This is a genomic window from Actinokineospora sp. UV203, from assembly GCF_056323665.1.
This window is the reverse complement of record NZ_CM150484.1, coordinates 3,345,339-3,456,807: the sequence shown is the minus strand read 5'-3', so window position 1 is coordinate 3,456,807 and position 111,469 is coordinate 3,345,339. Positions and strand designations below refer to the sequence as shown.

112 protein-coding genes, 2 tRNA genes, 2 pseudogenes and 1 riboswitch (2 of these 117 only partly in view) are annotated in these 111,469 nt (G+C 66.6%); of the genes and pseudogenes, 61 read left to right on the top strand and 55 right to left on the bottom strand.

The window, feature by feature from the left end:
* The 4 genes from ACUZ2Y_RS16230 to ACUZ2Y_RS16215 form a co-directional block, all read left to right on the top strand.
* Positions 1-565, top strand: partial view of a S1C family serine protease gene (locus ACUZ2Y_RS16230; protein ID WP_476319623.1) — the end only. Its footprint begins 1,148 nt before the window's first position; only the last 565 of its 1,713 coding nucleotides appear in the window; its start codon lies off the left edge, out of view; the stop codon is at positions 563-565.
* Between the two features lie 259 nt (positions 566-824).
* Positions 825-1,517 carry a response regulator transcription factor gene (locus ACUZ2Y_RS16225; RefSeq protein ID WP_476319621.1) on the top strand — a complete coding sequence of 231 codons (693 nt, stop codon included), beginning with the start codon at positions 825-827 and terminating at the stop codon, positions 1,515-1,517.
* Positions 1,517-2,569 carry a sensor histidine kinase gene (locus ACUZ2Y_RS16220; protein ID WP_476319619.1) on the top strand — a complete coding sequence of 351 codons (1,053 nt, stop codon included), beginning with the start codon at positions 1,517-1,519 and terminating at the stop codon, positions 2,567-2,569. The genes ACUZ2Y_RS16225 and ACUZ2Y_RS16220 overlap by 1 nt, the downstream gene beginning before the upstream one ends.
* A 64-nt stretch (positions 2,570-2,633) precedes the next feature.
* On the top strand, positions 2,634-3,134 hold the full coding sequence (locus ACUZ2Y_RS16215; RefSeq protein ID WP_187223340.1) for a MogA/MoaB family molybdenum cofactor biosynthesis protein: 501 nt from the start codon (positions 2,634-2,636) through the stop codon (positions 3,132-3,134).
* A 192-nt stretch (positions 3,135-3,326) separates the two neighbouring features.
* On the opposite strand, the gene ACUZ2Y_RS16210 is transcribed toward ACUZ2Y_RS16215, so the two are convergent.
* The 5 genes from ACUZ2Y_RS16210 to ACUZ2Y_RS16190 form a co-directional block, all read right to left on the bottom strand.
* Positions 3,327-3,494: a hypothetical protein gene (locus tag ACUZ2Y_RS16210; RefSeq protein ID WP_476319617.1), complete on the bottom strand. Its 168-nt coding sequence runs from the start codon at positions 3,492-3,494 to the stop codon at positions 3,327-3,329.
* 30 nt (positions 3,495-3,524) lie between these two features.
* Positions 3,525-3,923: a large conductance mechanosensitive channel protein MscL gene (gene mscL / locus ACUZ2Y_RS16205; RefSeq protein ID WP_476319615.1), complete on the bottom strand. Its 399-nt coding sequence runs from the start codon at positions 3,921-3,923 to the stop codon at positions 3,525-3,527.
* A 51-nt stretch (positions 3,924-3,974) separates the two neighbouring features.
* Positions 3,975-4,559 carry an SAF domain-containing protein gene (locus ACUZ2Y_RS16200; protein ID WP_476319613.1) on the bottom strand — a complete coding sequence of 195 codons (585 nt, stop codon included), beginning with the start codon at positions 4,557-4,559 and terminating at the stop codon, positions 3,975-3,977.
* Between the two features lie 128 nt (positions 4,560-4,687).
* Entirely contained in the window at positions 4,688-5,008 is a 321-nt protein-coding gene (locus ACUZ2Y_RS16195; RefSeq protein WP_476319611.1) for an FmdB family zinc ribbon protein, read from the bottom strand.
* A gap of 97 nt (positions 5,009-5,105) precedes the next feature.
* Positions 5,106-5,720, bottom strand: coding sequence for a 5-formyltetrahydrofolate cyclo-ligase (locus ACUZ2Y_RS16190; protein ID WP_476319609.1), 615 nt, complete (start codon positions 5,718-5,720; stop codon positions 5,106-5,108).
* Positions 5,721-5,744: 24 nt separating this feature from the next.
* On the opposite strand from ACUZ2Y_RS16190, the gene ACUZ2Y_RS16185 reads away from it, so the two are divergent.
* The 5 genes from ACUZ2Y_RS16185 to ACUZ2Y_RS16165 all read left to right on the top strand — a co-directional run bounded on the left by ACUZ2Y_RS16185 (position 5,745) and on the right by ACUZ2Y_RS16165 (position 9,618).
* The gene (locus tag ACUZ2Y_RS16185; protein WP_476319607.1) at positions 5,745-6,635 is read left to right on the top strand and encodes a UTP--glucose-1-phosphate uridylyltransferase; all 891 of its coding nucleotides are present in this window, start codon (positions 5,745-5,747) and stop codon (positions 6,633-6,635) included.
* A gap of 39 nt (positions 6,636-6,674) precedes the next feature.
* A complete protein-coding gene (gene glp / locus ACUZ2Y_RS16180; protein WP_476319605.1) occupies positions 6,675-7,898 on the top strand; it encodes a molybdotransferase-like divisome protein Glp in 1,224 nt (407 codons plus the stop codon).
* Positions 7,891-8,541, top strand: a complete 651-nt coding sequence (locus tag ACUZ2Y_RS16175; RefSeq protein ID WP_476319603.1) for a GNAT family N-acetyltransferase — start codon at positions 7,891-7,893, stop codon at positions 8,539-8,541. The genes glp and ACUZ2Y_RS16175 overlap by 8 nt, the downstream gene beginning before the upstream one ends.
* Positions 8,542-8,721: 180 nt before the next feature.
* Entirely contained in the window at positions 8,722-9,489 is a 768-nt protein-coding gene (gene sepX, locus ACUZ2Y_RS16170; protein WP_476319601.1) for a divisome protein SepX/GlpR, read from the top strand.
* 56 nt (positions 9,490-9,545) lie between these two features.
* A tRNA-Ala gene (locus ACUZ2Y_RS16165) sits at positions 9,546-9,618 on the top strand.
* A gap of 643 nt (positions 9,619-10,261) precedes the next feature.
* On the opposite strand, the pseudogene ACUZ2Y_RS16160 reads toward ACUZ2Y_RS16165, so the two are convergent.
* The 8 genes and pseudogenes from ACUZ2Y_RS16160 to ACUZ2Y_RS16125 form a co-directional block, all read right to left on the bottom strand.
* Positions 10,262-11,251: pseudogene (locus ACUZ2Y_RS16160) on the bottom strand (recombinase family protein); the annotation flags it as partial.
* Positions 11,252-11,344: 93 nt separating this feature from the next.
* On the bottom strand, positions 11,345-11,785 hold the full coding sequence (locus ACUZ2Y_RS16155) for an ImmA/IrrE family metallo-endopeptidase (protein WP_476331867.1): 441 nt from the start codon (positions 11,783-11,785) through the stop codon (positions 11,345-11,347).
* 175 nt (positions 11,786-11,960) lie between these two features.
* Positions 11,961-12,323 carry a helix-turn-helix domain-containing protein gene (locus ACUZ2Y_RS16150; protein ID WP_476319599.1) on the bottom strand — a complete coding sequence of 121 codons (363 nt, stop codon included), beginning with the start codon at positions 12,321-12,323 and terminating at the stop codon, positions 11,961-11,963.
* Between the two features lie 65 nt (positions 12,324-12,388).
* A complete protein-coding gene (locus ACUZ2Y_RS16145; protein ID WP_476319596.1) occupies positions 12,389-13,198 on the bottom strand; it encodes a replication-relaxation family protein in 810 nt (269 codons plus the stop codon).
* A gap of 130 nt (positions 13,199-13,328) precedes the next feature.
* Positions 13,329-15,632: a type IV secretory system conjugative DNA transfer family protein gene (locus ACUZ2Y_RS16140; RefSeq protein WP_476319593.1), complete on the bottom strand. Its 2,304-nt coding sequence runs from the start codon at positions 15,630-15,632 to the stop codon at positions 13,329-13,331.
* Positions 15,633-16,312: 680 nt separating this feature from the next.
* Positions 16,313-16,456 carry a hypothetical protein gene (locus ACUZ2Y_RS16135; RefSeq protein WP_476319591.1) on the bottom strand — a complete coding sequence of 48 codons (144 nt, stop codon included), beginning with the start codon at positions 16,454-16,456 and terminating at the stop codon, positions 16,313-16,315.
* A gap of 54 nt (positions 16,457-16,510) precedes the next feature.
* Positions 16,511-16,747: a hypothetical protein gene (locus ACUZ2Y_RS16130; protein ID WP_476319589.1), complete on the bottom strand. Its 237-nt coding sequence runs from the start codon at positions 16,745-16,747 to the stop codon at positions 16,511-16,513.
* Between the two features lie 223 nt (positions 16,748-16,970).
* Positions 16,971-17,222: a hypothetical protein gene (locus tag ACUZ2Y_RS16125; RefSeq protein WP_476319587.1), complete on the bottom strand. Its 252-nt coding sequence runs from the start codon at positions 17,220-17,222 to the stop codon at positions 16,971-16,973.
* Positions 17,223-17,343: 121 nt separating this feature from the next.
* Here ACUZ2Y_RS16125 and ACUZ2Y_RS16120 point away from each other — a divergent pair, with 121 nt between their 5' ends.
* Complete coding sequence (locus ACUZ2Y_RS16120; RefSeq protein WP_476319585.1) at positions 17,344-18,870, top strand: hypothetical protein; 1,527 nt, start codon at positions 17,344-17,346, stop codon at positions 18,868-18,870.
* An 18-nt stretch (positions 18,871-18,888) separates the two neighbouring features.
* Here ACUZ2Y_RS16120 and ACUZ2Y_RS16115 read toward each other — a convergent pair whose 3' ends face one another.
* The 7 genes from ACUZ2Y_RS16115 to ACUZ2Y_RS16085 all read right to left on the bottom strand — a co-directional run bounded on the left by ACUZ2Y_RS16115 (position 18,889) and on the right by ACUZ2Y_RS16085 (position 22,042).
* Positions 18,889-19,296 (bottom strand): Imm1 family immunity protein, encoded by a 408-nt coding sequence (locus ACUZ2Y_RS16115; RefSeq protein WP_476319582.1) that lies wholly within the window; start codon positions 19,294-19,296, stop codon positions 18,889-18,891.
* Positions 19,284-20,027 (bottom strand): DddA-like double-stranded DNA deaminase toxin, encoded by a 744-nt coding sequence (locus ACUZ2Y_RS16110; RefSeq protein WP_476319580.1) that lies wholly within the window; start codon positions 20,025-20,027, stop codon positions 19,284-19,286. The genes ACUZ2Y_RS16115 and ACUZ2Y_RS16110 overlap by 13 nt, the downstream gene beginning before the upstream one ends.
* A gap of 110 nt (positions 20,028-20,137) precedes the next feature.
* The gene (locus ACUZ2Y_RS16105) at positions 20,138-20,380 is read right to left on the bottom strand and encodes a hypothetical protein (protein WP_476319578.1); all 243 of its coding nucleotides are present in this window, start codon (positions 20,378-20,380) and stop codon (positions 20,138-20,140) included.
* Between the two features lie 464 nt (positions 20,381-20,844).
* Positions 20,845-21,063 (bottom strand): hypothetical protein, encoded by a 219-nt coding sequence (locus ACUZ2Y_RS16100; protein ID WP_476319576.1) that lies wholly within the window; start codon positions 21,061-21,063, stop codon positions 20,845-20,847.
* A gap of 88 nt (positions 21,064-21,151) precedes the next feature.
* Complete coding sequence (locus tag ACUZ2Y_RS16095) at positions 21,152-21,532, bottom strand: recombinase family protein (RefSeq protein ID WP_476319574.1); 381 nt, start codon at positions 21,530-21,532, stop codon at positions 21,152-21,154.
* Positions 21,533-21,563: 31 nt separating this feature from the next.
* Entirely contained in the window at positions 21,564-21,779 is a 216-nt protein-coding gene (locus ACUZ2Y_RS16090) for a hypothetical protein (protein WP_476319572.1), read from the bottom strand.
* Positions 21,776-22,042, bottom strand: a complete 267-nt coding sequence (locus ACUZ2Y_RS16085; RefSeq protein ID WP_476319570.1) for a hypothetical protein — start codon at positions 22,040-22,042, stop codon at positions 21,776-21,778. Before ACUZ2Y_RS16085 ends, ACUZ2Y_RS16090 begins: the two co-directional genes overlap by 4 nt.
* 163 nt (positions 22,043-22,205) lie before the next feature.
* Between ACUZ2Y_RS16085 and ACUZ2Y_RS16080 the strand changes: the two genes are divergently transcribed.
* From ACUZ2Y_RS16080 to ACUZ2Y_RS16065, 4 genes are all read left to right on the top strand, one after another.
* A complete protein-coding gene (locus ACUZ2Y_RS16080) occupies positions 22,206-23,069 on the top strand; it encodes a helix-turn-helix domain-containing protein (protein ID WP_476319569.1) in 864 nt (287 codons plus the stop codon).
* A complete protein-coding gene (locus ACUZ2Y_RS16075) occupies positions 23,044-23,220 on the top strand; it encodes a DUF397 domain-containing protein (protein ID WP_476319567.1) in 177 nt (58 codons plus the stop codon). The genes ACUZ2Y_RS16080 and ACUZ2Y_RS16075 overlap by 26 nt, the downstream gene beginning before the upstream one ends.
* 178 nt (positions 23,221-23,398) lie before the next feature.
* Positions 23,399-23,938 (top strand): RICIN domain-containing protein, encoded by a 540-nt coding sequence (locus ACUZ2Y_RS16070; RefSeq protein WP_476319565.1) that lies wholly within the window; start codon positions 23,399-23,401, stop codon positions 23,936-23,938.
* Between the two features lie 119 nt (positions 23,939-24,057).
* Positions 24,058-24,432, top strand: a complete 375-nt coding sequence (locus ACUZ2Y_RS16065; RefSeq protein WP_476319564.1) for a hypothetical protein — start codon at positions 24,058-24,060, stop codon at positions 24,430-24,432.
* A gap of 56 nt (positions 24,433-24,488) precedes the next feature.
* Here ACUZ2Y_RS16065 and ACUZ2Y_RS16060 read toward each other — a convergent pair whose 3' ends face one another.
* The 5 genes from ACUZ2Y_RS16060 to ACUZ2Y_RS16040 all read right to left on the bottom strand — a co-directional run bounded on the left by ACUZ2Y_RS16060 (position 24,489) and on the right by ACUZ2Y_RS16040 (position 28,005).
* On the bottom strand, positions 24,489-25,457 hold the full coding sequence (locus ACUZ2Y_RS16060) for a hypothetical protein (protein ID WP_476319562.1): 969 nt from the start codon (positions 25,455-25,457) through the stop codon (positions 24,489-24,491).
* A 256-nt stretch (positions 25,458-25,713) separates the two neighbouring features.
* Positions 25,714-26,151 carry an HIT family protein gene (locus ACUZ2Y_RS16055; protein ID WP_476319559.1) on the bottom strand — a complete coding sequence of 146 codons (438 nt, stop codon included), beginning with the start codon at positions 26,149-26,151 and terminating at the stop codon, positions 25,714-25,716.
* Complete coding sequence (locus ACUZ2Y_RS16050) at positions 26,148-26,957, bottom strand: macro domain-containing protein (RefSeq protein WP_476319557.1); 810 nt, start codon at positions 26,955-26,957, stop codon at positions 26,148-26,150. The genes ACUZ2Y_RS16055 and ACUZ2Y_RS16050 overlap by 4 nt, the downstream gene beginning before the upstream one ends.
* Positions 26,958-27,016: 59 nt before the next feature.
* Positions 27,017-27,610 carry a TIR domain-containing protein gene (locus ACUZ2Y_RS16045; protein ID WP_476319554.1) on the bottom strand — a complete coding sequence of 198 codons (594 nt, stop codon included), beginning with the start codon at positions 27,608-27,610 and terminating at the stop codon, positions 27,017-27,019.
* Positions 27,607-28,005: an antirestriction protein ArdA gene (locus ACUZ2Y_RS16040; protein ID WP_476331865.1), complete on the bottom strand. Its 399-nt coding sequence runs from the start codon at positions 28,003-28,005 to the stop codon at positions 27,607-27,609. The genes ACUZ2Y_RS16045 and ACUZ2Y_RS16040 overlap by 4 nt, the downstream gene beginning before the upstream one ends.
* Positions 28,006-28,050: 45 nt before the next feature.
* Here ACUZ2Y_RS16040 and ACUZ2Y_RS16035 point away from each other — a divergent pair, with 45 nt between their 5' ends.
* On the top strand, positions 28,051-30,285 hold the full coding sequence (locus ACUZ2Y_RS16035) for an SGNH/GDSL hydrolase family protein (protein WP_476319552.1): 2,235 nt from the start codon (positions 28,051-28,053) through the stop codon (positions 30,283-30,285).
* Positions 30,286-30,644: 359 nt separating this feature from the next.
* Here ACUZ2Y_RS16035 and ACUZ2Y_RS16030 read toward each other — a convergent pair whose 3' ends face one another.
* Positions 30,645-32,012: an antirestriction protein ArdA gene (locus ACUZ2Y_RS16030; RefSeq protein ID WP_476319550.1), complete on the bottom strand. Its 1,368-nt coding sequence runs from the start codon at positions 32,010-32,012 to the stop codon at positions 30,645-30,647.
* Positions 32,013-32,166: 154 nt separating this feature from the next.
* Here ACUZ2Y_RS16030 and ACUZ2Y_RS16025 point away from each other — a divergent pair, with 154 nt between their 5' ends.
* Positions 32,167-32,868: an NPCBM/NEW2 domain-containing protein gene (locus ACUZ2Y_RS16025; protein WP_476331863.1), complete on the top strand. Its 702-nt coding sequence runs from the start codon at positions 32,167-32,169 to the stop codon at positions 32,866-32,868.
* A 310-nt stretch (positions 32,869-33,178) separates the two neighbouring features.
* Here the strand turns inward: ACUZ2Y_RS16025 and ACUZ2Y_RS16020 are convergent, their stop codons facing one another.
* The 6 genes from ACUZ2Y_RS16020 to ACUZ2Y_RS15995 all read right to left on the bottom strand — a co-directional run bounded on the left by ACUZ2Y_RS16020 (position 33,179) and on the right by ACUZ2Y_RS15995 (position 37,265).
* The gene (locus ACUZ2Y_RS16020; RefSeq protein ID WP_476319548.1) at positions 33,179-33,853 is read right to left on the bottom strand and encodes a hypothetical protein; all 675 of its coding nucleotides are present in this window, start codon (positions 33,851-33,853) and stop codon (positions 33,179-33,181) included.
* A 62-nt stretch (positions 33,854-33,915) separates the two neighbouring features.
* On the bottom strand, positions 33,916-35,310 hold the full coding sequence (locus ACUZ2Y_RS16015) for a tyrosine-type recombinase/integrase (RefSeq protein WP_476319546.1): 1,395 nt from the start codon (positions 35,308-35,310) through the stop codon (positions 33,916-33,918).
* The gene (locus ACUZ2Y_RS16010; RefSeq protein ID WP_476319544.1) at positions 35,295-35,540 is read right to left on the bottom strand and encodes a helix-turn-helix domain-containing protein; all 246 of its coding nucleotides are present in this window, start codon (positions 35,538-35,540) and stop codon (positions 35,295-35,297) included. Before ACUZ2Y_RS16010 ends, ACUZ2Y_RS16015 begins: the two co-directional genes overlap by 16 nt.
* A 105-nt stretch (positions 35,541-35,645) precedes the next feature.
* Positions 35,646-36,110, bottom strand: a complete 465-nt coding sequence (locus ACUZ2Y_RS16005; RefSeq protein WP_476319542.1) for a hypothetical protein — start codon at positions 36,108-36,110, stop codon at positions 35,646-35,648.
* A 124-nt stretch (positions 36,111-36,234) separates the two neighbouring features.
* The gene (trxA, locus tag ACUZ2Y_RS16000) at positions 36,235-36,612 is read right to left on the bottom strand and encodes a thioredoxin (protein WP_476319540.1); all 378 of its coding nucleotides are present in this window, start codon (positions 36,610-36,612) and stop codon (positions 36,235-36,237) included.
* A 62-nt stretch (positions 36,613-36,674) separates the two neighbouring features.
* Entirely contained in the window at positions 36,675-37,265 is a 591-nt protein-coding gene (locus ACUZ2Y_RS15995; RefSeq protein ID WP_476319539.1) for a TetR family transcriptional regulator C-terminal domain-containing protein, read from the bottom strand.
* A 74-nt stretch (positions 37,266-37,339) separates the two neighbouring features.
* On the opposite strand from ACUZ2Y_RS15995, the gene ACUZ2Y_RS15990 reads away from it, so the two are divergent.
* Positions 37,340-37,903 carry a TIGR03086 family metal-binding protein gene (locus tag ACUZ2Y_RS15990; protein ID WP_476319537.1) on the top strand — a complete coding sequence of 188 codons (564 nt, stop codon included), beginning with the start codon at positions 37,340-37,342 and terminating at the stop codon, positions 37,901-37,903.
* Here the strand turns inward: ACUZ2Y_RS15990 and ACUZ2Y_RS15985 are convergent.
* The 4 genes from ACUZ2Y_RS15985 to ACUZ2Y_RS15970 all read right to left on the bottom strand — a co-directional run bounded on the left by ACUZ2Y_RS15985 (position 37,892) and on the right by ACUZ2Y_RS15970 (position 41,228).
* Complete coding sequence (locus ACUZ2Y_RS15985; RefSeq protein ID WP_476319535.1) at positions 37,892-38,722, bottom strand: putative RNA methyltransferase; 831 nt, start codon at positions 38,720-38,722, stop codon at positions 37,892-37,894. The two genes, ACUZ2Y_RS15990 and ACUZ2Y_RS15985, sit on opposite strands and share 12 nt — an antisense overlap.
* 61 nt (positions 38,723-38,783) lie before the next feature.
* On the bottom strand, positions 38,784-39,494 hold the full coding sequence (locus tag ACUZ2Y_RS15980) for an LPXTG cell wall anchor domain-containing protein (RefSeq protein ID WP_476319533.1): 711 nt from the start codon (positions 39,492-39,494) through the stop codon (positions 38,784-38,786).
* Positions 39,495-39,594: 100 nt separating this feature from the next.
* A complete protein-coding gene (locus ACUZ2Y_RS15975; protein WP_476319531.1) occupies positions 39,595-40,977 on the bottom strand; it encodes a dihydrolipoyl dehydrogenase family protein in 1,383 nt (460 codons plus the stop codon).
* 38 nt (positions 40,978-41,015) lie between these two features.
* Complete coding sequence (locus ACUZ2Y_RS15970) at positions 41,016-41,228, bottom strand: KTSC domain-containing protein (RefSeq protein ID WP_476319529.1); 213 nt, start codon at positions 41,226-41,228, stop codon at positions 41,016-41,018.
* A gap of 203 nt (positions 41,229-41,431) precedes the next feature.
* Between ACUZ2Y_RS15970 and ACUZ2Y_RS15965 the strand changes: the two genes are divergently transcribed.
* Together ACUZ2Y_RS15965 and ACUZ2Y_RS15960 are read left to right on the top strand one after the other, a co-directional pair.
* Positions 41,432-43,351: a serine/threonine-protein kinase gene (locus ACUZ2Y_RS15965; protein ID WP_476319527.1), complete on the top strand. Its 1,920-nt coding sequence runs from the start codon at positions 41,432-41,434 to the stop codon at positions 43,349-43,351.
* 66 nt (positions 43,352-43,417) lie between these two features.
* Positions 43,418-43,935 (top strand): annotated as a pseudogene (locus ACUZ2Y_RS15960) (LLM class flavin-dependent oxidoreductase).
* Positions 43,936-43,939: 4 nt separating this feature from the next.
* On the opposite strand, the gene ACUZ2Y_RS15955 reads toward ACUZ2Y_RS15960, so the two are convergent.
* Positions 43,940-44,893, bottom strand: coding sequence for a GlxA family transcriptional regulator (locus tag ACUZ2Y_RS15955; RefSeq protein WP_476319524.1), 954 nt, complete (start codon positions 44,891-44,893; stop codon positions 43,940-43,942).
* An 86-nt stretch (positions 44,894-44,979) separates the two neighbouring features.
* Here ACUZ2Y_RS15955 and ACUZ2Y_RS15950 point away from each other — a divergent pair, with 86 nt between their 5' ends.
* Positions 44,980-45,204, top strand: coding sequence for a hypothetical protein (locus ACUZ2Y_RS15950; protein WP_476319522.1), 225 nt, complete (start codon positions 44,980-44,982; stop codon positions 45,202-45,204).
* Here ACUZ2Y_RS15950 and ACUZ2Y_RS15945 read toward each other — a convergent pair.
* Positions 45,155-46,720: a dolichyl-phosphate-mannose--protein mannosyltransferase gene (locus ACUZ2Y_RS15945; RefSeq protein WP_476319520.1), complete on the bottom strand. Its 1,566-nt coding sequence runs from the start codon at positions 46,718-46,720 to the stop codon at positions 45,155-45,157. The genes ACUZ2Y_RS15950 and ACUZ2Y_RS15945 overlap by 50 nt on opposite strands.
* Positions 46,721-47,009: 289 nt before the next feature.
* Here ACUZ2Y_RS15945 and rsmI point away from each other — a divergent pair, with 289 nt between their 5' ends.
* From rsmI to ACUZ2Y_RS15905, 8 genes are all read left to right on the top strand, one after another.
* Complete coding sequence (gene rsmI, locus ACUZ2Y_RS15940) at positions 47,010-47,828, top strand: 16S rRNA (cytidine(1402)-2'-O)-methyltransferase (RefSeq protein ID WP_476319518.1); 819 nt, start codon at positions 47,010-47,012, stop codon at positions 47,826-47,828.
* Positions 47,825-48,865: a DUF4185 domain-containing protein gene (locus ACUZ2Y_RS15935; protein ID WP_476319516.1), complete on the top strand. Its 1,041-nt coding sequence runs from the start codon at positions 47,825-47,827 to the stop codon at positions 48,863-48,865. Before rsmI ends, ACUZ2Y_RS15935 begins: the two co-directional genes overlap by 4 nt.
* Before the next feature lie 6 nt (positions 48,866-48,871).
* Entirely contained in the window at positions 48,872-50,662 is a 1,791-nt protein-coding gene (gene metG, locus ACUZ2Y_RS15930) for a methionine--tRNA ligase (RefSeq protein WP_476319514.1), read from the top strand.
* Positions 50,659-51,519, top strand: coding sequence for a TatD family hydrolase (locus ACUZ2Y_RS15925; RefSeq protein ID WP_476319512.1), 861 nt, complete (start codon positions 50,659-50,661; stop codon positions 51,517-51,519). The genes metG and ACUZ2Y_RS15925 overlap by 4 nt, the downstream gene beginning before the upstream one ends.
* A gap of 183 nt (positions 51,520-51,702) precedes the next feature.
* Positions 51,703-53,166: a transglycosylase family protein gene (locus ACUZ2Y_RS15920; RefSeq protein ID WP_476319510.1), complete on the top strand. Its 1,464-nt coding sequence runs from the start codon at positions 51,703-51,705 to the stop codon at positions 53,164-53,166.
* Between the two features lie 462 nt (positions 53,167-53,628).
* On the top strand, positions 53,629-54,462 hold the full coding sequence (gene rsmA / locus ACUZ2Y_RS15915) for a 16S rRNA (adenine(1518)-N(6)/adenine(1519)-N(6))-dimethyltransferase RsmA (RefSeq protein ID WP_476319508.1): 834 nt from the start codon (positions 53,629-53,631) through the stop codon (positions 54,460-54,462).
* Positions 54,463-54,552: 90 nt separating this feature from the next.
* Positions 54,553-54,643, top strand: a riboswitch (SAM riboswitch).
* 204 nt (positions 54,644-54,847) lie between these two features.
* Positions 54,848-55,852 carry a methionine ABC transporter ATP-binding protein gene (locus ACUZ2Y_RS15910; protein ID WP_476319505.1) on the top strand — a complete coding sequence of 335 codons (1,005 nt, stop codon included), beginning with the start codon at positions 54,848-54,850 and terminating at the stop codon, positions 55,850-55,852.
* Positions 55,853-55,935: 83 nt separating this feature from the next.
* Positions 55,936-56,901, top strand: a complete 966-nt coding sequence (locus ACUZ2Y_RS15905) for a 4-(cytidine 5'-diphospho)-2-C-methyl-D-erythritol kinase (protein WP_091378797.1) — start codon at positions 55,936-55,938, stop codon at positions 56,899-56,901.
* Here the strand turns inward: ACUZ2Y_RS15905 and ACUZ2Y_RS15900 are convergent.
* Positions 56,898-57,422 (bottom strand): hypothetical protein, encoded by a 525-nt coding sequence (locus tag ACUZ2Y_RS15900; protein ID WP_476319502.1) that lies wholly within the window; start codon positions 57,420-57,422, stop codon positions 56,898-56,900. The genes ACUZ2Y_RS15905 and ACUZ2Y_RS15900 overlap by 4 nt on opposite strands.
* Positions 57,423-57,611: 189 nt before the next feature.
* Here ACUZ2Y_RS15900 and ACUZ2Y_RS15895 point away from each other — a divergent pair, with 189 nt between their 5' ends.
* Both ACUZ2Y_RS15895 and ACUZ2Y_RS15890 read left to right on the top strand, forming a co-directional pair.
* Positions 57,612-59,381: an ABC-F family ATP-binding cassette domain-containing protein gene (locus tag ACUZ2Y_RS15895; RefSeq protein ID WP_476319500.1), complete on the top strand. Its 1,770-nt coding sequence runs from the start codon at positions 57,612-57,614 to the stop codon at positions 59,379-59,381.
* An 18-nt stretch (positions 59,382-59,399) separates the two neighbouring features.
* Positions 59,400-61,055 (top strand): fatty acyl-AMP ligase, encoded by a 1,656-nt coding sequence (locus ACUZ2Y_RS15890; protein ID WP_476319498.1) that lies wholly within the window; start codon positions 59,400-59,402, stop codon positions 61,053-61,055.
* 192 nt (positions 61,056-61,247) lie between these two features.
* Here the strand turns inward: ACUZ2Y_RS15890 and ACUZ2Y_RS15885 are convergent, their stop codons facing one another.
* The 8 genes from ACUZ2Y_RS15885 to ACUZ2Y_RS15850 form a co-directional block, all read right to left on the bottom strand.
* On the bottom strand, positions 61,248-61,973 hold the full coding sequence (locus ACUZ2Y_RS15885) for a DivIVA domain-containing protein (protein ID WP_476319496.1): 726 nt from the start codon (positions 61,971-61,973) through the stop codon (positions 61,248-61,250).
* A gap of 12 nt (positions 61,974-61,985) precedes the next feature.
* Complete coding sequence (gene pth, locus ACUZ2Y_RS15880; protein ID WP_476319494.1) at positions 61,986-62,561, bottom strand: aminoacyl-tRNA hydrolase; 576 nt, start codon at positions 62,559-62,561, stop codon at positions 61,986-61,988.
* Between the two features lie 75 nt (positions 62,562-62,636).
* Positions 62,637-63,257, bottom strand: a complete 621-nt coding sequence (locus ACUZ2Y_RS15875) for a 50S ribosomal protein L25/general stress protein Ctc (protein ID WP_476319492.1) — start codon at positions 63,255-63,257, stop codon at positions 62,637-62,639.
* A 300-nt stretch (positions 63,258-63,557) separates the two neighbouring features.
* A complete protein-coding gene (locus tag ACUZ2Y_RS15870; protein WP_476319490.1) occupies positions 63,558-64,259 on the bottom strand; it encodes a VanZ family protein in 702 nt (233 codons plus the stop codon).
* 166 nt (positions 64,260-64,425) lie between these two features.
* Positions 64,426-65,406: a ribose-phosphate diphosphokinase gene (locus tag ACUZ2Y_RS15865; RefSeq protein ID WP_476319487.1), complete on the bottom strand. Its 981-nt coding sequence runs from the start codon at positions 65,404-65,406 to the stop codon at positions 64,426-64,428.
* Positions 65,403-66,899, bottom strand: a complete 1,497-nt coding sequence (gene glmU, locus ACUZ2Y_RS15860; RefSeq protein WP_476319485.1) for a bifunctional UDP-N-acetylglucosamine diphosphorylase/glucosamine-1-phosphate N-acetyltransferase GlmU — start codon at positions 66,897-66,899, stop codon at positions 65,403-65,405. The genes ACUZ2Y_RS15865 and glmU overlap by 4 nt, the downstream gene beginning before the upstream one ends.
* Before the next feature lie 80 nt (positions 66,900-66,979).
* Positions 66,980-68,722 (bottom strand): GGDEF domain-containing protein, encoded by a 1,743-nt coding sequence (locus tag ACUZ2Y_RS15855; protein ID WP_476319482.1) that lies wholly within the window; start codon positions 68,720-68,722, stop codon positions 66,980-66,982.
* A gap of 73 nt (positions 68,723-68,795) precedes the next feature.
* Positions 68,796-68,866, bottom strand: a tRNA-Gln gene (locus ACUZ2Y_RS15850).
* 315 nt (positions 68,867-69,181) lie between these two features.
* Here ACUZ2Y_RS15850 and ACUZ2Y_RS15845 point away from each other — a divergent pair.
* Together ACUZ2Y_RS15845 and ACUZ2Y_RS15840 are read left to right on the top strand one after the other, a co-directional pair.
* Positions 69,182-70,120: an acyl-CoA desaturase gene (locus ACUZ2Y_RS15845; protein WP_476319481.1), complete on the top strand. Its 939-nt coding sequence runs from the start codon at positions 69,182-69,184 to the stop codon at positions 70,118-70,120.
* Between the two features lie 101 nt (positions 70,121-70,221).
* Entirely contained in the window at positions 70,222-70,821 is a 600-nt protein-coding gene (locus ACUZ2Y_RS15840) for a TetR family transcriptional regulator (RefSeq protein WP_476331862.1), read from the top strand.
* Positions 70,822-70,883: 62 nt separating this feature from the next.
* Here the strand turns inward: ACUZ2Y_RS15840 and ACUZ2Y_RS15835 are convergent, their stop codons facing one another.
* Complete coding sequence (locus ACUZ2Y_RS15835) at positions 70,884-72,173, bottom strand: DUF8189 domain-containing protein (RefSeq protein ID WP_476319479.1); 1,290 nt, start codon at positions 72,171-72,173, stop codon at positions 70,884-70,886.
* Between the two features lie 59 nt (positions 72,174-72,232).
* Here ACUZ2Y_RS15835 and ACUZ2Y_RS15830 point away from each other — a divergent pair, with 59 nt between their 5' ends.
* Together ACUZ2Y_RS15830 and ACUZ2Y_RS15825 are read left to right on the top strand one after the other, a co-directional pair.
* Positions 72,233-73,372 carry a DNA/RNA non-specific endonuclease gene (locus tag ACUZ2Y_RS15830; RefSeq protein WP_476319478.1) on the top strand — a complete coding sequence of 380 codons (1,140 nt, stop codon included), beginning with the start codon at positions 72,233-72,235 and terminating at the stop codon, positions 73,370-73,372.
* Positions 73,359-74,489 carry an SMI1/KNR4 family protein gene (locus ACUZ2Y_RS15825; protein ID WP_476319476.1) on the top strand — a complete coding sequence of 377 codons (1,131 nt, stop codon included), beginning with the start codon at positions 73,359-73,361 and terminating at the stop codon, positions 74,487-74,489. The genes ACUZ2Y_RS15830 and ACUZ2Y_RS15825 overlap by 14 nt, the downstream gene beginning before the upstream one ends.
* A gap of 7 nt (positions 74,490-74,496) precedes the next feature.
* Here the strand turns inward: ACUZ2Y_RS15825 and ACUZ2Y_RS15820 are convergent, their stop codons facing one another.
* Positions 74,497-75,660 (bottom strand): PQQ-dependent sugar dehydrogenase, encoded by a 1,164-nt coding sequence (locus ACUZ2Y_RS15820; RefSeq protein ID WP_476319473.1) that lies wholly within the window; start codon positions 75,658-75,660, stop codon positions 74,497-74,499.
* A gap of 89 nt (positions 75,661-75,749) precedes the next feature.
* Between ACUZ2Y_RS15820 and ACUZ2Y_RS15815 the strand changes: the two genes are divergently transcribed.
* Together ACUZ2Y_RS15815 and ACUZ2Y_RS15810 are read left to right on the top strand one after the other, a co-directional pair.
* Positions 75,750-76,517, top strand: a complete 768-nt coding sequence (locus tag ACUZ2Y_RS15815; RefSeq protein WP_476319471.1) for an enoyl-CoA hydratase/isomerase family protein — start codon at positions 75,750-75,752, stop codon at positions 76,515-76,517.
* An 85-nt stretch (positions 76,518-76,602) separates the two neighbouring features.
* A complete protein-coding gene (locus tag ACUZ2Y_RS15810; protein ID WP_476319469.1) occupies positions 76,603-77,973 on the top strand; it encodes an FAD-binding oxidoreductase in 1,371 nt (456 codons plus the stop codon).
* Here ACUZ2Y_RS15810 and ACUZ2Y_RS15805 read toward each other — a convergent pair.
* Positions 77,963-78,565: an HD domain-containing protein gene (locus ACUZ2Y_RS15805; RefSeq protein ID WP_476319467.1), complete on the bottom strand. Its 603-nt coding sequence runs from the start codon at positions 78,563-78,565 to the stop codon at positions 77,963-77,965. The two genes, ACUZ2Y_RS15810 and ACUZ2Y_RS15805, sit on opposite strands and share 11 nt — an antisense overlap.
* Positions 78,566-78,694: 129 nt before the next feature.
* Here ACUZ2Y_RS15805 and mfd point away from each other — a divergent pair, with 129 nt between their 5' ends.
* The 7 genes from mfd (at position 78,695) to ACUZ2Y_RS15770 (ending at position 89,935) form a co-directional block, all read left to right on the top strand.
* Positions 78,695-82,246 (top strand): transcription-repair coupling factor, encoded by a 3,552-nt coding sequence (gene mfd / locus ACUZ2Y_RS15800; protein WP_476319465.1) that lies wholly within the window; start codon positions 78,695-78,697, stop codon positions 82,244-82,246.
* 61 nt (positions 82,247-82,307) lie between these two features.
* Positions 82,308-83,303 carry a SurA N-terminal domain-containing protein gene (locus ACUZ2Y_RS15795; RefSeq protein WP_476319463.1) on the top strand — a complete coding sequence of 332 codons (996 nt, stop codon included), beginning with the start codon at positions 82,308-82,310 and terminating at the stop codon, positions 83,301-83,303.
* Positions 83,300-84,214, top strand: coding sequence for a nucleoside triphosphate pyrophosphohydrolase (locus ACUZ2Y_RS15790; protein ID WP_476319461.1), 915 nt, complete (start codon positions 83,300-83,302; stop codon positions 84,212-84,214). The genes ACUZ2Y_RS15795 and ACUZ2Y_RS15790 overlap by 4 nt, the downstream gene beginning before the upstream one ends.
* A 53-nt stretch (positions 84,215-84,267) precedes the next feature.
* On the top strand, positions 84,268-87,468 hold the full coding sequence (locus ACUZ2Y_RS15785) for a S41 family peptidase (RefSeq protein ID WP_476319459.1): 3,201 nt from the start codon (positions 84,268-84,270) through the stop codon (positions 87,466-87,468).
* A gap of 238 nt (positions 87,469-87,706) precedes the next feature.
* On the top strand, positions 87,707-88,207 hold the full coding sequence (locus tag ACUZ2Y_RS15780; protein WP_476319457.1) for a hypothetical protein: 501 nt from the start codon (positions 87,707-87,709) through the stop codon (positions 88,205-88,207).
* A gap of 17 nt (positions 88,208-88,224) precedes the next feature.
* Positions 88,225-89,064, top strand: a complete 840-nt coding sequence (locus ACUZ2Y_RS15775) for a class I SAM-dependent methyltransferase (protein ID WP_476319454.1) — start codon at positions 88,225-88,227, stop codon at positions 89,062-89,064.
* 49 nt (positions 89,065-89,113) lie between these two features.
* A complete protein-coding gene (locus ACUZ2Y_RS15770) occupies positions 89,114-89,935 on the top strand; it encodes a lytic transglycosylase domain-containing protein (protein ID WP_476319452.1) in 822 nt (273 codons plus the stop codon).
* 12 nt (positions 89,936-89,947) lie between these two features.
* Here the strand turns inward: ACUZ2Y_RS15770 and ACUZ2Y_RS15765 are convergent, their stop codons facing one another.
* Positions 89,948-90,334, bottom strand: coding sequence for a tetratricopeptide repeat protein (locus ACUZ2Y_RS15765; protein WP_476319450.1), 387 nt, complete (start codon positions 90,332-90,334; stop codon positions 89,948-89,950).
* 148 nt (positions 90,335-90,482) lie between these two features.
* Here ACUZ2Y_RS15765 and eno point away from each other — a divergent pair, with 148 nt between their 5' ends.
* Genes eno through ACUZ2Y_RS15750 form a run of 3 tightly spaced genes read left to right on the top strand, consistent with a single transcriptional unit; the run spans position 90,483 to position 92,793 of the window.
* The gene (gene eno / locus ACUZ2Y_RS15760) at positions 90,483-91,769 is read left to right on the top strand and encodes a phosphopyruvate hydratase (RefSeq protein WP_476319448.1); all 1,287 of its coding nucleotides are present in this window, start codon (positions 90,483-90,485) and stop codon (positions 91,767-91,769) included.
* 5 nt (positions 91,770-91,774) lie between these two features.
* Positions 91,775-92,305, top strand: a complete 531-nt coding sequence (locus tag ACUZ2Y_RS15755) for an FtsB family cell division protein (RefSeq protein WP_476319446.1) — start codon at positions 91,775-91,777, stop codon at positions 92,303-92,305.
* 32 nt (positions 92,306-92,337) lie between these two features.
* Positions 92,338-92,793, top strand: coding sequence for a DUF501 domain-containing protein (locus ACUZ2Y_RS15750; protein WP_476331860.1), 456 nt, complete (start codon positions 92,338-92,340; stop codon positions 92,791-92,793).
* On the opposite strand, the gene ACUZ2Y_RS15745 is transcribed toward ACUZ2Y_RS15750, so the two are convergent.
* Positions 92,790-94,421 (bottom strand): acyl-CoA dehydrogenase family protein, encoded by a 1,632-nt coding sequence (locus ACUZ2Y_RS15745; RefSeq protein ID WP_476319444.1) that lies wholly within the window; start codon positions 94,419-94,421, stop codon positions 92,790-92,792. The two genes, ACUZ2Y_RS15750 and ACUZ2Y_RS15745, sit on opposite strands and share 4 nt — an antisense overlap.
* 340 nt (positions 94,422-94,761) lie before the next feature.
* On the opposite strand from ACUZ2Y_RS15745, the gene ACUZ2Y_RS15740 reads away from it, so the two are divergent.
* The 8 genes from ACUZ2Y_RS15740 (at position 94,762) to ACUZ2Y_RS15705 (ending at position 105,080) form a co-directional block, all read left to right on the top strand.
* The gene (locus tag ACUZ2Y_RS15740; protein WP_476319442.1) at positions 94,762-95,958 is read left to right on the top strand and encodes a lytic transglycosylase domain-containing protein; all 1,197 of its coding nucleotides are present in this window, start codon (positions 94,762-94,764) and stop codon (positions 95,956-95,958) included.
* Between the two features lie 466 nt (positions 95,959-96,424).
* Entirely contained in the window at positions 96,425-97,396 is a 972-nt protein-coding gene (locus ACUZ2Y_RS15735; protein WP_476319440.1) for a Ppx/GppA phosphatase family protein, read from the top strand.
* Positions 97,397-97,694: 298 nt separating this feature from the next.
* Positions 97,695-99,317, top strand: a complete 1,623-nt coding sequence (locus ACUZ2Y_RS15730) for a peptide ABC transporter substrate-binding protein (RefSeq protein WP_476319438.1) — start codon at positions 97,695-97,697, stop codon at positions 99,315-99,317.
* A 73-nt stretch (positions 99,318-99,390) separates the two neighbouring features.
* A complete protein-coding gene (locus ACUZ2Y_RS15725; protein WP_476319436.1) occupies positions 99,391-100,320 on the top strand; it encodes an ABC transporter permease in 930 nt (309 codons plus the stop codon).
* Complete coding sequence (locus ACUZ2Y_RS15720) at positions 100,313-101,278, top strand: ABC transporter permease (RefSeq protein ID WP_476319434.1); 966 nt, start codon at positions 100,313-100,315, stop codon at positions 101,276-101,278. The genes ACUZ2Y_RS15725 and ACUZ2Y_RS15720 overlap by 8 nt, the downstream gene beginning before the upstream one ends.
* Before the next feature lie 6 nt (positions 101,279-101,284).
* Positions 101,285-102,322 (top strand): ABC transporter ATP-binding protein, encoded by a 1,038-nt coding sequence (locus tag ACUZ2Y_RS15715; RefSeq protein ID WP_476319432.1) that lies wholly within the window; start codon positions 101,285-101,287, stop codon positions 102,320-102,322.
* Positions 102,319-103,317 (top strand): ABC transporter ATP-binding protein, encoded by a 999-nt coding sequence (locus ACUZ2Y_RS15710; RefSeq protein ID WP_476319430.1) that lies wholly within the window; start codon positions 102,319-102,321, stop codon positions 103,315-103,317. Before ACUZ2Y_RS15715 ends, ACUZ2Y_RS15710 begins: the two co-directional genes overlap by 4 nt.
* Positions 103,317-105,080: a S8 family peptidase gene (locus ACUZ2Y_RS15705; RefSeq protein ID WP_476319428.1), complete on the top strand. Its 1,764-nt coding sequence runs from the start codon at positions 103,317-103,319 to the stop codon at positions 105,078-105,080. Before ACUZ2Y_RS15710 ends, ACUZ2Y_RS15705 begins: the two co-directional genes overlap by 1 nt.
* 45 nt (positions 105,081-105,125) lie before the next feature.
* Here ACUZ2Y_RS15705 and ACUZ2Y_RS15700 read toward each other — a convergent pair whose 3' ends face one another.
* The gene (locus tag ACUZ2Y_RS15700; protein ID WP_476319425.1) at positions 105,126-105,341 is read right to left on the bottom strand and encodes a hypothetical protein; all 216 of its coding nucleotides are present in this window, start codon (positions 105,339-105,341) and stop codon (positions 105,126-105,128) included.
* A complete protein-coding gene (locus ACUZ2Y_RS15695) occupies positions 105,341-105,550 on the bottom strand; it encodes a hypothetical protein (protein WP_476319423.1) in 210 nt (69 codons plus the stop codon). Before ACUZ2Y_RS15695 ends, ACUZ2Y_RS15700 begins: the two co-directional genes overlap by 1 nt.
* A 337-nt stretch (positions 105,551-105,887) precedes the next feature.
* On the opposite strand from ACUZ2Y_RS15695, the gene ACUZ2Y_RS15690 reads away from it, so the two are divergent.
* Positions 105,888-106,880: an asparaginase gene (locus tag ACUZ2Y_RS15690; RefSeq protein ID WP_476319420.1), complete on the top strand. Its 993-nt coding sequence runs from the start codon at positions 105,888-105,890 to the stop codon at positions 106,878-106,880.
* Positions 106,881-106,952: 72 nt separating this feature from the next.
* Positions 106,953-107,618 (top strand): Scr1 family TA system antitoxin-like transcriptional regulator, encoded by a 666-nt coding sequence (locus ACUZ2Y_RS15685; RefSeq protein ID WP_476319418.1) that lies wholly within the window; start codon positions 106,953-106,955, stop codon positions 107,616-107,618.
* Between the two features lie 2 nt (positions 107,619-107,620).
* On the opposite strand, the gene ACUZ2Y_RS15680 is transcribed toward ACUZ2Y_RS15685, so the two are convergent.
* Positions 107,621-109,087, bottom strand: a complete 1,467-nt coding sequence (locus ACUZ2Y_RS15680) for a S10 family peptidase (protein ID WP_476319416.1) — start codon at positions 109,085-109,087, stop codon at positions 107,621-107,623.
* A 44-nt stretch (positions 109,088-109,131) separates the two neighbouring features.
* Between ACUZ2Y_RS15680 and ACUZ2Y_RS15675 the strand changes: the two genes are divergently transcribed.
* The 5 genes from ACUZ2Y_RS15675 to ACUZ2Y_RS15655 all read left to right on the top strand — a co-directional run.
* Entirely contained in the window at positions 109,132-109,818 is a 687-nt protein-coding gene (locus ACUZ2Y_RS15675; RefSeq protein ID WP_476319414.1) for a uracil-DNA glycosylase, read from the top strand.
* Between the two features lie 278 nt (positions 109,819-110,096).
* Positions 110,097-110,384 carry a FitA-like ribbon-helix-helix domain-containing protein gene (locus ACUZ2Y_RS15670; RefSeq protein ID WP_476319412.1) on the top strand — a complete coding sequence of 96 codons (288 nt, stop codon included), beginning with the start codon at positions 110,097-110,099 and terminating at the stop codon, positions 110,382-110,384.
* Entirely contained in the window at positions 110,381-110,776 is a 396-nt protein-coding gene (locus ACUZ2Y_RS15665) for a type II toxin-antitoxin system VapC family toxin (RefSeq protein ID WP_476319410.1), read from the top strand. Before ACUZ2Y_RS15670 ends, ACUZ2Y_RS15665 begins: the two co-directional genes overlap by 4 nt.
* A gap of 277 nt (positions 110,777-111,053) precedes the next feature.
* Positions 111,054-111,308, top strand: coding sequence for a hypothetical protein (locus ACUZ2Y_RS15660; protein ID WP_476319408.1), 255 nt, complete (start codon positions 111,054-111,056; stop codon positions 111,306-111,308).
* Between the two features lie 77 nt (positions 111,309-111,385).
* Positions 111,386-111,469, top strand: the 5' portion of a protein-coding gene (locus ACUZ2Y_RS15655; protein WP_476319406.1) for a hypothetical protein. Its footprint extends 42 nt past the window's final position; 84 of the gene's 126 nt are visible here — the first part of the coding sequence; the start codon lies at positions 111,386-111,388; its stop codon lies beyond the right edge, outside the window.

The window sequence follows — 111,469 nt, the reverse complement described above, 5'->3', positions numbered from 1 at the left end:
GTCCGGCACGGTCACGTCGGGCATTGTCAGCTCGCTGAACCGGCCCACCCGCGCGGGCGGTGAGGACGGCAGCCAGGCCACGGTCATGGACGCCATCCAGACCGACGCGGCGATCAACCCGGGCAACTCCGGCGGCCCGCTGGTCAACATGCGCGGCCAGGTCGTCGGCATCAACTCGGCCATCTACAGCCCGCGCTCCGGCTCAGGCGCGGGCGGCTCGGTGGGCATCGGCTTCGCCATCCCGATCGACCAGGCCAGGCGCACCGCCGAAGAGATCGTCAAGACCGGAAAAGCCACCCAGACCGTGCTCGGTGTCAGCGTCCGCGACAACAGCGGCGGCGGCGCCCTCATCTCCCAGGTCGTGCCCGGCGGCGCGGGGGAGAAAGCCGGACTGACCGCGGGCGACGTCATCACCAAGCTCAACGACCGCCGAATCGACACCTCGGACGCACTCGTCGCGGCAGTCCGATCCCATGCGCCGGGGGACAAAGTCAAGCTGGTAATCGGCGACGGTGCGCGTACAGTCGAGGCAACGCTTGCGGGACAGCCAGTGGAAACCGAATAGGACACTCCTATATAGGATCTCCGGTCTGTTGGCCCCAGGCCGGACTGGGTCTCCGACAGGAGCCAGGCACAGGAGTCGCAAGCGGACGGATCGCAACCCTCGCCCGCCCGCCTGCGGCTCCTGTCGCGCGTTCCAGGCTGCTTTCTCGGCCGGCCTTCGCCTGACTCTTACGGTCCGCTGACGATCCGGCGCCGATCACTGCTTTCCTGGTCCGGCTGGTTCACGATGGACGGTGAACCCCTGGTGAGAGGCGGAACCGATGGAACCGACCGGCCGGGTGCTGGTCGTCGACGACGATCTCACCGTGTCCGACGTGGTGCGGCGCTACCTGGAGCGCGACGGACACCAGGTGGCGCTCGCCGACAACGGTGAGGACGCGTTGCGCTGGATCGCGGAGAACGAGCCCGATCTGGTGGTGCTCGACCTCATGCTGCCCGGCATCGACGGCCTGGAGGTGTGCAGGCGGCTGCGTGAGCACAGTGCCGTGCCGGTGGTCATGCTCACCGCGCTCGGCGAGGAGGAGAACCGCATCGCCGGGCTGCAGCTCGGCGCCGATGACTACGTGACGAAACCCTTCAGCCCCAAGGAACTCGCGCTTCGCGTGACCTCCGTCCTGCGCCGGGCGCGGGCCGCGGCGCCGGTGCGGGCCAAGGACCTTGTCGACGGTGACCTCAGGCTGGACGCCGCCGCGCGCAAAGCCACAGTGGACGGTGCCGAGCTGGCGCTGACCACCCGCGAGTTCGACCTGCTGGAGTTCCTGATGAGCCACCAGGGGGAGGCCTTCACCCGCGAGCAGCTGCTGGACCGGGTCTGGGGCTGGAACTTCGGCGACCAGTCCACCGTCACCGTCCACGTGCGACGGTTGCGGGAGAAGATCGAGCGGACCCCGGCGAAACCGACCCGCATCGTCACCGTGTGGGGCGTCGGGTACCGCTACGACGGGGAGCGCTGATGGTCGCGTCCGGGGAGTCCCTCAGGGAACTGCTCCTGCACCTCTGGCACATCCTGCCGTTCGCCCTGCTGACGGTGCTGCCCGTCGTCCTGCTCGGCGCCCTGCTGCTTCGGGCGCTGCGCAACGGTTCGCTGTCCTCGGCGATGACCGTTCTCGTGCTGGTTCCGGTCGCGGCGGTCGTCGTCGGTGTCCTTGGCATCAGCGGATTCATGTTCACCACCACGCTGACCACGATGCTGTTGATCTGCCTGCTGGTCACCCTGGTCACCGTGCCCCTGGCGGTCCTGCTGGGCAGGCGCATCGCCCGCCGCAGTGTCTGGGAGCACGAGGCCCGTGAACGCGAGCGCGCCGCCGAAGCCTCCCGCCGCGAACTGGTCGCCTGGATCAGCCACGACCTGCGCACCCCGCTCGCGGGCATCCGTGCCATGGCCGAGGCCCTCGCCGACGGCGTGGTCACCTCACCCGAGGAGGTCTCCGGCTACGCCCACCGCATCGGCGGCGAAACCCGCAGGCTCTCCACCATGGTCGATGACCTGTTCGAGCTGTCCCGCATCACCGCGGGCGCCCTGCGGCTCACCATGTCGGCGGTCCCACTGCGGGAAGTCATCAGCGACGCCCTGTCCGCCCAGACACCTGTCGCCGAACGCAAGCGCGTCCGGGTGCGGACCGACGCCCAGGTCTGGCCGGTGGTGCTCGGCAGCGACCCGGAACTCGCCCGCATCGTCTACAACCTCGTCGCCAACGCCATTCGCCACACGCCGCCGGACGGCACGGTCGCCGTCCAGGTCGGGGTCGAGGGCGGCGACGCGGTCCTGTCGGTCGACGACTCCTGCGGCGGCATCCCGGAAACGGAACTCACCCGCGTCTTCGACGTCGCCTTCCGCGGCACCAGCGCCCGCACACCGCGCCCGGACGACCACGTGGGCGGGGGACTCGGCCTGGCCATCGCCAAGGGGTTGGTGGAGGCCCACCACGGCCGCATCGCGGCCCGCAACCACGGCCCCGGATGCCGCTTCGAGGTCCGCCTGCCGCTCGCGGCCGGGCACACCTGAGAGGTCGGCAAGAAACGGTCACCTTCAGGGGCCGGGTTCGGTCGGGGCGGCTAGGTTGGTGGACATGGAACGCAGCGCGCAACGGCTCGGCAGGGCCCTCGTCGTCATCGTCGACGATCGGGTGGCGCACAAGGAACATGAGGACACGGTCGGACCGCTGGTGACCGAGCTCCTCGAGGAAGCGGGCTTCATCGTCGACGGCATCGTCCCGGTCGAAGGCGAGACGGTCGCGATCCGCAACGCGCTCAACACCGCGGTGATCGGCGGCGCCGACCTCGTGGTGACGGTCGGCGGCACCGGGGTCTCCCCCCGCGACGTCACTCCGGACGCCACCCAGGGCGTGCTCGACCGCCCGATCCCCGGCATCGCCGAGGCGCTGCGCTCGTCCGGTCTGGCCGCGGGCGCGGTCGACGCGGGCATCTCGCGCGGCTTGGTGGGTGTCTCGGGCAGCACACTGGTGGTCAACCTCGCCGGCTCGCGCAGCGCGGTCCGCGATGGCATGGCCACCCTGTCGTCCCTGGTGCCCTACGTGATCGGCGAACTCTCCGGCCTCGACGGCAACTGACTGCACCGCCTCCCCGGAATTTTGAGTTGGGGTCACCTGGCGGGCGGCCGCGGCGGATAGTGGGTGACCGTGGTCGGCCGCCGTCCCGGTACCCCTTGGGCTGCGGTTTGGTGGGCGGTTGGGCGGCTGACAGCGAGTCCTCGGTTCGGGACTGCCGAACCGGGGACTCGCTGTCGTTCGTCTGGGTGTTAGCTAGCCGCCGTGGTGGGGTGGGCGGTTGAGGCGGTACCACTCGTCGCGGTCGTCGTCGCCCTTCGGCGGGTCGCGCTCGTCCGAGGTCGTCTCGGGCAGCACGTCCCCGAAGATGGCGTCGAGATCGCGCCTGCGTCGGTGTTCGTCCTCGGTCGGCTGCTCGCTCATGCGTCCATCATCCCCGACGCCCCCAAGGGGCTAGCGGATCTGCTGCTGGCGGAGCAGGTCGCGGATCTCGATGAGCAGCTCGACATCGGTCGGCTCAGACGGGCCGGGCTCCATGCCGCGCTTGCGGCGCGACTGGATGCGTTGCACCGGCAGCACGATCAGGAAGTACACGACCGCCGCGATGATGACGAAGTTGATGACCGCGTTGATCACTGACCCGAAGTCCATGAAGGTGGACGGGTTGTCGCTCAGGATCTTGAAACCGAGTCCCTGCGCCGCGTCGGAGCCGCCGATCGCGTTGATCAGAGGCTTGATCAGGCCGTCGGTGAACGCGGTGACGATGGCGGTGAACGCGAGACCGATGATCAACGCGACCGCCAGGTCGATGACGTTCCCGCGCATCAGGAAGTCTTTGAAGCCCTTCAGCACCTGGGCACTCCAATCATGACGAACGGCGAATACACCGTACGGGGGAATGAACTATCGGAGGGTAACGGCTACCGGCCGTTCCAGTGAGCTCGAGGCGACCCTGGCCGCGGAATCCCTCGCAAGGGCGATAAGCAGCAGACTCCCGCGACGTCCACCGTTCACCTGATCGTCACGCCGCACCGTCACCACGGTCGCGTCGCGCGCCAAGACCACCGCTTCGCCGCCGCGCTTGTCGGTGGAAACGATGTCCACCCGCGACCCGGGCCGCACCAGTTCGGCGACCGCCGGATCCGATAAGCGCACCGGCACCGCGGCGAACCCGGGCCCGACCGCCGAAGGCCCGACCAGTCGCGTCTCGGTTATCGGCTCACCCTCGCCCGTCGCCCCCGCCAGCACCCGGCCGGCGACGGCGTCCGGCTCGGTGAACGCGGCCCGCGGGACGACCTCAGGCGGCGCCCGCACGACCCGGACGTCCGATGTCGACAGATCCACACCGGGCGCCAGGGCGCGGGAGGCGACGAGCATGGGGGCCGTGCGGTCGGCGACCGGGCGCAGCCACAGGACCGCCGCGAGCAGGACAAGGACGGCGGCGACAGACCGCCGGAGTGTGAGTGAACGGGTGGTGAAACGCGGCACGACGGCTCCCGGAGATCGAGATGGCTGACGACCTCGACGTTAGGGAGTTCGGGCGGTGCCGGGAACCCAGAGCGCCCAGGCTGTGGATGCCCGCCCGGGCGCTGTGGACAACTACGGCGTGAAGCGGCTCAGGAAGCCTTGGCCGTGGTAGTGGACGTCGTGCTCGACGAGGTCGAGGACGACGAGGTGGACGGGGACGACGCTGTCGAACCCGACTCGGACTTCGCCGGAGTCGCGGCGGGAGTGGCCGCGGGCGCGGTGGTGCTCGGCCCGGAGCGGCTGTCCGTGCGGTAGAAACCGCTGCCCTTGAACACCACGCCGACCGAGCCGTACAGCTTGCGCAGGCGACCGGCGCATTCCGGGCACTCGGAAAGAGCGGCGTCGGTGAACGACTGCACCGCGTCGAAGCGGTGCTCGCACGCCGTGCAGGCGTACTGGTACGTGGGCACGATGGCTCCCTCTCGAAACCTGGCACTCGGCCAGCCGGAGTGCTAACCCCAATTCTGCGACACCACGCGTGCGGAGCGCAAACATCTCCGCCGGATCTCACAGTCGCGGCAGCTGGATGAGGCCCCGTCCCGGGGTCAGCGCGGCGGTCATCAGCACGTCGTGCGGCTCCCGCGGCAGCCGGTCGACCGTCTCGTCGTCGCGTACGACCGCCACCAGCGGGGTGTCCGGGGCCGCGATGACCAGCGTCCGGTCGTAATACCCCGCGCCACGGCCCAGCCGCACCCCCGCGCGGTCCACGCCCAGCGCGGGCACCAAGACCATGTCCGCGATCCGCAGCGCCGCGGCGCCCAGCCGTTCGCCGATCGGCTCCAGCAGCCCGAACGGACCCGGCCGCAGCGAGTCTTGCCCCGCGTACCACGCCCAGTCCAGCGGACCCTCGCCCGCGACGATCGGCAGCAGCACCCGAACCCCGTGCGCGGCGACATCGTCGAGCATCTGCACCGAGCCAGGTTCCGAGCCGATCGGCACGTACGCGCACAGCGTCTGACCGCGCCGCACGACCTTTCCGCTGGTCAGCAGCGTGGTGAGCTGGATCGCCTCGGCGAAGCGGGCGCTCGCGGGCAGGCGGCGGCGCCTGTTGAGCAACGTCGAGCGCCACTGGTCCTTGGTCCACTCGCGTGCGTCTTCGAGATCACTCCCAGGCGAAGCCACACCACGAGGTTAGGCTGCGTGCCCATGAGCGCGTCGACCGCATTCACCACCGCCATCGTCCCAGCGGCAGGCCTTGGCACCCGCTTCCTGCCCACGACCAAAGCAGTCCCCAAAGAATTGCTCCCGGTGGTGGACACGCCGGGCATCGAATACGTCGCCGCGGAAGCCGCGGAGGCGGGCGCGACGCGCCTGATCATCGTCACCTCGCCCGGCAAGGACGCGGTGGCCGACTACTTCCGCCCACAGCCCGACCTGGAGCGCACGCTCGAAGAGCGCGGCAAGACCGAACTCCTGGCGAAGGTCCGCCGCGCCCCCGGGCTGTTGGAGGTCGAGACCGCGATCCAGGAGAAGGCGCTGGGCCTGGGGCACGCCGTCGGCTGCGCCGAAGGCAACCTGCGCGGCGACGACGAGGCCGTCGCCGTCCTGCTGCCCGACGACCTGGTCCTGCCGACCGGCGTGCTGACCCGCATGGCCGCCGTGCGCGCGAAGTTCGGCGGCTCGGTGCTGTGCGCGTTTGACATCCCGCGCGACCAGATCTCCGCGTACGGCGTGTTCGACGTGGTTGACACGGACGATCCCGACGTCAAGCAGGTGCACGGCATGGTGGAGAAGCCACCCGCCGCCGAGGCGCCCTCGACCTTCGCCGCCGCCGGCCGCTACCTGCTCGACCGCGCGATCTTCGACGCCCTCAAGCGGATCACCCCGGGCGCGGGCGGCGAACTCCAGCTGACCGACGCCATCGCGCTGCTCATCGCCGAAGGCCATCCGGTGCACGTGGTCGTCCACCGCGGCGGAAGGCACGACCTCGGGAATCCCGGGGGTTTCCTGCGTGCCGCCGTGGACTTTGCCCTCAAGCACCCGGAGTATGGGCCCGACCTGCGGGAATGGCTGCGGGAACGGGTTGCCGGCGTGTAGATGCCGGGTCCAGGACGCGATTGGTGACAAGGTAACCGGATGAGGTCAGTCGACGAGCAACTCGCCAGGGCGCTGGCGGCCGCGGTCCGGCCCGCCCCCGTGCGGGTCGCCATCTCCGAGGCGCAGGGCCTGCTCTGCGCCGAGGAGGTCGTTGCCGAGCGCGCGCTGCCGGGGTTCGACCAGGCGGCGGTGGACGGCTACGCCGTGCGCAGTGTCGACACCCAGGCCGCGGGCGAGGAGCCGGTGCAGCTGCCGGTCGTCGGCGAGATCGCCGCGGGCTCACGGCAGCCGCGCAGGCTCCAGCCGGGGCAGGCCGTGCGCATCGCCACCGGCGCGCCGCTGCCCACGCTCGCCGACGCCGTGCTGCCCACCGGGTTCACCGACGGCCACCACGCGAAGGTCACCGTGCACCAGCCGGTGCCGTCGGCGGGCTATGTCCGGCGCACCGGTGAGGACGTGCAGACCGGCGACGTCGCGGTCCGCCGGGGCGCGGTGATCGGCTCGGCCCAGGTAGGTCTGCTCGCCGCCGTCGGCCGCTCCAAGGTGCTCGTCTACCCAAGGCCCCGGGTATCGATCATCTCGGTCGGCGACGAACTGGTGGACATAGACCGCACTCCCGGACAGGGGCAGGTCTACGACGTCAACTCCTACGCCCTTTCCGCCGCCGCCCGCGACGCGGGCGCGGAGGTCAACCGGGTCGGGATCCTGGAGAGCGACCCGAAGCGGCTGCGCGAGATCGTCGAGAGCAGGCTGCTGCTGTCGGAGATCGTGGTCATCGCGGGCGGTGTCGGCGGCGAACTGGCCGAGGAGGTCCGTTCGGCGATCCAGGACCTCGGCGAGGTCGACATGACCAGGGTCGCGATGCACCCCGGTTCGGTGCAGGGCTTCGGCAGGCTCGGTCCCGACGCCGTGCCGACGTTCCTGCTGCCCGGCAACCCGATGAGCGCGCTGGTGGTCTTCGAGGTCATGGTCCGCCCGCTCATCCGGGCCGCCCAGGGCAAGCGCAACCCGCACCGCCGGGTGGTCACCGCCCGGCTGCTCTCGCCGATCACGTCCACGAAGGACCGCCGCGGCTTCCTGCGGGGCCAACTGCTGCGCGACGAGTCCAACGGCGAGTACCTGGTCCAGCCGCTCGGGCTTTCCGGCTCGCACCTGCTGGCGTCGCTGGCCGAGGCGAACTGCCTGGTGCTCGTGGCCGAAGAGACGACCGAGGTCCCCGTCGGCGAGCAGGTGCAGGTCAGCTTCCTCGCCCAGCGTGGCTAGCGTGCCCGCGGGCAGCCACCCGGGTTGGCCCGCCCGCCTCGGCCCGCTTGCCGTGGGCGCGGGCGTGGTCGAGGTGCGGGCGCCGAGGCTGTGGGACGCCGCCGCGTGGAGCCGCATCCGTAAACGCGACCAACGGCACCTGGAGAACTGGGAGCCGTCGGTCCCCGGGTCGTGGGCCGAGCGCAACGCGGGCATCGCCTGGCCCGCCCAGTGGTCGACGCTGCGCGCCCTGGGGCGGCGCGGGATGTCGCTGCCGTTCGTGATCACGGTCGACGGCGAGTTCGCGGGCCAGATCACCGTGGGCAACGTGATCCGCGGCTCGCTGTGCTCGGCCTGGGTGGGCTACTGGGTCGACAGCGAGGTCACCGGCGGGGGCGTCGCGACCGCTTCCGTGGCCCTCGTTGTCGATCACTGCTTCGCCTCGGCCGGGCTGCACCGGATCGAGGCCACGGTGCGCCCGGAGAACGCCGCGAGCCTGCGTGTGCTGAGCAAGCTGGGCTTCCGCGAGGAGGGCCTCTTCCGCCGCTACCTCGACGTGGCGGGCGACTGGCGTGATCATCTTTGTTTCGCACTGACCACAGAGGACATACCAAAGGGCCTGGTAGCGCGCCTGATCGCTGACGGCGGCGCGGATTTGCCATAACGGTGCCCGAAGTTCACGGCAAATTGGTTTGATCAAGGCCGTTACGGTGGAAGGTCCACTTACGAACTAGCCGAATGGGTGAACGTGGTCGGCGCGCCTCCGCCAAGGGTGTGACTGTTGTGACTAACGTGGCGAATGCAGGGACGCGTGCGTCGCAAAGTTCGGGGGAGGTGCCGGGATATGCCGAGCTCTTTGATCGTGGTCGCGCTCGTAGTGGCATGGCTCGTCGTCCTCGTCCCCATGGTCGTGCGCAAGCGCCAAGAAATCGCCAGAACAGCGGACTCCGCGCTCGCGGCACGAGTCGTGCGCAGCGGCAGCGCCCACGACCACGACCACGACGAAGAAGACGACCTGCACGACCTCCACGAGGAGGCCGAGGACACCCGGGAGGACTTCGCGATGAGCGACGTCGACGAGGTGGACCCCGAGCTCGACGAGCTCGACGAAGCCGGAATCGAAGACGACCCCGACACCGAAGTCCGCCGCTACCGCCCCGGCCGCGGCGGCTACGACCCCGACGCCGCCGCCCGCGCCGCCCGCGCCAAATACAGCTTCCGCCAACGCGTCGTCCTGCTGATGATCGCCCTCGCGGTCATTACGGTCGCCCTCGCCGCCACCCTGAACCCAACCCTCTGGTGGGCGCACGGCGCGACCGACCTCGCCCTCATCGGCTACCTCACCTACCTGCGCCGCCAGGTCCGGATCGAAGAAGAAATCCGCCAACGGCGCTACGCCCGCATGCCCGCCGCCCGCCGCTCCCACGCCCGGCCCTACGCGGACGAATACGACACCTACGAAGACGAAGACACCCGCCCCACCCGCGACCACGCCCCCACCCGCATGGCCCACCCCAGCGCCGTCGTCATCGACATCGACGACGAAGACCCCTGGTTCGACGAACTCGGCGACCCCTCACACCTGCCCTACCGCCGAGCCGTCGGAGAGTAGCCCCCCCCAACAACCCCGGTGCGCACATCCTGATACGCTTTCCGCGCACCAAGTTCGGGGCTGTAGCGCAGTTGGTAGCGCGTCTCGTTCGCATCGAGAAGGTCCGGGGTTCGATTCCCCGCAGCTCCACGTAACGGCGGCTATCACAACCTTGGCCCGCAAGGATCAAGGAGCCGCCTAGGTCAGACACAGGAGCGTCACCCAGGTTCGCCAGGGTGGCGCTCCTGTTCGTTTGGCGGACGATCCGGTACTCGCGGTAGGCGTCGGTCAGTGCTTCGAACGGCTCGTTGGCCTGGTGGTCGATGACCTTGCTGCCGTCGAGGTAGAGGCGGGTGAAGAACGCCTTGTTGAGGATGGTGCGTACGACTTCGTCACCGGCTCGGTAGGCGCGTGCGGGTTCGGTGAGCAGTTCGAGCGCGGCTTGGAAGATGGCTCGGCTGTGGTCGAGTTCCCCGCTGGCCGTGTCGAGCGTCTGTTCGATGTCTCGCCGTGCCGTGCGCAGCGCGGTGACCTTGTCACGCAACTTGTCCTTGGGCCACTCTTCCTCGGCAGCCAGATCGAGGAAGTAGTTCTCCTTGCGGTCGAGCTTGGCGAGTTCGCTGGCGTACTGGGCGCGCATGGCGTCCGTCAGCACCAGGTGACTACTCACCGCCTCATCCACGTCTGCACGCACCTCAGCGAGCCAATCAGCGGGCAGTGTGAGGGCGTAGGCGTAGTGGGCGGCCACAGCTTCCTCGGCGACCTCTACGGGGATGCCGGGCAGGTCGCACAAACCTTGCTGACGGCCTCGGCAGTAGAAGTAGTAGTACTCGCCGCCGTGCTGGCCTTTGACGTAGCTGACGACCAGCCGGTACTTGCAACGTCCGCAGTAGACCAAGCCCTTGAGGTAGTGGTTGTGGACACGCTGCCTGGTACCCGATCCGCCGTGGGAGTCGCTGACGCGCTGCGCCCGGTCGAACAGTTCGGGCTCGATCAGCCGTGGGTGCCTGCCCGCGTACTCCATCCCGTCGTAGGTGACGACACCGAGGTAGTAGCGGTCCCGGATCAGGTTGTAGAGCGTCTGTTCGGAGACCGGCTTTCCCGTGTGGGGCATCCGCAGTCCTGCACGGGTCAGTTCCGCGCGCAACTCGGCAATGTTGGGGTACTCGCCGCTGGACCACAGCTCGAACGCCATGGGGATGTAGTGGTGTCGGTCGGGGTCGAGGATGACGGTATTGACCTTGTGTCCGTCGACAGCAACCGTGGTGTTCAGGTAACCAAGCGGCGCTTTGTTGATAGTGCCGCCATTGCGTGCCTTGTTCCCCATCTTAATCTTGATGTCGTCGCCGCTTTGCTTGACCTGCAACCAGTTGAAGACGTCCATGATGGCCTTCATGGCCTGCGCCATGTTGCCTTCGCCGAACTCTTCCTTGGGCGATGCGGAGATGAGCTTGACGCCCAGCTTGCCGAGCGCAACCTCTGTGTTCCCGGCATCGACGTAGTTGCGGAAAGCGCGCGACCGCAGGTAGATGATCACGCCATGGACGTCCCGCTCGTCCCGGATGTCGCGCATCATCGTCTGAAAGACCGGCCGCTTCTCCAGCGTTTGGCCAGATTTGGGCGGCTCGACGTACTCACGAACGATGACGCCACCCAGCTCACGCGACTTGGCGTGCCCGATCTTTCGTTGGGTGTCGACCGAGTTGCCGTCCGGGTCGATATCGGCATCAGTGTCGGTCTGTCGTTTGGACGAGACGCGCAGGTACAGGAAGAACCGCAGCACAGGCTTCGTGGCGGCGTCACGGACTCGCTTGTTCGGCGAGATCGTGCTCAATTCGGGTCACCACCTTTGTTGTTAAAGGGCTACCACATCGCGCTAAGCAGCGCAGGGGTCGAGGGTGAGATCTGGAACGTGGATAAAACCGGCTGGGCGGAAGAAATGCTTCGTGGAGTTATATGGTCGTGGGATCAAGCCGAGTCGAGTGAGGCGGGTGCTCATGGCTTCCGGGGAGACGTTGAACAAGTTTGCGGTGAGGTCGATGTCTTTGGTTCGAAACCAGATCCGCTTCACTAGCTCGAACGGCATGAGCACATGCGCTGAGAACTCGTTGCAGATCAGCTCGATCTGAGCGCTCTGGCGGGTTGCGTTTCCGCTACCAAGACGCTCATGCAGTACGTCTGCGTCATCGAAGTCCAATACGTGCTTGAACTCGTGGAAAAGTGAAAATCTGGTTCGAGTTTCCGGTTCGTAGTCGCTGAGATAGATACGAATCTGGTTGTTGACAGCGTTGGTCGTCAGGCCGCTAGCCTGTTCCATGAGTCGATGGTTAGGCACAAACTCAACCGGGATGGCGCGCTGTTTGGTGAGCCAGGCATGATCGATCTCGGCTTCGTCGGCTTTTGCCCACGAGCGCAGATGGGCGGCTTGTGTGCGCGCTACCTGCAATGATTCGCCGTAGCTGAGTGGTCGTTTCGGTGCGATGGAACGTAGGTCAGTGATTAGTTTCGTCATCACCTCCTTGGTGGGGGTTCTTGTCACGGGGGTCCTCCTGTTCTTTACGTTTTGCTTGAAAATCTTCGATCAGTCCGGCCAGAATCTCAGCCTCGTCAGCTTTGACGCCGAACGCCTGACGAAAGTAGGACCGTACGTGGCGGCTCACACATATATTCAAATCAGCATCGTCTAATTCGGCCGCTATGCGTTGCAGAACCTCTACCGACAGGCTCTTCTTGCCATTTTCCAACCTGCTAAGAAATGCTGGATCCAGCGCAGTTGCTGCCGCCAGTTTGCGAACACTCATGTTGGCACGTGCACGTGCCCTGCGAATGAGTTCGCCTACTTCTTCGTCACTCATTACCCCTCCTTGACTTGATTATGCCAGCTGTGTTGTCGATCGACAACAGTCAAATTTGCAACATTTCAACCCCTGATAGCGTCGACCAGTGCACTGGACGCACGCTCAAACAAGACGCACGCAATGAGCTGTTCGGCCGGTTCTGGAAGGCCGCTAATCAGCTCCAGAACGGCTGCAAGGCGCTTCTCATGTGGCACGGTGACGAGCACGCGCGGCACCACGTCGCAGGGTCCGAGTTGCCCGTTGATGGCGACGTCGACGTAGCCGAGCAACTTCCGCCGCAGCGTCGGCAGACTCTCAGTCGCCCGGTCACATTCGATCCACAGGTGATCTTCCACTGAACCGTGTTGCACGATCATGTAGGCGTCCGGCTTGAGGTAGCCGCCGAGGCCGCTGTGCCAGGAGGCTGGTTCCGTGACGAAGTGCGGCAACGAGACGTCACCTGCCCGTTCTCGTTCACGAAGCTGGACGTACAACTCGGCGACATCAAGCGTGTGAGCGAGGAACGGTAAGCCAGGTGTCCATGGTCGCCGTGCCCGTGAGGCAGGGTCCGCGTGCGTGTTCGGATCGAGGAATGGCAGTGCGAGCTGACCGGCGAGGCCGAGCGCATAGACCAGTCCAGCACTGCCAGCCCGAACACCCCCGATGCGGCGGTCAAGCGTGGTGATCAAGTCAAGACTGGTCAAACGGCTCGCCACACGGCGACGGGTGCGGTCACAGGAGGAGGGAGAAAGATCATGGAAGTGCAGGCGAGTGAGTTGTGAGCCGGTCAAACTTCGCACCCGCGCGAGGTCGCGCAGGATCGCGTGGTCACGGTCGCTGAGCTCGTTGAGGAGCCGTTGTGCGTCGCCTGCCCGGATGCGGCTGGCGGTCATGGCGAAACTCCGGTGGAGGACACAAGAGTCGTTGGCACTACAGCCGTCTGCACCCCGGTCGACCTCTGTTTACTGGTTCGCCGACTCGACACGATCGGTATTGCGATCGGTAGGGCGATCGGGTGCCCAGTCAGGACGAACCCCGGCTGCGCTTACGACCGAATGTGCCGCCCGAACCGCCCGTGCCAGGTGGTGTGATGCGGGCGAGCAGTGCTGCTTCCACGTCCGCCCGCGGTACGCCATACCGTTCTCGACTGAGCCGCGCCAACTCAGCGGGATCGGTGATCGGGTCAGGCAGCGGCAATGTCAGGCCGGTCACTGGTGAGTGCGTATGTCCGTCGATTGACAGCTTCATGGCGACCTCCCAGGCCGGGAGCGCCATCAGGTCATCAGCCGTCAATGGTGCGTACCGGCGTTGCATGACAGCGGCGTCAGCATGGTCCAGTTGGAACACCACGGATGACCGGGCAGTTCCGAGTACGGCTGTCTTGACCGACTCTGGGAGCTGCCCGAGGTGCTGATGCGCCAAGGTGACTGTGGCGTGCAAGCCGCGGGCTTGGGCGAGCATGTCAGCGATGTCCAATGGCAACCGCAGCACGGTGTCCTGAAACTCGTCGATCAGCACGTGCGCGATCGGACGGCAATCGGCCGGGACAGCAGCCCGCTTGAGTACCGCGTTCCAGACGGATGAAAGCAAGATCGCACCGAGCAGTTGGGAGGTCTCCGTGCCGAGCGTGCCCTTGGAAAGCTTCACCAGCAGGATGCGACGATGGCTGTTGAAGACGTCGGCCACCGTGATGCCCGTGGACTGGCCAAGCAGCAGCCGCAGGGATGACCTGGTGCTCAGTGCGCGGAGCTTGTTGAGCGGGGCGGCCGTCATGTTGGCCCACTCGCTCGGGCTCATCTGATCGACCGCGGACCAGAACGGACGCAACCCGGCTGGGACGGACGTCTGACCGGTGACGAAGCGCCGGAAACTCTTGTTAGTCAGCAGCTCCGGCAACTCTACGAGCGTAAACGGCGATCCGTCCGGGGCGACGGTATGCGCCAACGTCAGCAACCCGCTCCGGGCGATGTCGTTGCTTCTCGGCCCCCACGAGTCCTTCCACAGCGAAGCCATGATGTGTACGACGTGATCGACGGCCAGCTCTCGTTCGGCCTCGGTGCGCAAGCCACCGAGCAGGTTGAAGCCAACCGGCTGATCGACTGAAGCGGGATCGAGCAGGATCACATCGTCTCGGCGGCGCTCAGGAATCCGCGCTAACACGTCGTCCACCAAGTCACTCTTCGGGTCGAGGAGCACCAGTCCGTCACCACGCTCGATGTCCTGCAAGGCCATATTCGCGATTAGCGTGGACTTGCCCGTGCCGGTCGGGCCGATCAGGTGGACGTGCCTGAGCCGGTCACCCTGCCGCAGCGCGATCTGGCGCGACAGACCCGAAAAGCTGGACTCCGCAAGCACCGTGCCCCGCGTTGGCGTGTTAGGCGTTGGCGCCAGTTGACGAGCCGTTCCGACAGGCAAACCAGGAAGCGATACGCCACCGATCGGAAACCCTACAAGTCCGGCGAGTTCCTTCACGTTGAACAGCAACGGGTACACCGTCAGCGGCAGACTCCGCAGCGTCAACCGCCGGGCAACCAACCACGATGGCAACCATCGGCGCACAATTCGAACGCCCGGACTGTTCATGCCATGCAGGGTCGACCAAACCTCGCCGAGAAGGGCGTACGCCCGCAGCCGATTGTCGGTGGTGATACCGACGCGCATCGACACTTGAAGCAGCGCACAGCTCTGCTTGAGACGGGCTGCCCGAACAGACTCGGCATCCGGCGACGACTCGCCTTCGACCAGATAGGCAGCCCACCACCTGTCCTCGATGTTTGGCGATGCAGTGTGAATCGGCTTCGGTGTGCCGCCACTGGTCATGGCGAGGCAGATGCGGATCTGCTCGTTCTTATGCAGCGGTTGAAGCGATGCAAGCAGAGCCGTACTCGTGGCTTCCGCCCGTTCTACAGCGAGCGGGCGGTGGCGGCTGGTCAGCGCCACCTCTGCGGCAACTACAGGGGAAACGGGCGACTGCAAATACTCCGGCGCTTCCTCCAACCGGGCACCGGGCAGTCCTGCCCGAATAGTGCCCAGCAGTCGAGCCTCTGCGCCGTGTGGAACCAGCACGTAGTGCGTAATGCCATCTGACGACGCAATGACTTCTAAACCGAGTGGCGGCTCTGGTTGGAGTGACCAACCGCGGCCGTGGGTGCTGGCGGCAACCATGCCGAGCCAGCGCACGACGTCGTCACTGGAAAGTTTGGTCGGCAGTCTCAGCCGGTAGGCCACCAGCGAACATTGCCAGTTTCGGGCATCTGTCCAACGTACCCAGGTGAGCACGCCAAAAATCACGGCACCAGCGAACAGGACAGCCATGGCTAGCGTCATTCTTCCTCCTCTCGATTAAGTTCGGCCTGTTGTGCAGACCGTTCAGCCCCTTGAAGCTGCTTCCCGAGGGCAATCACCGCTTGGACTAGGAGTTCTCTGTCTACCTCCTTGCGTGTCTTTCCACGCACTCGAATCCGCCACTGTTGGTTCAGTTGGTGATGCGACCCCCCTACTAGTTGTTATGCCCATCCAATTTGGTCACGTCAAGTGCTGTGGAGTTGCGAAGTAGAGCGGAGCCTGTGCCGACGAACGTCACCAGTCGTCGGCACAGGCCCCCAGCTAACCCCTACCGTTCGTCCGAAATTGGCAAATCGTGAGCAGTGTTCAACTGTTCCAACTCCCGCACCAACCACTCAGCCAGCAGCAACCGAGAAATGAGCCACAGCTCTTGCTCACGAGCGTTTCGCTCGTGGTCTTCCTGCTTGCCGACAATCTGCTTGCGGCCACGTCTGGGCATAGGTATCCCCTCTGTGAAATTCAACGGATCAAGAAAGTTCCTGTGGAAGTAGTCGGGGCGAGGGGAAAAGTCACTCGCCCCGACTACTGCGCTAGGGGTTCAGCGCTTGCGCTGCTTGGTAATCCCAAGCGACTGACGAACAGCTCGAATCCAACCGTGTACCCGGCCGACGATGTAGAACCCGATGGCCACAGCGACCAACACCAGCTCGTAGCTCATCGGTTCAGGCCGCCTTCTTGCCACGCATCAGGCGGATGGCCAGCCCGATGACTCCGGCCGCCACCAGCACCAGGGCGATGACACCCGCGAACTGGGCCACGATCAGGAAAACCGAGAGCATCACGCAGAGGTAGAAGAAAAAGAGCATGGGTGTACCCCTCTCTGAAAGCGAAGGCTGAAGAAGAACCGAAACGAACTAGCGTCACCCAGTGACTAGCCAAATCGCGGCCCCAAGAATCAAGCCTGCAAAGATGGCGGGTAGGGCCGGTGTCAGAATGCTGAACAACAATGCCCAACCAGCATCAAGTTCCGCAGTGACCCAAGCGGGCAACACTGGGGTCAGTATGGCCATCACGAGCTTGAGCACGATGCCGATTACCAGCAAACCGGCGACAATGGTGGCGATACGGCCGAGAATGGGGCCAATGCCCGCTCGCATGTTGAAACCTCCTTCCGCATTTACGTCACGATCCTTTGGCGCAAACTGCGCTAACGTGAAGGATGTGAGTGTGGGGGCGATTGCCCCTGACACGACAAATCGTGACGTGCAGCTCCGTGAAGGTTCAAGCGTGTGGCCACTCTTGAGTGTGGCCGGTCTGTTTGTGCTGGTCAGCGCCTTTGGCCAGAAAAACTGGCCAAACACTGGGGCCAGTTGGATAGGGCTATTTGCCCTCGTCGCTCCCGCGTTCCCACGGCTTAAAGTCGTGGTCGATGTTGTCGAGGAAGTCACGCTGGTAGATGGCTTGCGCTTCATCTACTTCGGGTTCAGACCCGGTCTGCCCCTCTTCCCACGGCCTAAAGTCGTAATCCATATTGTCTAAGAAGTCACGCTGGTAGATAGCTTGCGCTTCATCCTCGGCCGAGCTTTCGGAACTAGCGGGTTCTTCATTTTCAAAAAGGTGCTTCTCGCTCACGACGGTGTACCCTGTTTAATACTTCTACTTCTAACATGAATCAGTGTCAATTACAATAGAAGTCAATTGTTCGTCAATGGTATGATCTACATCTATTTGTCGATCCGCTTGGAGAGGCCCGATGGGTTCAGAGCAGAAGAAGGCTCCCTTGACGGTTGCTGATGCGCTGCGGTTTCTTGCGAAGGCAGAAGGTCTTCACCGCCCACATCTAACAGATCTCTTGCGGGATAAATTGAGCGAGCTACAGCGCCTGCTGAAATTAGATTTGAGCGGTGACCTTGCCGATGTGCGCCGAACTTTTGCACGAAGGCTCAATGTCTGTATCTCGAAGATAGACCCGATGGAAGGACGAGGCGACCAGGAAGACATTGCGCGAAGATATGCATACGCCGTGTCCGTAGGATTTAACGCGACAAATCGTGTCGATATACCCACGATGAACCTTGGGCAGCGTCAAAAATGGCTAGCGGACTATGAAGATAACCTAAGAGTCAGTGAACGCCAGAGTCGACGCTATCTAGCGGATGCTATTGACAAGATTGCAGCTCTACTAGTTGACGGCAGGCAATCCGCCGAACAGCTTGACGCGGACACAGCCGAGGTAGTTGATAAAGGCGAACCTTTAACGAGCAAGTACGCAAGTGTGCCGCCGGAAGATTTGCCCACGCCAACGGAGAATAGTAGCGTCGTCGCTTATGAAAAACCCCTGACGACATCATCTATGGTTCGGGCCAATTATTCTGCCTCCCCGGTTTGGCCTGTAGGGCAAGGAGACTGGCAAGCAGGGCGAGAGTCTGGTGACGCAGATGAGCGCATTTTGCAAGCTCAAACGTTCTCGACTAAGAGAAGTGCCCGTTTGGGGATGGCCGCCCGATTTGATCTCGAAGATAGAACCAATGTAGTCAGTCGACAGACCTTGACCGTCGATCAGCAGATCGAACAGGCGCTTGCCAACTTCGGCTCAAAGCTCAGGTTTGGCAGTCGCGGTCAAGAACAAGCTGTCGTCCGTTTGGCGACCACTGACGACGGATATTTGGGCTTACGCCAGCTCCATAATACGGTAGCGGGTGTAGCTAAGAATGATCGGGCCAAGGCGGCAGAACTATTTGCCGCTGTCAATAGGGCGGCAGAACAATCTCGGCGATATGACCTTGCTGCATCACTGCAACGGCACATGGATTTGTATGACAGTCAAGAAGCCGGCGTGCTATTCGATCATTTTGTGTCGGAAACTTATGTGGACATCGTAAAGCGTATTGGTACAGATGTACTCGTTCGATCGAGGCGGCGCTGCATCCAGAACTGTGCCCACGCCTTGTGGCTCTGCCTTTATTCTGCAAATCTAGGAGGCGAGGCGAGGGAAGTCGGCAGGCTGACCGGAATAATTGAGAATCTTCAGCGCGCAGCAATTAATGCACCACCCGAGGTCAACGAGATTCTCTTGAGCGACCTGTTGAATTACACCGCTGAGTTGAGGGCAGACGTCAAGAAGCAGACTGTGAAATTTCTGCCACAAGTTTTCACCGACGCCAGCGGTAATCCGGTTATCGACCCGAAGACAAATGAACCTGTCCGCTTGGCAAAAGCCGGATTTGATCCAGATATTGCAGAAGGATACTTTGAGCAGGTGCCGCATGAGCGAGATTAGATAGGTGCCCGGCAGGGACTATACAACCATGTTGGGCTTCCGCCCCGTCCCCAAGAACTGAACTAGCCCCTGCCGAACCACCTCAATTGGCACCTCAACACTGGCCCGCACCTCACTGACGTTGCCCATGTAGATGTACTCGACCCGTTCATCAGGGTCACCTTCTCCTTGAGTCCAGCCGCCATCCGCTGCGCCGTACCCGATGAACCCCTTGGTCTGCCCAAGCCCGACTTGGAGCACCGCGGACTGCGGATCATCGGCGTTGACTGCTTGAATCATGGCTGGCGCTTCATGGTCCTTGGTTTCCTCCAGCACCCGGTCAATGAAGGCATGGAGTTCAGGTTCGGTGCGGACAAGGATGGGAGGGTCGCCCGGTCCGAAGTCGTTCTCCGGTTCTTGGTCGTACCAGATTTCTAGCGTGACCACTGCATTCCTCCCCTGAACGTCTTTCGGTAGTTCGGGCCGTGGACCGTGATGGTGTAACCGGCAGGTAAGAGTACCGGGAGCAGTACATCGCAGCCGTAAGGCCCGCGGCAGGGTCGATTGTTGATGACGAGGTCAATGTGCTTTGTCCCGGCACGGATCATCTGGACCGCGAGCTTCATCTCGACGTGCGTGACGTTCACTGGTTCCATTGCGGGCGGCATTCCCGCTCGTTGGAGCCGTTCCCACGCTTCGGCTGACTCCGTGTCTTCTCCGCTCACCGGCTCGTGCACCTGGCCGTGTTTGTCGCGCCATGTGCCGTGGGTCTTCATCCGCGCCGGATTCGGCTTGGGCACCGTGGGCGGCAACGCCCCGCGGAGCGACTCGATCTGTTCCGGTGTGGTCGTGCCGCGCGTGGGTCGAGATGGTTCTCGCTCGCGTGGACGGCGTTGTGGAACAACCGGGTGGGATGGCGAGCTGGCGCCCAGGTTGGCCAGGTATCTCAACATGTTGCTCTTGACCACATCCAGTAGACCGACGACGTGAACCACCATGTCGTGCCCTTGGTGGAGCTGGTGCACCGCCGAGGGCAAGTCAGGCGATGCCGAATCGTGCGCCAGGCCCGTGAGCGCCTGCTCGGTCTCGCGGAGATGGCTGACGGCCTGGTGCAACGTATCGGTCGGCATGGCGGCGAGTGCACGGCCAATGTTGGCGGCGAGTTCGTCGACCGACACACGTCCCCCAGTGGTGCTAGCGGCGGTTTGCCGCTAGCCATCCTCCGGGTTCAGAAGGCGCTTGTCAGGAGAAGGCCGTGAATTGCTCGATCCGGCTGTCGGGCCAGCGTTCAGCGGTAGTCCCGAGCCTGCGCGTCGTAAGGGCTTCTGTGACTCTTCGGCCGGTTCACTGCGCTCAGCAGTAGTTCGGAGTTGACCCACTCAACTCCGGTGAGGTCGAGCCCGGGGATTCGGTCGACGTAGGTTTCAGCCTGTCGGCGCATGACATCCGCACTCGGGCCACTGGCCCAGATGCAGGTCATGCGGTTGGCCCTGAAGTTGTGGCGGAACAAGACAACCACGCTGAAGTCCATGCTGAGGAAGATGGACAACCGGTGGTAGGCGCGCCTGGTGGGCGCTGGGTCCGGCCGGACTGAGTGTTGGTCATCAGGCATTGGTCATCGCTCCAGCTCGTGCTGACCACGTTCCCCGCGCTGGATGAGTTCGCGGGGAAGCACAACAGTCGGCCACTCGTCATCGGGCGGTACGGCCGCTAGGCCGTGGGGATCGGTGTCAGCTTCGGTCCAGTGCAGCCGTACCCCACGCCCCTCGCGAACGGCTTGCTCCAGCAGCTCGGCTACGGAGACGGGCCTGGTGGCCGCTGTGTCTTGGAGGTAGTACCGACCTTCTGGCAAGTAGTGCTTCACGGCAAATCTCGCTGTAGGGCGTTCCCGTTGCTTGTCTTGGTGCCGATCGAGTACCAGCCACCCCGCCAGCGAAACAATCAAGACGATCGCAGGCAGACCGACCACAATTGCTTGCCAGGTCGATGCGTGGTTCATGAGTCAGCAGCTAGCTTCTTTTCAGCTCGGCGGTACAGCTCGTAGCCCAGATCAATGAGGATTGCGCCAAGTTTGGCTTCGCTGAGTGCGTCCATTGGTGCCGCTTGACCAGCATCGACTTCAAGTGCCCGCGTGACATATTCCACGATGTCTTGATTGACCAGCGCCAACGCGCCATGAAGCTTTGCGTCATCCTGCCACGGGCTTGCGCTCATGAATTCACCCCGGCCTTGACTCGGGCCATGCCCCAGTACGTCAACCGGATGACAAACACAACGCCCACTGTGACCACCAGGCCGACCATCAGCGCTTCCCCTCTGCCTGGCCATTGCAGAGCTTTTGGGCCATTGGCGGCAAGTCGCCATCTCGAACCCAGATAGCCGCACCGGTACGCCGAACCTTGTTGACGAAAGCAGCCACAATGTCAGCCCGCGGTGACAAGTGGTTGCTGTCGAGCACGATTGCCGCTTTGGCGTTCGGCATGGCCAAGGCTTGAACCAGACCTCGAAAGCCAATGCGTTCTTCCACGTCCAGCGGGGCGCCAACATCAATAAAGACTCCGCCAAGGTGCCATCCCTGTTTGGCGCACCAGACTTCCAAAGCCTCACGGCACTCAGCCGAATATTCTGACCGTTCTACCGAACTACGGACGTAGCCATAGACCAATGTGGCAGTCGAGGACACGGGGTTCCTTCCCAGGGCGCACGAAAAGGGGCTAGTTGGCGGTAGGCACATCGGGATGCACGCGGGCGGCTTGCCTGACCTTGGTTAGTCCGCGTTCGGCGGCCCGGACAGCCGGGACATCCCAGGCGTTTGTGACGACGACAGCCGCCCGGCTCAGGGCGCTGAGTTCGGGAATGGTGACGTCGACCGTCAGGGGCACCAGCCGGATGGGCGGCTTGTCCTCGGGCTGCGAGTGGCGAGTGCTCAACGAAGAACGCCCCTCGTGGCCTTGTGCAGCTCGGCGTACTGGTGCTCAACCACCGTGGCCAGCTCGTCCAGACGATCCCGCAGGATGCGAGCTTCCCCAGGGGTCAACAGGGCGGCTTCCGCCGGTGGAGCCACCAGCACGATCCGACCACTCGTAGGAGCGACCCACAGCCCGATACCCCGAGGACGGTTGAAGCCGTCCTTGCAGGTGATGCGGCGTTTGTGGGGGTCGAATCCCCCGAGGATGCGCTCGTCCTGGCCCATGTCGTGCTCCTAACGCCCGTTGCCTGCTAGCTTGCATGCTGTTGACAGAAGAATCTGTCAACAAGGCGACAACGGCAACGTTGTTGTGTTAGGCACAACAGGTGAAAGATCCAGACCAGCGCGGTGACACTAAGCTGTTACCGACCGACAACACGGAGATGGCGTGGCGAAGACACCCAAGGCGGTAGCACTCGGCAGTGCGCTCCGTCAGGCACGCGCGGACAAGGGTTACAAGCTGCGAGAGTTCGCGGCGAAGATCAACCGTGATCCGGCGATGCTGTCCCGATGGGAGACGGGCGACCGAACCCCCAAGCCTGAACAGGTTGCCCAGATTCTGACCGTGCTTGATGTCAACGGCGACCAGTACGACGACATCATGACGTTGGTGTACGGCACGGGAGAACCGCAGTGGGTCGCGACTACCTTGCCTGAGCAGCGCCAGCAGCTAGCCGCGTATCTGGAGTACGAGCAGCAGGCCGCGACGATCATCGAGGTGTCGCCGCTGATGGTCCCCGGCTTGTTGCAAACGGCTGATCACATTCGCGCCATCATGACGGGCGGCGGTGTGCCAGTTGGTGACATCCCGACGCGGATTGCCGTTCGACTTGGCCGCAAGGAGATCATCACCGGAGCTAACCCGGCTCGATTGGTGGCGCTGGTTGGGCAGGCCGCGTTGTACCAGGGGATTGGTGGCCGGGACGCAACCATCGCGCAGCTCCGATACCTACTGGAAATGATGCAGCGACCCAACGTCGAGCTACGTATCATCCCGTTCGGCATGGAGTGGCATCCCGGACTTGAAGGTGCCTTCGTACTGATCGAATCTGAAGGCCCGGCGTCCGTTGTGTTCCTCGAAACCCGACGATCGACGTTGTGGCTGCACAAAGAAGACGATGTCAATGCCTACAAGCATGCCGTGGAGATGATCCAGCGCGTAACGCTGAGCGCTCAGGACTCCGCACGCTTTATTTCAGAGTTGGTACACAGAATGGAGAACCGCGGTGACGGTCCAGATCACGTGGCGTAAATCGAGCCGTAGCCAGTCCGGGCAGACATGTGTCGAGCTGTCCAATACCCTGCGGGAAGTACGTGACTCCAAGAACGCCGACGGCTCGACCCTTGGGGTTGACGCTGTTTCGCTGGTGCGCGCTGTCAAGTTGGGCCGGTTTGACCGCTAACTAGCGGTCAGCTTCCAGACACAACGCCGGGCTCGAAGGGTTTCTGCCCCAATCTTGGGGGAAAGTCGCTGGGCGATGCCCTACCGGAACGATAACGAAGATCCGTCACGTAGTAACGACCAGCCGGTTGACGACGATGATGAACTAGTACCGTCGAACCTGATTGGGACACATCGTTATGGCTGAGGCAGACAGGTCTCCTGTCGGTGTGGGAGTTTCTGCACTAGGATTTGGCGTACAAGTCACTGATGTGCGCGGAATCTCCAGATTTGGCAATAAGCGGCGTGGACCGTTCGTGATAATTGGCCGAGACAGCGGTTTGGCATTGGACACCGGACGTCACGTCGAACGGGACAATGTGCCGATCATGTGGACGACTCACGGTGGAGAGTTTCAACAGTGGCGTATTGTCAGAACACCTCATCGCGGCGAGTTCGCGATTGTGTCGGTTGCCAACAAACTGGCGCTTGACGCTCGTACTTGGTCAGAAACCCCACGAGAACCAGTGATGTGGCCGAAACATGCAGAACCCCACCAGCGGTGGCGTTTCCATCGTACTGACGATCGCATCGGATACACAATTGAATCTGTCTTGACCGGGCAGGTATTGGATATTCCGCGGGATGCCGAGAGGGGTCGGCACCCCACCATGTGGGAACGTCATAACGAGTGGCATCAACAGTTCATTGTGGTAGCGATCGGATCTGGCCCATTCTAATACGCCAATCACTTGCGCGTCAGTCGCTACTCACCAGGACGACCAATCCGCCACAGTTGATCTGGACCAGACGTGCTGAAACGGGCGTTGGGTGAAATTGCATTTCAATACGAAAATGGGTGCGTATGCGTTTAAGCGATGACGAGTACCAAGCAGCTGTACAAGCTACGTTGGTTCTGCTTCAGGAAGTTGCGCGACGTGCTGAAAACGAGCGCACGAGCACGATCACCTACAAGCAGCTCAGCGAGCACCTTGCCACCCTCGGACTGAACGTTCCGTATCACGGCGGTTTGATGTCAGAAATCCTGGCCGACGTGTCACGGATGGAGAAGGCGGATGATCGTGGGCTGATTTCTGCCCTTGTGGTCCAGCAAGGCATTGGGTATCCATCCTCTGGATTCTTTCGGTTCGCACGTAGCGAGTTCGGGCGAACTGGTGATGATCCATCACTCTGGCTGAACGAATGTAGGCGTGTGCGCGACCAATACCATTAGCCGCGCTATCTGTGGATACAGGCGGCGTTTCGGATGGCAGTCAGCACTTGTTGGCCTTACTCGGCATCGTCGGACTGACCAAGAACCAGCTTGTCTCGTGTGACAGACACTGTCTTTTGGTTGCCGCGGAGGCTCGCCGATTTTGAGGGCCGTGCTCGAACTACAATGACGTATACGGTCACTCCAGCAGAGTGGAGCCGCGGGGGCCAGATCTTTTCGTCCTCGTCGGACTCAATCTCAAGGTTATCGTCACTGAGGTTGATGACAATCAGGTGCCCCGAGGTCTTGCCGTGGTCTTGAGCGTACTGAACTACTTGATTGAGACCCTTGCAGACATACGAGACGCCATAGCTGCCGCCGTTGTAAAGCTTGGTCTCTTCCACCAGCGCGTCATCGCTATCCAGCCCGGCAACCACATCGGCTTCACCCGATGCAGTTCGTGGTTTAGAAATGATGTGTTCGATGCCCTGATCGAACAGGAACTTCTGTATGTAGCGATCGTATGTGTCCTCGCCGCGCCTTGTGTCGGCCTCATAGGCAGCAAACAGATTGTCTCTATCGAATCGCTCGATACGCTGCTTTAGGCGCTCCAACTGGTGGAGCATCTCGCTCTCGGTACCGACACGCTCTTCCAGGAACTCAATGAATGGCTCAACGATATGCTCGGTTGTGGCACGCGCAAGAGCGTTGTAGCTGTTTTCGACAGAAAATGATCGTCCTAGCATGCACGGATTTAGGCGCTCTCCGATGAATTCGTTGATCATGAACCATGCCACTTTGGCACGGCCTTGTTCGGTGGCTGGCCATGCGTATCCGCGGTTGTCGAAGTGTTCGCCTACCCAGGCCGCTGGATCTAGGTTGGGCTCGGCGTTTTCGAGCTGCTCAACGATGGCCTTAAGCGACGGACTGCGGAGTATGAAGTCCCGAACATATGCGCATTGAGTCTCATAGCTCTGGAAGTCTGTCTTATACAGTCGCCGGTAGCGTTCACGCAAACGGACCTGCAAGTCCCGCTCGTATCTCATTAGACCAGACCCTTCAGTTGACGGTGAAATTCTCGAACCGCTTCATCGACTGCTTCAAGCTCGCCATACAGAGATCCGTCGCTGTCAAGAAAATGGATGCGCGTGCGACAGCAAGGGCAATGCCGATAGACCTGCGTACGTGCGTCAAGGAGTTGTATCTCAAACTCGTACTCGCACTCCGAGCACTGTACCGGGACAAGTTCACACAGTATGTCGAAAGACAGCGGTTGACTCATTATTCTCCCCTGCTGCTGGCCTATTCTAGGTATGGCTTAAGGCGAACTGCGATGGCATCAGTCTCTGACACCGACGATTCATCGACGTCATCCCACTCGGTACCGCCTTCTGGCAGGGTTCCGGCCACGTGAAAGTGCATATGGGGGATCGTCTGGTGGGCAGGAACGCCATTGTTCTGCCACACGGCCACGCCGGGGACCTTGTATGCACCGGTTATTGCCCGAGTCGCAGCAATTACTGCCTGCATGACTGCCGACGCTTCGTCGCTGGTGAGGTCGAGCAGGGTCGGTCGGTGTGCCACTGGGATCACGAGCAAATGTCCAATCCCACGCTGCTCCCGAGTCACCAAGATCGCCACCGTCGCGTCCCTCGTGAGAGTCGTAAATGGACGGGCGCCACTAAGGTAGTCGCAGAAGGGGCAGGGTTTGACCTCGGGAACGTCCAAAGATGCGCTCACGACATCTCCAACGACTTCAAGAAGGCTTGCAACTCAAGCATGTCCAGCTTGTCTGCGGCCTTGGGATGAACCACGATGTTGAGACGGTCGGAAATCTTCTTTTCGCGCGACGCGAACATATAGGACAGCGCGATGAACCGAATGGAATCCTGCGCCGGGAAGTGCTGCGCAATTCGTGCCTGTCCACCGCCGATGACCGGGATCGAGACGGGATCGCCGTTACCTTTCGCACGCACCTCCGTCCACAGGCTATTGAGGCATCTCCAGACGCCGTCTACGCTTCCGTGCGCTTCGTTTCGTTTGTCCATGCAGGTGTAGGCAACACAGAAGTAGAATCGGCGCCGCTCCGTCTGTAGCGTGGCGACGGTGCCCAGCGGGTAGACAGCCTGTTTGCCGGGCTTCTTGTCGGCCGGCTCGAATGTCCCGATTGGGGCTACGTCACTGAGCGCTGTGTTTATTGCCTGGTCTAGCGAAGCCCGGTCGGTGCGAAAGATTCTGGTCAGCAGCTGTGCCTGGACACTCTTCTCGTCAATAACATCCGGGATCTCCGTGTCGAACGTGTCGGCCATGCCGATGACAATGTTTCCTCCTTGTTCGAATAGATCCCCCACAACGACATGTATCTCGGTGTTCGGCGATTTGTAGCTGTGCTGCACTGGCCGCGGCCAGGATCGCCAGATACCAAACCCCAGGGCGATGCCGAGGACAATCGCAACCATCGGAAGTCGTAGCTTGGAAATCGCATTGGGTTCGATCACGTCGTACACGCCGAGGAAGACGGCCTGAAAGCCGATGGCAGCGAACATCCGCGACACCACCTTTGTCCCAAAGCGTCGCGTTGTGAGGTCTCGTCTCAAGCCTTGGTTCACAGGTCGAGCTTTGTGTAGACGCTCGTGTTGTATTCGTACGGGCCTGTGTTGTTTGACCCCGCGAAGACCGGAGCGTAGTTGTCGAGCGCATATTTGATGATCTTGGGCTGAAACGAGACCGACATGGTGTAGTAGCTCGCGTCAAGCAATGGCGTCGGAATGAAACCCCTGTTGACCGTTCGGTCACCATCGAGGTTCGCCACAACGACCGGCAGGTTGAGCTTGATGATCGTCTGGATCTCGTACGCAAGGAACGAAGTGCCGTCGTCGCCTTTGCGCTTTCCTGTTGGGCTTCCGAGAAGAACGACCTGCTTGGCCGTTTGCGAGATGCGCTCGTAGAGCCTTCGCTTGATCGTCTCGTCGGTACTGGTATCTCTCGCCTTATAGAGGTCGTGCGAATCGTAGAAATTGAAGTCAATGTGCTGGTTGTCGCGCCAGGCTTCCATGAGCCTATAGGAGCGAATGTCCTCGCTGGCGAACGCCACATATGTCTTGTTCCGATAGCTCATCGGTGTCACATCCAATGCTCCTTGGGGCAAAGAGAGTACCGCGCCGATGGGCGGTTCGAGCCGCTCTCGGTCCCGCGTCAACCGCTGGATGAGAAGTTGGGCCGATTGGGTGACGTTGCGAGGACGCGCGTGGTCGAAAACGGGCAATCCCTGTGGCAATTTTGCGACATGAATTGGGTTCGCGGTGGTGTCGGCGGCTGTAGGGAGTAGCGAACCTGCCGTTTGCCAGGGCTAGCGCGTGCCGAACACAGCCACCGACCCGCCGGTTCTTCCACCAGCAAACCCTCGCACTGCATGTCGCGGGCGTACATCTCGACGTCGACCTTGACGTATGGCTGCAAGCCGTCCGGCACGAACCGCATGAAGTCGTAGACCTCGGTCTCGGTCAGATAGTGCTCGGCGTACACCTCGGCTGAGTCGAAGGTGCCGTAGTAGTGATTGCGGAACTGATCGTTGTAACGAAGCCGAGTGTGCAGACGAACTGCAATACCTGGAACATGCAGCTCCTGTGAGGGGATTTCATGACCATCGCTAGGTTGTGGACAAGACCGTTGGCACCAGCCTTGCTCGTCGTCTGCCTGGCGGGAGGGCTCATTGGGCCAAATGCGCCCGGAGCCGCAGCAGCAACGCCACTGATACCGGGAGCTGTATGGTCCGCTTTGTCGCCCTACCAAAGCACCCCAGTCGCCACGCCGACAGGAAGTGTCCTTGCGGTAAGTACGGCGTGCCCAGCTCCCATCGCGGACGTCACTATTCAGTCCATCGCAAGCAACGGTGGAGTCACGTGGAAACTGCCGGCTGAGGGCACACCTGGAGGCCACAACTGTCCGCGCGCTGTTGGCGACGAGAACGGCATCACCTATGTCCACACAGAGGACAACGCGGGAATGCCAGTTGTTATGGCAGTTGATGCCGTCGGGCGCAGCCGGTGGCCAACTCCCAGTTCGACGGGCGGATACAGCCCATTTCGCACCGCTCCGGTTACTGGCGCCGACGGCAGTGTGTACTTCTCGATGTGGAACGGCGGTGGACCAGGAAAGGTATTGGGCTTCGACAGGTCAACCGGAGCTGTAACCCTTGAGATGTGGTTCGGTGACGTTACGGGATTATATGCGTACTCCGATGGAATCATTGTCGTCGATGGGACTAGCAAGGTTAACTACATCGCCTACGGCAGCAAGGTTCCAATCACCTATCAAACAGAAAATTCCATTTCAGCCAACGGGGCGTTTAGTTCCGCAGGTGGCGCGCACGGAGACGTCTTCCTTGCTGGATATTCACAATCCTGCGAGGGGAGAGTAAGCGTCGCCAAATTTACTCCTCAAGGTCGGGTCTGGACTTGGACTGAGCCAGATCCTCATCCGTGTAGTAGCACGATCTTGGCGGGAACTCCAGATGGCGGCGTGATTCTTAATCGCAACGCGAGCACACTTACGGTCTCGTCGGACTTTACTTCGATTGATCGTGACGGACACCAACTCTGGACGAAGAGCATCGAAGAATCCTACAGGGGATTGGGCGGCGGCTTCCAGGCTCCCTTAGTCGATGTGAATGGGATCGTTGCCCTTCCGCACAAAATCCAGTTTACCTGTGATCCCGATACCGGTCGCCAGTGTGACGGCGAGCAAATCGAGTTTGTAAGCCAAACTTCCAGCGCGACCACACTGCCCTCACTGCGGATTGTCAACTCATCAGGGTATGACCTTGAAAACTTGGGTCTGGCGATTGCTCCGGGCCGACTTTACGCCGGAGCAATGCAGTATCGGTACACAGAGCCTCCCAACTCGATATCCGCCTTTGACGTTCCGGGCATCGCTCAGGATTTCCGAATGTTTGCGTTGAGGAAGCCTCCGGTGAAACCGTTCAAATACGTTGCGCTCGGAGACTCCTTCTCATCCGGTGAAGGCATCGAGCCGTTCTTTGAGCCGACAAATCGATGCCACCGCTCTAAGCTGGCGTATTCGACGCTAGTTCGGCATCCCGACTACCCTGTGGGTACGCTATACGATCTATCCAAGCAGACGGATTCTGGCATTAAATTCGGCTTCTTGGCGTGTAGCGGTGCTCAAACTGAAAATGTGCTCGATAAGCCAAAATGGGGTGACAACCGCTCGCAACTGGACCCGATGAGATCAGGTGGCGCTGCCAATCTGAACGACTTGCCAGTTGACCAAGACACAGACTTGGTGACGATCACTATAGGCGGTAATGATGTCACCTTTTCGAAAATCGTGGAATTTTGCGCGAGGACGAATAATTGCACCACGGACCTGTACAAGGGCCAGCGCATAATCGACTACATTAACGAGCGTCTGGCTTACCTTGACGGCCAATTAAACCGAGTCTACGAAAAGATTCGCGAACGTGCACCACGTGCGCAGATTATTGTCGCGGGCTATCCTCAACTCTTCCCGGCATCGGCTGCGGAACAGAACTGTGCAAAGCTGAGCCAGAAAGGTAAGCGACGCTCAATCACCGCAGGCTTCAGTCAACCCGAACAGAACTTCCTGCGCAGTCAAACGTCTCGGCTCAACCAGTTCATTGCAGACCGTGCACGTCAACACCCGAACGTAGCGTTTGTTCCAGTGGATGGCTACTTTGCAGGCCACGAGGTTTGCGGGAACGGTGGTGAGTGGATCAATTTCTGGACGTTTTCCTTGAAAAATGGTCCTACCAACAATCAGTCACTCCATCCGAATGACAAAGGACAGGAGTTCGGCTACGCCGCAGCGATCAACGCTTTCCTTCGGCGTTAGCACGCTTTGGTCTGGTAGATCCTGAGGCTGTTCGCCTGTTGATGCGCCGATACACGGCGAACCCGATGGCGGCATCTAATAAGACGCCCGCGAAAGCCGTGAGCCATAAAGCCGTCTGCACCCACCGTTCCGGTTCACTCCCGGCGGCCCCATAGCCACCTAGAGTAGCGCCGTTGTTAAATGCTAGAAGCAGATAAACGAAGATCACTACGCCACCAATAACAGGAGCCGCCAAGATGGATGCAACTGTTGCGTTGAGAAGGGCTGAGCGGTTCATCTATTCACAATATAGCAAGAACCTGTGAGTTTGAAAAGAACGGACGAGTTTGGGCTGCTAATAGTCGATCATGAATATCTGCCTAAGCCCAAAATACCGCCACCGATCCATCCGTCAGTTCTTTCACCAGCAAGCCCTCGCACTGCCAGTCCCGAGCCAGCATCTCCACATTAACGCTGACGTAGTGCTGGATGCTGTCCGGCACGAAGCGCATGAAGTCGGAGGCTTCGGTCTCCGTCAGGAAGTGCTCGACGTACGCCTCCGCGGACTCGAACGTGCCTTGGTAATGGTCGAGGAACCGCTCACTGGTCAGCAGTTCCTCGCTCTGTTCGCCCACATGCTCGATCCAGGCCACGAACGCTTCGCCGTGATCGGCTACGCCCTTGGCGATCCGGGACACGGTGGCGAAGTCGCTGTACTCGTGGATCTCGTAGTCGCCGAAGTCGTCCTGGTCAAAGATGCCCCACTCTTCAGCTCCGGGTATGTCGCTCTGCCGCAACAGGAACCGCGTAGCCGTCTGGAGATCGTCAGCGTCCAGCGTGGCGTCCATCCAGGTGCCAAACAAGCGACCCTCGTTGTAGTCGGCCAGGCTGGCGACCCAGACGCGCGGGTTGTAGCCGCTCGGTGTGGTGCTGGCTTCTGTGATGGCCAACTCGTACGCGGCGCGCTGTTCCTCGTAGGTCTCGTACTCCCGCTGGATGTGAACCCAACGCAGGTCCAGAGCCTCGTCGGTCTCAGCCTCCAGCACATGACGCAGGCCGTGCTCATCCTCAATGAGGATCTGGCCGCCAGAACGATCTGGGTACTTGATGAGGCCGTACCAGCCCAGCTCGTCTATCGAGCCGATCTGCTCGTCGGGTTGTTCGGCGAACAAGGAGTCAAGCTGGGCGGGAGGCAGACGATGGGGCGTTACCGCATCAGGCAGAACCTCAGCGGCGCTCCACGTGGCGGCATCAACCCACGAGAAGTCGTCTCGCTCGTCGTCCTGGTCGACCGTTCCCACCGCGGCTACTTGGCCGAGGGTTCGTACGCCTGCGGCTGAGATGCGCTCGAACAGTTCCTGGCAGGCTGCGATCTCAGCGTCGGCTTCATCTATCTCGGCTGGCGGATCACCGGGCCAGAGGGTGGCCCAGCCGTCCACAGGTTCCGGCGAGGCGACCCGACTGTCGATGTACTCGTCAAGAGCGTCGAGCCAGGGTTCAAGCTCGACGCCTGTCGTCGACTCCTGGCGCCAAACCTCCAGTTCGCGATCTAGGCCCTCGACGAGGGCGCCGGAGGAGGCCAAGGCGTACAGCGGAGAGATTTGGCCACCGTGGAGTTGGGCCGCGATGGCTCGTGCCGTGGCGTCGTCGATGGGGCGTTCCTCGCGGAGGGCTTCTGTGATGCCGTGGTAGATGCGTTGATCGTCGGTGAAAGAGTGTCCTCCCTGGTTGGGGTTGTGTTGTTCCATGTAGATCTCCTACTTAGTTATTGAGTTGATTCGCTCCGGTCCCGCTGCGACCGGTGACGTGACGCGGCTCGGTCACGGTGTAACAACCATCGGTGTTGTAACGACGATAGTGTGCAACCAGGCAATCGCGGAGCGTGACCGGGAGACGAGCTTGATGAATTCCTCCAGTTCAGCAGGAAGTAGCTCGTGGCATTCGAAGTCGTGGTGGACTATGGTTGGGGTCGTAATAGCGACCCTAACCGGAATAATTGCCTATGCGGCCTGGCTGTATCCACGTCAGCCTGCAAACGGAGCGGGGCAATCGGGTGGAATCACGACCACCACCGCTGTCACGTCCAGTGATGTTTCCGAATCGCCAACGACCACGACGACACGCCAAACGTCGAGATCTACGACTACGGCGCCAGATGCCTCTGCCGGAGGTCCAGTTAGTCCAGATTTGTTGTACTTGAGTGACGTACCTGCCGCAAGTTTTGTCCGTCAGCCGAGTTCTCCGAAGCGGACATCGGCTACCATCGGAAACGTAGAGTTTCCGTCGAGTTACTCATACCGGTTCACCAACTGCACCAACTGCAATTCTGAGACCGAGCTTAACCTCCCTGGAGCTTACGGGCGATTTCAAGGTGTCTTTGGGCTCACTGATGAGTCTCGACACGACAACCTTATTGACGGTGTAGTCTATGTTTCAATTTACTCCCAGGTCGGAGACCAGTTAATGCCGCCGACAAAAGTTGAATACCCGGCGAAGGTGCCATTCGACATCGACGTCTCGGCTGTAACGCGCATCAGGCTCGTCGTGAACAACGGGACCAATGCGGAGTATCCATGTTGGTGCGGGGCGAGATTTCTCAGGTGATTGAGCATTGCTTGAGCGGTTGCGAGCCTCTGGGGTAGCCATAGGTGCGCTCGTCATTCGGATTCAACTGTCGTGATTCGCTTCAAATCGTAGAATCCGATTTCTCCAGTGTCCGGAAAATGGATGACAGCGCAGTGAATGTATTTCGCAGAACCGAAGTTCTTGCCCGATTGGATGACTTCTCCGATATCTGTTCGACCCGGTACCCGCACGCGCCTGAGTTGGTTTGGGCGGTCTGAGTAATCCATGTCTGTTCCGTTCTTGTTATTCCTGGACGGGCTGAAAGTGGTAGAGTTCGGCGCGTCGATCTTTATCCACTCGTCAAAAGAATTTTACTTAGCGCCTGACCTGCTTCTGTAAGAGCGAATCGCTGTTTTCCCTCGACCCCGTTCCATGTGTTTGCCCATACATTCCGGATGAGGTCTAGAGACAAAAGCGACGAGGTCAGTACGCCGAGTAGGTCAACTAGATGCGGTAGTCGTACTAACAATTCGTCGCGCTCTGCTCCAAGGAAGCCCGATTTCCCATCCGTGTCGGAGCGCGGTTGCTGCGCAAGGTCACTGATGGCGGCCATAACTTGCAGGTGTTCTTCCTCTAACTGGTCGAGTAGGCGAATAAGCACGTTGGCCGTGACGCGCTCGGTGTGATCAGCATTGACCACCTGTGCCATGATCTCGGAATAGAACCTGCGTTTGGACGCGCGTCTAGACGACTTCGCCGCTCTCAAGGCGCGATCCCAAAGATCCGCGAGTTCTTCATCTTGGGCAAGCTTCGCCCCAAGTTCTTCGACGCCGATTTCGAGCCTTGCGATAGCGGCCTGTAAGACCTCGTTTAGTCGCTGCTGCTTTCGTTGGTCGTAAGCATTTATCGTCTCCGTGATCAATCCGCCGCCCGGCACAAAACTGGCGGCCCCCTTTAGGGCAACCATACCGCTAGTCTTGGCCGTTTCAGCCCAAGACTTCTTCCTTTCCGGTTCATCGCTCATGTGAGCATTGTACTGGTGCGACTGGCGGACGTGCCGGATCAGTGATGGTCGGACACCGTGCTCTAAATCGGGTTGACGGCAACGTTGACGGCAACGACGCCGATAACCCACTGCCTTCTACGATCGTTCACGGCCGATTCTACAGAGGTGAGACGCTCGCTCAAGGGGGTATTAATCGCCCTCATAAGCCTGAGGTCGGTGGTTCGAGTCCACCTGCCGCTACCAAAGATAGACGTAGCAATATTTTCAACGATTTGATGACTTGACGGCAGTAGTCGACGGCAACGCGCACTGCCGACTGTCCGAAGGAACAGCTTCTCGACCTTTTCCAGTGCATTGCGCTGGTTCTGCATGGTGGCATGTTGATAGAACCGCCGTGTGGTGCTGACGTTGGCATGGCCGAGAACGGCTTGGATGTCGCGATCAGGGACTCCGAGGTCTTTCTGAAGTGTTCCGTTGGTGTCTCGAAGGTCGTGTAGCTTGATACGGCGTAGGCCATTTTGGGTGCACACGGCGTCGAAGGACCTTTGAAAGTTTCGCGGGTCGATGGGCGTGCCAACTCCAGTCGTGAAGACGAGTTCAGTCTCTGGGCGGGAGTCCAACCATGTTGCCCCGGCATTAGTGCGCAGCGCAATTTGGGCGACCCGGTGTTCACTGAGCGCGGCATGCGCGAACTCGACAATTGGCTCACTGCGTCGGCCCGCATCGGTTTTCAGGTCGCCGAACCGCAGCTCACCCCGGATTCGCTGCAACTGTTGGCGGACGTGGAACTCGCGCCTGTCGAAGTCGACGTCTGACCATCGCAGTCCGAGGACTTCGCCACGACGAAGCCCATACAATAGGAGTAGTACGTACGCAGGATAGAGATCACTACCTTGCGCGGCGCGGAGGAATTCACTTGCCTCCTTCGCTGTCCATGGCTGATTTTCTTCCGGCCTGTAGCTCGGTAGCTTGACTAGTCGAGCTACATTTCTGAATAGCAGTTCCTGCCGCTGTGCCGATGTAAGTGCGGCACTCAGCACTTTGCGGATGTTGTGAACCGTGGAAACAGAGGTGCCCGCAGCGATCTTGCAGTCGATAAATTCTTTGACTGTCGCGACAGATAGCTTGTCGAGGTTCTGCCTACCGAGACCAGGCTTTATGTGGAGCCGCACGACCGACTCATACCGGTCGTGGGTCAATGCGCGACTCCTGCTTACCTCGTGCTTGAGCCAATGGTCGAGATAGTCGCCGAGTTTCCAACTCTTGTCCGGTACGGGTATGCCCCGATCACCCTGCGACTTGAGCGCAGTGAGCTTGCTGTGTACTTCTGTTCGTGTCTTTCCGTACACCCGGACTCGCTTACGCACACCGCTACTGGTTGGCATGTAGATCGCAGCTTCGTAGCGGCCGTCCTTCCGGGGGTAGATCGTTCCTTCCCCGTTTGCGTTGCGACCGGCCATCAGGCGGTCTCGCATTCGTTGCGGATGAGCGCGTGGATCGCGGCAAGCGGAACAAGTCGACGACGGCCGATCGTGGTCGTCGCGAGCCTGCCGCTGCGGATGAGTTGGTAGACGCTCCACCGGCTGACGCGCAGCGCGTCGCAGGTCTCGGAGATCGTCAGCAAGACGGGTGGCCTGTCGTCTGCTGGTAGCTGAGTAGCGAGCAGCCGCCAGAAGAACCGCGGCTTCGCCAAGGTCGTGAACATGGTTCACCTCCTTTCGATTAGTTGATGTTGTTCGGGAGAGTTGCCTCTCCCTCTGGCCGGTCACCGGGTAGGGGCGACTGGCCAGAGGGAGACGAACGGTGATGGCTACGCGCGTTTGCGATGCTTGCGGAGCAGCCGCTTGATGCTGCTGACCGAGATGTCGTACTGCTCGGCCAGCTTCCACTTCGGCGTGCCGCTCTCGAACGCCTTGATGAGCAGGTGAACATCCGCATCTGTCAGACGGTCGCTGATCCGACCCGGACCGTCGCCGCTGGGGCTGGATTGCACACTTATGCGCTGCCGGGCAGGTCGGGCCTGCGCCTTGCGTAGCCGCTCCAACGCTCTGACCAGGGCATCCGCGAGGTCCGGGCGTTTGTGATAAGCCTTAACAAGGTCCACGCATAGGCGGCTCATGCCCATAGAGGCATGGGCCGTTTTGCGTTCCGCATCGTTTCTTGGGGGGCGACCCCCCAGCCCCACGGTGCGATCGGTGGCCATCCCGGCCATACCCAGTATTTCGGGCTCGCGCTGCGCGCTTCCGAGTATGTAACCAATCGCTGGGTCGCCCACGGTGCGATCGGCACGCCTGACCCAGCCCTTCCGGAGTGGTTGCTTCGTTTCGCTCGCGGGCTGAGGCTGAACGCAGCAAAGCCCCGCGAGGGTGGGCGCGGGGCTTCGCTGTGTGTGTGGGGGGTTATTCGGCGGGTTGGGTGGTGTTCTGGTCGGCTACCTGGGCGTGGACTTCGGCCATGTCGACGGCCTTCACCTGGGTGATCAAATCCTCCAGGGCGTTCGGCGGAAGCGCACCGGGCTGGGAGTACAAGACCACGCCCTCGCGGACCGCCATGACCGTCGGAATGGACGAAATGCCGAAAGCCTGCGCGAGCTGCTGCTGAGCCTCGGTATCGACCTTGGCGAAGACCACATCGGCGTGCTGCTCCGACGCCTTCTCGAACGTCGGGGCGAACTGGCGGCACGGACCACACCAAGCGGCCCAGAAGTCCACCAGGACGGTGCCACCACCGCCCACGACCTCATCGAAGTTCTCGGTGGTCAATTCGACCGTCGCCACAGGACCTCCTAGGTAAGGGCGTGCTGTCTGCGGTTCAACGAACCACGCCCATAGAACATTCCCTACCCCAGCTTGGCGTGAATACCCGCCTCAGCCCGGCGGTAAGCCTCATCGTCGCCAGTGAGCACCGACACCGCGTTCGACGCCCGGGCCAGCGCGTCAATCTCGAACGCCAGCTGCGCGGCATCAGTGCCCGCGGGCAACTGCCCCCGCACGACCGCCTCCTCGACCATCCCGACGAGCACCGCCATCCAACTGCGGAAAGAACCCACCACCGCGTCATGCACCCGGCCCTCACGGGCATCGAACTCAGCCGACGCGGCGGCGAAAAAACAACCACCGGGGAAGATCCGGGTCCGCGAATACGTGATCCAGTTGTCGACCAGCGCCCGCAACCTCGGCAACCCCAGCTCAGCTGCGCGCGCCGGGCGGATCACCTGCTCGACGAACACCTCCTCCGCGTAAGCGAGCGTCGCCAGCTGCAGCTCCTCCTTCGAGCCGAAATGGGCGAAGATCCCGCTCTTGCTCAGCTCCAGCTCCCCGGCCAGCCTGCCGATCGTCAACCCGTCCAGCCCCTCGACGGACGCGATCTCCGCGGCGCGGCGCAGCGTGATGCGCCGCGTCTCCGCGCCCCGCGCCAGCCGACCATCCATGCGAGCAATCTAGACGACCCGACGATCATGTGGAACTATCTAACCGATCGTTCGTACATATTTCTGGAGGGGTCATGGACATCAGGGCACTGGACCGGCGGGCCGTCGAGGTCACCGGCGGGATCATCGACCGGCTGACCGACGAGCAGCTCGACCTCGCGTCGCCCTGCTCGGAGTGGACGGTTCGCGGCGTCATCGGGCACATGGTGGGCAACAACCACGGGATGCTGGCCAAGCTCGCGGGGCAGGCTCCGCCGGCGGAGGCCGAGCTGGACGCGGACCCGCGGGCGGACTTCCATGAGACCGCCGGGGCGTTCCTGGCGGCCTTCGGAACCGACGAGGCGCAGGAGGCCCCGTTCGAGCTGCTCGGTGTGGAGCGCACCGGGGCGGTGGCGCAGTCGGTGCACTTCGCCGACGTCCTCGTGCACGCGTGGGACATCGCGTCGGCGGCCGGGATCGACCTGCGGTTCGACGAGGATCTGGCCGAGGCGGCGGTCAAGGTCGTCAGCCGCTTCCCTGAGGAGTTGTGGGGCCCGGGTGGCGCGTTCTCCGCGCGGCTGCCCGTCGCCGAGGGCGCGTCGGCGCACGAGCGGCTGCTCGCGCTGACCGGGCGGGCGCCGGTGGCCTCAGCCGCCTGACGGCCGGTAGGCGCTCACGGTGACCGATCCGGTCACCGTGAGCGGATCGGCCAGCGCGGTGATCCGTTCACGGACCTCTGCGGCGACGGTGTGGAAAGCGTTGGGGCCCATGCCCACCAGCGTGCTTACGTCGTGGTGCGACAGGGTCATCGAGAACTCGCGGTCGGTCTGCTCGACGAGGTCGAAGTGCGGGGCCAGGCGTTCGTCGATCCGGCTCTGCTTGTCCTCCTCGACCGCCAGCAGGTCCAAAGTGGACACCAATTCGGCCAGGTGCCGTGAGGTCGGGGCGACCACGACCAAGGTGCCCTCGGGCCGCAGGATCCGGCGCAGTTCCGCGGGGTTGCGCGGGGCGAAGATGTTGAGCACGAGACCCGCGGCGGCAGGCCGCACCGGCAGCGGCTGCCACGCGTCGCAGCCGACCGCGCCGATCAGGGGGTGGGCGCGGGCGGCCCGACGCAGCGCGGGCTTGGCGGCGTCCAGCGCGAGCCCCACGCGGTTCCCGAACCGGTCGAGGACGGCGGCGAGGTAGTAGCCGGTGCCCGCGCCGATGTCCACGACGCAGCCGGGTCCCGGCCGGGCGGCGCCGACGATCGCCTCGACGATCGGGGCGTAGTGGCCCGCGCCGAGGAAGGCCGCGCGGGCGTCGACCATCTCGGGGGTGTCCCCGGTGAACGTCGAGGCGCCGCGCAGCAGGCTCACATAGCCCTGGCGGGCGATGTCGAAGCTGTGCGACCGCGCGCACCGCAGAGTCCCGGACTCGATGGCCAGGGCGCCGCCGCACAGCGGGCAGGCCAGGAACGGGACGGCGTCGGCGAGCATGGGGCGACCCTACGACGAGGGCCCGGGCGACAGTGTCGCCCGGGCCCTCGGTCTAAGTGGATCAGTTACGACGCAGGACCGCGTTGCGGATGCGCGGGACGCCCATCAGCAGGCCGCCGCTGAGCAGCAGCGCGGCGCCGAGGAAGATCATCCAGCCGACGTTCGCGCCGGTGTCGGGCAGGTTGTTGTCGTCGCCAGGGGCAGGCGCGACGGTCGTGGTGGTGATCGGCGCCGTCGTCGTGGTACCGGCCGAGGTCGTGGTGGTGGTGGACCCACCCGTCGTCGTGGTCGCGCCGGTCGTGGTGGTGGTGGTCTTGGTGGTGGTGGTGGTGGTCGTCGTGGTGGTGGTCTTCACGCCACAGACAAACCAATGGCTGATCTCCGCGGGCTGCTGGCTGTTGCCCGGCGTCAGCGGCGCGTGCAGGTCGAGCCACGGCAGCACGCCGAGGAGGGCGGCCTCGTAGCGGTTGTACGCAGGCCCACCCTTGACGATCACACCGGTGACGGTGGTGCCCGCGGGGACGGCGGTGATGTCGATGTAGGTGTTGGTCGCGTCGATGGAGAAGGTCACCGTCACACCCGTGCTGCCCGGCCAGAGCGTGGGGCAGTCGGCGACGGTGATGTTGTCGCCGGCCGGAGTCGGGTGCGATGTGGCGCGGGGGTCACCCGAGGGGGGAGTGTCCTGCTGCGCGGCGCCCACGGTGCCGGACGACGCCAGCATCATGCCGGCGGTGATGGTGGCGAACGCGACCGTTGAAATGAACCTACGCATGAAGGGCTCCAGAGAGTTTCCCGCGAACCTGATGACTGGGTATTTGTACACCCAAACGGCCGAGGCCGATCAGTGGGTACGGACTAAGTGGAGTTCGTGCTCATCTTGTTGCCGTTTGGAGATCCTCCAAGGCGTCCCCAACAGCGCGGTGGAATGTCGGATACGCGAGGATCATGTGCCGCAATGTGCTGATGGGAACTTGCGCGTGCACGGCCAGGGTGAGCATGCCGAGGACCTCGCCGCCGGTCGGGCCTGCCGAGGTCGCGCCCACCAGGATGCCGCGATCGGTGTCGGCGACCAGCTTGACCAGGCCTTCGTTGCCGATCTTGTGGATCCAGCCGCGCGCCGACGACTCGACCTTGGCCATCCCCGTCCGCACGTTGATGCCCGCCTCGCGGGCGGCGGACTCGGTCAGGCCGACCGAGCCGACCTCGGGATCGGTGAACGTCACCCTCGGCACCGCCCGATAGTCCGCACCGGGGGAGTCCTCGCCGAGGATGTCGGCGACCGCGACGCCCGCCTGGTACATCGACATGTGGGTGAACGCGCCCTCGCCGACCACGTCGCCGATCGCCCACACGCCGTCGGCCGCCCGCATGTGCTTGTCGACCTTGATCCCCTTGGCCGAGTCATCGAGCCCGACGGCGGCGACGCCCAGCGCGGCCAGGTCGGTGCGGCGGCCCGCGGCGACGAGGAGTTGCCGGGCGGACACTGGATCTCCGCCGTCGAACTCGAGGGTGAACCGGTCGCCGTCGTGGCTCGCGGAGGTGATCTTCGCGCCGGTCCGCACGGTGATGCCCTCGGCGGCGAACCGCTCGGCGATCAGCGCCCCCGCTTCGGGCTCGTCGAGGCCCAGTAGCCGGTCCTGCGCCTCGACCACCGTGACATCCGCGCCGAAACGGGCGAAGACCTGGGCGAACTCGCAGCCCACCGGACCGCCGCCGAGCACGATCAGCGACTCGGGGACCTCTTCGACGGCGACGGCTTCGCGGTTGGTCCAGTGCGGTGTGTCGGCCAGACCCGGCACGGGCGGGAGCGCGGGCTCGGTGCCCGGGTTGAGCACGATCCCCATGCGGGCGGTGACCCGTTCTTCGCCCGAAGGTGTGAACACGACAAGTTCACCCGAACCGGTGATCCGCGCACGGCCACGCAGGAACCTCGCTCCCGCCTTGGTGAGCCGCTCCACCGCCACGGTGTCGTCCCAGTCGGCCGTGGCCTCCTCGCGGATGCGCTTGGCGACCGGCGCCCAGTCCGGTCGCACCTCGGCGGACCCGCTCAGGTCCGCGACCCGACGCGCCTCCGTGAGGGCGTCGGCGGCGCGGATCATCATCTTCGTCGGCACGCACGCGTAGTACGGGCACTCGCCACCGACCAGCCGGGCCTCGATCCCCACGACCGACAGGCCTGCCTCGGCCAGCCGCGTGGCGACGGATTCGCCGCCCGGTCCGAGACCGACCACGGCGATGTCGACGGTGAGAGCCATCTGTGTCCACCCTTCTGGAACCAACACTCCCGGGCCCGCTAGCGCACTCGCAGGAACTCGTGGCTGTCGCGGATCTCGCGGTTGAGGAACGCCCCGACGCTCGGCGCGGACATCAACGCCCAGTACAGCCGCTTGGCGACGCCCAGGTACTGGTAGACGTTGCCGTTGCGGAACTCGACCTCGAGGGTCTCCGTGGTCGCGTCGTAGCCCACCGCCGCGACGCTCGCCGAAGCGAGAGCCTGTCTGCGCATCTTCCCCGCCCACGATTCGATCTCGGTGCCTCACCGATACCTTGCCACCGAACGCCTGATGCGTCTGCCTCACTTCGTGAGCTGTGGACAACCTTGACGGCTCGTTCGGCGTCCCTGTGGATGAACGGCCCGCCCGGGCCGCCGATCGGCATACGCTGGTTTCCGGCGCACCCGGCGCCGCCTTGAGAGGAGCTGTACTCGAAGTGCTGGACCTCGCGGCTTCCCTGCTGTCGTTCGCGCACAGCCTTTTCGGGCCGGGGCTGTGCCCCGGCGACTGGGTCTGGGCTACGAGCACGGCCGGAGCGCTGATCGCCCTGCTGCCGGTCATCGGCTCGGTGACGGTCGCGCTGGTCCGCAAGGTCACCGGCAACCTCTACAACCCGGTCACCTACGGGGTGTTCGGCGCCATCGGCGCGTTCTTCGCGTTCCTGATGCCGTGGCTGCTGTTCAACGGTGTGAGCGGGGTCTTCCGCGGTGTTTTCGCCAAGGATCCGACGATCAAGCTCGTCGGGTCCGGCAGCATGGACGCCGGCTTCTGCTGGGTCGGTGCGCAGGACGCGTACCTCGGTGGCGGGGCCAACGTCTATGAGGTCCTCTTCCACAAGTTCGAGGACACTCCGGTCTACCTGCTGCGACTGGTCTTCCTCGTGGTGGTTCCCGCGATCTGCCTGCTGTTCGTGATCCTGCAGGCCCGTGCCGCGACCCGCCGCGGCCCGCGCTGGGTGAGCAGGCTCGTCTGGGTCCCGTTCGCGCTGATGATCGCGCTGAGTGTGCCGGTCGAGGCCAACACCGCGTCCCACCTGTGGCTGGGCTTCCTGCCGATCTCGGTGCTCGGCCTGATCCCGGCCTACGTCATCGGCCCGCCGAGCTGGTCGACGATCGAGCGCAGCCACCAGAAGCCGGAGCCCGCCGCGCCGCAGCAGTCCGGCATGGGCGCGCGCCCGCAGACCCCGCCGCGGCAGACGCCGCCTCCGCAGCCGCAGAACAAACAACCCAACAAGGCCGTGCCGCCCTACGTGCCGCCCGCGCCGCTGCCGCCGTACCAGCCGCCCGCGCACGTCCCCGGCTATCCGCCGCAGGTCCCGGTGAAGCCCGTGCAGAAGCCCGCGCCCTATGTGCCCCCTGCTCTCAATCCGACGCTGCACGACCCCAACCCCGAAGGCCTCGGCGCGATGGCCCGGCTGGCCGCCGACCCCGGCCCGCTCCCGTTCGCCCCGCGCTCGGCCACCCCGCCCCCGCCGCCGGTCAAGCCGTCCGGCAGCCGCTTCCGCAAGGTTCGGGCCCTGGGCCAGGGCGGGTTCGGCACGGTGTGGCTGGCCGTGGACACCCAACTCGACCGCACGGTCGCGGTGAAGATGGCGCACGCCCCCGACGCCGAGACCGAGGAGCGCATGCTCCGCGAGGCCCGGGCGCTCGCGGCGGTCCACCACCCGAACTGTGTGCGGGTCTACGACATCGTCTCCGAGCCCGAGGGCCTCGGCCTGGTCATGGAGTACATCGAGGGTCAGCCCCTCGCCGACCGCGTCGGCACCGGCGGCCCACTCGACGACCTGGCCGTCGCCCGACTGTGGATCACCATGGCAGGCGCCCTGTCCGCCGCGCACGCCAAGGGCGTCCTGCACCGCGACGTCAAGCCGTCGAACGTGATCATCGACCCGGACGGCAACGCCCACCTGATCGACTTCGGCATCGCCCGCTCGCAGGGTGACTCCACCCTGACCGCCACCGGGATGATGGTCGGCACCCCCGACTTCCTCGCCTCGGAAACCGCCGCGGGCGCCAACGCCACCCCAGCCTCGGACGCTTGGCAGCTGGCGGCCACCGTGAGCTTCGCCCTCACCGGCAAACCCCCGCGCGGCACCCGCGAGAACGCCATGGCCGCCCTGATGGCCGCCGCGAAGGGCGAACCGGTCACCCAGACACCCCAGCAAAGCGCCCACCGCAGACTTCTGCTGGCATCCCTCGACAACGAACCGGCACGACGCCCCACCCTGCGCGCGGTCGCCCGCGAACTCAGCGACTGGATGGCCCGGGAAGGCCACACGGAGACAGGCCCGGTGACGCAGATAGTCCGCCGCGACGACATCGACAAGGTGGACCGCACCCGGCATCTGCCCGGATAGCGCGGCAAACACCACGAGTGCCCGAACGGACCAGGCAGACAGAGATCGCGCGACCAAGCTGAGATCATGGACGTGAGGATCTTCACGGAGCCTCAGCAAGGCGCGTCCTACGCCGATCTCCTGCGAGTCGCGCGGGCCAGTGAGGCCGCGGGCTACGACGGGTTCTTACGCTCCGATCACCCGCCGCGCCATAGGTGGCTCCGGCGAGCCCGGCCCCGCTGACGCCTGGACAACGCTGTCCGCCCTGGCCGTCCAAGACCGAACGCATCCGCCTCGGCGCACTCCTCACCGCCGCCACGTTCCGCCTGCCCGGGCCGCTGGCGATCACCGTCGCCCAGGCCGACCAGATGTCCGGCGGACGTCGACTTCTCGCCCCAGATTGGGTCCATAGGAGTTCGGCCCCCGCCGCTCGGTTGACGGAGGACGAGCGGCGCGCGAACCCGCTCGCGGGCACGCCCGCCGAGATCGTCGACCAGCTCGGTCCGTGGCGGGAACAGACCGGCGTCACCCGCGTCTACCTGCAGGTCATGGATCTGGCCGACCTCGACCAACTGGAGCTCTTCGCCGCCAAGGTGGCGCCGTAGGCGCTCAGCGCGGCGTGGCGAAGTTTCGGCGGTAGTCCTTCGGCGAGACACCGACGATCTTCTGGAAGTGGTGCCGCAGCAAGGCCCCGGTCGCGAACCCGCACCGGTTTGCCACCTCGTCCACCGAGGCCGAGGTCTCCTCCAGCAGCGTCCGAGCGTGCAGCACCCGCTGCATCGACAGCCATTTCAGCGGCGTCGTCCCGGTCTCGGCGACGAAGCGGCGGGCGAAGGTGCGCTCCGACATCCGTGCGCGTTCCGCGAGCGCGGCCACCGAGTGGTCCTCGGCCAGGTTCTCCACCATCCACGTCAGGATCGGCGTCAAGCTGTCGCCGGTGCACTCGGGCACCGGCAGTTCCACGTACTGCCGCTGACCGCCGTCGCGCTGCGGCGCCACGACCATCCGGCGGGCGATGGCGGTGGCCACCGCCGAGCCCATCTCGCGGCGGACCAGGTGCAGGCAGGCGTCGATGCCCGCCGCCGTGCCTGCGCTGGTGATGATGTCGCCGTCGTCGACGAAGAGGACGTCCGGGTCGACCTTCGCCAGCGGAAAGCGCTCGGCGAGCAGGCCCGCGTGCCGCCAGTGGGTGGTGCAGCGGCGCTGGTCGAGCAGGCCGGTGGCGCCGAGCAGGAAGGCGCCGCTGCAGACCGACAGGATCATCGAGCCGCCCGCGTGGGCCGCGCGGAGGGCGTCGAGGACAGCCGGCGGGTAGGAGTCGCGGATCTGGCACGCCGGCAGGGCGATCAAGTCGGCTCCGTCGAGGGCCGACAGGTCCAGGGTGGGGACCATCGGCACGCCGACGCTGGACGGGACCGGCCTGCCCGCCACTTCCCCGCACACCCGGAATTCCACGGGCGGCACGCCGTCCTCGGTTCGGTCGATCCCGAACACCTCGCAGATCACGCCGAACTCGAACGGCGCGAAGCCGTCGATCAGCACTGCCGCCACGCTCTTCAGCATGCCCGAAGACTAGCTGGCAGGATTTTGTCGCACAAGGTCAGTTCTGCCACTGGTGGCAGTAAAGAGTGCAGCGCAAACTTAGTGCCATGGAACTCGTACTCATCGCCCTCGCCGCCCTTCTGGTCTACGGATTGGACCGCAACCACCACCGGCAGCCCGAACCCCGTCCGCGCCTGGCCGGACGGTCCGACATCGAAGACCGCGACCTCGTCCGGGTCGCCGCCGACCTCCGCACCGCGCGGCCCGAGCCGCGTGAGCGCCCTACCGCCAGGACGGCAGCCAGAGTTCAGCTTGCCATCGGGTCTCGGTGATCGAGTCACCGTTGAGGATCGGCCAGAGCCAGACGAAGTTGGCCACGACCATGCCCACGTACAGCGCGACGACCAGTAGACCGGTGCCCCGCCGCTCGGCCCCGTCCCGGACCCGACCCAGGATGTGGCCGAGCGGCAGCACCAGCCCGAGCACCAGGAACGCCGCGATCGGCGTGACGTAGAAGAAGTACATCTGCCGGTCGAGGTTGATGAACCACGGCAGCAGGCCCGCCAGGTACGCGGTGATGACGGCGGCGTAGCGCCAGTCGAGCCGCGCCACCATCCGCCACAGCCCCCACGCCAGCATCGGAAGCGCGAGCCACCACAGCGCGGGCGTGCCGATCAGCATCGTCGCGGCGACGCACTTCGCCTCGCCGCAGCCCAGCGTGGAGCCCTCGTAGTAATAGAGCATCGGCCGCAGACCCATCGGCCACGTCCACGGCTTCGACTCCCACGGGTGCTGCTTGTTCGGGTCCGTCACCAGCTCGCTGTGGAACTTCAGGACCTGCTCGTGGAACTGGAACAACGACCCGAACGCGCCCTTGATGACACCCCACGGCCCGCTGTCGGCGGTCGGCTCCAGGTGCCGGTCGATCCCGGTCTCGCTGCCGAACCAGCCCCACCAGGTCGACAGGTACGCGATCGCCGCGACACCGATGAAGGCCCACAGCGCGGGCAGGAGATCACGCAGCGCCGTGCCGATCCACGGGTGCCGAACACCCGCGGCACGCCGGGCCGTCACGTCGAACAGGACCGTGAGCAGCCCGAACGCGGCGATGAAGTACAGCCCGGACCACTTGACGCCACAGGCCAGGCCGAGCAGCACACCGCCCAGCAGGCGGAACCAGCGCACACCCAGCCGAGGCCCGTATGCCGAGTCGCCCGCCCAGCCCTCCGCGACCGCCACCGCGAGCCGTGACCGGACCTGGTCGCGGTCGACCAGCAGCGCGGCGAACGCGGCCAGGATGAAGAACGCCAGGAAGGCGTCGAGCATCCCCATCCGCGACTGCAGGTGGGACACGCCGTCGCAGATCAGCAGGATTCCCGCGATCGCGCCGAGCAGTGTCGACCTGGTCAGCCGCCGGGCGATGCGGATGATCAGCACGACCATCAGCGCCCCGGCGAGCGCCGCGGTGAACCGCCAGCCCCACCCGTTGTAGCCGAAGAGCGACTCGCCGAACGCGATGAGCGTCTTGCCCAGCGGCGGGTGGACGGTCAGCCGGTAGCCGGGGTTGTCCTCGAACCATCCGTTGCGCAGCATCTGCCACGCCTGCGGCACGTAGTGCTTCTCATCGAAGACGGGCGTGCCGTTGTCGGTGGGGCTGCCGAGGTTCTGGAACCGGACGAAGCCGCCGATCAGCCCGAGGACGGCGGTGACGATCCAGCCGCGCAGCCGGTCGGTCGGCATCGGCTTGCCCAGCAGCCGGTCGCGTACCGACTCGGTGGCGTCGGCTTGCCGAGGCGCCGGGTCCGGACCGACCCGGTCGGCCTCGTCTTCGGCTACGAGGAGGCTCACGAGGGGAGATGGTAGGGCGCGAAGTGTTATCCCCGCGTCGGGATAGCCGAGATCACGCGAACTCACTCATGGAAAGTGAGGCGAACGGGTGGCTATTGTGCGCCGGTGACTTACCGCCCGGATGGTCACGGTCTCATCCGCCGCGGTCGTCCGGCCCCGGGCGCGCGGACTGGTGGTGCGCGATGACGGTGGCATCATCCGGCGGGGCGGAGCGACGATCACGCCGGCCTGGTCGCACTTCGGCCTGCTTGGATCCGTGGTGGTCAGGCTCCGCCACTAGGCTTCGGCGATGCTCGTTCTCGCCGCGACCCCCCTGGGTGACTCCCGTGACGCGTCCCCAAGGCTGGTCGAGGCGTTCACCAACGCCGACGTCATCGCCGCCGAGGACACGCGCCGCACCCGCAACCTGATCAGCGCACTGGGGGTCACCCCAACGGGCCGGATGGTCAGCTTCTACGACGCCGTGGAGACCAGCCGCATCGCCGGTCTTGTCGAGGCGATCCAGGAGGGCAAGTCCGTTCTCCTCGTCACCGACGCCGGAATGCCCAGCGTCTCCGACCCGGGGTACCGCCTGGTCGCCGCCTGCGTCGAGGCCGACCTGCCGATCACCTGCCTGCCCGGCCCGTCCGCGGTCACGACCGCGCTGGCGCTGTCCGGGCTGCCCTGCGACCGGTTCTGCTTCGAGGGTTTCGCCCCGCGCAAGCCGGGGGAGCGGCGCAAGTGGCTCTCCGCGCTGGCGACCGAGCCGCGCACCGCTGTCTTCTTCGAATCACCGCACCGCATCGCGAGCCTGCTCGCCGACGCCGCCGAGGTGCTCGGCGCCGACCGGCGGGCCGCCGTGTGCCGGGAGCTGACCAAGACCTACGAAGAGGTTCGCCGCGGCGGCCTGGCCGAGCTCGCCAAGTGGGCCGAGGACGGGGTGCGCGGGGAGATCACCGTGGTCCTCTCCGGCGCCGAACCCGTCGAGACCCCCGACCTGGCGACCCTCGTCGAGCAGGTTCGCGAGCTGGCCGCCGCGGGCACCCGGCTCAAGGACGCGGCCGCCGAGGTCGCCGCCGAGCACGGGGTGAGCAAGAAGTCCCTCTATGACGCGGCGGTCGCCAAATGATCCGGGTGGGCGAGACGACGCTGGTCTCCCAGATCACCGGCCACGAGTCGACCAACCTGACCGCCGAGCGCTACGGCATCCATGCCACCGACCTCGGCATCATGTGGGACGACAGCGCGGGCCGCACGTTCGTCGTCTTCGGCGACACCTACGGTCCGGGCTGGCGGGGCGACGGCGCGGGGACCGACGACGACGCCGACTGGCGCTGCAACGTGCTCGCGATCGTCGCCGAGCGCGACCTCGACAACGGTCTCAAGATCGAGTCCGTGGTCGCCCAGGACGATGGCATGGCCCGGCAGATCCTCGACCGCGACGCCGAGAGCGTCGAGGAGACCGTGATCCCGTGCGCGGGCATCGAGATCGACGGCGTGCACTACCTGCACTACATGTCCGTGCGGAACTGGGGACCGCAGGGCAAATGGGTGACCAACTACGCGGGCATCGCCTTCTCCCGCGACGGCGGCCACACGTGGGACAAGCCGTGGCGCTCCCGCTGGATCAACCGGGCCGAGCACGACCACCCGTTCCAGATGGGCGCATTCGCCCAGCAGGGCGACCACCTCTATCTCCTGGGCACGCCGAACGGCCGCTGGGGCGACACCTACCTCGCCCGTGTGTCCACAAAGGACATTCTGGAGCCGGCGGCTTACGAGTACTGGACCGGCGAGACTTGGCACCCGAAGGACCCGTTCGCGGCCAAGCCCGTCTTCACCGGCCCGGTCGCCGAGCTCTCGGTGCTCTACAGCAAGCACTTCGACCGCTGGCTCGCGCTGCACCTCGACGAGTCGAAGGCGGCCATCGTGCTGCGCACGGCACAGGAGCTGACCGGGCCGTGGACCGATGGCCAAGTCGTCGCCGACGGTGACCGCTACCCGGGTCTCTATGGCGGGTTCCTGCACCCGGAGTCGGCCAACGGGCCAGTCATCTACTACGCCATGTCGCGATGGTCGCCCTACAACGTGTACTTGATGCGCACCACCCTGCACCATCCGGGCGTCACCTCGGTGCACCCGCCCGGACCGACGTCCGTACGCTAAGCGGTCATGAGCGCCCCCGTGTTGACCGCGGTGGCCTGGCCCTACGCCAACGGCCCCCGCCATATCGGTCACGTCTCCGGATTCGGTGTCCCTTCGGACGTCTTCTCCCGCTACATGCGAATGTCCGGTCACCGGGTGCTCATGGTCAGCGGAACGGACGAACACGGGACTCCGATCTCGGTGCAGGCCGACAAAGAAGGCCTGACCACCCGCCAGCTCGCCGACAAGTACAACCGTGTGATCGCCGAGGACCTCCAGGGTCTCGGGCTGTCCTATGACCTGTTCACCCGCACGACCACCGGCAACCACTACAAGGTGGTCCAGGAGCTGTTCCTGGCGCTGCACCGCAACGGATACGTGCAGGCCAAGACCCAGATGGGCGCGATCAGCCCGTCCACCGGCCGCACCCTGCCCGACCGCTACATCGAGGGCACCTGCCCGATCTGCGGCTACGACGGCGCGCGCGGCGACCAGTGCGACAACTGCGGCAACCAGCTCGACCCGATCGACCTGAAGAACCCCCGCTCGAAGATCAACGGCGAGGTGCCGAAGTTCGTCGAGACCGAGCACCTGTTCCTCGACCTGCCGTCCTTCGCGGGCGCGCTGGGGTCGTGGCTGTCCACCCGCACCGGGTGGCGGCCGAACGTGCTCAAGTTCAGCGAGAACCTGCTCGGCGACATGCGCCCCCGCGCGATCACCCGCGACATCGACTGGGGTGTCCCGGTCCCGCTCGACGGGTGGCGCGACCAGCCGATGAAGAAGTTCTACGTGTGGTTCGACGCGGTGATCGGCTACCTGTCGGCCAGCGTCGAATGGGCCCGCCGCAGCGGCGACGCCGACGCCTGGAAGGAGTTCTGGACCGACCCGGCCCAGGCCTACTACTTCATGGGCAAGGACAACATCGTCTTCCACTCGCTCATCTGGCCGTCGCTGCTGCTCGGGCAGAACGGCGAGGGCGACAAGGGCGGACAGCCGGGCTCCTTCGGCAAGCTGAACCTGCCGACCGAGGTTGTCTCCAGCGAGTTCCTCACCATGAGCGGCTCGAAGTTCTCCACCTCGCGCGGCACCGTGATCTATGTCCGGGACTTCCTCAAGCAGTTCGGTCCCGACACGCTGCGGTACTTCATCTCGGTCGCGGGCCCGGAGAACCAGGACACCGACTTCACCTGGGACGAATTCATCCGCCGGACCAACTTCGAGCTGGCCAACGAGTGGGGAAACCTGGTCAACCGGTCGATCTCGATGGCGCACAAGAACGTCGGCGCCATCCCGACCCCGACCGCGCCCACGGCCGCCGACGCGGAGCTGAAGGCGTTGGCGCGCAACGCGTTCGACACCGTCGGCGAGAACCTGCGGCGCTCGCGCTTCAAGGCCGCGGCCAACGAGGCGATGCGCGTGGTCGGCGCGGCGAACAAGTATCTGTCCGATGAGGAGCCCTGGAAGCGCAAGGACGACCCGGAGCGCCGGGACACGATCCTGCACACCGCGCTGCAGGTCGTCTCCGACGCGAACACGCTGCTCACGCCGTTCCTGCCGCACTCCGCACAGCGGATCCACGAGGCGTTGGGCGGCAAGGGTGTGTGGTCCTCGCAGCCGGAGATCCGCGAGGTCGCCGACCTCGACGACCCGAGCCTGCAGTACCCGGTTCTGACCGGTGACTACGCCAATGACCAGGCCAAATGGGAATCGGTGGACATCGAGGTCGGCCGTCCGCTGGACAAGCCGTCGCCGCTGTTCGCCAAGCTCGACGCCGAACTCGGCGAGACCGGCCCAGACTGGGCTCCGATCGCCAAGTGACGTCACGCAAGGGTGATCTACCGCCGGTTCCGGAGCCCCTTCCGGGACCGGTGGTGGACGCCCACACGCACCTCGATGCCTGTGGCGCCAAGGACTTGGCGTCGGTCACCGAGGTGCTCGACCGCGCTTCCTCGGTCGGCGTCGACCGGGTGATCACCGTCGCGGACGATCTGGACTCCGCGATCTGGGCGGCCGAGGCGTCCACTTGGGACTCGCGGGTTTTCGCCGCCGTAGCGGTGCACCCGACGCGGACCGCGACCTTCGCCGATTCGGACAAAGCGGTCATCGAGGATCTGGCGCGGCGGCCCAGGGTTGTCGCGGTCGGTGAGACCGGCCTCGACTACTACTGGGACTACTCGCCCCGGGACGCGCAGGAAGAGGCGTTCCGCTGGCACATCGACCTGGCCAAACGGGTCGGCAAGCCGCTGATGATCCACGACCGCGACGCGCACGAGGACATCCTCCGGGTGCTGACTGAAGAAGGTCCACCCGAAACGGTGGTTTTCCACTGTTTTTCGGGTGATCTCGGCTTCGCGCGCCGCTGCGTCGATCAAGGTTTCGTATTGTCCTTCGCGGGACCGGTCACGTTCCGCAACGCGAAGGCGCTGCGCGAGGCGGCCGCTTTCGTGCCGCTGGAACAACTTCTGGTGGAGACGGACGCGCCATTCCTCACGCCTCACCCGTTTCGGGGTCGCCCGAACGAGCCGTACTGCGTCGCGTACACCGTGCGCGACCTTGCCGAGCTGCGCGGCATGGATGTGGCCGATCTCGCAAATTCTGTGTCCACAACCGCAAATCGCGTGTTTCGGTTGCTCGATGTGACATCGGACCTTCCGGGCGGTGAGCAATTGCGCTGAATGGGGGAACGATTGCGCCGACTGTGATGTGACGGGACTCACGACATTGCTGGATGTGTTTGCGCAACCCACCGGCGCTCGTTACTGTCCCGTGACCGAACGACTTGGGGCATCCCTGTCCCAGATCAATCCGGAGCTTTGCAATGTGGGAACGCGGCTCCCGCCTCCTGGAGGAATGGATCTGTGAGCGGTAAACAGACCGACGGCTTCGCCGACACCGACTGGTTCACGCCGGTCACCGTCGGCACGGACGGCCACGACGAGGACTTCACGGCGTGGCGTTCGGAGTTCCCGTCCGAGGATTACGACACGGGCTACTCGCCGTCTCTGAACATCACCGACCACGATGTCCGCTACGCGCTCGGCCCGCAGGCCGACGAGATCATGGCGCACGCCGGTGTCGACGTCGAAGAGCTGATCAGGCTCGTCAACGCCGAAACCACGGTCCTGCCGGTCATTCCCGACGAGGTGGCCTCCGGCCCGCGTCCGCTCACCGTCGAGGACGAGCCCGCTCCCGGTCTCATCACGGCGGTCAGACGGTGGAAGGCCTCGTTCCTCAAGGCCACCATCGCCGCGGTACTCGTGAGCTTGGTCGGCGGCGGCGCCGCGGCCATCGCGATGAACAACTCCGTCACCGTCGATGTCGACGGCCAGGCCCGCCAGATCAACACTTACGCCGACACCGTCGGTGAAGTGCTGGAAGAGGAAGGCATCAACATCGGCGAGCACGACTCGCTGAGCCCGTCCCCGACCGCCGAGATCGGCGACGACGGCAAGATCGTCCTCCAGCGCGGCCGTCAGCTGCACCTCACCGTCGACGGTGAGAAGCGCGACGCCTGGGTCCGCGCCACCACACTCGGTGAGGCCCTCAAGCAGGCCAACGCCCCCGTCGCGGGCGCCTGGATCTCCGCGGGCAACGACTCGCAGGTGCCGCTCGAAGGCATGTCGGTCGAGATCAAGACCGCCAAGGCGGTCACCCTCTTCGACGGTGGCAACGCGCCCACGCCGCTCACCACGAACGCCGTCACCGTGCAGGAACTCCTCGGCGAGCTGAAGCTGACGCTCGGACCCGAGGACGCGATCACCCCCGGTGGCGACCTCAAGATCACCTCCGGTGCTGAGGTCCGGATCAGCCGCACCGGCGTGACTGTGGTCAACCTGACCGAGCCCGTCGCGGCCCCGGTGCAGAAGATCGACGACCCGGAGATGGACAAGGGCAAGGAAACGGTCGTCGAGCCGGGCGCCCCCGGCGAGCGCATCGCGACCTACCGCATCACCCAGAAAAACGGCAAAGAGGTCAAGCGCGAGGAAATCGGCGCGAAGGAAACCATCGCGCCGAAGCCGAAGATCGTGAAGGTCGGCACCAAGAAGCCCCCCGTGCCCGTCATCCCCGACGGCCAGGTCTGGGACCGGCTCGCGCACTGTGAGGCCACCGGCAACTGGGCGATCAACACCGGCAACGGCTACTACGGTGGCCTGCAGTTCAACAAGAGCACCTGGGACGCCTACGGCGGCAGCCAGTACGCCGCGTACCCCCACCAGGCCACCCGCGAGCAGCAGATCGCCATCGCCACCAAGCTCCGCGACGCCCGCGGCGGCTACAGCGCATGGCCGCACTGCGCCAGCAAGCTCGGACTGCCCCGCTAGTCACGTACCACCGAGAGCGGCCACCCAAACCGGGTGGCCGCTCTCGGTTTGTGGCTGGGATCACACTTCGGCTGAGACGGACCGTCGCACGCGGAACGATGCCCTGCTCCCGAACGATGCCCACCCGCGGACATTGCGAACGGACCCACCCTCGGTCGACACGAGGTCCCCAACCACCCGAAGGTGCGCCCACCGCCTAAGCTCGGGAGCCCCGCCGGAAGGTGAGCCCAGGGCGCGTTCAACCGCCCGAAGGTGCACCCACGTGCCACGATTGATCCGGCGCGAACCCCGCCCGCGCAAAGCGCGAAACACGCCGCCCCATCAGCGCAACCCCCACCAGCGCAACCCCCACCCGCCCTGGGGGGCTGCCCTTGGCCAGTCTATCGGCGAGGGGCGACATTCGGGTCGATGTGGATCATGCCTGTGGATAACCCAATCCACGGCATTGCGTAGGCTCAACGGGTGACTCTCCTTGGCCCCGCGGACGTGCGAAAGCTCGCCGAACAGCTCGACGTCCGCCCGACCAAGAAGCTCGGCCAGAACTTCGTCCACGACCCCAACACCGTCCGCCGCATCGTGACCGTCGCCAAGCTCACCGACGACGACGTGGTCCTCGAAGTCGGTCCCGGCCTCGGCTCCCTGACCCTCGCCCTCCTCCCCGCCTGCAAGGCCCTCCTCGCCGTCGAGATCGACCCGGTGCTCGCCAAGCAGCTCCCCACGACCGTCGCCGACCGTGCCCCGGACCTCAAAGACCGGCTGCACGTCCTCGAAGCCGACGCCATGCGGGTCCGGGCCGAGCAGCTCCCCGTCGCGCCCACCGCCCTTGTCGCGAACCTGCCCTACAACGTCGCCGTCCCCGTGGTCCTGCACCTCCTCGCCGAGCTGCCGTCGCTGCGCACGGTGTTGGTCATGGTCCAGGCCGAGGTGGCCGACCGGATGGCTGCCGGGCCCGGCAGCAAGGTCTACGGCGTCCCGAGTGTCAAGGTCGCCTGGTACTCCGCGGCGCGAAGGGTCGCCACCGTGCCGCGCTCGGTGTTCTGGCCCGTGCCCAACGTGGACTCCGCGCTGGTCCTGATGACCCGCCGCGAGACCCCCGAGGCCGACCGCAAGACGGTCTTCGCCGTCGTCGACGCGGCCTTCGCGCAGCGGCGGAAGACGCTGCGGGCGGCGCTGGCCGGGTGGGCAGGGTCGGCGGCCCGGGCCGAAGAGATCCTCGTGGCCGCCGGAGTCGACCCCGGCTTGCGCGGCGAGCAGCTCACCGTGGACGACTTCGTCCGGATCGCTGCCCAGCGCTGACGGCTGTACTACCTCCAGAATGTGACGTTGCCCCTCTACTGCTATTGGCGGCTTGACCAGCGGACCTGTGATCGGGTGTACTCGTGTTGCATTCCATCCCGAGCGGCTGAGAGATCTGGCTCTGCGACGCCGCAGCAACCACCCATCGTTGGGCAGGTGCTACCGCCAGGAGCGATGGAGGAACTAGGCAAGATGGGAATCCTGACCAGCAGGCGAGTCATCGACCAATGCCGGCGGACCGTGACCGCATGTCGACGAATGTACGTAGCTAGCTAAACAGCTCACCCCAGCTCGTACTTTCGCCAGTCACCCTCGACTTCACCTGTCCGAATTGTCCCTTATGGACGTTCCGGCACGGTGGGTCACGCCGCGTTGGAGAAGACCCATGATCACCGTTGAAAATCTCACCAAGTCCTTCCACGGCGACACCGGCCCGGTGCTCGCCCTCGAGAACGTCACCCTTGAGGTCCCCGCCGGGACGATCACCGGCGTGGTCGGCCCGCGGGGTTCCGGCAAGTCCACCCTCGCCCGCCTGGTCTCGCTGCAGGAACGCCCGGACAGCGGCGTCATCCGCGTCGAGGGCTACAACACCGCCGCCCTCGACCCGCGCAGACTCCGGGCCGCACGCAGGCGCATCGGCGTCATCCAGCACGGCGACCTGCTGCCGCAGCGCACCGCCGCGGGCAACATCGCCATCCCTCTGGAGCAGGCCGGGATCGATGGCCCGCAGCGCCGTGACCGGGTCGGCAAGCTGCTCGACCTGATCGGCCTGACCGACAAGGCCGCCACCTACCCCGACGCCCTCACCCCCGGCCAGCGCGCCCGGGTGTCCGTCGCCCGCGCCCTGGTCGGCGACCCCGGTCTGCTGCTCGCCGACGACCCCACCAAGGGGCTCGACGCCGACGGGACCGCCGGTGTCCTCGCCGTCCTCGACCGGGCCCGCGCCGAGCTGGGCTCCACGGTCCTCATCGCCACCAGCGACGCCGGTGTCGTCCGCCGCATCGCCGACGATGTCGCGCTGCTCTCGGCGGGCCGGATCCAGGAGAGCGGGCAGCTGCTCTCGCTGATCCAGGACCCGAACAGCCAGGTCGCGCGGACCCTGCTGCCCGAGATCGACACCGTGCCCGCCGCGGGCAGGCACGACCGGGTCGCGGAAGTCATTCTGGTCGGCTTCGCCGCGGTCGGCGCGCTGCTGCCCGAGGCGGGCGCCCGGTTCGACTCGGCGATCTCCGTCGTCGGCGGCGGACTGACCCGGGTCGGCGAGACCCCGGTCGCCCGCTTCCTCATCGGCGTCAACGGCGCCCGGGCCGACGCGGCCCTGGCCTGGATCGCTGAGCGCGGCGCCCTCGTGCACCAGCCGACGGCCGTCCCGCACCTGCACGCCGCCTGACCATGACCGTGCCGCGCCGGAACCCGTCTTCCCGGGCGCTGTCCGGGACAGGGGACGCGCGAGCGTGGCCGTAGGCTTGCCGGGTGCTCGCTGTCGTTCCGCCACCGGTGACCGTCCGTGTGCCGTCCAAGGTGAACCTCCACCTTGCCGTCGGTGACCTCCGCCCGGACGGCTATCACGACCTGACCACGATCTTCCAGGCGCTGTCGCTGACCGACGAGGTCACGGTCGCGATCGCCGACGAGCCCGGGGTCGAGGTGCACGGCGAAGGCGCCGACGCGGTCCCCACGGGTGCGAGCAACCTCGCGTGGCGCGCGGTGCAGGAACTGGCCAGGCACGTCGGCCGCGATCCGGACGAGCCCAAGATCCGGGTAGTCATCAACAAGGGCATACCGGTGTCCGGCGGCATGGCGGGCGGGAGTGCGGACGCCGCGGCGACCCTGGTCGGCCTGGCGTCGCTGTGGCGGCTCGACATCACCCGCGACGAGCTGGCGGGCATCTGCGCCAAGCTGGGCAGCGACGTGCCGTTCACGCTCTACGGCGGCACCGCGCTGGGCACCGGCCGCGGCGAGAAGCTGGTCCCGGTGTTGTCTCGGCACACCTACCACTGGGTGCTGGCCTTCGATCGGCGCGGCCTGTCCACACCGAAGGTGTTCACCGAACTCGACCGCCTGCGCGACGAGGGCGACCCGCCGCGCATCGGCGCGGTCGAGCCCGTCCTGGAGGCGCTGGCCACCGGCGACCCGCGTCAGCTGGCGCTGCTGCTCGGCAACGACATGCAGGCCGCCGCGGTGTCGCTGCGTCCCGGATTGCGCCGCACGCTGCGGGCCGGGGTCAGCGCCGGAGCCCTGGCGGGCACGGTGTCCGGATCGGGCCCGACCTGCGCGTTCCTCTGCTCAGACGGCGAGTCGGCACTGCGCGTGGCGGCCGAGCTGGCAGGCGCGGGCGTGTGCCGGACTGTCCGGGTCGCGCACGGCCCAGTCCCGGGCGCCCGGGTGATCGGCGGGGACGAGACCCCCCGCCCGATCCCACCCCAGGTCCACGCTTAATAGTTCCAGCGCCAGCCCTTGACGTCGTCGGGCATGTTGTGCGGCTTGTAGATGAGCACGCCGTGCTCACTGCTGGAGTCGATCAATACGACTCCGTAGTAGCCCGAATCGGCCAGGTAGAAATCGTCCGGCAGATACCGGTGCTGCGGCAGACAAGAAGTGAAGATCCCCCGGCCCGTGACCTTGCCTTCATTGTCCTCGGTGGCGAAATCCGTCGCGCTCATCCACCAGCCCCAGTCGGGCTGGTACTCCTGCGTCGTCTGCAACACGATCGTCGCGGCGAGGTAGTGGCCGTTGTTCGGCTCCAGGCTCCCCGGTTCCGTGCACTTGACGGGCTTGACGCTGTCGAGCCAGAGGGTCGCCAGCGTCGGGCTGCCGTTGGAGCGAATGACGATCTGCCTGCCGAGGTCGGCGGCTTGCGTGGCGTCGTCACTCGGGCGTTCTTTGGAACACCCGGTAACGGTCAAGATCATTACCGCGATGGCGGCGGTGATCCGGATGGCGCGGCGAGCTACGGACATTTCACCTCCCAGTCGGTCGGACTGCACGTCAATATAGGGGCATAGGGGGCTTTTCAAACCAATTGCACAGAGAGTGCTCAGACCGTTGCGCGAATGTCGGAGCGGCTGGGCGGACCGGTGGCCGCACCTGGCCGGTTGGTAGCTTTGCCTATCGCGAGCTTCATCCAAACCCGGCGAAAGTGCAGGTAGATGGCCAACCTGGTCAACCTGGAGAACGTCAGCAAGAGCTTCGGCGTCCGACCCCTGCTCGACGAGGTGTCCCTGGGCGTCGGCCAAGGTGACCGGATCGGCGTCGTCGGGCTCAACGGCGGCGGCAAGACCACGCTGCTCGAGGTGCTGGCCGGGATCGAACCCGCCGACTCCGGCCGGGTCAGCCGGGTCCGTGACCTGCGGATGGCCGTGGTCACCCAGCGCACCGAGCTGCCGAAGGACTCGACCGTGCGGCACGCGGTCCTCGAACCCCTGGGCATCACCGAGGAACACCAGTGGGCGGCCGACCCGCGCGCCCGCTCGATCCTCGAAGGCCTGGAGATCACCACGCTGGGCTTCGACAGCCCGGTCGACACCATGTCCGGTGGCGAGCGCCGCCGGGTCGCGCTGGCCGCGACCCTGGTGCAGGAGCTGGACTTGGTCATCCTCGACGAGCCGACCAACCACCTCGACGTCGAGGGTGTGCGCTGGCTCGCCGACCACCTGATCAGCCGGGGCACCGCGCTGGTGGTCGTCACCCACGACCGGTGGTTCCTCGACACGGTCTGCACGCGAACGTGGGAAGTCGTCAACGGCAAGGTCGAGCAGTACGAGGGCGGCTACGCGGACTGGATCTACGCCCGCGCCGAGCGCGGCAGGCTCGCCGACACAATCGAGGAGAAGCGCCGCAACCTCGCCCGCAAGGAGCTGGCCTGGTTGCGCCGCGGCGCCCCCGCGCGCACGTCGAAGCCGCGCTACCGGATCGAGGCCGCCGAGGCGCTGATCTCCGACGTCCCGCCGCCGCGCGACAGCGTCGAGCTCCTGGCCTTCGCCAAGCGCAGGCTCGGCCGCACGGTGCTGGAGCTGGAGGACGTGTCCATCGCGGCGGGGGACAAGCCGATCCTCGACCACGAGACCTACCGCATCGGCCCGGGCGACCGGGTCGGTTTGGTCGGCGTCAACGGCTCCGGCAAGACGACGCTGTTGCGGCTGCTCGCGGGCGATTCCGAGCCGTCGACCGGCAAGCGCGTCCAGGGGCAGACGGTGCGGCTCGCGCACCTCACCCAGGAACTGCGTGAGCTGCCGCCTGAGCAGCGGGTCCTGGAGGCGATCGAGGAGATCGCCCGCCGGGTGACCCTCGGCAAGCAGGACCTGTCGGCCTCGCAGCTCGCGGAGCGCTTCGGCTTCCCGGCGAACAAGCAGTGGACCCCGGTCGGCGACCTGTCCGGCGGCGAGCGGCGCAGGCTCCAGCTCGCCCGGCTGCTGATGGCCGAGCCGAACGTGCTGCTCCTCGACGAGCCGACGAACGACCTGGACATCGACACCCTGCAGCAACTCGAAGACCTGCTCGACTCGTGGCCGGGCACCATGGTGGTCGTCTCCCACGACCGGTACCTGGTCGAACGCGTCTGCGACTCGGTCGTCGCCCTGTTCGGCGACGGCAAGATCACCCCGCTGATCGGCGGCATCGAGGAGTACCTGAAGATCCGCACGGCCGCCATCGCCGCCGCGGTGCCCGTCAAGTCCGGTGGCGGCACCGCGACGAAGTCGAGCGCGACCGAGCGGCGGACGGCCCAGAAGGAGCTGGCGAAGCTCGAACGCCAGATGCAGACGCTGACCACCAAGGAGAAGAAGCTGCACGCGGCGCTGGCCGAGGCCGCCACCGAGCCCGCCAAGCTGCTGGAACTCGACGCTGAGCTGCGCAAGGTCGTCGCGGACAAAGATGAGGTCGAACTCCGGTGGATGGAAGTCGCTGAACTCACCGAGTAGGCAACTAATGTTCAGGTCATGAGTCGGTTCGTTGACATGCTTGTGGCCACCGCGACGACCCGCGGATCGGCACGGGGAATCACCACCGGGGAGCCCAAGGCGCCCGTCCGGCACACGTGGGGTGAGGTGCACGAGCGGGCGCGGCGGATGGCGGGCGGGCTCGTCGCGTCGGGCCTGGCCAAACACGGCGCCGTCGCGGTCCTCGCCGCCGAGCCGGTGACCATCGCGCCCGCCGTGCAGGCCGTGTGGCTGGCGGGCGGCAGCGTGACCATGCTGCACCAGCCCACCCCGCGCACCGACCTCGCCGAGTGGGCCGAGGACACCGTGCGCGTACTGGCGATGATCGGCTCCAAACTGGTCCTGCTCGGCTCGGCGTTCGACGCGGTCGCACCGGTGCTCGACCAGCACGGCATCGGGTACCTGCGGCTGGAGGAACTCGAAGGCGAACCGCTGTCCGACGTCGTCGAGGTCGACGAGGACGCGCCCGCGCTGCTGCAGCTCACCAGCGGCTCGACCGCCGAGCCGAAGGCCGTGCGCATCACCCACGGCAACCTGTTCGCGAACCTGACCTCGATGGCCGAGGCGTCGGCGCTCGACGTCGACAGCGACATCATGGTGTCGTGGCTGCCGCTGTTCCACGACATGGGGATGGTCGGCTTCCTGACCGTGCCGATGACGGTCGGGCTGGAACTGGTGAAGGTCACCCCGGTCGACTTCCTGACCGGCCCGCTGCTGTGGGCCGACCTGATCTCGCGCCACCGCGGCACCATCACCGCCGCCCCCAACTTCGCCTACGCCCTGCTCGGTCGCCGACTGTCCGGTGTGGACGAAGAAGGCAAGTACGACTTGTCGTCGCTTCGCTTGGCGCTCAACGGAGCCGAGCCGATCGACGAGAAGGCGGTGCTGGCGTTCACCGACGCAGGCGCCCGGTTCGGTCTGCGTCCCGAGTGTGTGTTCCCGGCGTACGGCATGGCGGAGGCGACCCTCGCGGTCTCGTTCGCTTCGCTGCTCGGCGGTCTGACCTTGGACTACATCGACGCGGAGCAGCTGGAAGCGGAAAACCGTGCGGTGCCAGTGGAACCGAGCCCCGACGCCCGCTCGTTCGCCATCCTCGGCAAGCCCCTGCGCGGCATCGAAGCCTCAATCGTCGACGACGACGGCAAGGTCCTCGGCGAGCGCGAGGTCGGCGAGATCCGCCTGCGCGGCGAGGCCGTCACCCCGGGATACCTCACGGTCGACGGCCCACTCGCGACCCAGGACGCCGACGGCTGGCTCGACACCGGCGACCTCGGGTACATAGTGGACGGACAGATCGTGATCTGCGGCAGGCGCAAGGACGTCATCATCCTGGCGGGCCGCAACATCTACCCGACAGACATCGAACGCGCCGCGGCCTCGGTTGAGGGCGTCCGCGCCGGCAACGCGGTGGCGGTCCGCATCGACGCGGGCAGCAGGCGCGAACGGTTCGCGGTGGTCGTGGAGTCCAAGCTCGCGGGGGACGCGGAGCAGGAGAAGCGGCTGCGCAAGGAAGTCGGCGCACGGGTCTTCGAATCGATCAACGCCCGCCCGGTGGCCGTCGCCGTCCTCCCGCCCGGCACCCTGCCCAAAACCCCCTCAGGCAAACTCCGCCGAGCCGCCGCTGGCGAACAACTAACCGCCACCCTCCACCCCTAACCGCGAGTCGCCCCTTCCCGCAAGTGAGTCGCCCCTCCAGGCAAGTGAGTTCGACACTCGCGAGTCGCGAATGTCGAACTCACTTGCGGGAAGGGGCGACTCACTTGCGGGAAGGGGCGACTCACTTGCGGGAAGGGGCGACTCACTTGCGGGAAGGGGCGACTCACTTGCGTGGAGGGGCGACTCGCGGGGTCAGGATTCGCGGTGGCGGAGTTCTTTGGTCCAGGCGGCGATGAGGGCGTCGACGGCGGCGGGGTCGTAGCCGTGGCCGGCGAAGAACGTCAGGTTCAGCCGGGTGTTCGCGATCTCCGCCGAGGTGGGCCTGCCATCGTATTTCGTGGCGGCGTGGGCGAGTGCCCGGGCCAGCCGCTCGACCTCGCCAGGCCGGTAGCCGCGGATACCGGGCGGCGCGGGCGGCAGCGGCAGGAAGATGGTCTGCCCATCCGTCACGCGCTCGTCCACCGGCTCGTGCGGTGCGGGCGGAGGAGCGGGGGTCTGCGACCTGGCGGGCGCCGAGACCTGTCCCGGCGCGTGCCGCACGGCGGGCATGGGCCGCATGGGCGCCGAACTCTGACCAGGAGCCGCCGGGCGGGCGGCCGGAGTGGCCTGGGCGGGTCGGGCGGCGACCGGGTGGATTTCCTCCGTGTTGTGGGGCTCCGGGTCTTCGCGGTCGTCCATCTCGGTGGCGACCATGTCCAGGAACGCGTCGACCTGGTCTTCGTTGTACCCGCGCTTCACCAGGGGAGCGGCGTCGAACACCACGCGGCGGACTTCGGCTGAGCTCAGCGTTCCCTTGCCCGCCAGCGCGGCTTCGACGAGGTCGAGGAAGTCGTCGACCTGGTCTTCGTGGTAGCCGCGCTTGCCGAAGGGGGCCTTGTCGAAGGTGACGGCCCGCACGGCCTCAGGGGTCAGCGACATCTTCAGCTCCAGTCAGGATGCGTGAAAGGCGTTCTGCGCGGCTTCGAGACCCTGGGCGACCAGGGCCTCCACCGCGTCGGCGCAGCGGTCGATCTCGAACGCCAGCTCTTTGCGCTCCGCCGCGGCGAAGTCGCGCAGGACGTAGTCCGCGGGGTCCATCCGACCGGGTGGCCTGCCGATGCCGAACCGCACCCGGTGGTATTCCTTGCTGCCCAAGGACTTGGTGATCGACCGGAGTCCGTTGTGGCCGTTCTCGCCACCGCCGAGCTTGAGTCGGACCGTGCCGAACGGCAGGTCTAGCTCGTCGTGGATGACGATGAGGTTCTCCTGCGGCGCCTTGTAGAACTTCGCCGTGCCGACGACCGCGCCCCCGGAGAGGTTCATGTACGAGCGTGGCTTGGCGAGCACCACCCGGGTGCCCGCGAGCCGCCCCTCCAGCACGTCGGCGCCGGACTTGTGTGCCTTGAACTTGCCGCCCACCCGCGCCGCCAGTTCGTCGGCGACAAGAAATCCGATGTTGTGCCGATTGCCCGCGTACTGCGGGCCGGGGTTGCCCAGCCCCACGACGATCATCGGTGCGTCGCTCATCTCAGCTCCTGTAAATCACCGATGCCCCGGACCAGCGAACGACTGGGCCGGGGCATCGGAAGATGGTGCGGGGACTCAGCCCTCGGAGCCGTTCTCGACCTCGGTGGGCTCGGCCGCCGGGGCCTCGCCACCCTCGGAGTCCATCTGCTCGGCGGTCGGAGCGGCGTTCACCGCGACGACGAGCGCCTCCGGGTCGGTGACCAGGGTCGCGCCCGCGGGCAGGGGGATCTGACCGGCCTGGATCTGGGTGCCGATCTTCGCGCCCGCGATCGAGAACTCGATGCCGTCGGGAATGTGCAGCGCCTCGACCTCGATCTGCAGGCTCGACAGGTCGTGGGTCAGCAGCGAGCCGATCTCGGCGTCGCCGGTCAGCGTCAGCGGGACGTCGACGGTGACCTTCTCGCCCTTCTTGACCAGCAGCAGGTCGACGTGCTCGATGTAGTTCTTGAGCGGGTGCGTGGTGACCGTCTTGGTCAGCGCCAGCTCGATGCCGTTGCCGATGTTGAGGGTCAGCACCGCGTTGCTTCCGTGCTCACGCACGACGCGGGCGAACTCCAGCGCGGGCAGCGCCAGGTGCTTGGGGTCGGAACCGTGTCCATAGAGCACGGCGGGGATCTTGCCGGCGCGGCGGGTGCGGCGCGCTGCGCCTTTGCCGAATTCCGTGCGCTGCTCGGCAGCCAGACGTACCTCGGACACGGTGGTGCTCTCCTTGCTGATCATGCGGCGGGGGCGCGACTTCTCAGTCGGGGCGGCAGCCTGCGGCAGCGGGTGCGGAGAGCGTGAATACACGTACGGTTGGAAACCGCCACGTCGATCACGCCAGGCGCGAAAGCCCGCCTCGCCGAGGCAACCCGGATAGTTTACGCACGACGTGGACACCCGGCGAACCGGGGGCCACAACCGCCTATCGGCCGCTCTCCACGGCGGCGTCCCGATGGTCCACTTCATGGCCGGTGTCGACGCCCGAGCGGGTGTCGGCGACCCGTAGGCCGGCGATCACACCGGAGAGCCCGCGGTGGTCTCGCGGTCGCCACGCCATGACCCCGCTGACGGCAGCAGAAGCGTGCCCAGCCTGCTCCAGGCCGTCGCGGAGAGGATGAAGTACCCGCCCGAGCCGACGAGGAATCGGACCAGCATGCGGCCCACGGATGGCTTCGCTCCGTCCGGTCCGAGCGGCCGCAGCAGCACCGACCGCTGCCCCAGGGTGGCGCCGTTGCCGAGCAGCGGGACCAGCAGCAGGACGACGGCGACGGGCACCGCGCCGGCGAGCACCCAGGTGGGCGGCGCTTGCCGGTCGAGCAGCTCCTGCGACACCAGGGTGGCTAGCACCTGCAGCAGCCCTCCGAGGATGACGACCGCCATCAGGTCGAGCAGCATCCCGAAGAGCCTGCGGCGGGTGGTGACCGGACGCGGCACGTCCGGCGCCTGCCTGACCCGCCTGCGGGGCACGGCCCGCAGCACGGGGGCGAGCAGGTAGCCGATGGTGCCGCCGGCGGTGTTGGCGAGGAGATCGTCGATGTCGAAGAGCCGGTACGGGCACCCGAACAGGCCCCAGACGCCGGTCAGCTGGGTGAACTCGATGAACAGCGACACCACGGCGGCGCTGCCGACCACGGTGACCGGGCCGCGGCGGAACAGCTGCCTGCCGAACATGCCCAGCGGGATGAACAGGGTGACGTTGAAGACGAACTGCTGCACGGCCGGGTTGTGCAGGGTTGCCCGGATACCGCTGCCGACGCCAGGACCGTGCCGCCGAGGAAGGCGAGGATCGCGGAGAGCTGAGGATCGGTCACCCGGCGTAACCTATTCGTCGGATGTCGAAACCGCCTGTCGTGCGGGCGGGGGGAGCCCGCCCGCACGCGGGTCAGGCGTCGCCGTCGAAAAGGGACGTGACCGAGCCGTCCTCGAAGACCTGCTGGATGGCCCGGGCGAGCAGCGGCGCGATGGACAGCACCGTCATCTGCGGGTAGCGCTTCTCGTCCGGGATCGGCAGCGTGTTGGTGAAGATGATCTCCTTCGCCCCGCACTCCGACAGCCGCTCGCGGGCCGGGCCCGACAGCACACCGTGGGTGGCGGCGATGACGACGTCGGCGGCGCCCTCGTCGAGGAGCTGGCTGACCGCCTTGGCGATCGTGCCACCGGTGTCGACCATGTCGTCGATCACCACGCACAGCCTGCCCTCGACCTCACCGACCACGCGGTTCGCCACGACCTCGTTGGGTCGCAGCGGGTCGCGGGTCTTGTGGATGAACGCGATCGGCGTGCCGCCCAGGTCGTCGGCCCACTTCTCGGCCAGCTTGGTGCGGCCGGCGTCCGGCGAGACCACGGTGATGTTCGACGCCGGGTAGTTCTCCTTGATGTAGCGCGAAAGGAGCGTCTGCCCGAAGAGGTGGTCGACCGGGCCGTCGAAGAAGCCCTGGATCTGCGCGGTGTGCAGGTCGACCGTCATGATCCGGTCGGCGCCCGCGGTCTTGAACAGGTCGGCGATCAGGCGCGCGGAGATCGGCTCGCGGCCCTTGTGCTTCTTGTCCTGCCGGGCGTACGGGTAGAACGGCATGATCACGGTGATCCGCTTGGCGCTCGCCCGCTTGAGGGCGTCAACCATGATCAGCTGTTCCATGACCCACTGGTTGATCGGCGCACAGGCGCTCTGCATCACGAAGGCGTCGCAACCGCGCACCGACTCCTCGAACCGGACGAAGATCTCGCCGTTGGCGAAGTCGTACGCCGACTGAGGGGTGATGCTCACGTTGAGGTGCTTTGCCACTTCTTCGGCGAGCTCCGGGTGGGCCCGCCCGGAGAACAGCATGAGGTTCTTTTTCGGGACCCCGGATTTGATGCTCATGAACGACCCTCGCTGTTCTGCTCGTCTTGCGTGCGGGCCTTGGCCCGTTCCGCGGCCTCAGCGGCCGCGGTACCCGGGCGGCGATTGACCACCCAGTCGTCGAAGTTGCGCTGCGGGCCGCCGGAGACGGCCAGCGCGCCCGGCGGCACGTCGCGCCGGATCACGGTGCCCGCGCCGGTGTAGGCGCCGTCGCCCACGGTCACCGGGGCGACGAACATGTTGTCCGACCCCGTGCGCACGTGGGACCCGACGACGGAGCGGTGCTTGGCCACGCCGTCGTAGTTGACGAACACGCTGGCGGCGCCGATGTTGCTGTGCTCGCCGATCGTGGCATCGCCCACATAGGACAGATGCGGGACCTTGGACCCCTGGCCGATCTCGGAGTTCTTGACCTCGACGAAGGTGCCGATCTTGCCCTTGGCGCCGAGCTTGGTTCCCGGCCGCAGGTAGGCGAACGGCCCGACGCTCGCGCCGTCCCCGATCTCGGAGCTGCTGCCGTGCGTGCGCACGACGGTCGCGCCCGCGCCGATGGCGACATCGGTGAGGGTGGTGTCCGGCCCGACGGTGGCGCCCTCGCCGACCGTCGTGTGGCCCTTGAGCTGCGTGTTCGGCTCGATCAGGGCGTCACGGGCCAGTTCGACGCCTGCCTCGATCCAGGTGGTGGCCGGGTCGGTGACCGTCACGCCCGCGCGCATCCAGCCCTCGACGACGCGGCGGTTCAGCTCGGCGCCGAGGCGGGCGAGCTGGACCCGGTCGTTGACACCCTCGACGAGCCACGGGTCGTCGCACACCAGCGCGCCGACGCGGCGGCCGTCGCCGCGGGCGATGCCCAGCACGTCGGTCAGGTAGAGCTCGCCCTGGGCGTTGTCGGTGGAGAGCCGGGACAGGCCGTCGACCAAGACCTCGGCGTCGAAGGCGTAGACGCCGGAGTTGACCTCGGTGATCTTGAGCTGCTCGGCGCTCGCGTCCTTGTGCTCGACGATCCCGCTCACCGACTCGTCGCTTGCGCGCACGATCCGGCCGTAGCCGGTCGGGTCCGGGATGTTCGCGGTGAGGACGGTGACCGCGTTGCCGCGCCCGGCGTGCTCGTCGAGCAGGGCGGCGAGGGTGGCGGTGTCGAGCAGCGGCACGTCGCCGTAGGTGACCAGGACCGTGCCGGTCAGCTTCGCGGGCAGCGGCGCAAGGCCGCAGGAGACGGCGTGACCCGTGCCGTCCTGGGTCTCCTGGACGGCGACGGTGACATCGCGGCCGAGATCTTTGCCGACCGACTCCAGGTGCGCGCCGACCGCGTCGCGGCCGTGGCCGAGGACCACGACCAGGTGCTCGGGCTTGAGGCCCGCGGCGGCCCGCACGGCGTGCTCGACCAGCGGGCGGCCCGCGATCCGGTGCAGCACCTTCGGTGTCGCCGAGCGCATCCGGGTTCCTTCGCCCGCGGCCAGGATCACTGTGCTGACCTGACCGAGACGCGCTCGGACCGGGGTGGTCGCGGACATCGCTCTCCCTCGTTTGACTAAACGACAGGCGCGGGTCGGCTCCGGCTGGTAAGCGGATCGACTCCGGCCGGGAGTCGATCCTACGTGGTCTCCGGGACGACCCACGAACGGTCATCCACAGGCGCGACCAGTTCGGGTCGGGGCCGCTCCGGCTCGCCCTCGCCCGCGGTGATCGCCACGATGTCGTTGCCGCCGCCGCGTTTCGCCTGGTACATCGCCGCGTCGGCCCGCGCGAGGGCCCGGACGGCGGTCTCCTGGGGGCGCAGGGACACCACGCCGATCGACAGCGTCACACCGTGGGACAAATCATTCGGCAGGTTCGCCACGGCGTTGACCGCGCGGCGCAGCGCGGCCTCCGCGGCGTAGAGCGGGGCGCCGGGGAGCAGGACGATGAACTCGTCGCCGCCGTAGCGGGCGACCATGTCGCTCCCGCGAAGAGCGTCACGCAACGTGCTGGCGACGACGCGCAGGACGTCGTCGCCCTCGGCGTGCGACATCCTGTCGTTGACACCCTTGAAGCCGTCGAGATCGACCAGGGCGATGGCCAACGGATGGTTGTTGGGCGAGGTCGACAGCGTCCCTAGGCGCTCATCAAGCGCGCGCCGGTTCGGCAGGCCGGTGAGCGGGTCCTGCAGCGCCTGTCGGGCGATCGCACCGTGCATCCGGGAGAGCCGCTCGTGCTCGCGGCGGGTGTTCAGGGTGGCGATCCGCGACTCGCGCATATCCCAGAGCTGCGCTTCCAGCTCGGTCGCGTAGTGCTCCAGCGCGCCCGTGGTCCGCTCGCCGCCCTCCGGTCCGGAGAGCCGCGCGTACTCGCGGATCAGGCACAGCCGCAGAGTCGGCTCGGCCGCCTCCTGGTACATCCGCGACCGCGCGTCGGCGAGCACCGCGACGGCCTCTTCCTCGCGGCCCTCGTGCTCCAGGCAGCGCGCCAGCGCGATCGCCACGATCACCAGCTCGCGCGGGTAGCTGCCGGAGTCGAGCAGGTGGCGCAGCCTGCCGATGTGCGCGGCGGACGGCTGGGCCAGCGCGAGCGCGGCGCCGACGATCGGGTCCTGGTCGGCGGCCGAGCGGCTCGGGTCGCGCGGGAACAGCGACTCGCGGAACGGCGCCTCGATGGCCACGGCGATCGCTGCGGCCGTGGCGAACCGCTCGGCGGCGCGCTCGTCCTCGCCGATGCGCTCCAACCGCAGACCCCAGCCCAGCAGCAGGCGCGCGCGGTTCATCAGGTGCACGGCGATCAGGTGAGGACCCGCGCTCGCGCGGATGCACTTGTGCGCCCGGGTCATCACCTGGTCGGCGACCTCGTAGACGCCGAGCTGGGTGAGCACGGTGCCGATGTCCATCAGGGTGGACGCCATGATCATGTCCCAGGTGCGGCCACCGAGCATGACGTCCGGGGTGATGTCCTCGTCGAGCATGGCCAGGGCCACGGCGGCCTCGGTCAGCGCGGCGTCCTCGGCCCCGGCGAGCAGGAGCCTGCGCCCGCGCAGCGCGTGCGCGTCGGCCTGCAGGACGAGGAGTCCGTGTCTACGCGTGTGCGCGAGCAACTCGTCGAGGAGGGGCTCGGCGGAGTCGGCCAGCTCGTTGTTGACCACGCGGACCGCGACCGCGGAACGCAGGAGCTGGGCGACCATCCGCGGCTCACCACGGTGCTGCGCCTCGGCGAGCAGGCGGTCGACCTCGTCGGTGTACTTCAGCCGTTCGGGGACCGAGGTGGTCTGGATGATGGCGAGCAACTCGCGAGCGCGACCGACCAGCCAGGCGTCGGAGCGCTCCTCCAACGCGGGCAGATCCGGCTCGACTCGCTGCTCGTCGTCCACGAAGGCTGGTGCACCCCTTTTCGAGGTCCGGTAATACGTCCACCTATCGCTTGCTTCACCGCTGTCGCCACTGCTCCGCCGCCAGGATTCGAACCTGAACCATTGGAACCAAAATCCAAGGTGCTGCCTTTACACCACGGCGGATCGCGAGCGGTCTGGGCCGCTCGATGGGAACATCGTGGCACGGGGGTCCGCTGGCAGGCAGCAGTACCCGCTGGATTGGTCCCCGGTCGCGTCCGATCGGGTGTTAGCGCCGTCACAAGTCTTATAACCAGTGACCGGACGGATGCTGAGCGTTCCTTGCCAAATCAACATCATCGATGTCGACAACGGGTCCTACGTCGAAATTGGCGGTCTCGGCACTGGCTTCCCCGGGTAGCCCGTCCTTACGCTGTCGTAAGTTACGGCTCCGTAGGCGGGGGCCGCCTCACCTGCGGCCGGTGGAAGGAGCGAACACCCATGACGACCACGGCGGACCCTGAGGTCGGTGGCGGCCCCAAGCCCATCATCGAGGGCAGGCGCAACCTCGCGACCCGGATCGCGGTGTACCTCTTCATCCTCGTGCCCTTCGCCGCGCTGATCGCGGCGGTCCCCTTCGCGTGGGGCTGGGGGCTGGGTTGGGTGGACGTCATCCTGGCGGTGTTCTTCTTCTACCTTTCGGGTCTGGGCGTGACTGTCGGTTACCACCGCCTGTTCACCCACGGCTCGTTCAAGGCGAACCGGCCGCTGAAGATCACTCTCGCGGTGATGGGCAGCATGGCCGTGCAGAGCCCGCCGATCACCTGGGTCGCCGACCACCGGCGCCACCACGCCTTCTCTGACCGCGACGGCGACCCGCACTCGCCGTGGCTGTTCGGCACGTCGCCGATGGACCTGGCCCGCGGGTTCTGGCACGCGCACATGGGCTGGATCTTCGACCACGACGTCACCAACAAGGAGCGCTTCGCGCCGGACCTGATGGCCGACAAGGACATCGTCGCGGTCAACCGGCTGTTCGTCGTGTTCACCGGGCTGACCCTGGTCCTGCCCGCCGTCCTGGGAGGACTGATCACCTGGTCGTGGTGGGGCGCGCTGACCGCGTTCTTCTGGGCGGGCCTCGTGCGGATCGCGATCCTGCACCACGTCACGTGGTCGACGAACTCGATCTGCCACATGATTGGCGACCGCCCGTTCACCAGCCGCGACAAGGCGTCCAACTTCTGGCCCCTGGCGATCCTCAGCTTCGGCGAGTCCTGGCACAACCTGCACCACGCGGACCCGACCTGCGCCCGCCACGGCGTGCGGCGGGGTCAGATCGACACGTCGGCCCGGCTGATCTGGATCTTCGAGAAGCTCGGCTGGGCGACCGACGTCCGCTGGCCCACCGAGGCCCGCCTGGCGAAGATCGCAGCCAAGTAGCCCCATCTCGCCTCGCGTTCAGGCCGTGGGCCTCTACTGTTGGTCCGGTGGCTAGGCGTGAACCCAAGACCGACCCGGAACCCGCGGTGGCCCGCGTCCGCATGACGGGCAAGGAGCGCAGGCAACAGCTCCTGGACGTCGCACGGGCCCTCTTCGCGGAGAAGGGTTTCGACGGCACCTCCATCGAGGAGATCGCGCACCGGGCCAACGTCAGCAAACCGGTGGTCTACGAACACTTCGGCGGTAAGGAAGGCATCTACGCGGTAGTGGTGGACCGCGAGATGCATTCCCTGATGGACGGCATGACCGAGGCGCTCTCCGAAGACGCCCATCCCCGTTTGTTGTTGGAACGAGCCGCCGGCGCCCTGCTGAACTACGTCGAGGGCTCCACCGACGGCTTCCGCATCCTCGTCCGCGACTCCCCGGTCGCGTCGGCCACGGGAACGTTCTCCAGCCTGCTCAACGACATCGCCAGCCAGGTGGAGCACATCCTGGGCATCCAGTTCAGCAAGACCGGCTACGAGCCGAAGCTGGCGGCGCTGTACGCCCAGGCTTTGGTCGGCATGGTCGCGCTGACGGGGCAGTGGTGGCTGGAGGCGCGGAAACCGAAGAAGAACGAGGTCGCCGCGCACCTGGTGAACCTGGCGTGGAACGGACTGTCCAATTTGGAGGGAAAGCCCACCCTCCGCGAACACCGCTAGTCACGCCGGATGTTCTGATCGCAAGGAGGGCCCGGGCATGCCCGGGCCCTCCTCACCACGCGCTACTTGCTCGCGGGGATCTTGCCCTTTGTCGCCTTGATGGTCACCACCTTGCTGGTGGTGTCAGCGCTCTCGGTCATGGTGGCCATCGCCGCGCCCGGGGACGAGGTGTAGGCCGGTGCTTGCCAGAGGTAGTAGTTTCCTGATCCGTCTCGGAAGAAGATTCGTTGTTCGTTGCCGCTGGCGGCGGTCAGTGTGGGGTCGGTGATTGCGGTATCGAGGTTGGTTTCCCAGCTTCGCCAGGTGGTGGCGCTTGGTGCGGTCTGTCCGCCTCGGTAGACAGTCCCGTCGTCGCCGCGGACGGCGATTTCGACGATTCCGTGGGGGTTGAGGATGGTGCTGGGTGAGCCGGTGAAGGTTTGGGTGCCGCTGATGTCGGTCCAGCCGGGGAGTCCGGTGGTGGTTTCTCGTTGGGTGTAGAGCTTGTTGTTCGTGCCGCGAGCCACGAGTTGGACTGTGCCGTCGGCGAAGGCCACGATGCCGGGTGTTGCGGCGGTGGTTTGTCCGGTGGCGATTCGGGTGGCGGTGAGGGTTCCGTTGGTGAATTTCTTGGCCGCGACGATGTTGTCTGTGCCCCGGTAGGCGATTTCGAAGGATGATCCACTGCGAACCACAGTGAAGTCGTTTGACATCGCGTAGGTGGTGGTGTCGATTGCCTGACGCCAGGGTCGGAATCCGCTTGTGGCGTCGAATTGTTGGGTGTGCCAGAGTTTTCCGGTGCTGTCGATGGCGAACGCGGTGAGTAGGTTGTTGGATCCGCGCACGACGACGGGGCTTGAGGCCATGGCGCCGTTGATGTTTGTCGGTGTGGTCCAGTTGGTGCTGCCCGCGGTGGTTTGGGTCAGGGTGCGGGTGTGGCTGTCGGTGCCTTGGGCGACGGCGACGAGTTTGCCGTCCTCGCGTTGCGCGAGTGCGGCGCGGCCCGCGTAGTTCTGGTAGCCGGACAGGGCCTGCCACTCGATGACCTCTCCACCTGCGGCGGATTGGTATCCGCGTCGCAGAATGCCGTCGTTGTCGACCAAGGAGATTTCCAGACGCGTGCCGTTGTAGATCATCTGCGCGCGCTCATTGTTCGGACCCGAAACAGCGGGTGGCGTCACGGTCGCGGGGGAGGTGAGCTTGCACGCGTCGATGTCCACCGCGATCTCGGAGACATTGGCCCACCACAAGATGTGTTCCTGGGTGGCGCCCTCGGCGCTGGTCGCCAGGCGCTTGTTCACCGTGTCCCAGCGGAACCAGTGGACGTTGAGCCCGGCGAGTCCATAGAAGACGTCCGCGCCCGGGGAAACCACCTGCTTGTATGCGTTCCAGTCACCGCTGACCGCAGTAGCGTAGTCCAGCCAGCAGCTACGTGGCCGGCTCGCCGCCGAACTCGGTCGACCCGGACGGCCGTTGCGATTTGCTCGTCAATCCGAGGACTTTGACCGGATGGGGATTCGCCTGGTCCTGTGTCGAGAATTTCGTGGAAGGCTCGGACAGCCTGGCACGTGGCTGCGACGACGTGATGTACCAGCCGAACGGGCAACCGTGCCCTTGGTACGCGAAGTGGCTCCAGGACCAGCGGGCGTATTTCGACCATCGTGATGGGGAACGGGATAGCTACCGCCCGTCTGGTCCCGGTCCGCAGCCTTTGCCTGGCACGCGGCCAGGCATCAAGCCCACCAAGCCCGTGGGCCCGTCACACCGTCCAGTGCATGGCCCCTCCGCCTGGGACATCACCGACGCGGCGCGCGACGCGGCGGAGTTGCTGGCGAAGACCGTGCCGATCGTGCTGAACGTCGGAGTCCAGTTCGCGACGCCAATCGTCTCGACGGCCGCGAACATCCCGGCAAGGGTCGTGGCTGAGCTGGTCGAGCACGTCCAAGACATCAACGACGTGATCCAAAAGATGAGGGACATCCTCGTCGACGACGAGAATCCGGTAATCGAGGTCGCCGCGGAGCAGGAGCCGCCCGAGCTGATTTCTCAGCCACCGTCGAACGACAACGATGACGATGAGGACTTCTGTGGCGACCGTGGCATGGAGGAGAACGTCCCCAGCTACGGGCCAATGGAGCAAGTCGATTATCCGGGCCGTTACAAGGGGCGTCCGCGCACTGGCGCTACTCGAGCGACGAGTGGCATGGTGTGTATGTCCACCATCAATCACGAGTTGCGCAAGACGCCGCTGGAGCCGGCGGGGTACCGGGACGGCATGCATAAGGGGCACCTTGTGGCCCACATGTTCCACGGTTCGAACACGCGGGAAAACATGGTGCCGCTGTATGCGAGCGCGAATACGCCGGAGATGCTTTTTATTGAGAATCAAATAAAGTACCGAGTGGACAAACTTGAGGAGAAAATGTTCTACCAAGTAACGCCGATCTATCAGGACGGCAACAATCCTGTTCCGGTGGCAATGGATATATTTGCGACAAGCGACTCTGGTTGGACATGTAAGGTGACTGTCGTCAACGCGCCGGTGAGGGTCGGGCAACGTGCAAGCTGCTGATGAGTTGGCCAGTGTCTTGGGATGGCAGGCGAAGGACTGCTCGATGCTGCCCTGGCACACCGTGGAGGAACGACTCGGTTGCCTGTTGCCTAATGACTTCAAACGTTTGATGTCTATTTTTCCGAGCGGGATTTTCGATAGTTACATCGAAGTGGTCAATCCTGTGGAAGGTGAGCGCGAATTTGTTCGGTTTTTTGAACAGATGGCGGAAACCCTCGAATATCTGCAGCCCTGGCATCGCAAAGGGTTGGTGCCATATTCGGTATATCCCGAACAGGCAGGTCTGATTCCCTGGGGGCAAGGTGGGGATGGTCAGACGTTCTTCTGGCTACCTGTATCCACGTCCGCGGATGAGTGGAGGGTCGTTTTCTGTGACGACTCGTTCTCGGTTTGGGAGGAATATCGGGGTTCTGCGTCGGCCTTTTTGCTGGACTTCGTGTCCGGTCGGGTCGATAGCACACTGCTGAGCAACTATGAAGCGATTGATCGGCCAGATTTCTATGCAAGAAGCCAAGATTCGGATTTGCCGCAAGTTGATCCGGCGCAGCCCAAGCAGCCACATTACTGGGATCGCTTGAGAGATGGTGTGAACCCGGCATCTCTGGTCGACGTGAGCCTCGACCTGGCGGGGCTCGCGGAACGTACCTGGCGAAGCGACCAAAGTGATTGGCCTCGGGTCGAGGCTGACCTTGGCACCCTCTTGCCAGCGGACTACCGATCGATTGTCGATACTTTTGGTCCCGGCGACTTCCTAGGGATCAAACTGGCGGTGCCTTCCGCGCAGACCCCGGAATTCGATCTGCGTAGGCTCGTCGAGGCTGCGCCGGAGATGGTTCGGACTGGTGGCCCGGCTATCGAACCGTACTTCCCGGAGTCTGGTGGGTTGGTCCCGTGGGGATTCACCGAGGCTGGTCACGTGTTCTTCTGGGCACCGATCGGCGATGACCCTGACAGGTGGCCGGTGGTCATGGGAACCGCAGGACACCGCGCGATATTTCATCGCACCATGTCCGGTGTGCTGCTCGCCTATGTGACCAGAACCGGAGGAGACCTCGGAATGCTTCCGGATCCGGTTCCCTTCGGCTATCCGGATCGACCACTCTTCATCCCCGCTTAGCTTGCGATCAAATCGCCGGGGTGACTCGCAGCAGTTTGTCGTTGTCGCCGTTGGAAGTGGTCACGTAGAGGGCGCCGTCCGGTCCCGTCCGGGCGGCCCGGAGCCTGCCGAAGGCGTCGTTGAATTCCGGGGGGATTGAGACTGAGACGACCTTGCCCGCCGGGTCCAACGTGAACAGCATCAGCTTGGCGCCCTTCAGCGCCGTCACCACCAACGCGCCGTCGAGCGTGCCCCATTGGGATCCGCGAAGGAAAGTGGCCGCGCAGATGGCTTCCGTGGTTTCGCCGGACTGCCAGATCGCGGGGACCGCGTCCGGGAAGCGGGTCAGGTCGGTCATCGGGACGGACTCGTCGTAGCCGGTGACGGTGCCGCCCTGCGACGGGTCCCAGCCGTAGTTCGCGCCTGCCTTCAACACGTTCAGCTCGTCGTTCTTGTCCGGGCCGTGTTCGGCGACCACGACCTGCCCGCCCTCGCGTAGTGCGACGCCTTGGACGTTGCGGTGGCCGAAGGTGTACACCCGCGATCCGGGAATCGGGTTGTCCGGCAACGGTTCCCCGGTTTTCAGGTCGACCCGCAGCACCTTCCCGCCGAGGGAGGACATGTCCTGCGAGAGGTTGCCCCGCGCCGTGTCTCCTGTTCCTACGAGCAGTGCGCCGTCGGCGGCGAGTGTGGGCCGGCAGCCCGAGTGCCTGCCGCTCGCGGCGATGGGCAGGCCTGTCACCAGTTCACGCAGCCGGGTCGCGAGTTTCTCGTCCTCGGTCAGCCGCCAGGTGACCAAGCGGATGTCGCGGGGTTCGCCGTTCTCCGTGTGCGTCTGGCAAGTGGTGAACTCCCGGCTCGTCGCGAAGTCCGGGTGTACCACCAGCCCCATCAGCCCGCCCTCGCCGCGGACGGCGATCGTGGACGTGTCGGCCTTGAGCGTGGTGACCGTCGCCCCAGGGGCGGCCGACGACAGCAGGGCGATGTCGCCCGTCCGCTGTGTGACCAGCACCTTCCCGTCCGGCAGGAACCCGATGTCCCACCCGTGGGTCAGCCCGCTCGCCACCGTCTCGACCCGCAGGCCCTTGGGCACCGCGCTGGGCACGGGGGACGACGACCCGGGGACCTCGCCCGTCCCGGCGGATGTCGTGCACCCGGCGAGCAACGCGACGGTGAGCAGCACAGCACGCATGTGATCAGGATGCGCCTCGCACCGTCTGGCCGCCGTGTGGTGACCGGCATCTCGGTGGCGCGGTACCTACCGGCGGTTAGGGTTGGGCGGTGAGTGAGTACCTGAGGCTGGACATCGCCGATTCTGTCGCGACGCTGGTCATAGACCGTCCCGCGAAGCGCAACGCGCTTAGTTTCGACATGTGGGCGGCCATCCCCAAGCTGGTCGCCGAGGTGGCCGCGGACGACTCCGTGCGCGTGTTGCTGCTGACCGGCGGCGAGCACTTCTCCGCGGGCGCCGACATCAGCGAGTTCGCCGAACTGCGTGCCGACGCCGCTGGCGCCCGCCGCTACGCCGAGGGCATCCACACCGCCACCGACGCGCTCACCGGACTGGGCAAGCCGACGATCGCGGCGATCAACGGGTTCTGCATCGGCGGCGGCTGCGAGATCGCCCTGGCCTGCGACCTGCGGATCGCCGCGGACAACGCCCAGTTCGGGATCACCCCCGCCAAGCTCGGCATCGTCTACATGCTCCCGTCGACCAAGCAACTCGTCGACGCCGTCGGCCCCGCGTGGGCCAAGCAGATCCTGTTCAGCGCCGACATCATCGACGCCGCCACCGCCCTGCGCATCGGCCTGGTCAACGAGTTGCACGCGCCCGGTGACGTCATCAAGCGCGCCACCGAGCTCGCGCACACCATGGCGGCCCGCTCCCAGGTCACCATCCGCGGCGCCAAGGAGATCATCGGTCGGATCACCGCGGGCCGGTTCGAAGAGGACGAAGCCGTCCACGCCCTCTACGCGGGATCAGCGGAGAGCGCCGACTACGCCGAAGGCGTCCGCGCCTTCCTGGACAAGCGCACCCCCAAGTTCTGACCTAGTGCTCTAGCGGCTTTAGAGGCATTCCACGTGGACTGACTCCGCGAATGTCTCGCGCACCTGGAGCACATTGGGAGGAACCATGGGTGTTCCCACTATCGACCAGCTTCGCGAATCCGTCCGCGGTCCGACCATCACCGCGGACGACGAGGGCTACGACCAAGCCCGCAAAGTCTACAACGCGATGATCGACCGCCGACCCAAGGTCATCGTCCGCCCGGCCAACGTCGGCGACGTGATGGCCGCGGTCGACTTCGCCCGGGAAAACGGCCTGGAACTCGCCATCCGCGGCGGCTCGCACAGCGTTCCCGGCTTCGGCACCTGCGACGACGGCGTGGTCATAGACCTGTCGTCCATGCGCGGTGTCCGCGTCGATCCCGGCAACCGGACCGCCCGCGCCGAGGGCGGTGCGACGTGGGGTGACTTCAACGCGGCCACGCACGCGTTCGGCCTCGCCACGACCGGCGGAATCATCTCGACGACCGGCGTCGCCGGCCTCACCCTCGGCGGCGGCATCGGCTACCTGGACCGCGGCTTCGGACTGAGCTGCGACAACCTGGTCTCCGCCGACGTGGTGACCGCCGACGGGAAATTCCTGGTCGCGAGCGAACTGGAGAACGAAGACCTGTTCTGGGCCCTGCGCGGCGGAACCGGGAACTTCGGCGTCGTCGTCTCCTTCGAGTTCGCCCTGCATCCGGTCGACATGATCTACGGCGGCCCGATGTTCTTCGAACTCGACGACGCCGCCGACCTGCTGCGCTGGTACCGCGAGTTCATCGCCGACGCCCCCGAAGAGTTCGGCGGCTTCCCGGCGTTCCAGATCGCGCCGCCGCTGCCGTTCATCCCCGAGGACCGTCACGGCGAGCCGTTCGCGCTGTTCGTGGCCTGCTGGGCTGGTCCGGTGGAGGAGGGCGAAGCCGCCCTCAAGTCATTGCGCGACGTGGCCCAGACGGTGGCCGAGCACGTCGGCCCCATGCCGTACCCGGCCCTGAACAGCGCGTTCGACGCCCTGCTCCCGCCGGGTCTGCAGCACTACTGGAAGGCCAATTTCGTCACCGACCTCACCGACGACGCCATCACCGCGCACCTGGAAAACGGGCCGAAGCTGCCCGCGCTCAACTCCACGATGCACATCTACCCGATCAACGGCGCCTGCCACCGAGTGGCGGCCGAGGACACGGCGTTCGCCTATCGCGATGCGAACTTCGCCACCGTCATCGCGGGGATGTGGCCGGACCCGGAGAACAACGACGCGGGCATCAGGTGGGTGCGCGACTACTCCGACGCCATCGCGCCGCACTCCGAGGAGGGCGGTTACATCAACTTTATGTCCGGGGACGACCAAAGCCGCATCCAAGCGAACTATCGCGGCAACTATGACCGGCTCGTCGAGGTGAAGCGCAAGTACGACCCGGACAACCTCTTCCACGTCAACCAGAACATCAAGCCGTAAGGTCGGCCAGTTCGCCCGCGAGGTTCGCCCTCGCCCTGGCCTCGCAGCGCGCAAGCGCTTGCGGGGTTCGGTAGAGCGCGGGCAGGTCCAGTAGGTGACGCAGCACCGCGGCGCGGCCGGCTCGGAACGCGTCATCGGGGACGTGCGCGTACTCGGCGCGGACGGCGGCCGTGTAGTCCGGATATGCCGGGGAGGCCAGGATCGCCAGGTCGGCGTCGCAGAGCACCTCGCCGTTGGTGTCCCCGGGCTCGGTCACGTGACCTGCGGTCAGCCGGACCAGCCGCGCGACCTCGGCGACCGCCGCCGTGTCCAGCCCCATGGCGGTCAGCTCCGCCGCCGCCAGTTGCGCGCTGTCTTCTTCATCCGTGGGCGTGCCTTTATAGACGGCGTCGTGATACCAAGCCGCGAGGCGGACAAGGTCCGGGTAGGCGGCGTGATCGGCCAACTCGTCCACGTGCCTGAGCACCGCCCGCAGGTGCGCGAGATCGTGATACCTGCGATGCGGTTCAGCCCATCGCGCGAGCAATTCCCGACCGACGTCGTGCCCGTCCACACCGAGCCGAGCCAGCAGCGCGTCCCATTGATCCAGCACGCACGCGACGTTATCCGCGCGCGGGACTGTCGGTGCCACGCCGTAGGCTGGTCGTGAGAACCCCTCCGAGGCTCCAAGGTCCCGGGCAGGGGTCTGTTTCGCGTCTCCCAGACACCGCGAAGGACACTCGTGTCGAAGGCCCCACTCCACCCCCTCCTCGAATCCCTGCTGCCCGTCGCGGCCGACATCGTCGAAGCCGCGGGCACGCCGACGCTCGACCTCGCCGGTCCCATCGCCGCCCGCCCCCTGGTCGTGGCCGCGCTCGCCGAGGGCGCCAACCGGCCGGTGCTGGCCGTCACCGCCACCGGCCGTGAGGCCGACGACCTGGTGGCCGTGCTGGGCGACCTCATCGGCCACGACGTCGTCGCGGACTTCCCCTCCTGGGAGACGCTGCCCCACGAACGCCTCTCGCCCCGCGCCGACACCGTCGGCCGCAGGCTCGCGGTGCTGCGCAGGCTCGCGCACCCGGAGGAAGGCGGCCCGATCAAGGTCGTGGTCGCCACCGTCCGCAGCTTGATCCAGCCGATGGCGCCCGGCCTGGGCGAACTCGCCCCGGTGCGGCTCAAAGTCGGGGAGGAACAGGACTTCGAGGCGGTCCTTGTCCGGCTCGCCGATCTCGCGTACCTGCGCGTGGACATGGTCGAGAAGCGCGGCGAGTTCGCCGTGCGCGGCGGCATCGTCGACCTGTTCCCGCCGACGGCGGAGCACCCGGTCCGGGTGGAATTCTGGGGCGACGAGGTCTCCGAGATCCGCTCGTTCGCCGTGGCCGACCAGCGTTCCCTGCCCGGCGAGCTGACCGAGATCACCGCGCCGCCCTGCCGGGAGCTGCTGCTCACCAAGGGTGTCCGGGAGCGCGCCGCCGCACTGGCCGAGCAGCACCAGGCCGACGCCCACCTGCACGAGATGCTCGACAAGCTCGCCGCCGGCATCCCGTCGGAAGGCATGGAGGCGCTGATTCCCGCGCTGTGCCAGGGCGAGATGCAGATGCTCACCGACGTGGTCCCCGCCGGTACCCATGTCTTGCTTAATGACCCGGAGAAGATCCGCACGCGCGCGCACGACCTGGTCCGCACCGGTCAGGAGTTCCTAGAGGCTTCCTGGATGGCAGCGGCGACCGGCGGCAAGGCGCCCATCGACCTCGGCGCGTCGGCCTACCGCGACCTCGGTGACGTCGCCGCGCACGCCCGCGACGGCGACCACCCGTGGTGGACCCTGTCCCAGCTCACCGGCGGCGACGCGATCCAGGTCAAGTTCCGGCCAGTCGAGGCCTACCGCGGCGAGATCGCCCGCGCCTTCGCCGATCTGCGCGCGCACACCGCCGCGGGCGGCACCGGCGTCCTTGTCGTCCCCGGCCTCGGTACCGCGAAGCGCGCTGTCGAGCAGCTCGCGGAAGCCGACGTCGCCGCGAAGCTGATCGAGGGCGAGCTGACCGAGCCGCCCGCGCCGGGCGTGGTCACCGTCGTCCGTGGCGCCATAGAGGACGGCTTCATCGCAGGCGACCTGGTCGTGCTGACCGAGTCCGACCTCACCGGCGGCAGGCACGGCACGTCGACGAAGGACATGTCGACCAAGATGCCGTCGCGGCGCCGCAACGCGGTCGACCCGCTGGCCCTGCGGACCGGCGACTTCGTGGTCCACGAGCAGCACGGCATCGGCCGCTACATCGAGATGGTGCAGCGCACGGTCGCGGGCGCGACCCGCGAATACCTGGTGCTCGAATACGGCAGCTCCAAGCGCGGCCAGCCCGGCGACCGGCTGTTCGTTCCGACCGACCAGCTCGACGAGATCTCCCGCTACGTCGGCGGCGAGATGCCCACGCTGAACAAGCTCGGCGGCTCGGACTGGAAGAACACCAAGGCGAAGGCCAAGAAGGCGGTCAAGCAGATCGCCGCGGAACTCGTCCAGCTCTACGCCGCCAGGCAGGCCGCGCCCGGCCACGCCTTCGGCCCGGACACCCCGTGGCAGCGGGAACTCGAGGACGCCTTCCCGTTCACCGAGACCATGGACCAGCTCGCCGCGATCGACGAGGTCAAGGCCGACATGATGCGCGGCGTCCCGATGGACCGGGTCATCTGCGGCGACGTCGGCTACGGCAAGACCGAGATCGCGGTGCGCGCGGCGTTCAAGGCCGTGCAGGACGGCAAGCAGGTCGCGGTGCTGGTGCCCACGACGCTGCTCGCCCAGCAGCACCTCAACACCTTCGCCGGCCGGATGCACTCGTTCCCGGTGACGGTCAAGGGATTGTCGCGGTTCACCCACGGCCAAGAGTCCGAGGAGACCATCCAAGGACTCGCCGACGGGTCGGTCGACATCGTCATCGGCACCCACCGTCTACTTCAGACAGGCTTGCGGTACAAGGACTTGGGCCTGGTGATCGTCGACGAGGAGCAGCGCTTCGGCGTCGAGCACAAGGAACACATCAAGGCCCTGCGCACCCACGTCGACGTGCTGACCATGTCCGCCACGCCGATTCCGCGAACGCTGGAGATGTCGCTGGCGGGCATCCGCGAGATGTCGACGATCCTGACCCCGCCCGAGGACCGGCACCCGATCCTGACCTACGTCGGCGCCTACGACGACAAGCAGGTCGCCGCCGCCATCCGCCGTGAACTGCTGCGCGACGGCCAGGTCTTCTACGTGCACAACCGCGTCTCGTCGATCGAGAAGGCCGCACGCAGGCTGCGTGAACTCGTCCCGGAGGCGCGGATCGTCACCGGGCACGGCCAGATGAACGAGGACAAGCTCGAACACCTCATCCAGGGCTTCTGGGAACGCGAGTACGACGTGCTCGTCTGCACCACGATCGTCGAGACCGGCCTGGACATCTCCAACGCCAACACACTGATCGTCGAGCGCGGCGACATGCTCGGCCTCGCCCAGCTGCACCAGCTGCGCGGCCGGGTCGGCCGTGGCCGGGAGCGCGGCTACGCGTATTTCCTCTACCCGCCGGAGTCCCCGCTCACCGAGCACGCGCACGACCGGCTCGCCACGATCGCGCAGAACACCGAACTCGGCGCGGGCATGGCCGTGGCGATGAAGGACCTGGAGATCCGTGGCGCGGGCAACATTCTCGGCGCAGAGCAGTCCGGCCACATCGCCGGTGTTGGCTTCGACCTGTACATACGGCTCGTCGGCGAGGCCGTCGAGGCGTTCCGCAAGCACGCGGGCGCCCCTGGCACGGAGGACGAGGAGGAGTTGGCCGATGTCCGCATCAATCTCCCGGTCGACGCGCACATCCCGCACGACTACGTCCCCGGCGAGCGGCTGCGCCTGGAGGCCTACCGCAAGCTCGCCGCGGCCCCGGACGCCGCCGGTCTCGACGCCGTCCGCGAGGAACTGGTCGACCGCTACGGCGAGCCGCCCACCCCGGTGGTCAACCTGCTCGCCGTCGCCGCGTTCCGCCAGACCTGCCGCGCGCACGGGGTGACAGAGGTGATCGGGCAGGGGAGCAACATCCGCTTCGCGCCGATGCCGCTGCGCGACTCACAGATGGTGCGGCTCAAGCGGCTCTACCCGAAGGCCGTGCACAAGGCGGTCACCGACACGATCACCATCCCCCGGCCCACGGAGGGCGCCGCGGGTGGTCGCATGGGCGCTCCCGTGCTGCGCGACCGTGACCTGCTCGACTGGTGCGCGAAGTTCCTGGAGTCCCTCGCGCAGACCCCGGCGGTGGTGTCCTGACCTGGCGCAGCCGTAACCCGATAGTGAAGCCGACGCGAGCGCTGTGAGAGGCTACGGCACTGTGACCACCGTCATTCGTCGTCGACGCCCGCTCGTCGTCCTGCTCGCCGTGTTCGGGCTGCTGCTCAGCGCCTGCTCCACGGGGCCGGGCCAGGCCAACGCCGCCGCCATAGTCAATGGCAAGACCATCGGGGTCAACCGGGTGCAGGAGCTGGTGGACAAGGCCCGACAGGCCGAGCCCGCCGTCCAGCAGCTCGCCGACCAGCGCAAGCTCGACCTGCTCTCGCGGGCCGTGCTGCGCCAGCTGGTCCTGCACGAGCTGATCGCGGCGTACACCGCCAAGGAGAACCTGGCCATCAACGAGGCCACGGTGACCGAGCTGGCCGGGCAGCTGTCCGGCTCGTTCCAGCCGCTGCCGACCGACGGGTCCGCATCGCCGGGGCAGATCGTCGACCAGGCGGTCAACCGGGCCTTCGAGCCCACCGAGATCGCACGGGACTACCTCGCGCTGGCCGAGATCGGCCGCAAGCAGGCCCCGGGTCTGTCGGTCACCTTCGACTTCACCCTCATCGCCCCCGGCGGCCCCGACGACAAGCCGGGCTCGCTGCGCGACAAGGCCGTCGCCAAGGCCAACCAGCTCGCCGTGAGCCTCGACGAAGCAGGCAAGATCATCGACGCCGACATGGCGGGCGGCCTGCAGGCGGCGCGCGGCGAGACGATCACCCCGGCGCTCGCGCCGGACATCGCGGGGACCGTGCTGTTCGGCGCCCCGCTCAACAGCGTGATCGCCTTTCAGCCCAACCCGGAGAACGCGGGCTGGGTGGTCGCCGTGATCCGCAAGCGCGAGACCGACGCCGCCCCCGGCCCGGACGACAAGCCCGCCGACGCCCGGCTGGCCACCACCCTCGGCCCGCGCATGCTGCAGGGCACCTCCCAGCAGGTGGGCGTGGAGATCAGCCCCCGCTACGGCGTGTGGGACCTCGCGGGCATGGAGATCGCGCCGAGCGAGGGTGAGACCAAGGGCGTGGTCATCCCCATCAAGAACACGACCCCATGACGGTCGCGGTGGTGCTGGTTCGCGGGAACACGATTCCGGCGGACGCGGTGCCACTGCTGCGCGCGGCGGCGAAGGTGTACGTCGCGGGTGAGGTCGACCCGGCTCTAGGCGATGCCCCGATGCCCGCTGACGTCGCCCCCGAAGCGGGCGAGGTCGTGGTGCTGACGTCATCGTTGGACGCGGTCGCCGAACTGGTCGCTGCCGGTTCGCCGGTGCGCGTCACCGCGGGGGCGGGCCTTGTCGCCGCCGCCCAGGTCATGGACCGGCTGCGCTCGCCCGGCGGCTGCCCCTGGGATGCCGAGCAGACGCACGACTCGCTGCGGCAGTACCTCGTCGAGGAGTGCTTCGAGCTGCTCGAAGCGATCGAGGAAGGCGACCGTCCGGCGCTGCGCGAGGAACTGGGCGACGTCCTGCTCCAAGTTCTCTTCCACTCGCGCGTGGCCGAAGAGGACGGCGAGGACCCGTTCACCATCGACGACGTCGCGGCCGAGCTGGTCGCGAAGCTCGTCGGCAGGCACCCGCACGTGTTCGCGGGCGGCGACCCGGCGGTCCGCGACGCGGCGACTCAGGAAAACCGCTGGGAAGAGCTCAAACAGCAGGAGAAGCGTCGCGAGTCCAGTGTGGACGGAGTGGCGATGGGGCAGCCCGCGCTCGCCCTCGCCGCCAAGCTGGCGCAGCGCACGGCCCGCGCGGGACTGCCCGGCGACCTGCTGCCCAAGCACACCGATGTCGGCTCCCGGCTGTTCGACCTCGCCGCGCTGGCGAAGCTCGCCGGGCAAGACCCGGAGGCGGAACTGCGGGCCGTGGCCCGCCGCTTCGCGAGCCAGGTCCGTGACGCGGAACGCTCCGCCAAGGCCAGTGGTGAACCCGAGATGACCCACGACATCTGGCGAAAGCACTGGCCGGACTGACCACCTGTGGACAACTTCGGGCAGATGTCGGCGGATCTCGCTAACTTGGGGGTGTGACCGACGCCTACCTCCGATTCCCACATCTGCACCAGGACCTGATCACCTTCGTCGCCGAGGACGATGTGTGGCTGGCCCCGGTCGACGGCGGCCGCGCCTGGCGGGTCTCCGCCGACAAGGTGCCCGTGCGGAACCCGCGATTCTCGCCCGACGGAAGCACGCTGGCCTGGGCGAGCACCCGCGACGTGGAGCCGGAGGTGCACGCCGCGCCGGTCGACGGCGGGCCAAGCGACCGGCTGACGTACTGGGGCGACGTCAACACGTCCGTGCTCGGGTGGACGCCCGAGGGCGAGGTCATCGCGAACACGACGACCGGCCGATCGTCCATTCGGCACCGCTGGGCGCACGCGGTCCCGCTTGCGGGCGGGCCCAGCCGGGTGCTCCCGTACGGCCCGCTGGACGCCTTGTCGATCGGCCCGGAGGGTGTGGTTCTGGGGTCGGTGATCTCGGTCGAACCCGCGTGGTGGAAGCGTTATCGCGGTGGCACGGCGGGCAAGGTGTGGGTCGATCGCGAGGGTCACGGCGACTTCCACCGCATCCTGTCCGAAGTGGACGGACATCTCGTGTCGCCGATGTGGGTCGGCGGTCGGATCGCGTTCCTGTCCGACCACGAGGGCATCGGCAACATCTACTCGTGCGACCCGGACGGCGGCGACCTCCGCACGCACAGCGACCACAAGTTCTACGCCCGCAACCCCAGCACCGACGGCACGCGGGTGATCTACCACAGCGCGGGGTCGCTGTGGCTGCTCGACAGCCTCGACGCCGAACCCCGTGAACTCGACGTCCGACTCGGCGGTCCACGCGGATCCCGCCAGCCCTACCGGCTTTCGCCCGCGCGCTTCATCGGCGACGTCGGACCGGACTCGACCGGTCGGGCCAGCGCGGTCGAGGTGCGCGGGACCGTCCACTGGCTCACCCACCGCGACGGGCCCGCGCGGGTGCTGTCGGTGGAACCCGGTGTGCGGGCACGGTTGCCGCAGGTCCTCGGCGACACCGACCAGGCCGTGTGGGTGAGCGATGCGGAGGGCGAGGACGCCCTGGAGTTCGCCCCGGTCGAAGGGCGGGCGACAGGCGTCAGCCCGCGCCGGGTGGGCGCGGGGGAGCTTGGGCGCGTGCTGGAACTGGCCGCCTCACCGGACGGCAGGCGCGTCGGCGTCGTGACCCACGACGGCAGGCTGCTGCTCGTCGACGCGGACAGCGGCGAGATCCGCGAGGTGGTCAAGGCCCAGGAGATGGACCCGACCGGACTGGCGTTCTCCCCGGACTCGGGCTGGCTCGCGTGGTCGCATCCCGGACCGGATCCGCTGCGGCACATCAGAATGGTCAACACGACCAATCTGTCCATTGTGGATGTCACGCCGCTGCGGTTCGTCGACTCCGATCCGGCGTTCACCCAGGACGGCAAGCACATCGCATTCCTGTCGACCCGCAGCTTCGACCCGATCTACGACGTGCACGTGTTCGACCTGTCCTTCGCCAACGGCAGCAGGCCCTACCTGGTGCCGCTCGCCGCCACCACGCCGTCGCCGTTCGCGCCGCTGCGTGAGGGCAGGCCGTTCGGCGACGCCGACGACAAGGACAAGTCCGACGGCGACAAGTCCGACGGCGAGGTGCCGCGGACGGGCGTCGACCTCGAAGGCATCGCCGACCGGGTGGTCGCCTTCCCAGTGGCAGCGGCGCGCTATTCGCAGTTGCGCGCGGCGAAGGGCGGCGTGCTCTGGCTCTGCGATCCGCTTGTCGGCTCGCTGGGTGATGACCTCGACGACCTCGGCGAAGACGCCCCGAGGGCCGCGCTGGAGCGGTTCGACCTGGCCAAGCTCAAGGCCGACACCCTCGTCGACGGCCTCGACGAGTTCTGGACCAGCGGCGACGGCCACCGCGTCGTCGTCCGCGACGGCGCGACGCTGCGGGTCCTGCCCGCCGACCGCAGGCCGGACTCCGACGACGGGTCCGAGGACAACATCACCGTCGACCTGAGCCGGATCCGCGTCGAGATCGACCCGGCCGCCGAGTGGCGCCAGTCGTTCGACGAGGCGGGCAGGCTCATGCGCGACCACTTCTGGCGCGCGGACATGGGCGGCGTCGACTGGCCGGGCGTGCTCGACCGGTACCGCCCGCTCGTGGAAACCCTTGGCTCCCATGACGAACTCGTCGACCTGCTGTGGGAGGTGCAGGGCGAACTGGGCACCTCCCACGCCTACCTCGCCCCGCCCGGCACGGGGGCCGACCACAAACGCAGGCTCGGTCTCCTGGGCGCCGACCTCGCGTGCGACGAGGACGGCCGCTGGCGGATCACCAGGATCGTGCCGGGGGAGAGCTCCGACCCGCGCGCCCGGTCACCGCTGCGCGCCCCGGGCGTGGCCGTGCGCGTCGGCGACGCGATCGTCGAGGTCGACGGCAGGCCGGTCCGGCCCGCCCACGGACCCGCGCCGCTGCTGGTCGGCACCGCGGGCAACCCGGTCGAGCTGACGATCGCCCCCAAGGGCGGCGGCGAGCACCGCCGGGTCGTGGTCGTGCCCCTGCTCGACGACATGCCGCTGCGCTACCAGGCCTGGGTCGCGGGCAGGCGCGACCATGTCCACGCCGCGACCGGCGGGAAGGTCGGCTACCTGCACGTCCCCGACATGGTCGCCAGCGGCTGGGCCCAACTCCACCGCGACCTGCGCCTGGAGATGCGCCGCGACGCGGTGGTCGTCGACCTCCGGGAGAACCGCGGCGGGCACCTGTCGCAGCTGGTCATCGAGAAGCTCAGCCGCAAGATCGTCGGCTGGTCCCGCGCCCGCGACGGCTACTACGACGAGACCTACCCGCTGGACGCCCCACGCGGCCCGATCGTCGCCGTCGCCGACGAGTTCGCCGGCTCGGACGGCGACATCGTCAACGCTGCCATCCAAGCCCTCGGCATCGGCCCGGTGGTCGGCACCAGGACCTGGGGCGGGGTCATCGGGATCGACAACAGGTACCACCTGGTCGACGGCACCCTGATCACCCAACCCCGCTACGCCACCTGGATGCGCGGCCCCGGCTGGGGCGTCGAGAACTACGGCGTCGACCCGGATGTCGAGGTCGTGGTCACCCCGCAAGACCACGCCGCGGCCCGCGACCCCCAACTCGACACCGCCATCCGCCTCGCGTTGGAGGGTTTATCGGCGATCCCGGCAGCCACCCCACCCGACCTGCCCGCACTGGACTGACCGCGACACAGCTTGGGAGGCGGTGAGGATGACAGTCAGGCTGGTCAAAAGGTTGGCAACTACTCGGTCGCGTGGATCGAGGGACGGAAGTTCCCGGGAGTCCTGATAGGCGTCGGCGATGTTCAGCAGTGAGGCGGCTCGGGGCTGGTCAGTCGGTGGGATGTTACCGTCTCGGTACCTCCTCGGTAATCGCTGTCCGTGGTGCGCGAGTCGGCGGATCGAGTGGGGTTGGCATCGGTTGACCGGTCCGCAGCCAGGTCCGAGTGCGGACTGTCGACGTCCGGGAGCGGCATGCCCACTCGCCGAGCTGCTCGACGACCGCGACCGGATCCGCGCGAACGCCGAGGACATGATCGCCACCCACCTGGCGGGCGACGCCGAGGGAGCCTGGCGGAAGTTCTTGGCGCAAGCGAACATCTTCCTGCCGGAGCCGGTGTTCCAGGAGATGTTCGGCGGTGAGCGTGAGCCGCAGCGGTTCGCCGACGAGCGGTTCTGGTTCGCGCACGAACTGCTTCCGTCCACCTGCCGGCAGCCCGATCTCGCCGCCCTGCGCGCGGTCGGGACCCGCGTCGTGATCGGCCTCGGCGAGGAATCGGCGGGCCAGTTCTGCGAGCGCGCGTCGAACGCCCTCGCCGCCGCGCTCGGCATCGAGACCACGACGTTCCCCGGCGGCCACATCGGCTTCGTCGACGATCCCGCGGCGTTCGAAACCCGGCTCCGCTCGGTTCTGCGCGAATGACCGGCACCATGGGGACCATGGGATTCGACGGCGACACCGAGCGGATGATCCGGGCGAACGAAGCCAACTGGGACGCGCGCACACCGATCCACGTGGCCAGTGACTTCTACAGCGTGGCCACCCGCGACCCCGGCGACTGGTTCGCCGACTACGAGTGGTCCGACCTCGGCGACGTCGAGGGCAAGGACGTGGCCCACCTGCAGTGCCACATCGGCGCCGAGACCCTCGCGTTCGCCCACCGCGGCGCGCGGGTGGTGGGGCTCGACATCAGCGGCGAGTCGGTGGCGGCCGCCCGACGGCTCGCCGAGGCGGCGGGCCTGGCCGCCGAGTACGTCAAGTCCGACGTCTACACGGCGGCCGAAGCGTTGGGGCGCACCAGGTTCGACATCGTCTACAGCGGCAAGGGCGCGCTGTGCTACCTGCCCGACCTCACCGCGTGGGCCGAGCAGGTCAGCGCCCTGCTGCGCCCCGGCGGCCAGTTCTACCTCGTCGACTTCCACCCGCTGCTCGACGCGCTCGGGCCGATCCCGGCCGCCGACGGGAGCCAGGACCTGCTGCTGCGCCACGACTACCTCGGCGGCCGCGGCCACCTCCGGATGGACGGCTCACGCACCTACACCGACGGTCCGCACCTGCCCGCCGACCTGGCGTACTACGAGTGGCGCCACGGCCTCGGCGAGACCGTCACCGCCATCGTCCGCGCCGGTCTTCGGATCACCCTGCTGCGTGAGTCCGAAGAGATCCCGTGGCCGCGCTGGCAGACGATGACCAGCACCGGAGGGGCGTGGCACCGGCTGCCGGAAAGCGCTCCACGCATCCCGCTGATGTTCGCCGTGCGGGCCGTCAAGGAGCCGTGATCGGCACGTTTCGGACAAACTGACGCTCCAGGCAACGTAACCTGGTTGGGTGACGCCGACCTCGACTCCCGTGCCGCCGGCACCGCCGTCTCCGAGTCCATCGCGACCCGGCAGGCGCGGGCTGGTCGGCCGGTTGCTGGTCGCGGCCGTCCTCCTGGCGACCGTCGCGGGAGCGGCGATGCTGGTCGTCAAGGCCGACAAGCCGGTCGAGCGCGAGACCGTGGAACGATTCCGGGTGCCCGACCTCGACGTCCTGCCCGGCACCGCGCTCGCGCAGGCCAGGTCCCTGCCGAGCGGCTCGGACGTGCGCCTGTGGGCGGAGAAGGTCGGCCCGGCGACCGACATCCCGGTCCGCACGCTGATCGCCTACGTCAACGCCGATCTGGACACCCGGGCGAACAATCCCGGCTGCAACCTCACGTGGGCCACGCTCGCGGGCATCGGCCGGGTCGAGTCCCACCACGGCCACTTCCGCGGAACCCGCGTCACCGATGAGGGCACCCTGACCAAGCCGATCATCGGCGTGCCGCTCAACGGCTCACCCGGTGTGCAGGCCATCCGCGACACCGACGGCGGCGCGCTCGACGGCGACCGCGAGTGGGACCGGGCGGTCGGCTCGATGCAGTTCCTCCCGACCACGTGGGGCAAGTGGGCCAAGCGCGCCAACGGCGACGGCGCCCCACCCGACCCGCAGAACGTCGACGACGCGGCGCTGACCGCGGCCCGCTACCTGTGCGCGAGCGGCGGCGACCTCGCCACCGGCGAAGGCTGGTGGAAGGCCGTGCTCACCTACAACAAATCACTGCAGTACGGCCGCGATGTCTACAGCGGCGCCGACGCCTACGCCCGCAAGGTCGCCGAACTCGGCTAGCGCACCACTGGGTCAGCGGTCGCGCCGCAACGCGATCCGCGCGTTCACCTCGCCGAGGGCTTCCTGGTACTCCGGCAGCGGGTTCATCGCCACCGCGAGCCGCAATTGGGTCAGCGCCTCCACGAAACGGCTCTGCCGTTGCAGTGTGCGACCGAGCGCGAACATCGCGTAATGATCAGTGGGGTCGAGTTCCAGCACCCGGCGGAACGCCGTCTCGGCACGCCCGAACTGCGCCGAGTTCAGATAGGCCCGCCCGGCCAGCAGTTGCACGCTCGGCGCGTCCGGCGCGGCCTCCAGGACCGGGCCCAGCGCGGCGAGGGCGTCCAGGGGTCTGTGGTGCGCGACCAGGGACTCCGCCCGCCGAAACGCCTCGAAGGTACCGCCGCCGTTCTCGCTCATAATCCGCTCACAATACGGGGGAGATTGATGTTCATCGACCTCCGTACGGGGGTCGATTCGGGCCCGCCCGACGTGCCTTCGGCGAGCCGCCCACCCGCCCCGCTAGGCTCGTCTCGGAGTACGCAGCACGCTTTGTGAGGAGCACCACGTGGCGGTCATCGAGCAGGTCGGCGCACGCGAGATCCTGGACTCGCGCGGCAATCCCACCATTGAGGTGGAGGTCGCGCTGGACGACGGGACCCTGGCGCGAGCGGCGGTCCCGTCCGGGGCGTCGACGGGCGAGCACGAGGCCGTCGAGCTTCGCGACGGCGACCCGAAGCGCTACGGCGGCAAGGGGGTCGAGAAGGCCGTCACCGCGGTCCTCGACGAGATCGGCCCCGAGCTGGCAGGCATCGACGCGGTCGACCAGCGCATCGTCGACCAGAAGCTGGTCGACCTCGACGGCACGCCGGACAAGTCGCGCCTGGGCGCCAACGCCATCCTCGGCGTCTCCCTGGCCGTGGCGAAGGCGGCGGCCGAGTCCAGCGGCCTGGAGCTGTTCCGCTACCTGGGCGGCCCGAACGCGCACGTGCTTCCGGTGCCGATGCTCAACATCCTCAACGGTGGCGCGCACGCCGACACCGACGTGGACATCCAGGAGTTCATGATCGCGCCCATCGGCGCGGAGAGCTTCCGCGAGGGTCTGCGCTGGGGCACCGAGGTGTACCACTCGCTCAAGTCCGTGCTGAAGAGCAAGGGCCTGGGCACCGGCCTCGGCGACGAGGGCGGCTTCGCGCCGAGCCTGGCCAACAACCGCGAGGCGCTGGACCTGATCCTGGTCGCCATCGAGAAGGCGGGCTACCGCCCGGGCCGCGACATCGCGCTCGCGCTCGACGTCGCCGCCACGGAGTTCTACTCCGACGGCGCGTACAGCTTCGAGGGCGCCAAGAAGAGCGCCGAGCAGCTCATCGCGTACTACACGCAGCTGATCAACGACTACCCGATGGTCTCCATCGAGGACCCGCTGTCCGAGGACGACTGGGACGGCTGGGTGCGCATGACCGCCGAGATCGGCGAGCGCGTGCAGATCGTCGGCGACGACCTGTTCGTCACCAACCCGGACCGGCTCGAAGAGGGCATCGCCCGCCGCGCCGCGAACGCGCTGCTGGTGAAGGTCAACCAGATCGGCACCCTGTCGGAGACGCTCGACGCGGTCACCCTGGCCACGTCCTACGGCTACCGCAGCATGATGAGCCACCGCTCCGGCGAGACCGAGGACACCACGATCGCCGACCTCGCCGTCGCGACCGGCGTGGGCCAGATCAAGACCGGCGCCCCCGCCCGCGGTGAGCGCACCGCGAAGTACAACCAGCTGCTGCGCATCGAGGAGACCCTCGGCGACGCCGCGCGGTACGCGGGCGACCTCGCGTTCCCGCGCTTCACGCCGGAGTCCTGAGTCCGATGGCCGGGCGCGGAGGCGATCGGGGCGGCAGGCGTGGCGGGGCATCCGCCGCTCGCCGACCTGAGAGTGTCCGCCGTACGCGCCCGGCCGCCGCGGCTCCCGCGAAGGAACCGCCCAAGCGTCAGCCCGCCAAGCGCGGCGCCCGGCTCGGCCCGCTCGGGTTGTCGACGACGCGTCGCGCCGCGGTGCTCGCGACCGTGGTCGGCGCGCTTGCCCTGAGCGTGGCGGTGCCGCTGCGGACCTACCTGTCGCAGCGGTCCGACGTGCAGATCCAGGAGCGGCGGCAGGCCGAGTTGCGGGCCGAGGTCGAGGAACTGGAGCGGCGCAAGGCGCAGCTGGCCGACCCCGCGCAGATCCAGGCCGAAGCCAAGAGGAGATTGCGGTACGTGATGCCAGGGGAGACGCCCTACATGGTCGAGTTGCCCGCCGAGGCGGGTGGCCCCGGCGCGGGTGAGCGCCCGACCCACCCGATCTCGCAGCAGGCCTGGTACCAGGCGCTGTGGGACTCGGTGCACGGAGCGGGCCGGTGACCCTCGAGCCGGTCAGCGAGGCCGACATCGCCATGGTCGCCCAGCAGCTCGGCCGGGTGCCGCGCGGCACCCGCGCCGTCGCGGCCCGCTGTCCCAGCGGTCACCCGTCGGTGATCCAGACGAGCCCGCGGCTTGAAGACGGCACGCCGTTCCCGACGCTGTACTACTTGACCTGCAACAAGCTCGCGTCGCAGATCTCCACCCTCGAGACCACCGGTCTCATGAAGGAGATGACCGACCGGCTGGCCGAGGACGAGGCGCTGGCCGCGCAGTACCTGGCCGCGCACAACGACTACCTGGCCGAGCGGGACGCCATCGAGTCGCTGGGGACCGACGTCAGCGCGGGCGGCATGCCTACCCGGGTCAAGTGCCTGCACGTGCACGTCGCGCACGCCTTGGCCAAGGGCCCCGGCGTCAACCCGTTCGGCGACGAGGCTTTGGCCCTGCTGTCCGAGACCTACCCGACCGGCGAGTGCGCGGCGAACTAGGCCGACGGCACGGCGACACCGGGGGTGACCCGGTCCACCAGGGCCGCGGTGTCGACCTCGGCAGGCAGCACCCCGAGCACTCCGCTGCGCTCGCCGAAGCGCGACGCGAGGAACGCGTCGGCCACTTCGGGGGCGTGCCGGACCAGCAGGCTTCCCTGCAGGCACAGGGTGATCAGCTCGGCGACCCGCCGGGCCCGCGCGGGTGTGGCCGCCTCGATCTCGGCTTCCAGGTCCGAGACCGCCGCGTCCAGCCGGGAATCCGCGCCCATGGTGGTGGCGAGTTCCTCGAACAGGCCGTCCACACTGGACGGCTCACGCGAGATCGCCCGCAGCACGTCGAGGGCGGTGACGTTCCCCGAGCCCTCCCAGATGGACATCAGCGGCGCCTCGCGGTAGAGCCTGGGCATACCTGATTCCTCGACATAGCCGTTGCCGCCCAGGCACTCCAACGCCTCCGCCACGACCATGGGCGCGCGTTTGCAGATGAAGAACTTCGCCGCGGGCAGCGCGAGTCGCAACAGCCCGCCCCCGCTGTCCACTTCGGACGCTAGGCGCAGGGCGAGCACCGTTGCGGCCTCGGACTCCAGCGCCAAGTCCGCGATCACCGCCGCCATGGCGGGCTGCTTGCGCAGCACGGTGCCGAACGCCGACCGGTGAGCCACGTGGTGGGCCGCCTCGGACAGGGCGATCCGGATGCCCGCCGTCGAGCCGAGCACGCAGTCGAGCCGGGTCATCGTGACCATCTCGATGATCGTGCGGACCCCGCGGCCTTCTTCGCCGAGACGCCAGCCGATCGCGTTCGCGTACTCGATCTCGGAGGAGGCATTCGACTTGTTGCCGAGCTTGTCCTTGAGCCGCCGCAGCCGCAGCGCGTTGCGAGTGCCGTCGGGCAGCACGCGGGGGAGCACGAAGCAGGTGAGCCCGCCGGGCGCTTGGGCGAGGGTGAGGAACAGGTCGTTCATCGGCGCCGAGGTGAACCACTTGTGCCCGACGAGCGCGTACGTCCCGTCCGCGAGTGGGGTGGCGACGGTCGTGTTGGTCCGGACGTCGGAGCCGCCCTGCTTCTCGGTCATCGACATCCCGGCGAGCAGCCCGGCCTTGGCGCCCGGCTCGCGCAGGCCCGGGTCGTAGACCGGCGAGACCAGCCCCGGCTCGAACCGGGCGGCCACCTCCGGGTTGTGCCGCAGCGCGGGCACGGCCGCGTAGGTCATCGAGATCGGGCAGCCGTGGCCTGCCTCGACCTGCGACCACACCATGAACGCCGCCGCCCGCCGCAGGTGCGCGTGGGCGCCACCGGCCCATGGGGCGCCGTGCAGCCCGTGGGCCACAGCCCGGCCCATCAGCCAGTGCCACGACGGGTGGAAGTCGACCTCGTCGATCCGGTTGCCGTAGCGGTCGTGGGTGCGCAGGGTCGGCGGGTTCTCGTTGGCGAGCCTGCCGTGCTCGCGGGCGACTTCGGAGCCCGCCTCGACCGCCAGCGCCGACAGCGACCCGACGACGCCGTCCGATCCGAACGCCCGCAACGCCCCGACCAGCGCCGGGTCGCAGGCCAAGGGGTCGAAACCGTGCAGGGGAGGGGGTTGGTTGGTGACCTGGTGGGTGGCGTCGAGAGGCTGCGGCGCGCTCATTTCTTGAGACTAATCCGCGTCGCCGTGCAACCTGAAGGGTCGGTCACTCCGTCACCGGTCGGTGACACATTGTGTCGCTGGTTAACAATTGGTGCCCAGAAGTGCAGCTATGAACAGACTTCCGACCCTATTTTGTCGCGAGTTGTTACGAGGACGGTGACTCATGGCGATGAATGAGGCAGGGTAGATAGCCGGAGGAGCGTCACCCAGGTCGGTTAACACACCGGCGGCCAGACAAGCGAGGGGCTGATTTTCAGTGAGTGCGACGAAGTCCGGAGACTCCGGCAGGGGTAAGCGCACTGGCAAGCGACGCAGTGCGGTCGCCGCGGCGGGGGCGTTGATGATCGTTCCCGCGGTCGCGGCCGGTGAACCGGTGTACAACGTCTCGGGCGAGGACGCCGCCACCGAGGTGGCGCTCGCCAGCAGTGCGGGCGGCGGCCTGGTCGGTCTCACCGACCCGGCGGAGGTCAGCGCCGACGGTTCACGCCCGGAGAACGGCGAGCTTGGCTCGGAGGTGCTCGCCGCCGCTGGGGACCCCGGTGTCCTCGCGTTCGGCCACGGCCCGCTGCCCAGCGGGCCCCTCGGTATCCCGGGCACCATGCTCGACGCGTACATGCGCGCGACCCAGACGATCAACACCACGACTCCGGGCTGCAACATGGAGTGGTCCCTGCTGGCCAGCATCGGCCGCATCGAGTCCAACCACGCCCGCGGCGGCCGGGTCGACGCGCACGGCAACACCGCGTCCCCGATCCTCGGCCCGGTCCTCAACGGCGGCGGCTTCGCCGCGATCAGCGACACCGACGGCGGCCGCTACGACGGCGACGCCCGCTGGGACCGCGCGGTCGGCCCGATGCAGTTCATCCCGTCCACGTGGAAGGGTTACGCCTCCGACGGCAACGGCGACGGCGAGACCAACCCGAACAACATCTACGACGCCACGGTCGGTTCGGCGAAGTACCTGTGCTCCGGCGGCATGAACATGGCCGACCCGCGCAACCGGTCCGCCGCGATCTGGCGCTACAACCACTCCGACAGCTACGTGCGCACGGTTCTGCACTGGGCTGAGGCCTACGCCAAGGGCGTCACGCCGGTTCCGACCACCCCGGTCGACCAGATCGAGCAGCTGGCCGCCCCGGCCCCGGTCTACCCGTCGCCCGCGAACGGCGTGATCATCCCGCCGCCGTCGTCCACGGCGCCCAGCACCACCGCGCCCGGCTCCACGACGCCCGGCTCCACGACGCCTGGCTCCACGACGCCTGGCTCCACGCAGCCGACGACCACGTCCGCACCCCCTTCGTCGTCGACGACCTCCTCGGCCCAGCCGACCACGACGACCCCGCCGACGTCGTCGACCACGACGACCCCGCCGCCCACGACCACCCCGTCGTGCGAGCCCACGGCGACGCCGACGACCCCACCCCCGTCCGCAGGGGGGCCCACGGACCCGTGCGCCACCCCCACGACCACCCCGCCGCCCTCGACCACCCCCAGTGGTGAAGCGGGCTCGGCGGTCCCCACGACCCCGGCTCCCTGACCTTTATCCACACCCGCAGGGCTTATCCACAGCCCCCACCCACAACCCGGGTTCCGTCACCCCCCCCGCCGATAGACTGGCCAAGGGACGTCCCCCCGGGGTGGGTGGGGGCTTTGCCGTGCTCCGGCGCGATGCACGAAGAGTCGATCAGTGGCCGGTGGGGTCGGCGGGTGCTGGGGTGGCGTGACGATCCGTGTACACCTAGGCCCTCGACTCCCGCACTCATCGGCGATCGGCGGGTTGTGGCCTCGTGTGACTGCCGGTCGGGGTGGCGACCTGGGCTGGGGTGTCGCGGGTCCGGCCGGCGGTAATCCGCCAGGCCCGCCACTCGGTGGGTCCACTGTCCCAATAGACCAACCGGCCGCCGAGGTCCGGCGTGGCGCGGCCGGGTTGCGCGTGCGCGATGTGGTGAAACCCGCCCCACACAAACGGTCTTCGATGCCTTGGCATGTCTAGGCTTCCGAGCATGACGAGGGTTGCCGCGATCGACTGTGGAACGAACTCCATCCGCCTGCTCGTCGCCGACTTGACGCACCGCGGTGACGGGTCCGTCTGGTTGCGCGATGTCCACCGGGAAATGCGGATCGTGCGGTTGGGGCAGGGGGTGGACGCCACCGGCATGTTGGCGCCCGAGGCCATCGGGCGCACCCGGGCCGCCCTGGCCGACTACGTCGCGATCATGCGCCGCAAGGGGGCCGAGCGGGTGCGCATGGTCGCCACCTCCGCCACCCGCGACGCGGGCAACCGGGACGACTTCTTCGCCATGACCCGCCAGGTCCTCGGCGTGGAAGCCGAGGTGATCACCGGGGACGAGGAGGCCCGCCTGTCCTTCATCGGCGCCGTCGGCGACCTCCCGCCCGAGGACGGACCCTTCCTGGTGACCGACATCGGCGGCGGCTCGACCGAGTTCGTCGTCGGGACGTGGGACGGAATGAAGGCCACGATCCAGGCCGCCAAGTCCGTCGACATCGGCTGCGTGCGGCTCACCGAGCGCGCCCTGCCCGACGACCCGCCCACCGAGGCGCAGATCGCGGAGGCGCGCAAGGTCGCCGACGGCGTCCTCGCCGAAGCGTTCGACGCGGTGCCGGTGGCGCAGGCGCGGACATGGGTCGGCGTCGCGGGGACGGTGACGACACTTTCCGCGCTTGTCCTAAATCTGCCGGCGTACGACTCGGACGAAATCCACCTGTCTCACCTGACCGCATCCGGCATTCGTGACACGGCGCGGCGATTGCTCACCGTGGGTCACGAAGAGCGGGCGGCGATGCCGGTCTTGCACCCCGGTCGGGTGGATGTGATCGGGGGCGGGGCTTTGATCGTGCAAAGTATCGCTGAGCGGCTATTTTCTGAGACGGGCATCACAGAATTGCTGGCCAGTGAACACGACATCTTGGATGGGATCGCGTTGTCGATCATTGAACCGCCTGACCCTGAGTGACGAGGTGACCCGCGTCTCAACCATGACCTGGCAGTGATTGGACATAGGGAGTGTTCGAATACCGGTCACTTCTGGATCGAGATATCCCCCAAATGGATGAACATGGTTCGATTGTGACTCGTTTGTGACGCCCTCGAACGCCGGTCGATTCGCCCCTCGGGTTAACTTCCACTCACTTTCGGAGCGGGCGGTACCGCTTCGTGACGACGGAGCCCGATGGCGGACAGCCCGAAAGCACGTCGGACCCGAGCTTGGGAGGAGACCCATGCGCAAACCACGCTGGATAGCAGCGTCGGTGATGCCCCTTGCACTCGCGCTCACGATCGCGGGTTGCGGCGGCGGCAGTGACAAGGACAGCGGCACACCGGGAGGCGGCGACGCCGGGAACCCGGACGGCAAGCTCTCCGCGTTCGCGACTGAGCCCGAGAACCCGCTGATCCCCGGCAACACCAATGAGAGTGGCGGCAGCAAGGTCATCCGCGCCCTCTGGGTCGGCCTGACCGAGTACGACGCGGTCACCGGTGAGTCGAAGAACGCGCACGCCGAGAAGATCGAGACCACGGACTCCAAGGTCTACAAGGTCACCTTGAAGCCGGGCTGGAAGTTCCACGACGGCACCGAGGTCAAGGCGAAGAACTACGTCGACGCCTGGAACTGGACCGCCTACAGCCCCAACGGCACCCAGGGCGCCAGCTTCTTCGAGCAGGTCGACGGGTACAAGGACGTCCACACCTCCGACCCCGACGCTGACGGCCCGCAGACCGCGCCGGAGCCCGCGACGAAGGAGATGAAGGGTCTCAAGGTCATTGACGACAAGACCTTCGAAATCACCCTGAGCGCGCCCTTCTCGGTCTTCCCGCTGAAGCTCGGCTACAACCCGTACTACCCGATGCCGGACTCGTTCTTCGCCGACCCGAAGGCGTTCGAGGCCAAGCCGGTCGGCAACGGCCCGTTCAAGTTCGTCTCGCGGACGCCGAACGCCGACATCACCCTGACCCGCAACGACGATTACGTCGGCCCGGGCAAGGCGAAGTTCAAGGACCTCGTGTTCAAGATCTTCGAGTCCAACGAAGCCGCCTACACCGCGACCGTGTCCGGTGAGCTCGACTTCCTGGACACCGTTCCGTCGTCCGGCCTCGCCGGTGGCAAGTACAAGACGGACATGCCGGACCGCAACGGCTCGACGCCGTACATGGGCAACCAGACCCTGACGTTCCCCCTGTACGACGCGAAGTACGCGAGCCCGGACCTGCGCAAGGCCATCTCGCTGGCCATCAACCGCCAGGAGATCGTCGACAAGATCTTCGAAGGCACCCGCCTTCCGGCCGATGGCTGGGTCAACCCGGCGGTCCCCGGCTACGCCAAGGGCCAGTGTGGCGAGCTCTGCACGTTCAACCCGACGAAGGCCAAGGAATTCCTGGCCAAGTCCGGCTTCACGGGCACGATCGAGCTCACCACGAACGCTGACGGTGGCCACAAGGAGTGGATGACCGCGACGTGTAACAGCATCAAGAACGCCCTGGGCCTGGAGTGCACCTACACCCCGATCCCGACGTTCGCTGAGACCCGTCAGCAGATCAACGCCAAGGCCATGAAGAGCATCTTCCGCGCTGGTTGGATCGCCGACTACCCGTCGATCGAGAACTTCCTCAACCAGATCTACCGCACGGATGCTTCCGCGAACGACTCCGGTTACACGAGCAAGAAGGTCGACGACCTGCTGGTCAAGGCCGACGCCGCGCCCAGCGTGGAAGAGGCCAACAAGCTCTACCAGGAGGCCGAGCGCGTGCTGGCCGAGGACTTCCCGGTCATCCCGCTGTGGAACCAGACCGCGCAGTACGCCTGGTCCGAGCGGCTGGACAACGTCCGCATGAGCTCGCTGCGTGAACTCGATCTGTCCACCGTGACGGTCAAGAAGTAGCCAGTGGTTCACTCCGGGCTGGGGTGCGGTGATCCCGCACCCCAGCCCGGAGTCAGGTTAGGAGACAAATCCCATGGGGCGCTATGTCCTGCGTCGGCTACTACAACTGATCCCGGTCTTCATCGGGACGACGTTCTTGATCTACTGGCTGGTCTGGAGCCTGCCGGGCGATCCGTTCGCCGGTAAGTGCGGCGACCGCCCGTGTCCCGAGGCCTTCGTCGCCGCCATGACGGCGAAGTTCAACCTCGGCGATCCCGTGGTCGTCCAGTACGGCAAGTACATGATGAACCTGCTGCAGGGTGACTTCGGCATCACGTTCAGCGGTATCTCGGTCGGCGATCGCATCGCCAACGCGTACCCGAACACGGTCCGCCTCGCGCTCGTCGCGCTGGCGATCGAAGCGGTCATCGGTATCTCGGCGGGAGTCCTGACCGGCCTTCGCGGCCGCGGCTTCCTCGACAACCTGGTGCTCGTCACCACCCTGTTCCTCATCTCCCTCCCCGTCTTCGTGACCGGCTTCGTGCTCCAGATCGTGCTCGGCTTCGAGCTCGGCTGGATCAAGACGACGGTGTCCGAATCACCCGCCCCGTGGGGTCAGCTCATCGTTCCAGGCTTCGTGCTGGGAAGCCTGTCGATGGCCTACGTCACGCGGCTGACGCGTACCTCGATCGCGGAGAACAGGCGCTCCGACTACGTGCGGACGGCAGTGGCCAAGGGCCTGCCGCAGAGCCGAGTCGTCGGTGTGCACCTTCTGCGCAACTCCGCGATCCCTGTGATCACCTTCCTCGGCACCGACCTCGGTTCCCTCATGGGCGGCGCGATCATCACCGAGGGCATCTTCAACATCAAGGGCATCGGGAACCTCGTCTACCGGGGAATCCTGAGCAAGGAAGGCGTCATCGTCACCGGCGTGGTCACCCTGCTGGTGATGGTCTACCTGCTGTCCAACCTGATCGTTGACATGCTCTACGCAGTCCTAGACCCAAGGATTCGCTATGACTGACCCGAGCACCGCGGCGACCGGAGCCGCGGTGACCAGTACGGCGGCCGATTCCGTGACCGCCTTGGAACACGCCGAGACCGCGGTCACCAACAAGCCGCGCAGCCTCGCCTCGGATGCCTGGCACGATCTGCGCAGGCGTCCGCTGTTCCTCATCTCCGGCTCCCTGATCATGCTCATCCTCGTGATGGCGGCGTTCCCGATGCTGTTCACCTCGGTGGACCCGACTTACGCCGACCTCGGCAGAAGTCGCAACGGACCGTCGGCGGACGCGTGGTTCGGCTACGACAACCAGGGTGCGGACATCTTCGCGCGAACGATCTACGGCGCTCGCGCGTCGATCATCGTCGGCCTGTGCGCGACGATCCTGACCGTGCTCATCGGCGGCACGCTCGGCCTGCTGGCAGGCTTCTACGGCGGCTGGCTCGACGGGCTCATGTCCCGGATCGCCGATGTGTTCTTCGGCCTGCCGTTCGTGCTCGGCGCGATCGTGATCCTTTCGAGCTTCGGCGCCACCGGAAGCTCGAACGTCGCCCAGATCATGTTCCTGGTCATCGTGTCGATCTCGCTGCTGTCGTGGCCGGTCTGCATGCGCATCATGCGGTCGGCGGCGATCACGGCGAAGCAGCAGGACTACGTGAAGGCCGCGCGGGCACTGGGCGCGAACTCTTCGCGGATCATCCTGCGGCACATGCTGCCCAACGCCGCGGCGCCCGTCCTGGTGTACGCGACCATCGCCCTCGGCGCCTTCATCGGCGCGGAGGCGACGCTGTCGTTCCTGGGCCTCGGCCTGCGGGCGCCGGTCGTCTCCTGGGGCGTGATGATCGCGGACTCGCGCGACATCATCCGGGTCGCACCGCACACGCTTCTGTTCCCGGCGGCGTTCTTGACCACCACCGTGCTGGCCTTCGTGATGCTCGGCGACGCCGTGCGCGAAGCGCTGGACCCGAAGATGAGGTAAGGCGGAATGTCCGCTAACACTGAACAGTCCATTGTGGACTCCGAAGGGGCCGAGCCGGTTCCCGGCGCGCCGCTGCTCGAGGTGCAGGACCTCTTCGTCGAGTTCCGCACCCGAGACGGTGTCGCCAAAGTGCTCAACGGCGTCAGCTACCACGTCGAGGCCGGGGAAACCCTCGCGGTCCTCGGCGAGTCCGGTTCGGGCAAGAGCGTCACGGCCCAGACCATCATGGGCATCCTCGACATGCCGCCCGGGCACATCATGGGCGGCTCGATCAAGTTCCATGGCGAGGAACTGCTCACGGCCAGCGACAAGCGGCGGCGGGAGGTGCGTGGTTCGGGCATCGCCATGATCTTCCAGGATGCCCTCTCCGCGCTCAACCCGGTTTTCACCGTGGGCTTCCAGATCGAGGAGCAGCTGCGACTGCGCAGGGGTATGTCCCGAAAGGACGCTCGCGCCCGCGCCGTCGAACTGCTCGACCTGGTGAAGATCCCCGGCGCCAAGCGTCGCGTGAAGCAGTTCCCGCACGAGTTCTCCGGTGGTATGCGGCAGCGCGCGATGATCGCGATGTCGCTGGCGCTCGACCCGGAGATGCTCATCGCGGACGAGCCGACCACCGCCCTGGATGTCACCGTGCAGGCCCAGATCATGGACCTGCTCAAGGAACTCCAGGTCGAGCGGAACATGGGCCTGATCCTGATCACCCACGACCTCGGCGTCGTCGCCGAGGTCGCGGACCGGATCGCGGTCATGTACGCGGGCCGGATCGTGGAACAGTCCGACGCGCTGTCGCTGTACCGCAAGCCGGGGCACCCCTACACCAAGGGCCTGCTCGAATCCCTGCCCCGGCTCGACCTGCGGGGCCAGGAGCTGACCACGATCAAGGGTCTGCCGCCGAGCCTGCTCAACATCCCGACGGGCTGCCCGTTCCACCCCCGCTGCACGATGGCCCAGGACATCTGCAAGACCGAGGTCCCGCCGCAGCACCGCCTGATGCCCGGCCGGATGAGCGCCTGCCACTTCGCTGAGGAGCTGATCTCCGAGTGACCGACAACATTCTTGAGGTGCGCGACCTCGTCAAGCACTTCCCGGTCAAGGTGGGCGTGCTGTTCAAGCGCACCGTCGGCCACGTCCGCGCGGTCGACGGCGTGTCCTTCGACCTGCGGCGCGGCGAGACCCTCGGCGTGGTCGGCGAGTCCGGCTGCGGCAAGTCGACCCTCGCCCAGGTGCTGATGCGCCTGGAGCCGCCCACCGGCGGCTCCGCGCATTTCGAGGGCCGGGACATGTTCGCGATGAAGGGTCCGGAGCTGCGCAAGCTGCGCCGTGACATCCAGATCGTGCTGCAGGACCCGTACACCTCGCTCAACCCGCGGATGACCGTCGGCGACATCATCGGCGAGCCGTTCGAGATCCACCCCGATGTGGCGCCGAAGGGCTCGCGGGCGAAGAAGGTGCGCGAGCTGCTCGACGTGGTCGGGCTCAACCCCGAGCACATCAACCGCTACCCGCACCAGTTCTCCGGCGGCCAGCGCCAGCGCATCGGTATCGCCCGCGCGCTCGCCCTGCGCCCCAAGGTGATCGTCTGCGACGAGCCGGTGTCCGCTTTGGACGTCTCGATCCAGGCGCAGGTCATGAACCTGCTGGGCGACCTGCAGTCCGAGTTCGGACTGTCCTATGTCTTCATCGCGCACGACCTGTCGGTGGTCCGCCACCTGTCGGACCGGGTCGCGGTGATGTACCTGGGCAAGGTCGTCGAGATCGGCACCGAGCAGGAGATCTACGAGCACCCGACGCACCCGTACACCCAGGCGCTGCTCTCCGCGGTGCCGGTGCCCGACCCCGAACTCCGGGGTCAGCGCCAGATCATCCGGCTCGAGGGCGACGTCCCCAGCCCGGTCGACCCGCCGTCGGGCTGCCGCTTCCGCACGCGCTGCTGGAAGGCGCAGGACATCTGCGCCGAAGAGGAGCCCGCGCTGATCACCAGGGTGGCGGCGCATCCCAGCGCCTGTCACTTCGCTGAAGAGAAGTCGGTTGTGCCCTGATGTCCGGGAACACTGGAGAGAGTCGAACAGGAGTACGCGTGAAGCGACGCAAGACGCTGGTGGCAGCGCTCGCGGCCCCGCTGGTCGTGTCCCTCGCCTGGGTCGCCACACCATCGGCGACCGCGGGTCAGGAACTGTCCGGGAAGTCGGTCGAGTTCAACGTCCTCGCCGCCGACGGCACCGCCACGGAGGCCCTTGAGGCCGCTGTGCGCAAGGCGGGCGGCACGGTGATCGCCGGCAACCGGACCGTCGGTCTGCTGACGGCGACCGCGCCGGAGAACGGTTTCACCCAGCGGCTCTCGGCGGAGAAGTCGGTCGCCGCGGTGGCCCGATCGAGGTCCATCGGCCAGTCCCCGGACGCCAAGGCGCCCAAGGACAAGGCCAAGGACGTCGAGAAGGAGAACCGGGCGGCGGGCGGCAAGGGCGCGCAGGGCGGCGTCGCGGCGGGCATGGACCCGCTCGACTTCCAGCTGTGGGGCCTGAAGTCGGTCCGCTCCGACCTGGCCCGTGAGGTCCAGGCAGGCGACAAGCGCGTCAAGGTCGGTGTCCTCGACACCGGTGTCGACGGCAGCCACCCGGACATCGCGCCGAACTTCGACCGTCAGCTGTCGCGCAACTTCACGCGTGACATCCCGGTCGACGACCTCGGCCAGGAAGTCGACGGCCCGTGTGAGTTCGCGGGCTGCGTCGACCCGGCGGATGTCGACAACGGCGGCCACGGCACGCACGTGGCGGGCACCATCGCCGCCGCGGCCGACGGCCACGGCATCTCCGGTGTCGCGCCGGGTGTGTCCATTGTGAACATCCGCGGTGGACAGGACTCCGGCTACTTCTTCCTGCAGCCGGTCATCGACGCGATGACGTACTCCGGTGACGTGGGCCTCGACGTGGTCAACATGTCGTTCTTCGTCGACCCGTGGCTCTACAACTGCGAGAGCAACGCGGCGGACAGCACCGAAGAGCAGGTGCAGCAGCGCATCGCGATCATCTCGATCACGCGGGCGATGAAGTACGCCTACGGCAAGGGCGTCACCCAGATCGTGTCGCTGGGCAACCAGCACCAGGACCTGGGCAAGCCGCTGCCCGACTCGACGAGCCCGAACTACCCGGCGGGCAACGAGCACGACCGCGTGATCGACAACGCGGACTGCTTCTCGCTGCCGGTCGAGGGCCCGCACGCGGTCGGCGTCAGCTCGTTCGGTCCGTCGCAGGCGAAGGCGGACTACTCGAACTACGGCTTCGAGCGCATCTCGGTCTCGGCCCCGGGCGGCTACTTCCGCGACGGGCTCGGGACTCCGACGTACCGGACCAACGGGAACCTGATCCTGTCGGCCTACCCGAAGAACGTCGCCCTCACCGAGGGCGCGATCGACGCGGACGGCAACGTCACTCCCGACGGCGAGGCGCTCGGCGTGCAGAAGGCGTGCAGGCCGGACGGTTCGTGTGGGTACTACCAGTTCCTGCAGGGAACCTCGATGGCCTCGCCGCACGCTTCCGGTGTGGCGGCGCTGATCGTGGCGCAGTACGGCAAGTACAACGCGGCAGGTGCGCACCTGGACCCCGCCAAGACCCAGCGCGTCCTCGAGGGCACGGCACACGACATCGCGTGCCCGTCCCCACGGACGGTCGACTACACGCTGGTCGGGCGGCCCGCCGAGTTCAACGCCACCTGCGAGGGCGACGCGGCGCACAACAACTTCTACGGCCATGGCGGTGTGGACGCGTACACCGCCGTCACCAAGGGCGCGAAGTTCCTGAAGTAACCGCATGATGTGAGTGGCCCCCTCCGGGTTGGAGGGGGCCACTTCTCATTTGGTGACGATGTCCTCGGCCTGCTGGTAGTTGTCCCCGCCCGGCGGAGAGCTGCGCACGATGTTCAGCGCGATCGTGCGCCCGTCGGAACACTTGATCCGCAGGTCTTTCACGCTGTTGTCGATGTCGTAGTACTCGACGCCGACGATGTCGGGATGGCCGCTGGTGGCGAGGCGTTCCCGCACCAGTTCGACGAACCGGTCACGCCACATCAGAGCACCGCCTCCGGCAGTTCGTAGGGCTTGTGACCGGGCACGCCCGGCCCGGTGACCTCTCGCACGGAGATGGTGCACTTGGCTCCACTGGCGAAGTCGACGCGGAGCCTGCTGTGTCCTTTGTCGAGCAGTTCGACGTTCGTGATCTCCGAGTGGTCCTCGCTCAGCAGGTCGAAGAGCACCTTGTCCAACTCCCGTATCCGCACAGCCGCTTCACCCTCTCGCGTTTGCTCGACCGTACCCCGAGCATCCACCACCAGCCATGGTTCCTCCATCGGTCGATTCAAGGTCAAGTACGGGGTCCGAATTGCACATCCACGACCACGGTCGGACGGTGTAGCCGCACTTGGCGCGCGGCTTCTTCCATCACTTCGGCGAGACTTTCGGCCTGCTCGGATGAGGCCCAGCCGACGATCAGGCCGCTTGCGTGATGCCGCGACTGAGGGGGCCGTGTTTGGCCTGCCGCGATTCCACACCACCAATACGATCCGGCCTGGGAGCACTAGTTCGTCATCCGGCGATCGCCCAGTGAGGGGGCCATCTGTGGCTGGGAAAGTCGTGCCGAGAGTGGTCGTGTTCGGCCTCGGCGGAACGATCGCCATGACAGCGGACTCGGGCGGCGGGGTGGTGCCCGCGCTCTCGGTGGAGCAGCTCGTCGCCGCCGTGCCCGGGCTGGCGGAGACCGGGATCGTGGTGGAGGTCGAGGACTTCCGCCGGGTGCCGGGAGCCTCCTTGTCGTTCGACGACCTGGACGCACTCTCCGGCGCGATCGAGCGGCGGCTCGACGGCAGCGCGGACGGGGTGGTCGTCACCCAGGGCACCGACACGATCGAGGAGACCGTGTACTACCTCGACCTCGCACACACCCGTCCGGAGCCCATTGTCGTCACCGGCGCGATGCGCAACCCGACGCTCGCGGGCGCGGACGGTCCCGCGAACCTCCTCGCCGCGATCCAGACGGCGGCCAGTCCGCGGACGCGCGACCTCGGTGCGCTGGTCGTGTTCGCCGACGAGATCCACGCCGCCTGCCGGGTCCGCAAGACCCACTCGACCAGCGGCGGCACCTTCCAGTCGCCCAACGGCGGCGCGCTCGGCTACGTGGTCGAGGGCGAGGCCCGGATCCTCAACCGTCCGGTCCACCTGCGACCGTCCCAGATGGATGGTCCGTCGAGGCGGCCGACCGTCGCCATCGTGACCATGACCCTCGGGGACGACGGCACGGTCCTCGACGCCATCGCCGACCGGGTGGACGGGCTGGTCGTCGCGGCTTTCGGCGTGGGGCACGTGCCCAGCCGGGTCGTCGACCGGCTTGGCCTGGTGGCCGCGGGGATCCCGGTCGTGCTGGCGTCCCGCATGGGCGCTGGGCCGGTGCTCACCAAGACGTACGCGTTCCCTGGCTCGGAGTCAGACCTGCTGGGGCGGGGCCTGATCCCGGCCGGTTTCCTCGACCCGCTGAAGGCCCGGATTCTCCTGCACCACCTGCTCTCCCGCGGTGCGAGCCTGGCGGGCATCCGGGACGCATTCGCTGTGGCCTGAGTTGCGCTTCCTTGACCAAGCGAGGTAAATGGAATCACCTGCATCATCGGGCGGCCCGAATGAGGTGGCGTGATGACCGGCAAGCACGAGACCACCCCGCCGTCGCCCCGGGCCCGCCGATCCTGGCGTGACCGCTTCTGCGCCGCCCCTGTTCGCCCGGGCCGCTCCGCGGCGGTCCGCGAGCGCCTGACCGACGAGTCCCAGCCGGAGCGGCAGCGGCGCAACGCGGACCTGGAGCGGACGGCCGCGCGGATCGTGGTGGTGGACTTCTCGCTCGTCCCCGTCCTCGCCCGGGCCGCGGACTACTCCCGGCACCTGGCGGGTCTGACCGACGGCGGGTGGGCCAATCCGGAGTCGGTCCTCACCGACCGGATCCGCCGCCAGGCCGTGCTTTACGACCCGGCCAAGACGGTCGAGATCCTGGTCGGCGAGTCAGCCCTGCGCTATCCGCCGTGCCCACCGCCGGTCAGGCGCGCGCAATCCGCCCGCCTGACCGCGATGCTCTGCCTGCGGCGCGTTCGGCTGGGGATCATCCCGCTGAACGCCGAACTGCCGACGATCACCGAGCACGGCTACAGCATGTTCGACGACCAGGTCGTCGTGGACATCAACCACACCGAGGTCACCATCACCGACCCGGGCGATATCGCCCTGTACGAACGAATCACCGCCGCGCTCTGGCGAGCCGCCCTCAAGACCGACGCGGCCCGCGCCCTCCTGCGCCGGATGGGCCGCTGAGGCTACCGATTCGACGCCCGCTTCACGAACTTGGCCAGGTCCTTGGACTGCTGGAGCCTGCTCGGTTCGTGGATGTACATCATGTGGCCCGCCGGGTAGTAGACGACTTCGATGTTCTCGCGCAGTTCCTCCGGCAGCGCCAAGTGCGCCAGCGTGTGGTCGGTCGCGAAATACGGTGTGGCGCCGTCGGTGTAGCCGGAAGCGACGTGGAGTTGGAGGTGCGGGTTGGCCCGCATCACCGCGGAAAGTTTGTCGGTGACGGTGACGTGGGCGTTCTCGAATTCCTTGAACGACCAGTCGCGGTTGACCGGCAGGCTCAGCACCTCGTACGGCAAGTCCTTGTGGTAGCCCAGTTCCGCGTGCAGGTAGTGGTTGATGCCCGCGGTGTAGGCACCCATGATCGCCGACATCGACGGGTCCTCGCCGAGCTGTTCGCGGCCGTAGTCGCTGTCCCAGCCGGTGAAGCGGCCGTCGAGCCTGCCGACGGTCTGCTTGCGGTGGCGGAGGAGTTCGACGAAGAAGCGGGTGTGCTCGATGCGCAGGTCGACGCGGTCGACGTACTCCTCGGACAGGCCCGACAGCCGGGCCACCGTCGCCACGATGGTCGAACGGTCCTCAGTGGACAGACGGGCGCCTTGGCCGAGCGCCCACGGGTAGTCGCGGGAGGCGAACTCCTCGGTCTCGGCGAGGACTTCGTCGAGCGCGCGGTCGCCGTGCAGGCCGTGGTGGTGCGCGATGGCGGCGTACGTGGGCAGGTAGAGCGGGTAGGGCAGGTCGTTGCCTTCGGCGAAGATCAGGGTGGAGAAGTCGAGCACCGAGGAGATCAGGATCAGGCCGTTGAGGTACATGCCGTGGCGGGTGTGCAGGTGGTGCGCGAGACCGCCCGCGCGGGTGGTGCCGTAGGACTCGCCCGCGAGGAACTTCGGCGACGTCCAGCGGCCGTTGCGGGTCGTCCAGAGCCGGATGACCTCGCCGACGGATTCCAGGTCGCCCTGGAAACCGTGGTGGTCGCCGGGCTTCTCGCCCTTGATCGCCCGTGAGTAGCCGGTGGACACCGGGTCGATGAAGACCAGATCGCTGTGCGCCAGCAGGGTTTCCGGGTTGTCGACCAGCCCGTACGGCGGCGTGGCGAGCGCGCCCGCGTCACCCGCGACGACCCGGCGCGGACCGAGCACGCCCAGGTGCAGCCAGATGCTCGACGAGCCGGGGCCGCCGTTGAAGGCGAAGGTGACCGGGCGGGTGGCCGGATCGGCGCCGTCGAGGGTGTAGGCGGTCACGAAGACCTCGGCCTTGGGGAGGTGGCCGTCGAAGGTTCCGTCGGTCATCACCTCCTTGCGCAGCACCAGCCTGCCGGTCGTGGCCGTGTAGGCCAGCTCGCGCTTGCGTACTGTCAGCGTGTGCGATGTCGTGACCAGATCGTCGGCGGGCTCCGGGTCCGGCCCGTCGACTGGTGCGTCCTGGGATGCCATGGGGCGACCCTACGGCTTGCCGGCTTTTCACTTGGCGGAAACCGATGACTATGGAAGAACTCGACAGTGCGGTCACCGACTGCCGCGCCTGCCCGCGCCTGGTCGCCTGGCGCGAAGAGGTCGCCCACGTCAAACGCGCCGCCTTCCGCGACCAGGAGTACTGGGGCCGACCGGTTCCCGGCTTCGGCCCGCCGGACGCGTCGATCGCCATCGTCGGCCTGGCCCCCGCCGCCCATGGGGCGAACCGGACCGGCCGAATGTTCACCGGCGACCGCTCCGGCGACTTCCTGTACGCCGCCATGCACGCGGTCGGCCTGGCGTCGCAGCCCACGTCCACCCACATCGGCGACGGGCTCGAACTGTTCGGGGTCCGCATCACGGCCCCGGTGAAATGCGCACCGCCTGCCAACAAACCGACACCGCAGGAGCGTGACAACTGTCGGCCGTGGCTGGAGCAGGAGTTGGGACTGCTGCGGCCGACCCTGCGGGCCGTCGTGGTGCTGGGTGGGTTCGGCTGGCAGGCGGTGCTGCCGGTACTGAGCCGGTACTGGGTGGTGCCCGCGCCTCGGCCGGTGTTCGGGCACGGGGTGAGATATTCGTTGGCGGCGCTGGACGGTGGGCCGGATCTGCAGCTGTTTGGCTGCTACCACGTGAGCCAGCAGAACACGTTTACCGGCAGGCTGACGCCGGCGATGGTGGAGGACGTGCTCACCCGCGCCAAACTGGTGTAGCGAGAGCTCGCGGTTCCCCTAGTCCGGCGATTGCTGTAGCTACTCGACGGGCGGGTGTTCCAGATCGCAGCGTGTTCCGGGCGTCGCGGAACACGCCGGAACGCTGAACAACGGACGTTTAGCTCGTCTACTCGGCTACCCAAACCGTTCGAGCTGCGCTGGGTTCCAACCCTGGCAGGTGGGCGTAGAGGGACCTCCTGGACGAGCTCGACTCTGCGAAAGCGCCCGTCAATCGCCCTGCCTTGACATTAGAGTCGCTATGACTGCAAAATGCAGTCATGGCGGTGTTGACGATTCGAGATGTTCCAGACGACGTGAAGAACGCCTTGACTCGGGACGCGCGGGAACACGGGCAGTCGCTGCAGTCTTTTCTGCTGAGTGTGCTCAAGCGGCAGGCGGACTTCAGCCGCAACCGGCAGCTCCTCGCTGAGATCGAACGCGACCTCACGGCGGACGGCGGGGCGGGCGACGACGCGCCCGATGCCGCGGACCTTGTGGAGCAGGCACGGGCGGATCGCGACGACAGGTCGGGTTCCGATGTGCGCAAGGCAGGCGGCGCCGCGTGATCGTGGTGGACGCCTCTGTCCTGGCGAACATGCTGGTCTACGCGGACGACCGCGGCCGCAAAGCGCGGGCCGTGCTGGCCCGGGATACTGAATGGTCCGCACCTGAGCACTGGAAGGCCGAGGTCTTTTCGGTGATCCGAGGTCTCACGCTGGGGCACAAAATCACTGAGGCGCAAGGCCTCCGGGTCGTCGACCGGCTTCCGCAGCTCGGCATCGACACCGTGCCGCTCGACGACCTTCTGCCGCGGATGTGGCAGCTCCGGGCAGGCGTCAGTGGTTATGACGCCGCCTATGTCGCGCTCGCCGAGGCACGCGGCCTCACCTTGGTGACCTCCGACGGTCGCCTTGCGCGCGCTGCCACAACGTTCTGTCGCGTCGAACTGGTGTCGTGATCACGAGTGTGAGACCGCTGATCCTGCTCGACGTCGACGGGCCGCTCAATCCGTTCGCGGGCACCGAGGAGACCCGGGCCGGTTTCGTCGAACATCGGATTCGGCTGTCCCGGTGGAACAAGCGGAAGGTCCTGCGTCTCTGGCTCAATCCCACCCATGGCCCGAAGTTGCTGGGGCTGGCGCGCGCCGAACCGGCGCGCAGCTCGCGTGGGCGACGACGTGGGGGCATCGGGCGAACACGGTCATCGGGCCTGCCATCGGCCTTCCCGTGCTCCGCGTGGTCGAGCTTGACGACTCCGGTGGGCGGTGGAAGTTCCCTGCCGTGGAGCGGTTCGCGGCGGGCAGGCCGCTGGTGTGGCTGGACGACGACTTCGACCTCTACGCCGCCGAGCGGGACGCGTTTCTTGGCAGGCGCGTGGGTGTGCCGACCGAGTTGTGGCGGGTCGACCCTCGGATCGGGCTGACCATCGAGGACTTGGCCGCGGTCGAGACGTGGCTTGGCGGGCACTCGAATGTCGGTACGGGGGAGTGATCGACACCGGTATCGTCGGTGGTGCGCAATCCCGCCGCGCGGGGGGTCGGTGTTCCCAGGCGGGCTGAGGAAGTCCTGTGTCGACAGCGCTCATCGTCCTTCTCCTGGTCCTTTGGCACCCCTACGTCCTGTGCAAGCTGCTGCCTGGGCGTGACATCCGG

What these genes read in the sequence shown, in the direction of transcription:
- ACUZ2Y_RS16135 (WP_476319591.1), bottom strand. Translation starts at nt 16,456, where the DNA reads ATGCTCTTTTTCTTCTACCTCTGCGTGATGCTCTCGGTTTTCCTGATC.
- ACUZ2Y_RS16220 (WP_476319619.1), top strand. Translation starts at nt 1,517, where the DNA reads ATGGTCGCGTCCGGGGAGTCCCTCAGGGAACTGCTCCTGCACCTCTGG.
- ACUZ2Y_RS16010 (WP_476319544.1), bottom strand. Translation starts at nt 35,540, where the DNA reads ATGTTCACGACCTTGGCGAAGCCGCGGTTCTTCTGGCGGCTGCTCGCT.
- ACUZ2Y_RS15935 (WP_476319516.1), top strand. Translation starts at nt 47,825, where the DNA reads ATGATCCGGGTGGGCGAGACGACGCTGGTCTCCCAGATCACCGGCCAC.
- ACUZ2Y_RS15790 (WP_476319461.1), top strand. Translation starts at nt 83,300, where the DNA reads ATGACGGTCGCGGTGGTGCTGGTTCGCGGGAACACGATTCCGGCGGAC.
- ACUZ2Y_RS16210 (WP_476319617.1), bottom strand. Translation starts at nt 3,494, where the DNA reads ATGAGCGAGCAGCCGACCGAGGACGAACACCGACGCAGGCGCGATCTC.
- ACUZ2Y_RS15750 (WP_476331860.1), top strand. Translation starts at nt 92,338, where the DNA reads ATGGTCGCCCAGCAGCTCGGCCGGGTGCCGCGCGGCACCCGCGCCGTC.
- ACUZ2Y_RS16085 (WP_476319570.1), bottom strand. Translation starts at nt 22,042, where the DNA reads ATGGGCCAGGACGAGCGCATCCTCGGGGGATTCGACCCCCACAAACGC.
- ACUZ2Y_RS15705 (WP_476319428.1), top strand. Translation starts at nt 103,317, where the DNA reads ATGTCCGGGAACACTGGAGAGAGTCGAACAGGAGTACGCGTGAAGCGA.
- ACUZ2Y_RS16025 (WP_476331863.1), top strand. Translation starts at nt 32,167, where the DNA reads ATGAATTCCTCCAGTTCAGCAGGAAGTAGCTCGTGGCATTCGAAGTCG.
- ACUZ2Y_RS15685 (WP_476319418.1), top strand. Translation starts at nt 106,953, where the DNA reads ATGACCGGCAAGCACGAGACCACCCCGCCGTCGCCCCGGGCCCGCCGA.
- ACUZ2Y_RS15895 (WP_476319500.1), top strand. Translation starts at nt 57,612, where the DNA reads ATGGCCAACCTGGTCAACCTGGAGAACGTCAGCAAGAGCTTCGGCGTC.
- ACUZ2Y_RS16030 (WP_476319550.1), bottom strand. Translation starts at nt 32,012, where the DNA reads ATGGAACAACACAACCCCAACCAGGGAGGACACTCTTTCACCGACGAT.
- ACUZ2Y_RS16105 (WP_476319578.1), bottom strand. Translation starts at nt 20,380, where the DNA reads ATGGACTTCAGCGTGGTTGTCTTGTTCCGCCACAACTTCAGGGCCAAC.
- ACUZ2Y_RS15990 (WP_476319537.1), top strand. Translation starts at nt 37,340, where the DNA reads ATGGACATCAGGGCACTGGACCGGCGGGCCGTCGAGGTCACCGGCGGG.
- ACUZ2Y_RS15980 (WP_476319533.1), bottom strand. Translation starts at nt 39,494, where the DNA reads ATGCGTAGGTTCATTTCAACGGTCGCGTTCGCCACCATCACCGCCGGC.
- ACUZ2Y_RS15950 (WP_476319522.1), top strand. Translation starts at nt 44,980, where the DNA reads ATGGAACTCGTACTCATCGCCCTCGCCGCCCTTCTGGTCTACGGATTG.
- ACUZ2Y_RS16100 (WP_476319576.1), bottom strand. Translation starts at nt 21,063, where the DNA reads ATGAGCGCAAGCCCGTGGCAGGATGACGCAAAGCTTCATGGCGCGTTG.
- ACUZ2Y_RS15985 (WP_476319535.1), bottom strand. Translation starts at nt 38,722, where the DNA reads ATGCTCGCCGACGCCGTCCCGTTCCTGGCCTGCCCGCTGTGCGGCGGC.
- ACUZ2Y_RS16150 (WP_476319599.1), bottom strand. Translation starts at nt 12,323, where the DNA reads ATGAGTGACGAAGAAGTAGGCGAACTCATTCGCAGGGCACGTGCACGT.
- ACUZ2Y_RS15975 (WP_476319531.1), bottom strand. Translation starts at nt 40,977, where the DNA reads ATGGCTCTCACCGTCGACATCGCCGTGGTCGGTCTCGGACCGGGCGGC.
- ACUZ2Y_RS16070 (WP_476319565.1), top strand. Translation starts at nt 23,399, where the DNA reads ATGGCTGAGGCAGACAGGTCTCCTGTCGGTGTGGGAGTTTCTGCACTA.
- ACUZ2Y_RS15840 (WP_476331862.1), top strand. Translation starts at nt 70,222, where the DNA reads ATGACGGGCAAGGAGCGCAGGCAACAGCTCCTGGACGTCGCACGGGCC.
- ACUZ2Y_RS15995 (WP_476319539.1), bottom strand. Translation starts at nt 37,265, where the DNA reads ATGGATGGTCGGCTGGCGCGGGGCGCGGAGACGCGGCGCATCACGCTG.
- ACUZ2Y_RS15775 (WP_476319454.1), top strand. Translation starts at nt 88,225, where the DNA reads ATGGGATTCGACGGCGACACCGAGCGGATGATCCGGGCGAACGAAGCC.
- sepX (WP_476319601.1), top strand. Translation starts at nt 8,722, where the DNA reads ATGCCGAGCTCTTTGATCGTGGTCGCGCTCGTAGTGGCATGGCTCGTC.
- ACUZ2Y_RS15715 (WP_476319432.1), top strand. Translation starts at nt 101,285, where the DNA reads ATGTCCGCTAACACTGAACAGTCCATTGTGGACTCCGAAGGGGCCGAG.
- ACUZ2Y_RS15810 (WP_476319469.1), top strand. Translation starts at nt 76,603, where the DNA reads ATGGGTGTTCCCACTATCGACCAGCTTCGCGAATCCGTCCGCGGTCCG.
- ACUZ2Y_RS15955 (WP_476319524.1), bottom strand. Translation starts at nt 44,893, where the DNA reads ATGCTGAAGAGCGTGGCGGCAGTGCTGATCGACGGCTTCGCGCCGTTC.
- ACUZ2Y_RS15755 (WP_476319446.1), top strand. Translation starts at nt 91,775, where the DNA reads ATGGCCGGGCGCGGAGGCGATCGGGGCGGCAGGCGTGGCGGGGCATCC.
- ACUZ2Y_RS15725 (WP_476319436.1), top strand. Translation starts at nt 99,391, where the DNA reads ATGGGGCGCTATGTCCTGCGTCGGCTACTACAACTGATCCCGGTCTTC.
- ACUZ2Y_RS16155 (WP_476331867.1), bottom strand. Translation starts at nt 11,785, where the DNA reads ATGGAACAGGCTAGCGGCCTGACGACCAACGCTGTCAACAACCAGATT.
- ACUZ2Y_RS15900 (WP_476319502.1), bottom strand. Translation starts at nt 57,422, where the DNA reads ATGTCCGTAGCTCGCCGCGCCATCCGGATCACCGCCGCCATCGCGGTA.
- ACUZ2Y_RS16140 (WP_476319593.1), bottom strand. Translation starts at nt 15,632, where the DNA reads ATGACGCTAGCCATGGCTGTCCTGTTCGCTGGTGCCGTGATTTTTGGC.
- ACUZ2Y_RS16145 (WP_476319596.1), bottom strand. Translation starts at nt 13,198, where the DNA reads ATGACCGCCAGCCGCATCCGGGCAGGCGACGCACAACGGCTCCTCAAC.
- glmU (WP_476319485.1), bottom strand. Translation starts at nt 66,899, where the DNA reads ATGTCCGCGACCACCCCGGTCCGAGCGCGTCTCGGTCAGGTCAGCACA.
- ACUZ2Y_RS15890 (WP_476319498.1), top strand. Translation starts at nt 59,400, where the DNA reads ATGAGTCGGTTCGTTGACATGCTTGTGGCCACCGCGACGACCCGCGGA.
- ACUZ2Y_RS15735 (WP_476319440.1), top strand. Translation starts at nt 96,425, where the DNA reads ATGACGAGGGTTGCCGCGATCGACTGTGGAACGAACTCCATCCGCCTG.
- ACUZ2Y_RS16120 (WP_476319585.1), top strand. Translation starts at nt 17,344, where the DNA reads ATGGGTTCAGAGCAGAAGAAGGCTCCCTTGACGGTTGCTGATGCGCTG.
- ACUZ2Y_RS15730 (WP_476319438.1), top strand. Translation starts at nt 97,695, where the DNA reads ATGCCCCTTGCACTCGCGCTCACGATCGCGGGTTGCGGCGGCGGCAGT.
- ACUZ2Y_RS15865 (WP_476319487.1), bottom strand. Translation starts at nt 65,406, where the DNA reads ATGAGCATCAAATCCGGGGTCCCGAAAAAGAACCTCATGCTGTTCTCC.
- ACUZ2Y_RS15680 (WP_476319416.1), bottom strand. Translation starts at nt 109,087, where the DNA reads ATGGCATCCCAGGACGCACCAGTCGACGGGCCGGACCCGGAGCCCGCC.
- ACUZ2Y_RS15745 (WP_476319444.1), bottom strand. Translation starts at nt 94,421, where the DNA reads ATGAGCGCGCCGCAGCCTCTCGACGCCACCCACCAGGTCACCAACCAA.
- ACUZ2Y_RS15765 (WP_476319450.1), bottom strand. Translation starts at nt 90,334, where the DNA reads ATGAGCGAGAACGGCGGCGGTACCTTCGAGGCGTTTCGGCGGGCGGAG.
- ACUZ2Y_RS15700 (WP_476319425.1), bottom strand. Translation starts at nt 105,341, where the DNA reads ATGTGGCGTGACCGGTTCGTCGAACTGGTGCGGGAACGCCTCGCCACC.
- ACUZ2Y_RS15720 (WP_476319434.1), top strand. Translation starts at nt 100,313, where the DNA reads ATGACTGACCCGAGCACCGCGGCGACCGGAGCCGCGGTGACCAGTACG.
- ACUZ2Y_RS16185 (WP_476319607.1), top strand. Translation starts at nt 5,745, where the DNA reads ATGAGCGCGTCGACCGCATTCACCACCGCCATCGTCCCAGCGGCAGGC.
- rsmI (WP_476319518.1), top strand. Translation starts at nt 47,010, where the DNA reads ATGCTCGTTCTCGCCGCGACCCCCCTGGGTGACTCCCGTGACGCGTCC.
- ACUZ2Y_RS16215 (WP_187223340.1), top strand. Translation starts at nt 2,634, where the DNA reads ATGGAACGCAGCGCGCAACGGCTCGGCAGGGCCCTCGTCGTCATCGTC.
- pth (WP_476319494.1), bottom strand. Translation starts at nt 62,561, where the DNA reads ATGAGCGACGCACCGATGATCGTCGTGGGGCTGGGCAACCCCGGCCCG.
- ACUZ2Y_RS16020 (WP_476319548.1), bottom strand. Translation starts at nt 33,853, where the DNA reads ATGAGCGATGAACCGGAAAGGAAGAAGTCTTGGGCTGAAACGGCCAAG.
- ACUZ2Y_RS15670 (WP_476319412.1), top strand. Translation starts at nt 110,097, where the DNA reads ATGGCGGTGTTGACGATTCGAGATGTTCCAGACGACGTGAAGAACGCC.
- ACUZ2Y_RS15820 (WP_476319473.1), bottom strand. Translation starts at nt 75,660, where the DNA reads ATGCGTGCTGTGCTGCTCACCGTCGCGTTGCTCGCCGGGTGCACGACA.
- ACUZ2Y_RS16015 (WP_476319546.1), bottom strand. Translation starts at nt 35,310, where the DNA reads ATGCGAGACCGCCTGATGGCCGGTCGCAACGCAAACGGGGAAGGAACG.
- ACUZ2Y_RS16050 (WP_476319557.1), bottom strand. Translation starts at nt 26,957, where the DNA reads ATGTTCGCTGCCATCGGCTTTCAGGCCGTCTTCCTCGGCGTGTACGAC.
- ACUZ2Y_RS15885 (WP_476319496.1), bottom strand. Translation starts at nt 61,973, where the DNA reads ATGTCGCTGACCCCTGAGGCCGTGCGGGCCGTCACCTTCGACAAGGCC.
- ACUZ2Y_RS15910 (WP_476319505.1), top strand. Translation starts at nt 54,848, where the DNA reads ATGATCACCGTTGAAAATCTCACCAAGTCCTTCCACGGCGACACCGGC.
- ACUZ2Y_RS15675 (WP_476319414.1), top strand. Translation starts at nt 109,132, where the DNA reads ATGACTATGGAAGAACTCGACAGTGCGGTCACCGACTGCCGCGCCTGC.
- ACUZ2Y_RS16035 (WP_476319552.1), top strand. Translation starts at nt 28,051, where the DNA reads ATGACCATCGCTAGGTTGTGGACAAGACCGTTGGCACCAGCCTTGCTC.
- glp (WP_476319605.1), top strand. Translation starts at nt 6,675, where the DNA reads ATGAGGTCAGTCGACGAGCAACTCGCCAGGGCGCTGGCGGCCGCGGTC.
- ACUZ2Y_RS15740 (WP_476319442.1), top strand. Translation starts at nt 94,762, where the DNA reads ATGATCGTTCCCGCGGTCGCGGCCGGTGAACCGGTGTACAACGTCTCG.
- ACUZ2Y_RS15970 (WP_476319529.1), bottom strand. Translation starts at nt 41,228, where the DNA reads ATGCGCAGACAGGCTCTCGCTTCGGCGAGCGTCGCGGCGGTGGGCTAC.
- metG (WP_476319514.1), top strand. Translation starts at nt 48,872, where the DNA reads ATGAGCGCCCCCGTGTTGACCGCGGTGGCCTGGCCCTACGCCAACGGC.
- ACUZ2Y_RS16225 (WP_476319621.1), top strand. Translation starts at nt 825, where the DNA reads ATGGAACCGACCGGCCGGGTGCTGGTCGTCGACGACGATCTCACCGTG.
- ACUZ2Y_RS16060 (WP_476319562.1), bottom strand. Translation starts at nt 25,457, where the DNA reads ATGAGATACGAGCGGGACTTGCAGGTCCGTTTGCGTGAACGCTACCGG.
- ACUZ2Y_RS15845 (WP_476319481.1), top strand. Translation starts at nt 69,182, where the DNA reads ATGACGACCACGGCGGACCCTGAGGTCGGTGGCGGCCCCAAGCCCATC.
- ACUZ2Y_RS16130 (WP_476319589.1), bottom strand. Translation starts at nt 16,747, where the DNA reads ATGCGAGCGGGCATTGGCCCCATTCTCGGCCGTATCGCCACCATTGTC.